We start from the raw sequence: 92,111 nt of genomic DNA, 5'->3' as shown, positions 1-92,111 counted from the left end.
GCAGGTGAAAGCCACAGTTAATCCTGATGGCAGCTATACGGCAGAAGTACCGGCAGGCTTTGCTGATGGCGAATTGACCGTTAAGGCAGAAACGGTTGATCGTAATGGTACTCCGGTCAATGCAGAAGACAGCCTTGTGAAGACCGATCATGACAATGATCCATCTACACCGGATCAAGGTGGTCTGGACCGCGTTGACGGGTCAATTACAGTAGATATTAATGATGCTGATAGCACCAAAATTACTGGTGTGACAGAAGATGTTGCTCCAAATAGTAAAGTCACTCTAGAAATTACTAGTATTGATGAAAATGGTGAAACATTAATATTTACTGAAGAAGTATTTACGAATGCTGATGGTGAATATAGTTATACTTTAACTACAGCACAAGGAAATGCTACAGAGGTTGTTGCCAAAGTTGAAGATCGTAATGGTACTGAACTTCAAGATAATGATTCGTTGGAAGCGATAATTAAAGCAGATCCAACGACAGATGTTAATAATGGTGATAATAATGTAGTCGGTACTTCAGGGAATGATGTACTCGCAGGGGATATCGGTGGTTTACAGACCAATTTTGTTGCTGGGCAAAATTATAATGTCTCTGTTGTATTAGATTTGTCTGGCAGTATGCTATGGGCAATGAATGGTACAAGTAACCCACCAGCTGGTGAATCTCGCTTAGCAATTGCTATTAAAGGTCTTAAAGCCTTTATTCAGCAAATGGCTGATCATGATGGCGTGATTAATCTACAAATCGCTTCATTCTCAGCAAATGGTAGTGTTGGAAATGGTTATAACCAAGTTTTCCTAAATGTAAGTAAAGATAATATTAATGAAATATTCACTTATCTTGATAGCTTAAAAGCTGGCGGTGGTACCTATCCAGAACAAGGATTTAATAAAGCTGTAGATTGGTTTGACGATATCTCTACTGCTGATTTTGAAAATCAAACTTATTACCTTACAGATGGAGAACCAAACAGTTCTCAATCAACTTTGGACAACGCATTTGCTCCATTAGCGGAGCAGAGTAAAGTTTTCGCAGTAGGTGTGAGTAGTTCAATTAGTGATGCTACGGTCTCTCGTTATGACAATACCGATGTCAATGGAAATAAACTTCCTGGTGATTGGAGTGGTACTAATCATGGTGAAGCCAAAGCTATTGCGGATGCTGATAAACTGATAGCTTATTTAATAGGTGGTTCTGAAAACTTTATACCTGCTAATGTTGGGGATGATACAGTTAAAGGAGGTGCTGGAGATGATGTTCTGTTCGGTGATGCTATAAATACGGATCATTTAACATGGGCAGGATATGATCCTCTTCAATATCCTAAATACTCAGGTTATTCAAAATTAATCGCATATTTAAAAGCTGAGGTTACTAATGGTGTAGAACCAAGCCAACAAGATATCTATGACTATATAAAAGAGAATTTCCGCGATTTTGTTGCTGCTGATGCTGCTGATCCAGAAACTAAAGGTGGGAATGATACGATTTATGGTGGTGCTGGAAATGATATTATTATTGCTGGTGCAGGTAATGATGTTATTTATGGTGGTTCAGGCAATGACATTATTTCGACTGGTCGAGGTGATGATACCATTATATATGATTTATTAAATGCAACAGATGCTACTGGAGGGAATGGTACAGACACTTGGGTAGATTACGAAGCTAATGACAAAATTCAATTTGGATCAGATTTCTTTGAAGGTTTATTAGCAGATAAAAGTAATTTAGGTGATTATATTACTGTTGTTGATGATGGTAATGGTAATGCCATAGTTCAGGTAGACCGTGACGGTAGTGCTGGGACACATAATATGTCTGATTTATTAATTATTGAAAATCAAGCAGGCTTAAGTTTGCAAGATTTACTCAACAATAATCAGATTATTATTGGTTAATTAATGAAAAGGTTATAGATCATAGATCTATAACCTTTTTTATTTCTATTTTATGTTGATTAAAAGATTATTTATTTGAATATTCTTTAGTTTAATAATCCATAATCGATGGATTTAATATATTTTTCTAAAATGGCACTAATGAAATCAAAATTAGGGTGGATTTTATTTTCTCCTATCTTTTTGTTTATAACTCAAGCTCAGGCAGATATATTAAATACTGCAAAGAAAGAGATGAACTATATATTCAAAAAAGAACCAGAAAATAATTTTCTTAAAGTAAATATTCAAATGCTGAGCGATTTTAGTTTGGATGAGAGGACTATATCAGATTCGTTACCTTTAGTAACTTATTCAAAAAATCAAGAGAAGAATTTCTTGATTGAAATTCCAGATGAAAATTTGAAAAGGAACTCGAAACACCTAGATTTTTCTGGCGCAATATATCAAGCCTTACAACGTCGCCCAGAAATTACTGAAAGTATTGCGATGATTGCTGGACAAAGCTCAAGTATTGATGTGGCTAAGGCTGCATATTATCCTCAAATATCGGGTGGAATTACTACAGCTGATTTAACTTCAGGAGAGCGAGGAAGACAACTTTTTACGATTTCAGCATCTCAAATGTTATATGACTTTGGAAAAGTTAAAAGATCTGTTGATATTGAAAAAGCTAAATTAATTCAAGAACAAGCCAATACTTTGGTAAATATTGATGACATTGCTTATCAAACAGCAAATGCAATTGTTAACATTAAACGCTATCAAGAGATTATACGTATAGCTGATCAGCAAATTAATGGCATAGCACGTATTGCTGAGATTGCGAATCTACGTGCAAATGCAGGTATTAGTAGCCAAGCCGATCCAGTACAAGCTCAGTCAAATTTAGAAGCTGCTGAGTCGAATAAAATTGTTCAAGAAACTCAACTAAAACAGTATCAACAAAAATTACGTAATTTATTAGGCTACGACGTTTCAAATTTAGAAATAAATATACCCGACTATCTAGCTGAAAATTCAGGTCTTTATAATGAAACAAAGTTTACATTAATTCCAGAAATGATGGTTGCACAAGCAGCAATACAAGTTGCTCAATATCAAAAGGAACAAACGAAATTAAGTAATTATCCAACTATAAATATTAAAGGAAGTTTAAGTCAGGCAATAAATGGTAGAAATCCGAATAACAATAAAGATGATGGGTTTTATAATTCTATAATGCTTGAAACAACAAGTGATTTTTTTCAAGGAGGGGCAATACGTTCCAAGGAACGGGCAGCAAGTTATGCTGAGGAAGCAGCGAAAGCAAAGTTAAATTCCGTATATTTAGATATATCAGATCAAGTTCAGCGTATTCGACAAGAGATAGAAAATAAGCAAAAACAAATTCAGATCCTTAGAGAGCGTCAAAAGTCTACGATTCGTACAAAAGAGCTATATCAAGAGCAATATAAATTAGGCACACGGTCCGTTGTTGATCTTTTAAATGCTGAACAAGCTATTCATAGCGCAGCTCAGGAAATAGAGACTGCTAGATATGATATTTATTCGAATTTAGTACAGTTTATTAAAATAACTGGTCGTTCTCGAGATTTATATCATTTAAATGATACTTCTATTCAAGGATTCAAAATTGAGCCATGAGCAACAAAATTAGTTATCAGCCATGGCTTCAAGCCATTTTAGTTATTGCTAGACATTATCTTATTGATCCATCGGAAGAGAAGCTCAGACTTCAATTTGATTGGAATCAGAACCAAACAATAGATGAAATTTTAACATTGGCGGCACGCCAAATTGGAATGAATTATCGTAAAGCCAAGTTAGACTTATGTGAGATTAGTCCATGGCATTTGCCAGTCATCATTGAAATGAAAGATGGCCAAGTAGGTGTATTAGACAAAATTGATGCAAATCAGAATCTAAGTGTTCAGTTCAGTGGTGATCAGGGTTTAGCACAAACTTTTACGCTCGATAATCTTAAAGCATATGTAACTAATATTTATATTTTACGGCCCGAAAAATCTGTGCCAGATGCTCGTATTGATGAATATATAAAACCATATGAAGCTCACTGGTTCTGGGCAGTTATTTTACGTGACTGGAAAAGATATATAGACATTATGTTTGCTTCTTTGGTTGCAAATATATTGGCATTAGCAACTATAGTTTTTTCTATGAATGTATATGACCGAGTTATTCCAGCTCAATCTGTACCAACCTTGTGGGTATTAGCAGGAGGGGTATTAATAGCAGCAATTTTTGAATTTTGCTTACGTGTAGCCCGTATTTATTTATCAGATATTTTAGGAAAGCGTGCTGACTTAACTATTTCAGACTTAGTATTCGGTCATGCTTTAAGAATTAAAAATAAAGAACGCTCTAAATCAACAGGTACTTTTATTTCACAAATTAGGGAATTGGAAGGTGTTAGAGAGTTAGTAACCTCTACCACAATATCCGCGATTGCTGATTTACCGTTTTTCTTCTTATTTCTTATTATTTTTTGGTTGATCGGTGGAAACCTATTTTGGGTGATGGTAATTGTAGTCCCACTTATGATTATTCCTGGCATTTTAATACAAAAACCATTGGCAAAATTAGCTTCTGAAGGAATGCGAGAAAGTGCTATACGCAATGCAATGTTAGTTGAATCTGTCCAAGGAATTGAAGATATAAAGTTATTAAGAGCAGAATCCCGTTTCCAAAATGAATGGAATCATATGAATGAAGTATCAGCCGATATTTCAATGCGACACCGTAAATTAGTTGGTGTCATGATGGCATGGACTCAAAAAATACAAGGTTTGACCTTTGCTATTGTGGTACTTATCGGCTGTTTTGCTGTCATGAAAGGGGAAATGACAACTGGTGCTTTAGTGGCTTGTTCAATCCTTTCATCTAGGATGTTGGGTCCTATTGCGCAAATCTCAGGGGTATTAGGACGTTTACAACAAGCTAAAGTTGCGAAAAATGGCTTAGATGAGCTTATGAAAAAGCCAGTTGATCAACCTCCTCGTGCACATCTCATTCACAGGCCTGTATTATTTGGAAACTATGAATTAAATCAAGTCGAATTTAGATATAGTCAAAATGATGGAAAACCAACATTGATAATTCCAAAGCTTACTATTAGAACAGGAGAGAAAATTGCAATTTTAGGACGTAATGGGGCTGGGAAATCCACTTTATTGCAGTTATTAGCAGGTATGCAGGAACCTTTACAAGGTCATATTAAATTAGATGGTGTTACTTTAGGCTTGATAGATCCATTAGATATTCGGCGTGATATAGGACTCTTAAACCAAAACGCCCACTTATTCTATGGATCAATCCGAGAGAATTTAAAATTAGGGGCACCGTTAGCAACAGATTTAGATATTTTAGAAGCATTAAATCTTTCAGGGGTTTTAGATTTTATACATGAGAAAAAGGAGGGGTTAGACTATCAAATTTTAGAAGGTGGAGCTGGTCTATCTGGTGGACAAAAACAAGCCTTATTATTGGCGCGGTTGTTAATCAGAAAACCTAATGTTTTATTACTAGATGAACCTACAGCTGCTCTTGATGATGTTTCTGAAAAACAGTTTATTGAGCAACTTCAGAGTTGGTTAGGTAATAAAACATTAATTGTTGCGACTCATCGACGGGCAATATTAGAGTTAGTTGATCGTGTAATTGTTATTAATAATGGAAAAATTGTATTGGATGGCCCTAAAGAGCAGGTTCTGAAATTATCACAACCAAAGCAAAAAATAGGAGCCGAATGATGAGTTATAAACAGCTGAATTGGGCTAGTTCAAATAAAAATAAACAATTAAGACAACCTTTACCTAAAGTTAGCGTATTTATATGGGTTATCTGTTGTGGGCTTCTTGCTTTATTCATTTGGGCTTGGCTATTTACATTAGAAGAAGTCTCGACAGGAACTGGAAAGGTTATCCCTTCTTCAAAAGAACAGATTATTCAATCTTTAGAAGGTGGGATTTTGACTAAACTCAATGTCAACGAAGGTGAAATTGTGGATAAGGGGCAGAACCTTGCACAACTTGACCCTACTCGATTTGCATCAAATGTTGGTGAGTCCAAATCGTTACTGCTTTCTGCTAAAGCAACAGCTGCACGTTTAAGTGCTGAGGTAAATGGGACAGCTTTAGTATTTCCAAAAGAAGTATTAGAAGAGCAGACTCTTGTGAAAGAGGAAACAGCTCTTTATTACTCGCGACGTTCAAATTTAGAAGAATCCTTGGCCGGTTTAAAAAAAGCTTTAGTTTTAGTGCAACAAGAGTTAGCAATGACAGAGCCGCTTGTAGCCAAGGGGGCAGCTAGTAATGTTGAAGTCTTACGTTTGAAACGTCAGGCGACCGATTTAATAAATCAAATGAATGATGTTCAAAATCAATATTTAGTTAAATCCCGTGAAGAATTAGCAAAAGCAAATACTGATATCGAAACCCAATCTCAAGTTGTAAGGGGAAAATCAGATATGCTTAAACGGGCGATTTTTAAATCACCAGTTCGAGGGATTATTAAAGAAATAAATGTTATGACTATTGGAGGTGTTATTCCTCAAAATGGAAAATTAATGACAATCGTTCCTTTAGATGAAAAACTTTTAATCGAAGCACGTATATCCCCAAGAGATATTGCCTTTATTAGGCCGGGACAAGAAGCTTTGGTTAAAATTACTGCTTATGACTATTCTATTTATGGTGGTTTAAAAGGAAAAGTTACTATTATTTCCCCAGATACATTACGTGATGAAGTTAAACAAGACCAATTTTATTATAGAGTCTATATTCGCGCAGAATCTGATAAGCTAATAAATAAAGCTGGAAAATATTTTAATATTACACCAGGTATGGTAGCTACAGTAGATATTAAAACAGGAGAAAAAACAGTATTAGATTATTTGATTAAGCCTTTTAATAAAGCAAGAGAAGCTTTAAGGGAAAGGTAATAAATCTTCAAAAAATAAGAATTTTACAGTGGATTTATAAAGTTCCTTTGGTTTTTTAAATTTTATAAGGAGGTGTAATTTAATATTTTAATTCGATTATTGTTTTTTATATTAACCTTCTTGATCAGCGCAAAGAAAAAGAAGTAATAAAGGCCCACATTAAAGTGGGCTTTTATTAATATTTTTCTGGTTTAAGGGAGAATATTTATTTTGAATTTTAATAATTGCTTTTATATTAATGAGAATTGATTTTTTAAATTTCACCTTTTGATTTAATCTAAACATGTTTGTTAAATCAACTATTAAAACTATTTAATAAATTGATTAGGCTTTAGATTTTTGAAGGAAAAGATATTTCTATTCAAGTAAGATTGAGGTTTTAGAGTTAAATAAAGTCTCTGAAGGAAGTTCTCCAAACTTTTTTTTGTACTCGCTTGAGAACCTTCCTAATTGTTGAAAACCACAGTCTAAAGCAATACTGGAAACATTTTCCCAAGGTCGAATTTCTTGAAGGCGTTTGTGAACTACTTCAAAACGTAAATTACGAAAATAAGCAATAGGCGATTGGCCAAAATATAAATGGAAGTCCCTATATAACCGTTCTCGAGAGACCCCTAAAACTTTTTCTAGTTCTTTCAAGTTTAAAGGTTGGTTTAGAGAATTTATCAAAATTTGTTCTACTTTTAATAAATAATTAGGCCGACCTTGTTGACGCAAATTCAGTTCTTGAGAATAGTTATGTGGCTGAGCATTTAAAAGCATAATAACTAGATTAGACTCAAAATTACGCCAAACTCCAGAATCATCGCATAAAGAATAATCATCACTGACCATTTCCTGTAAATGCATTGCAAGTTGAAACCATTGTTTTATTTTACCCTGCAAAGGAGCATGAACATCAAATACTAATGGTCGATGTAATTTATAACCTAGTAATTTAACTAGATGTTCTTCTACAAGGCTTTTCGAAAGCCGGATAACTTGTTTAGTACATCCCTCATTTACAGTCATAATAAGTGGGAGCTGTGGAGAGAGAAGAGTAGCAACCTCTGAGTTTGACTCTATATTTAAATTACCAATTTTTAGCGTTTGCTGGCCATGAATAGGAATATTAAAAATATAGCTTTTTTGAAGATCATCTAGTTTAATTTGCACTTCTGTTGAATAAGAAACTTGACCAAAAGTAATATCCCCCAAGCTGAAACCTTCATGGAAAAAGTCCATGTGTTTTGGTGATGGGACATCTAATTGATGGGGGCCATTTATTTTTCCCATCCATTGGATTGTCCTGGTAATTTCGGTGTGATGCACACTAAATTTATTTCTAAAAGGGCCAATTTGTCTAATTGATTCGGTCATCTTCATCTCCTTAAAATCCATTTAACTCAGATAAAAGATATCTATAAAAAGCAAATCTATGCTTTGATTTAAGTACAATATAATTCAATATATTGAAGTAGTTTTTCCATATTCAAAATTGAAATTTTAGGGTTAAAATGTTTTCATTTTAACAGTTTCATCCAGAATTTAAGTCTTGTCCATAGTTGAGGGTATTCTCAAATTTTAATCTATAGAAGTATAGCGCTTAACTCTCCTCTAAAATTTAGCAGGTTACTACTGCTTTTAAGTTTTTTGAAGTTGTTATTAGACCTCTTAAAGTCACAAATTTTTTGCAACAAAACAAATAAAACCTATTAAAAAAATCATTAATGCGTGTGATAAAAAAGTATATTTTCGTTCTGTTACTTCCAGATTCTTTATTTGAACATGGAAAGCTAAAAATAAGTGACTAGTAAAGTAGAGACAAGTAATAGTTAAAATTAAAAGACTAATAACAGGAAAATTGGTAAAAATTTTACTAATAAATAAACTGGTAGCTAAAATAGAAAAAAGAGTTCGTTCATTAGCTAAATAAGTCCTTTGGGGTTGTAATCCTGAATCATCTTTTAGCATTTTAGTTCAACTTACTTAAAAGAAAAAACAAATAAAATGATAAAGCTTAGTAGCGTTAGTACAGGAGTCATGAAGGGAAAGGGTAGCGGCTTCTTTAATCTTAGAGCAATTTCTACTCGATACCAGCGAAGGAGGGCAGAGGAACTAATGATTAAAGACGCTATGACTAATACATTAAAAATTTGTTGAGCTTTTTGAAGTTGATGATAATGTTCTGAAATCGTAATCAATGCTACTGCTGAAGCCAGTAAAGCAAGAGCTGTACGTGTCCAGGCTAAAAAAGTCCGCTCGTTGGCAAGCGTAAAACGTGGATCTGGTTCTTCACCCACTTTTAGAAGTAGTTGCTTTATAAAAAGATTAATCATAATTTAAACTCGAAAGTATTCCTTCGATAACTCAACTAACTTATAAATAAGCAGAAGAGAATACTATTCAAATTTTAAGGATTCCTTATCCGATCTTTATAAAATTTAAAATAATTCTAATAAATAGACATTATCTATCTAATAAATGAATAGAAACGATAAGTGTCTTTTTGCTTGACTGAGAGAGGGCAAAACAGGAGTTTATTTTATGAATCAATTAATTTTTTCGGAAATACAAAGTAATTTTGAATTCGGAGAAACAAGGCATGATGATGAAAGTGAAAAAATAAAATGGAATGTTTTGGGACATGTTTATGAGCCGATGGTAGGAGGAGATCAAAAATCTAGTTTTGCATGGATCTCTAATGATCCTCCTGGCACTTTTGTGCCTCCTCATATGCATCCTATTCAAGATGAGCACGCATTTATTATTGAAGGTGAATATGCTTTATATCTCGATGGGGAGTGGAGTATTGCCAAGGCTGGCGACTACTTATACTGGCCAAGAGGGACAATACATGGTTATAAAATTGTTTCTGAAACACCTGGGAAAGGAATTTTCTGGGTAAGTCCAGGAAATGATTTAGCTAGTTTGTTCTCTGAATTACACAATTTAACTGAGCCAGAAGAAGTTGTGCGTATTTCTGCTTTAAGAAATATTCGCTTTATTGCACCTGACAAGCTAGAAAATTATGAATAACCTGATGAGTTAAAAGAGCGCCTTAAGGTGCTCTTTTTATATATGAATATAAACTTACAGAATAAAAGTATAGTTATTCATGAATACGCGGATATTTACATATGGGCTCGTCGAATAATTTAGAAATGCGGGATCAAATTTATGACGAGGAAAATTAAATGTCGAATAATGTAGCAAAAGGAATGAAGATTTACGCACTTGGAACAGGAGGTGGGCCAATTGTTTCAAGTAGCCGAGCTGGTATTTCAACAGCTATTTGTGTTGACGGAGCAGTTTATGTTGTAGATTGTGGAATGGGAAGCATTCGTAATTATAGAAATCATGCATCTTGGGGGCAGTTACGTAGTATTTTTATAACCCATCATCATTCTGACCATATTTATGATCTAGGGGCTTATCTCTTTACAGGATGGCAAGTTCCTGGTGAGTCTTTCAGCCAACCTATAAAAGTATTTGGACCAGGGAAACCACCTAAAAATCCAGCTTTAGCTGAGAAAAATCACGTGCATATCCAAGGATGTTGTGGAGGCGATCATCCTATGGTTGGCACAAAGGAGATGGTGGGAGCATTAATGCGAGGCGTATTTGCTTCAGATATTGCAATTAGAATGGCAGATGAGGAAAGAACAAGTCCTAGCGAATGGATAGAAGCACATGATATTGAAATTCCCAAAGAAGCCAAAGCAGATCCGATATATGCACGACATCCTGAAATGGAACCTTTCATTATTTATGAAGATGAAAATGTTAAAGTAAGTACAATTTTAGTCGATCATCGTTTGTGTTATCCAGCTTTTGGATTTCGTTTCGACTCTAAATACGGTTCAGTAGTAATATCAGGAGATACTACATATTCAGAAAACTGTATTCGATTAGCAAGAAATGCAGATGTGTTATTACATGAAGTCATTGATCTAGAGGCTATATTACAAACTTTTCCTGAAGGTCCTACTAGGGATGGGATTGCTGTACATCTTGAAGAATCTCATACTTCTTATAAACAAGTCGGCAAAGTTGCGGCCAATGCAAATGTTAAGCATCTAATTTTACATCATATTGTTCCTAATTTACCAAATGCAGCAGATATAGAAAAAATGGTCTCATACGCACAGTCAGAATTCGGTGGGCTTGTGAGTGCAGCAGAAGATAATGATATTTTTGAAATTAATAACTTAAAAGTAATTCAAAAAGCTGAAGCTGTATTAAGAAATCAGGAGGAATTATTATGAAAAGCTCTAGTATTGAGCTATTAGCTCCCTCTGAGATAATAGATAAAAGCATACAAAAAAAAGCTTGGGTTATTACGGGCCTATTAATTATTTTTCAGATGATTAATTTTGCCGATAAGGCTGTTTTGGGATTAGTCGCAGAACCTGCTATGCAAGAGTTGTCACTTTCAGGTAGTCAATTTGGATTTATTGGTAGTGCTTTCTTTTTCTTATTTGCAATTTCGGCAATTTTAGTCGGTTTTATTGCTATGAGAGTACAAACAAGATGGTTAATCTTTTTTATGGGAGTTGCTTGGGCTGTTTTAATGTTTCCAATGTTATGGGGTGGAGCTGCCTTATTACTGATCTCAAGAATATTATTAGGTGCGGCTGAAGGCCCGGCGACCCCTATTACATTACAACATGTACATGGTTGGTATGAACCAAAAGAAAGAGGCTTACCTAGTAGTCTGGTAGCCATAGGTTCTACTCTAGGGCCAATTATTGCTGCTCCGATACTGGCTTGGATTATTGCTCATCCTAATTACGGTTGGCGTTGGGCTTTTGGTTTTCTTGGAATTATTGGATTAATTTGGACATCTTTATGGTTTTTTGTTGCGAAAGAAGGGCCATATAGCCATATTCGCTCTGAAAAGGAGCTGAGTCGTCCTCTAACTAAGCGGTTAGATGCAAATAATAAGCAAAGTATTGTCGACCTATGTGATGATCTAACTCCCATACCAATGGCAAAGATATTTTTCTCTCCAATGTTTATTGTTGCATTTCTTGCTGGCGCTGGTTGTTTTTGGGCAATGGGATTTCTTACAACTTGGGCTCCACGTTATTTATCTGCCGTAGTAAATGTCACTCCTGAATCATTAGGGGTTTTAGTGACCCTCCCTTGGATTTGTGGAGCACTTGTACTTTTTTTAGCAGGAGTTTTGTCTAGAAAGTTAATGGCACAAGGAAGGTCTGTACATGTATCTTTAGGCGTCTTATTAGGAATAATCTTAATAACTTCAGGTGTTCTATTTCAGATTCTTCCATTTTTAAACGGTGAAACAGCCGTAGCCGTTTTAATCTTTGCTGCTGGCTTTGCTATGACTTTTCCTCTAGTTCCTACGGCAGTTGCATATAGTGTTTGTTCTAAACAAAGAGCCGTGGTCATGGCTACACTAACAGCACTTGCTTCTTGTGGTGGGATGGTATCACCTATAATGGTCGGAATCCTGATGGATACAGCCGGATATATTCAACCTAAGAAAAGCGAACCTCTATTACCTGAAATGATGAACCATTTATTAACAGGTATGAATATTGGTTTCCAATATATTGGATTATATTTATTGATCATAGGTATAGCTGCGGTAATTTTCCTAAACCCAGATAAGACAGCTAAGTCTCTACAAAATTTAATAAATATTAAAAGCTAAACCATAAATTAAAAGTGCCCATGGGCACTTTTAATTTATTTATTCATATTGAAATAAAGTCATACATCATTTCAATATGTTGAAAGATACGTCCTTTTTTAAAGAACTCTTGTAATAAACTGAAGTGATCATGCTCTAATAGTTCTTCTTTCTTAACTATTCCTCGAGCAGCTAAAAGTTTTGCCATATTCTGATTTTGTTGAATAAAAGCGTTAGTTTCTTTTTGGCCTACTAGAAAAGTAAATGGCAAATCTATCAATAAGCTATTTTTATAAACTGGTGAATAATATTGAATTTCACTTTCCGTTAATTGCAATGCTTGGTTTAGGCTAGTATCTTTTAGAGGAGCTAGATCATAAATACCACTAATTGCTATGACGCCATGAAAAAGTTTTGAGTGTACTGATTTACTATTCTGAATAGCTAGTTCAGTTACTAGGTGAGCACCTGCTGAATGACCACACAAAATGATAGGGAGATCGATTTCTTTATATCTAAAAAAATTTTTTATAGAATGGATAGCATATTGTATAGATCTTACAATGCCTCCAATTTTAACTGTAGGACAAAGTGGGTAATTGACTAAAACAAAATGATACCCTTGAGAGCTTATATCCTGTGCAATAAAACGAAACTGGCTTTTATCTCTCGATTGCCAGTAACCTGCATGTAAATAAATAATAATTGCCTTAGCTGGAGTTTTTGCATAACACACATCGAATAATTCGCGTTCTTGAAAACCATAGGGCTGATCTAGTGCCCATTCCTTTTCTTGAAGTATTTCTTGATTTAATTTTTCATAATAAACAAACAGATCAGCAAAACTAGAATGTCTTTGCCCATCGACATATTCATATTCATTCATGTTCATAGCTATTACTTAATATAATTACAGGAATTTCATCATAAAACGTCATGAAATATTAGAAATACACTTCTTTAATATTTCATATACACCTTTTAAGGGATTTTAAAATGTACTTCCTCTGAAGTTAGAAAAATGGATAATTCTATATAATTTATCTAAGTTCAATAGAATTATATTAGATGGATAAATTTTGGGGGGATCCTCTGATTGAAAATCATAAAAATTAAAGAACTTTTAGAGGTAGAGGTTGTAGATCAACATAGCTCTCGTAGGCCTAATATAAATATTTAAAGGCATTCTGTTCCGATTATAAATAAAAACTATTATATGAAACAAAATAAGTATTGGCATTTAGATGGGGATTTTTTCATTCTTAAACTGTTTTATGTACACGTTCCAGTAGGTAGCTGTCTCGGAAAATACAAGGGATTTGTTGTGTCTAACTTTGCCTGAAATTCGTATTCCGTTTTTATACCTTCAGTGACGCAGTATACATTCAATTTTGCAGTTTAAGGAAATATTGATGTCGAATTCTGCTGTTGTTGATTCAGTTGCTTTGGCCTTAAGACAAGCTGAACTATCACAAACTGCGATTATTCCTATTCGTGCTGAGCTTGGTGGTGAACAGGCAAATGTGGATATCGCTTATGCAGTACAGGAAATCAATACTGTACGTGCACTTTCGGAAGGGCGCCGTTTAGTAGGGCGAAAAATTGGTCTAACGTCTAAAGTAGTACAAGCCCAACTTGGCGTAGATCAACCTGACTTTGGGATGCTATTTGCTGATATGGCATACGGTGATGGTGAAGAAATTCCAATTAGCAAACTGATTCAGCCAAAAGTTGAAGCTGAAATTGCGCTCGTACTCAAAAAGGATTTAACCCAAACCCGACATACATATGCAGACATTATTAGTGCAACAGACTATGCCTTACCCGCTATTGAAATAGTTGATAGTCGTATTGAGAACTGGAAAATCTCTTTGATTGACACAGTTGCTGACAATGCATCAAGTGCAGCTTTTGTGTTGGGTTCACGTCCAGTACAGCTTAATCAACTTGATTTAGTGAATTGCAAAATGACTATGACTCGTGGTGAAGAAGTCGTTTCGCAAGGTGTTGGTAAAGCTTGTTTAGCTAATCCATTGAATGCAGCAATTTGGTTAGCTGATGAAATGGTACGACGCGGACGTCCATTACAAGCAGGAGATATTGTCCTGACGGGTGCATTGGGTCCAATGGTGGTGGCTCATCCGGGGGATGAATTTAAAGTTGAAATTGAAGGCTTCAATTCAGTCGTTGCATGCTTTGCTGCTGAATAAAGGATAAGGAAATGAAAAAGATTAAATGCGCTTTAATCGGTCCAGGAAATATTGGAACGGATTTATTATATAAATTACAGCGTAGTGAATTATTGGAACCAGTATGGATGGTTGGAATTGATCCTGCTTCCGAAGGCTTGGCTCGCGCTGAAAAAATAGGTTTAAAAACTACGGCTGAAGGCGTTGATGGTTTATTACCTCATGTCCTTGAAGATGATATCAAAATTGCTTTTGATGCAACTTCAGCATATGTACATGCAGAGAACAGTCGCAAGCTAAATGAGCTTGGGGTATTGATGATTGATTTAACTCCTGCAGCAATTGGTCCATTTTGTGTACCGCCAGTGAATTTAGAAGCTTTGTTGTATGCGGGTGAAGTCCCTAATGTGAATATGGTGACTTGTGGTGGGCAAGCAACTATTCCTATGGTCGCAGCGATTTCACGGGTACAGACTGTTAACTATGCTGAAATCATTGCCACTGTATCAACAAAATCGGTTGGCCCGGGTACTCGTAAGAACATTGATGAATTTACTCGCACCACTGCTGGTGCAATTGAAAAGGTTGGCGGAGCTAAACAAGGTAAAGCCATCATTATTATTAACCCGGCTGAACCACCACTAATGATGCGTGACACAGTTCACTGTTTAGTTGATGGAGAACCGGACCAAGTTGCAATTACTGAATCAGTAAATGCCATGATCAAAGAAGTCCAAAAATATGTTCCGGGCTACAAGTTAGTAAATGGCCCTGTATTTGATGGTAATCGTGTTTCGATATTTCTTGAGGTAGAAGGCCTAGGAGATTATTTGCCAAAATATGCCGGTAACCTTGACATTATGACAGCCGCAGCCGCACGTACTGCAGAAATGTTTGCAGAGCGCGTTTTATCTAACCCAAAAGCTGAAGTTGTTTAAGGAGAAACCGTATGTCTAAGATTATTGTGCATGATATGACGTTACGTGATGGTATGCATCCACAACGTCATCAAACTACAGTTGAGCAAATGATTGCCATTTCAACAGCGTTAGACGAAGCAGGTGTCCCCTTGATTGAAGTCACTCATGGTGATGGTTTGGGAGGGAGTTCAGTTAACTATGGTTTCGCCGCTGCAACAGATGAGGAATATTTGTCTGCTGTTGTACCACGCATGAAAAATGCTAAGGTTTCCGCACTTTTATTACCGGGTATTGGGACAGTTGATCATTTGAAAATGGCACATGAGATTGGTGTTTCAACCATTCGTGTTGCAACACACTGTACGGAAGCAGATGTATCTGAACAGCATATTACTGCTGCTCGAAAATTGGGAATGGATACAGTAGGCTTTCTAATGTTGGCACATATGGCATCGCCAAAACATTTGCTAGAAGAAGCAAAAAAAATGGTGTCTTACGGTGCTAACTGTATTTATGTCACTGACTCTGCTGGGTACATGTTGCCACAGGATGTAACCGATCGGATTGGGTTACTTCGTCAGGAGCTTGATAGCAGTATTGAATTAGGTTTCCATGGTCACCATAATTTGGGTATGGGTGTTGCCAATACTGTTGCTGCGGTTGAAGCTGGTGCAATTCGGGTCGACTTGGCAGCAGCTGGTCTAGGAGCTGGAGCGGGCAATACACCACTTGAGTTATTTATTGCAGTTGCAAATCGTATGCAAATAGAAACAGGCGTAGACTTGTTTAAAGTACAGGATATTGCAGAAGATCTTGTAATTCCAATGATGCTAAATCCAATTCGTGCCGATCGTGATGCAGCAACGTTAGGTTATGCAGGTGTATATTCATCTTTCTTGTTGTTTGCAAAACGTGCCGAAGCTAAATATGGCGTCTCTGCACGTGAAATTTTATTAGAGCTAGGTCGCCGTGGTACGGTTGGGGGACAGGAGGATATGATTGAAGATCTTGCCTTGACTATGTCAAAAGCGAAAGTAATAAGCGCATAAGTTTTTTACAAATGAAAGAGCACTCCACGAGAGTGCTTTTTTTACATCTAATGATTTGATCTAGATGAAATAACTTGGATATAAGCGTTATTTTCTATAAATGGATAGACATCATTTTAATTAAATAAGTCTCTATTTAAATAAAAAATCGATTAAAAAATTAAAAATAGCGAATTTAAATAAAGTTATTTTTATAATAAATACATATATAACAAATAGTTGGTCTATTTTTTTTGAAATGATTAATCGTTTTTAGTGATCTGTTAAAAATTCCCATTACTGGAAAAGTAATATTTTTTTAAAGCATTGAGTTTAAAAAGAAAAATATCTTAATACTCTAGTCGCATTTTTCATAAAAATAGAGTTGAGCATGATAGGGCTTGGTTTCATGGATTGATTGAAAGGAAGTACGCAATGCGTCGTCAAACGTTATGGATCGCAATGGCTTGTTTGGTAGCAACAATAGGAACTACTTGTACATATGCTGGTTTTGTTGAAGATAGTCAGGTTCAGCTGAAATTTAAAAACTTCTATTTAGATCGTCAGTATGATGACACCCCTGCAAAAAACTGGGGGAGTTGGTCGCAAGCTGTGACACTGGATGCAAAATCGGGCTATGCAGAGTTTGGGGCGTTACAACTCGGTGTTGATGTGTTAGCACAGTATGCTGTACGTCTGGATGGGCGTGACCGTAACGCAGATTGGGTTCTGCCATACAGTGGGATTTCTGATACAGGCACAGGAAAACAAGAGCGCCAGTTTGGAAAAATAGGAGCAACTCTTAAAGCGAAAATCAGCCAAACTGAATTACGAATTGGTGAACTTTTACCTGTAACACCAGTAATCCATTTTGATCCATCACGTCAATTATTGACCACTTATAATGGGGTATGGCTAGAGTCAAAAGATTTCAAAAACACCAAATTAACGTTAGGTTATTTGGATAGTATCAATGCCCGTTATGAAAATCAGCCAATGGATTTTGGTCTATGGCCTAAAGCATTAAATAATGATGGTAAAACTGATGGAATGTATGTTGCGGGCATAGATTACCAATTAAATAAAAACTGGACTGCAAGTTACTTTTATGGTGATGTGACGAATATCTATCGTCAAAATTACTTGGGTGTGAACTATAAGAACAATTATGACAAGTTAAAAGTCGATTCACACATACGTTTTTTCGACAATGCAGAGTCGGGAGATGCCTTGTATGGTGATATTGATAATCAGGCATTGTCTATAGGCTCAACCTTAACTTATGGCTCACACAGTATAGGTTTATCTTATCAGCAAATGTTTGGTGACCATGGTAGTAACCCGAGTGCAGCAACTGGCGCACCATATTTCCCATCCCTCGCAGGTTGGGTACCCCAGCCTTATTTAGATAACTGGTCAGTTGCGAGCTTTATCCGTAAAGATGAAAAATCGGTGGGTGTAGCTTATAGCTATGATTTTAGTGATCTTGGCATTAAAGGTTTAAAAACCACTGCAAAATATTGGCATGGTTGGGGCATTGATTCAGCTTATGAATCAAGTGCATTAACAGGCAAAGGCAAAGAAGATGAATTCAACTTTATTCTGAATTACGTTGTGCCAGAAGGGAGGTTACAAGGCTTAGGTTTTCAGTGGATGTATATCGATGTGAACTTCGACAATATTGCAGGCCAAGCAAGCGATTTGCAGGAACATCGTATTGCAACGACATACACCTATAAATTTTAAATACTTTTAAATATTTATTTAAATAACAAATGGTTATTAATATTTTTTTTGTATCACCTCATCGTAAACAAGTATCAGTTTAGGCGCCGTGAACAGGTAAGATGGGTGAGTAAAACATTTAAAATTTGGCCTAGTAAAAGCAGCTTAATCTTGAGTTGAGCTGTATAAATTGTAAGAGGAATGACATGGGCACAGTACAAATCCCCGAATATAAAACAGATCCATTTTTTGGTTTGGAAGACAAATGGATTGAAACTGCAGCAGGCGAGCTCACTCATTATCATGAGCTTGGAGAAGGTACTCCAATTTTATTTTTACATGGTTCGGGTACTGGTGTTTCAGCAGCAGCAAACTGGTGGTTGAACTTACCACAAATTGCTGAGCAGGCACGCTGTATTGCTATTGATTCGATTGGTTATGGACAAACTGTTGTTGCAGAAGGCACAGCTTACGGTATCCGGGCATGGGTAGATCATGCGGTCCGTGTATTAGATGCTTTAGGAATTGAAAAAACCTGGTTAGTAGGCAATTCTTTAGGTGGTTGGTTAGCATTCCAGTTTATATTGGATTACCCAGAGCGTGTACTGGGTATTGTATCAATGGGAACGGGTGGTGCTAAACAGACGGCAGCACTTAAAGCACATGCTAATCCTGAATTGACAGAAGCTGGTATCCGTAAAACTTTAGAAATGTTTGTGGTCGATAAGTCTTTAGTCACAGATGAATTGGTTAAAGTTCGTTTTGACTCAGCAAAAAATGACTACGCTTCGGATCGATTGATGGATGTTGTTGGTGCACGAGACCGTGACCGTTTTGAGTTCCCGCTTGATTTTGAAAAGATGAAAGAGATTCAAGTTCCTGTATTACTCATTCATGGTGTGCAAGATGTAGTTATTCCTGTATCTCGTACTTGGGATATTTTGAATATTGTACCTCATGCAGATGCACATATTTTTAGTCAATGTGGTCATTGGTCACAAGTTGAAAAAGCACAAGAATTTAACCAGATTATTAAACAATATTTAGCAGTACATGATGTTAAATAAAATATAACAATACAGGAAGGATAAATTATTATTCTTCCTGTATTTAAAGTAAAATTTTTAGTTTTTTGCTGAGCCTTGTCATTTTATCTTAGACTTTTGTATTAACTGAAGGATTTTAAGCTTTATTAATATTTAAGTAAAAAACTTTACTCAATAAATCTATAAATTCTTTGACTCCTGAAGACTCAGCATCTTTTCTATAGCTGACGTATAAATCTAAAAAGGGTAGATCTACATCCAGTGGTCGGGTGACAATATTATTTAAAGTTAAGGGCTCTATATAACTAGGCAAAATACCGCAGCCTAATCCCATTCCTATCGAATTAATATTAAATAGAATATTATGGGCAGTTTGAACAATATTAAATTTAATATTGTGAATTTCGGCAAAATTAAGAATAGTATGATGTAAAATTGAAGACTGCTCGGGCGATGGAATAATAAAGTCAATATTATCTAAAAGCTTTACTGGTATACGTTTGAACTGGGCAAGTGAATGGTTATGAGGGATTAATAGCATTAATGGTTCACGTAATACGAACTGGCTTTGTATTTCATCGTTATTTAAATTATCTCTCATAAATGCAATATCAATAATCCCATTCTTTAGGGCTTCCATTTGTTCGGTGTTATTCATACTACGTAATTCGATCTTCAGGTTTGGGTTTTGTACCCTTAAACTTGGAAGAACAGATGGAAAAACTTTCATTTCTACGACAGGGACAAAACCAATCGTCAGTTGTTGTTTTTTTAATTTCGAAACTTGGCGGGCCATTGCAATCGCTTTATCTGCTTGAGCTAAAGTTAAACGCGCCTGCTCAAGAAATATACTTCCTTCTTCGGTGAGCTCAACTTTACGTTTAGTACGATGTAGTAATGTAACGCCAACTTCATCTTCAAGGTCTTTAATTTGTTGACTTAATGATGGTTGAGCTGTGTAAAGGCGAAGTGCAGCTTTACTAAAGTTGAGTTCTTCAGCCACCATTACAAAGTAGCGTAAATGACGTAATTCCATATCAGTTGTGATCCAAAAATCCTCTTATTAACTTTAGGTCGTTAATAGAGTAATGTTAAATGGTTAAAAACCATAAATCCGTTTATAAAAACTACCGATTAGTATCAGTTGAGCTTAATTTTAATATTTAAAATCTATAATGAATAATTCATAAAAAGTCTAATTTGAAACAAATAAAATATTTCACTTAAAACGTTTAAAAAATCATTATCCATTTAAATTGAATTTTATGTTGTGTTTTTTTGGCGACAGCAGGAGTGCTTCTCATGAATGGAAAAATTGAAGTGTGCGAAATCGATGCTTTAGTCGATGCACAAAATGGACGTATCTCGCCAGCTATCTATACAGATCCGCAATTATACGAACTAGAGTTAGAGCGTGTTTTTGGACGTTGTTGGTTATTTCTTTGTCACGAAAGCCAAATTCCAAAATCAGGCGACTTTTTCAATACGTATATGGGCGAGGACCCAATTATTGTTATTCGCCAAAAAGACGGTTCTATTAAAGCATTATTAAATCAATGTCGTCACCGTTCTATGCGGGTTAGCTATGCTGACTGTGGTAATACGCGTGCATTTACTTGTCCCTATCATGGTTGGTCCTATGGGATTGACGGTTCACTTAAAGATATTCCATTAGAAGGTGTCGCCTTCCCACATGGGGCTTGTAAAGAAGAATGGGGATTGCAAGAGGTTCCTCGTGTTGCAAGCTATAAAGGTTTAGTTTTTGGTTGTTGGGCAGATGACACACCCGAATTACTTGATTATATGGGAGATATTGCTTGGTATCTGGATGCAATGATTGACCGCCGTGAAGGTGGCTCGGAAGTCATTGGTGGCATTCATAAATGGGAAATTAACTGTAACTGGAAATTTGCAGCAGAACAGTTTGCTTCTGATCAATACCACGCGCCGTACTCGCATGCCTCTGCAGTACAAGTTTTAGGTGGTAAACCAAATGATGATGCTTCTAAAGCATTAGGTACAGCACAAACTGCACGTCCAGTGTGGGAAACAGCAGAAAGCTGTGTGCAATATGGTCAACGCGGCCATGGCTCAGGTTTCTTTCTGACCGAAAGACCAGATGCTAATTTCTGGGTAGATGGTCAAGTAGCGGATTACTTCCGTGAAACCTATGAAGAAACCAAAGAGCGTTTGGGCGACACACGTGCTTTACGCTTGGCTGGACACAACACCATGTTCCCAACTTTGTCTTGGTTGAATGGTATGACGACGATGCGCATTTGGCATCCACGTGGACCAGATAAAACTGAAGTTTGGGCGTTCTGTATCACGGACAAAGCAGCTCCGCAGCACATCAAAGAAGCGATGGAGTTGAATGCTTGCCGAGCATTTGGCCCAGCTGGTTTTGCTGAAGCAGACGATGGTGAAAACTGGATTGAGATCCAGAAAGTGTTACGTGGTTATAAAGCGCGAAAAAGTAAACTCATTATGGAAATGGGACTTGGCAATGAAAAATACCGTGAAGATGGTATCCCCGGTATTACTAACCATGTTTTTTCTGAAACCGCCGCGCGTGGCATGTATCGTCATTGGGCAAACCTATTGATGCATGAAAAATGGGAAGACGTGCAACGGGCAGATGAGGCGTATGAGCAAGAGCTTTTGAAAAAAGCGGCTAAAAAGGGTGAGAAGGAGCTTGTGAAATGAACCAGATCATTGACTCATTAAAACCACAGCCAGTATGGCGTTCTATTGGATTGGAACTTCACCACGACATTAGTCAGTTTCTATATGCAGAAGCACAATTGTTAGATGACTGGAAATTTCGTGATTGGTTGGAAATCTTAAGCGAAGATATTTTATATACGCTCAAAACGACGACAAATGCGCAAACACGTGATCGTCGTAAATGTATTGCACCACCATCAACATGGATTTATCACGACGACAAATTTGTACTAGAACGCCGTGTAGCAAAATTAGAAACAGGGATGTCGTGGTCCGAAGAACCGCCATCACGTACTCGTCACTTGATTACTAATATACGGGTCGAAGCAACTGCACAAGCAAATGAATATCAAGTTTTTAGTAATTATTTGCTTTATCGCTCGCAAAAAGAAAAAGACATACTGACCTATATTGGTAAACGAGTTGATCTGATTCGAAAAGATGAGAGCAGTAGTTTAGGTTGGAAAATTGCTAAACGCGATATCACCCTCGATCAAGCGACTTTGATTTCTCACAATATTACGGTGTTTTTCTAATGAATAAGATTTTTGTTTGTCAGATTGATGAGTTGGATGAAGGCGAAGCACTGAAAGTAGATTGTAATGTAGGTGATATTGCCGCACTTGCTGTGTTCAATTTCAATGGTGAATTTTTTGCCATGAATGATAAATGCAGTCATGGTAATGCTTCTATGTCAGAAGGTTACCTAGAGGATGATGGCACGGTCGAATGTCCACTTCATGCATCACGTTTTTGTTTGAAAACTGGCGTACCACAATGTGTACCAGCGACTGACTCGATTCAGACATTCCCTGTCGTGATTGAAGATGGTGCACTTTATGTCGAAATGGTAGGAGCGTAATGATGGGCTGGCTAGAGGGTGAAGTTGCGCTAATTACTGGTGGCGGTTCAGGACTAGGGCTTGCGTTGGTTGAGCGCTTTTTACAAGAGGGAGCACATGTTGGCGTGTTGCAACGATCTCAATCAAAAGTAGATGAATTGATTGCACGCTATGGTGACAAAATCGTAGCAGTGACAGGAGATGTGGCTAATTTTCAGGATAACGTTCGTGCTGTGCAGGCTACCGTAGAACGTTTTGGAAAACTTGACTGTTTTATTGGTAATGCCGGTATTTGGGATCATTATGCCGACATCGTTAACATGAGTGGCGAACAGTTAGATAAAGCCTTTGATGAAATCATGAGTATTAACACGAAGGGTTATTTGCTTGGTGCAAAAGCAGCTTTAGATGAGTTACTCAAAACTGAAGGCTCAATGATTTTTACCTTATCTAACTCAGCGTTTTATTCATCTGGTGGTGGTCCAATTTATACCGCATCAAAACATGCTGATGTAGGTTTAGTGCGTGAACTGGCCTATGAGTTGGCACCGAAAGTGCGTGTGAATGCAGTTGCTCCATCAGGCATGAATGTCAATGTGAAAGGTGCTGCATCCCTTGGACAGGAAAATCTAGGATTACTTGATGCACGTGATCCACAAAGAATTGGGCAAGGCATGCCATTGAGATTCTTACCAGAACCAGAAGACATGACTGGTTCTTATGTATTGCTCGCATCTCGTCAAAATAACCGTCCATTATCTGGCGTTTTTATAAATGCTGACTGTGGTTTGGGCATTCGTGGCTTACGCCAAGCGAACGCTGGTTTTTTTGATGCTTAATTTTAATCCGATATTAATGGACTAATAAGTCAGCTAAAAACTGTCTTATTTCGGAGCTAATCATGACTGTTAAACTTATTTGTGCTTCTCATAGCCCGCTAATGGAATTTGCGTCTCCGGCAGAAAAACAACAAGAACAAACGGTGCGTCATACTTTTGAAAAATTGGCTGCCGAGGTCAAAGCATACGACCCAACTTTAATTATTGCTTTTGGGCCAGATCATTTTAACGGCTTCTTTTATGATCTGATGCCGAGTTTCTGCGTGGGTGTCCGCGCAACAGCAGCAGGTGATTGGAATTATGGACCTGGTGAGCTTAATGTGCCTGAAAGCACAGCATTAAACTTAATTCGAAAAGTACTTGATGAAGGTGTGGATGTTGCATATTCATATCGTATGCAAGCGGATCATGGGGTAACCCAACCGCTGCATTTTTTATGTGATGGTCAACTTAATCGCTATCCAACCATTCCAATATTTATTAATGGTGCTGCTGCGCCAATGCCTACGACAAAACGAACTATTGCATTAGGTCGTGCAATTGGCGCCTTTATTAAGTCAATCAATCTGGACAATGAACGTATATTAATTTTAGGTACAGGCGGTCTTTCACATGATCCTCCAACACCTCAGATGGGTTCGGTACCACTAGAAGTTGAAGAATTTCTCATTGCTGGACGAAACCCAACTGTTGAAGCTCGTAATACACGTCAGGCCAAAATCATTTCAGTTGGACAACGTCTAGCAGCAGGTGACAAGAGTGTGTCTATACCACTCAATCCAGAATGGGATGAGCAGTTATTGGAAAAATTCAAAAATGCAAACTTTGCTGCGCTTGAAGCGATGACCGAAGACGAAATTCGACATGAAGGTGGACGTGGGGGACAAGAAGTCCGAACTTGGATGGCTGCTTTTGCGGCATTACAGACAGTAGGCGATTATGAAATGACCTTACATTGCTATGAACCAATTAGTGAATGGATTGCGGGCTTTGGCATAGTCTCTGCCGAGCTGAAATAAGGGATAAGGCGATGAATATTCAAACTATTGTCATCATCGGTGCTGGGCAAGCAGGTGCAAGTGCAATTCTGGAACTACGTAATAACAATTACGACGGTAAAATCATTTTAATAGGTGATGAACCTCATTTACCTTATGAGCGTCCGCCTTTGTCTAAAGATATGATTCTAAGACCTGAACAGACTAAAATTGAGATTCTGTCTCAACAGAAGTTAGAAGACTTAGGTGTTGAGTTTATTAAGGGAAATGCTGTTGTAAAGATTGTACCTGAACAATATCAAGTAATTTTGGAAAGTGGTGAACATGTCCATTATGACAAGTTGTTGTTGGCAACAGGTGGTGCACCTCGGCGTCTTCCTATTTTTGATATATTAGGAAAAAATGTTTATACCCTACGGAATTTAGAGGACTCGCAAGCATTATTTTCTGTACTACAGCCAGAAAAGCGTATTGTATTGATCGGTGGTGGAGTGATTGGTCTAGAATTAGCATCTAGCGCTCGCTTTAAGGGTTGTGATGTAGTTGTGCTAGAACAAAGCCCAATGATTATGGGGCGTTCGCCAGCAATTATTAGTGAGTTTCTATTGGATCAACACCGTAGCCGAGGTGTTGATGTTCGATTAAATGTGAAAATTGTTGAAACTAAACTTCGTGGTGAAGAAATTGTCATGCTATTGGACAGTGGTGAAGAGTTAATTGCCGATGCTGTTATTTATGGCATTGGGATTGTACCGAATGCTCAATTGGCCATAGATGCTGGTTTAGATGTCGATTTTGCTATTAAAGTGAATGAAAACTGCCAAACTTCAAATCCTGATATTTATGCTGCTGGTGATGTAGCAACTCAGTTGCGTTCAGATGGTAATTATGCCCGTATTGAAACTTGGGAAAATGCCAATAATCAAGCAGGTACTTTTGCTCGTCATGTCATGGGGTTAGCACAACCTCAAGCTAATCCATCATGGTTCTGGACAGATCAATATGATTTTAATTTTCAATTCGTTGGAGATATGTCTGCAAAAGAATGGCATATACGAGGCAATATGAATCCGCAAGAAGACCAAAATGTAGGATTTACCTTATTCGGGTTAGATCAAGGCATCGTTGTTGCGGGTATTGCAGTCAATCAGGCGCGTGATGTTAGACACTTAAAAAAATTAGTTTCTAGTTCTAGCGCCTTTGATAAAGAAAAATTACTAGATATATCAATTGAATTGCGAAAATTAATTTAAATAGCCTTGTTATACTAAAAGCCTATTTAATATTGAAAAGAAAAACCGTCATGATTATATGACGGTTTTTTTATGCCTGATTATAGATATCTCTTAGAAATCGAAAGCATTAATACTTAATTTGAACTGTATAATAACTCTTAACTATTGAGAAAGCAGTTTTGTTTCATCATGATTAATATCTTTTTTAGATATATAAATTTTAAAAATCCCTTTAATTGTTTTTAAGTATTTGAAATTTAATTTAGTTTTTAATTTTATTATAATTAATTTGTCTAAAAATAAAATATTTTAAAGAAGAGGATAAAGTTTTCTTTGTTGTTTTTTTTGAATGTATAAAACTTAAGGCTAATGTCGAAATCAAAGTGATTAATAAATGATGTGCTGAGATTTTTCAAATTGATAGAAAAGGATTTTTCTATGAACCGTGCAGGAAATAAGCACTCTATTATTACGATCGCTATTTGTTTTCTAATTGCTGTGATTGAGGGAATTGATATACAGGCAGCCGGTATTGCGGCTGTAGGTATTCGAGAATCCTTTGGTTTAAATAGCTCTCAACTAGGTATTTTTTTTAGTGCAGGAATATTGGGTTTACTACCAGGCGCGTTAATGGGTGGACGTTATGCCGATCGTATTGGTCGTAAAATGGTGTTGATCGGGGCTGTGGCTATTTTTGCTGTATTTACGCTTTTTACAGTCTGGGTAAATACTTTCTATACTTTGCTATTAGTACGCTTTCTTGCTGGAGCAGGTTTAGGGGCTGCGATGCCGAATTTGATTGCTCTTGTTTCAGAAGCTGTTTCTAACGAAAATCGTGGTCGTGCCGTTGGTCTAATGTACTGTGGTATGCCAATAGGAGCTATCTTAGTATCTTTATTAGCAGCCTACGATGTAAGCGGTCACTGGCAAACGATTTTCTATGTAGGGGGAGTTGTTCCACTCTTGGTACTTCCTCTTATGATCAAATTTTTACCTGAATCTCGAGAGTTTTTACAAACGAGATTTCAAGATAAATCGATTACCCACATACAAAGCTCTTTTAAAAATCTTTTTCAAAATAATTATGCTTCACAGACTTTATTACTGTGGGCAAGCTATTTTTTTACCTTGATGGTGGTTTACATCATGTTGAGTTGGTTACCGTCTCTATTTATGGAGTTGGGATTCTCTCGTCAACAGGGCAGTTTAGCTCAAGTATTTTTCCAAATGGGAGCTGCCATTGGGACTGTTGTACTGGGTATTTTGATTGACCGCTGGAATAAAGCCTATGTGATTATCCTTATGTATATAGGTATTTTAGCTGGTTTATTTAGTTTAAATGGAGCTGGAAATCTAACTGCAATGTATGCAGCCGCAGCCTTAATGGGGACATTTACTATTGGTGGACAAGGCGTTTTATATGCTTTTGGCAGTATCGTATATCCAACAGAGATTCGGGCAACTGGTGTAGGCAGTGCCGCAGCGGTTGGACGTATTGGTGCAATGTTAGGTCCCGCAATTGCTGGTCAAGTACTCGCAATGGGAAGCGGTGCTACAGGTGTTATTTCCGCTGCTATTCCTGGAATTGTCATTTCAGCATTACTGATGCTTTTGGTAATTCGTCGATTACATCAGGCTAAATAGTCCAAAGTCCAAATAGAACAATGAAAAAAGCTCAGCTCTGGGAGCTTTTTTCATTTTATTTCAATTCAAGAAGCCCTCAAGTCTATCCACTCTAAGTTTAGAGCAAATCAATGATTGTAAATGTCAGATGAATTGACTTCGTATTTTAAATAAAAACCTTAATTGAGTAAGAAAAATGCACCCAATTGCCAATGAAAAGCTTTGGAATCGTTCATTTATCCTTTGTGTATTGAACAACCTTTTTTTATTCATTTATTACTATGCTTTACTCACCATATTACCTCTTTATATTTTAAAAGAATTATCTGGTTCAATTAGTCAGGCAGGTTTGGCACTAACTTTATTCTTGATTTCATCGATTGCCATTCGTCCTTTTGCTGGTTTGATCATTGAACGCTTAGGCGAAAAAACTGCATTGCGCGGTTCAGGATTACTGTTTGCATTTTTGGCCTTTGGTTATTTATTTATAAATCAACTATGGGTATTACTGTTGATCCGATTCATGCATGGAATCTGGTTTAGTATTTTAACTACAGTAACCGTACCTATTGTGAATGAATTCATCCCAGAGCAGAGGAAAGGCGAAGGCATGGGATATTTTGTCATGTCTACGAATTTTGCAGTTGTATTTGGGCCGATGATTGCACTAGCTACTCTGCGTTACACTAGTTTTTATAATCTATTTATTCTTCTCACTTTAATTGTGTGTCTAGGTTTGGTTTTTTGCTTTCTTATACCTGTGTCTTCGTTAAAAGATAGACAGTGGGTTCAAGCAAAGCAAAAAATTTCTTTAAACGGTATTATCGAAAGGAGAGTGGTACCTATAGGGGTGGTTGCATTATTTGTTGCCATGGCTTATTCAAGCATTATGAGTTTCATTAGTGTCTATAGCGAAACGAAACACTTACTTGCTGAAACAAGTATTTTTTTTATTATCTTTGCAATATCAATGATTATCGCGCGTCCTTGGGTTGGCTATTCGTACGATAAAAGAGGAGCTAACTCAGTGGTTTATCCTTCGTTTATTCTTTTTGCGGTAGGATTATTCTTGGTGAGTCAAATGCAAACCCAGTGGGAATATTGGTTTGCTGCGGTTTTAATTGGTGCAGGGTACGGATCACTTTTTCCTGTTTTTCAAACGATGGCTATACAAACGGTTGAGAAAAACAGAATTGGGTATGCGGTTTCAACCTTTTTTACTTTATTTGATTTAGGGCTGGCAATTGGTTCGGTTCTGGTAGGACTTATTATTGCTCAAATAGGCTATGAAAAAACTTACCAGTTGTGTGCATGGGTAACGATAATGACTTTATTTTTATATCGTTGGCTATGTAATCGAGATATAAAGACAAAAATTGGGATATGACATGGAATTACGTCACTTACGTTATTTTGTTGCGGTTGCTGAAGAGCTGAATTTTACAAAAGCGGCATTACGAATGCATACGGTACAGCCTTCGCTCAGCCAGCAAATTAAAGATTTAGAAGATGAAGTTGGTGTTCAACTTTTTATACGTAGCAAGCGAAAAGTCGAGCTTACAAAAGCAGGGGAAGTTTTTTTTAAAGAAGCTTTGATTATATTAGAGCACACAGAGAAAGCTATTAGCTTGGCTAGACAAACTGCAAAAGTTGAACAAGAACAATTAAATATTGGTTTTGTTCCAGCAGCTGAAATGAAAGTTTTCCCTTACATCATGCCGAATATTAGAGCACATTTCCCAGAGCTTACAATTGATTTTCAAAGCTTAACCGATGATGCTCAACTACAGGCGCTTAAGAAGGGCGAGATAGATATTGCTTTTACCCGTTACGGGGCTAATACAAATGAATTAGTTTCTATTCAAATCTTTCAAGAACCGTTGACTTTAATTATTCCTAAAAACTCTCCAGATGCTCAACAGGAACGCATCAGTATAAAAAGTTTTGAGCACCATAACTTTGTGATGTGTAATGAAGAAGCTTCACCTGAACTTTATCGAATTATTGATGGATTTTTTAAAAAATCTAAACTTAATATCAATGTCGTACAGTACTCAACTAACATTTTACTGAATGTTAACTTGGTTGGAATGGAAATTGGATGGAGTCTCGTTCCTCAGTATGTCATCCCACTTTTAGGAGATAAAATTGTAGTAAAAAAAACCGTAGAACCTTTGCCTATGATAGGTTTATATGTTTCTTATAGAAAAGACCATGTTAACAAAGCTATAGATTTAATTTTGGATGTACTTAAAAAACAGTTTCATCTAAATTTTTCCTTTTAAAAAAAAGCCATTCTAAAGAATGGCTTAATTACTTTTAGATGACCAAATGCATTTTTTGGAACAACTCTTCACTTATACTGTTTACTGTTTGAGGAATAGCGAGTCCTGCTATAAAACGATCAGGTCTTAAAATCACCATAGATTGATTCGTTTGACTGAACCAAGAGCGAATTTCAGTATCTACATCGCCAATAGTAATTACATGTTCATGAGAAGAACGGTTCGGTGCATCTAACTGAACAGCTGGTACGACTTGAATAAACTTGATTCCTAACTTATCCCATTTTTTCATTACATTTGGTGATATACCCCAAGTAGGATTAACTCCCCAAGCAAGAATAGCAAAGTTATTGCCAATCACTTCGTCGAGTAAAATTTTGTCTTTATTTTCAAGCTGAACATGAGGCTGGATGAACATCTTTCCGACAGGCGTATTTTTTTCTGGAAAGGGTGCCAAGATGCCTTGATGATATTTTGGCATGGGTTTAAAACGCATTTCTAACAAATAACGTTTTATTGGTTGTATGTAATTTAATACGTATGCAATACCATCACGCACAACACCTTGCCATTTCTTTGGTGGAGCAAGTACATGGCCTGCCAGAACAGATAAATTAATCATGGCTTGAGCATGATCTCTTCTTTCTAATTGGTAACTATCTAGAATTTCTGGGCCTGCAACTTTTTTGATGACTAAAGCCATCTTCCAAGCAAGGTTAAAAGCATCACGCATGCCACTATTGTAACCTTGGCCTTGCCATACAGGCATAATATGCGCTGCATCTCCAGCTAATAAAATACGGTCTACACGGAAACGGTCTGCAATACGTGCATTGTGCGTATAGACACGTTGACGAATTACTTCAATATTGTCGGTATGTGGTAAAACTTTACGCAATAAACGATTAATATTTTCGGGTTTACTTAGTTCTTCCTGAGTTTCTCCTGGCATTACCATAAACTCAAAACGACGAATACCATGTGGTAAAGCAGCCGATACATAAGGACGTACTGGATCACAGCATAAATATACATGAGGCGTCGCTAGTGGATCGTTGGCAAGGTCAATAACAATCCATTGGTTTGGAGCAGTTTCACCCTCAAAATTAATGTTAAGTGTACGGCGTACAAATGAATTCCCGCCATCGCAAGCGATTAAATACTGCGCTTGAACAATTTCCTGCTTTTGATCTTTAGTCGTTAAATTTAAAGTTACATGGTCTTTGTCTTGAGTGAAGCTATTTAATTGACGTGAAAAACGCACCTCCGTGGTTGGATAGGCTGCTAAACCTTCCAGTAAAACACGGTCAACTTGGGGTTGGATAAATGCATTACGACGTGGCCAGCCAAATTCGCGAGTCATAGGCTGGATATCCGCAAAACAGCGACCTTTGGGTGTTAAAAACCGCATAGCATGATTAGGGGTGGTGTGCGGTAAAACTTGTTTGATTAACCCTACTGACTGAATTGTACGTAATGATTCATCATCAATACCAATCGCTCTTGGATAATCAATGAGTTGGTCTAGTTGTTCAATAACAGTAACTTGTACACCTTGTTTACTTAAATAATTTGCAATTGTTAACCCAACTGGGCCTGCACCTAAAATTGCAACTTCCGTGGTGTGATGTTGAGTCTGATTCACAGTAAATATCCCTTACTATCTAGTTTTCTTATTAATATCAAAATTGAAACAAAGCTAAATTTAATCAATAGTTTAATAAGACGATTTTTTAAAGGGTTAAGTATGCTTTATTGATTTTAATGTATTGTATTTAAAGGATTTTTAAATATTTTGTAATAGGTTTTTTTAATCCCATCATTGTTTTAAATTATAATTGAAAGAAATTAATATTAGAATTTAATTTGTATATTAAAAAATTAATTTATATACACGGCTTAAATAAATATTTAGAACATTTGTATGGGGTATTAAAGAGAATAATACTTTAGCTCATTAGTAATTTTGGCACTACATGAGCTTAAAATTATTCCTGAGCATAACGGGCTCTTTGTTCTGTAGACCAGCTTTGCTTACCAGCAGCAAGCGCAAAACAGGCCGCTGCCAGAAAATTCTATGTGAACAGAAAACAAAGCGTGAGGGAAAGTCATGCTTCAATTTCATTCTTTCCTATTAGTAAAAATTTAATAATTTAGCATGTCATTTATTACCGAAAAAGTCATTTGAAATAGTTAACAATGTTTTATTGAGGTGTTTGGCTTTTTTATTTTTGAGTATTTCGGTACTATTCCTACTCTTCTTTCTGCACAAAATCTATAAAAAGCTTGCACTCATCGTAAGCTTTTAGACTGATTAATTTACTAGGGCATATGAAACGTTACTGGAAACAAACTGAATCAATAGCTTCACGTTGGACGACCGAACAAGACTGTTTTTTAATAGAAAATAATTCACTTTCTATAGATGAGCTAAAAGAGCATTTACCATTTTCTGAAGATGAAATAAGAGTTCGTAGATCAGTTTTAGGACTCGTAAGACGAGATCAGCAAATGAGACCGTATTAATTTTACCAAATGGTAAATTTTAATTGAAAATAAATATTTCAAAAGATAATAATATTTTTAAAAAAATTGCGGATGAGTTATCAAAACCATAATTTTTTTAGGTGATTGTTTAATAGTCTTTACATAAAGCTTTAACTACTTACGTTTGAGTATAATATTGTTTCACTCCTTTACATTTGTTTAATCATAATCAGAACCATAAAACATTTTAAGATCAAAACTTTATAACAATTGAGATTGAGGAGGGTAAAAATGCCAAAGTATTTAGCCGTGGCTGAAAAGGTTTATAAGAATATTAAAAAAGACGACTTATTCACCAATGACCTTACACAAAATCTGAATTGTTTAATCAGTCAGATACGTAAGGCTATTAAAGGGACTGAGTTTAAACTTAAGTTCAATTATATTGATTTTGATGAGCAGCTCACGAAGCCTCTTAATGAATGTAAAGTCAAAGTTGATCTAAGTGTAATGCCGAAGTTTGAAAACGAAGGAGAGTATTTGCTCTGGTTAGCAAGTTTTATCGAGCGAATTACCGATGGCGGAAAACCTAAATTTCCACCAATTTCACAATTAATTCCGCACGGATTTAAAATTTCTAAAGAATCATTTCCTGTAACCGTTGCTCCTCCTAAAGAAGAGCATGCAGATATGATTATTAAATATTTTAAATCGGAAGATTTTATGAAAACCAATAAAACTCCTTCGTAAAAGAATATAGAAGTATTCGTCCACCATACTTCTATATATTGCTGGTTTAAATTCAGCCACCGCCTTCTGGGGCGGTTTTTTTATAGATATTCTTTTATTTATTTCTTTCTAAAAGCAAAACCGGTTTGTCGTAATTACTGTTACACCACTCATGTTTTTTTAGCACAGCTTCTGGAACCTGAGCCATGTCTTTCACAGCAGCAAAACCCATAGAGCTATAAAAGCCCTCTAACTCGGCAAAGGGTAAACAGTAAAGCATAGAAAAATCTGAATTTTTAATTAAGAAATCAACTACCTTACGGGCGATTCCTAACCCTTCATTGCCCGGAAAAACATAAATTCCACCAAGCTCGCCGCTGTTAGCATCAATACCCACAACTCTACCTTGACCAATAATTTTCTCATCAATAGAAGCTAGTACAATAAGTTCATTATCATGTGATGGTACAAAATCAATCTCGGCATAGCGTTCGTTTATAACTTTGAGATCGGCAGGGGTCGCGAATCTTAATGAAATTTCCATCATTTTTTTCCTGCAAGTATTATCTATAATATTCAAGACTTCGTTTTTTCAAAAATATTCATACGATATAAAACAAGATAAATAATTTAGCTAATTATTTAAATTAGCCTTTTTCATATAGTGCGTATTAGATTAAAAATGAGGCGGATTAATTAACCTTCTAACCGTTTCTTCAAGTTCATCGTAATGATGAATACTTGCATCTGAAAGAGAAGGATGAAGGGTAAGAGTTGGATGAAAATATATTGTTTTCATACCAATTTTTTTGGCACCTTCTATATCTGCTTTGGGATTGTCTCCAATAAAAATACAATCTGATGGCTTACAATCTAGTTGATTGCAAGTGTATAAATAGATTTCAGGATCTGGTTTTCTTAAACCTATAGCTTCAGAAATCACGATAATCGAAAAATAGTCCGTTAATTCTAAAGCATAAAAATTTTTCTCCTGAAAAGGTGTTTTTCCATTGGATACTAAGCCTAATGTGTATCCTTGAGCATGAAGATTTTGAATAGTTTTTGGAGCATTTTCAAATGCTGTAGAGAATTTATTAAAATCATTAATGTAAGATTGCAGCAATTCAGATGTATCATATTTTTTGATATTAAAATCTTTAATTAATTGACTGTAAACAATATCTTTCCAAACGCTTCCGTTATTGTCTAGCTCTATGAATCGGTTAATAAAAGATTTTTTTAGCTCATGGGGTACTAAGTTTAAGTAGCTTACTTGCCAGTTAAGAAATTTTAAAAGTGATTCATTTCGGTTAAGAATAGTTTGATCTAGGTCAAACAAGAGAACTTTTTTCATTTTTAGCATCTTTTATAAATAGATTAATATTTATAGCGAATTTCTATCTATTGTTCAGTTTAATTAAAATACTTTTACGATTATTCTTTGAATAACTCTAAATCAAAATAGCCCATCATAAGGAGGTGCTAAAAAACCTTCTAATCATGATGGGCTTTTATTCTTAATGATTCATAGAATCAACAGCTTGAAGTATGCCTGTAAATAATATTGCTAGTTTTGATTCGGGTTGTGGCTCATTTCCATTTGCGGTAAATACGGCACACACTTTATGGCCTTTTTGAGTTTTTCCAATCACAGAAAAGTTGATGACGCCGTATTCGGATCCACCTTTGAAACCAATCTTTTGCCAATTTAAATTTTTAAAAAGTGGATTTAAAGAACTGTTCAGAGCCGGAGCATCTTGAACACTTTCAAGAAGAGGACAAATCTCATGGGCTGACATATACCATTCAGCATCTTGCCAAGTAGCCGATTTTCCAATGCTACTCACACTTGGTAGTGGCAGTTTGTCTAGCTCAGCGAGTGCTTCTAGACGAGCCGACTTTGTTCCTGTTTTAAACTTATTTCTGAGCTTTTCATTACTTGGATCAATCAGTTGAAATAGCTCTCGTGTCGTCAGCAGAGGAGAATTTCTAGGTGACAACGCTTCTATACGAGGTTTCTTTAATACCTCTATCAAGCTATCGGTTGCTGTATTATCGCTAATTTGTATCATTAACTGCGCAAGAAGTTCGAGATTTACAGGCGTACCAGCAGGCAAGTTTTGTAAAACTCCAGTTGGCAATGAGCGATTCTTTTCTTTTAAAGAAACAATAGTTTCTCTTTTTAATTCGCCTTTTTTTATTGCATCTTCATAAGCTTTTAAAACCAGTAATTTAAAAGTCGAACCGACAGCCATAGGGGTTTTATCGTTTTCTACAACCACAGGCTTGTTATCTACAATAACTAAAAGAGAGGTTTTACCGATTGCATTTTCATGTAGACCTTTAACCATTTCGTCTAGGCTTATTGTCTTAAAATGAGGCGCACTAAACCAAAGAGTACTAATTTGTCCTTGCTCATTTAAGCTAATTGAAACGGGTAATTCTCCCTTTTCGAAATTAATAGTCCCAGAGCCATTTGAAACATTAATACTTTTAAGTGCACCTAAAGAGACTTTTAAATCATCAACGATTTTTTGAATTTGTGTGATGGGAACTTGTCCTAAAAATTGAGGGCTAAATAAAGAAGCTTCTATGGGTTTATCTGCAAAAATTAATGAAAGTGTAGTCGATAAGTTATCCATTTTTTGTTCTGTCGCTGCATGAGTAGTAGAAATAACAATAGGGGAAACATTCAAAGCCATAACACCTACAGCAAAAAATAAAGCTCTAGTTACGTACATTTTCTGGGTGAGAAAGTTCTTCATTAAATGTCCTCTTATATTCAGACTTATTTACAGTTTTTTATAAAATAGTTTTAAAGTACACATTCATTTTGGCCTATCAAAACTTATATATCTATATAAATTTCTTCGATTTTATAAACCCTCATTTAATAATGAAGCTAAATTATTTACCCTTACTTTTTAATGATTTATTTTAAAGCAAATAGCATTTTGCGTGCTTGACTGCACGTAACTTGGATAATATCCTTTCCGGACTGGCCTACATTGCCAGTCGGTTTTAGCAGACCGCCTGTAATACCGCATCAGAATTATTCCTTCTGAGGAATAGTCTTGTGTGTAAGCTTCTCGTCTCCTCCTGTAGCGGTAGGACGGGAGTGGGACACCTTTGGGTGTGCTTGTGTATTACCAAGTCTGCTAACCTGCTTCCGTTGCCACCATAATTTTAATGCCTGGCAGAACTCCCAATAGAAGGAGTTGGCTTTGCGCATTCATTATTTCTTGGCTCTCACTGCCAAAAGCTATAACGATACTACTTAAATCATCTTTAAACAGCTTGATGGCCTTTAGGGTTTTCAGGCTTTAGGTTATTACGGCTCAAAAATTTGTATCAATAATAAAACTTGAGATGTGCCAAGCACAGTCTTTACGGCTTTGCTGTGCCTTTTTTCTCCCAAAAAGGGCACAGGCTTTTTTATCTCTACATCCAACAAAAAATTTTATAACGGTAAAACTATGCCAAATTTAGTTCTCCCAACACGTGCCTTATACGTTGTAAATAAAGCGATTGATCTGTTTCATCACCGTGGGTTCCACCTTATTGGGATCGACAGAATAGTGAAAGAATCAGAAATTACGAAAGCCACTTTTTATAATTACTTTCACTCCAAAGAGCGACTTATTGAAATCTGCCTGATGGTGCAAAAAGAAAAGCTCCAAGAACAAGTGGTCGCAATGGTCGAGTATGACTTAAACACTGCCGCAATAGATAAACTCAAAAAGCTTTATTATTTACATACCGATTTAGAAGGGCCGTATTACTTATTATTTAAAGCTATTTTTGAGATTAAAAATAGTTATCCCAACGCCTATCAGACCGCAATGCGCTATAGAACATGGCTCAAAAATGAAATTTACAGTCAGCTTAGAATGCTAAATGCGGATGCTTCTTTTAATGATGCCAAGCTATTTGTATATATGGTGGAGGGCACAATCATTCAGCAACTCGGTAACAACCAAGTGGATGAAAAGGATAAACTATTAGATTATTTTATATCGAAGTTTTCTTAGAACAGCGCTCTATAAGAAACAAAAGCCCCGATAATGGGGCTTTTATAATGTTAGTTACTAACTAAAATCTCAATTACCACTTATGGCTATAAGAAACTTTCAGCGTTGCACCATTTGCCACTAAATGGCTAGTGTTATTACCCGATCTTAATAATTGGCTATAGAGAGGATAGTATTTGCGGTTAAACATGTTTTCTAAACCAATCGTCACAGTGTCTTTTTTGTTAAGCGCAAAGCTACTGATTAAATCTGCTGTTGTATAAGTTTTTACATCATAGCGACCAAAACTATTTATACCGTGTAAACGGTAGTCTTCTGAACCGAAGTAAGTAGCTTGTAGACGATTTGTCCAAGTTTCAGTTGGACTATAAGAAACGTAAGCTGTGAGTTTTAACGGTGGGATACGGAAGCCTGTCATATCTTGTTCAGTACCATTTTGCGGTTTTTCACGGCCTTTCATCCATGTAACACTACCACCAGTTCCCCAAACATTGGCATCGTCCAGATAGTCAAAAGTTGCTTCAACACCAGTGACTTTTTCTTTAGTTCTAGCGAGGACTAAACCATTGTTGAATGATTGTACAGCACCAAGGTCAGAAGTAGAGTGGAAGACCGCTAAGCTTGAAGAAAAATTATTGAAATTTCCTTTCCAGCCCAACTCATAATTATCGACTTTTACAGGTTCTAAGAATGACGAACCAAGGTTAAAACCTTCACCAGCATTACGAATAATTAAACCTACATCAGGTAATTGAAAACCTTGGTTAAACGATGCATAAATTGAATGTTGGTCGTTTGGAGAGAAAGTCACATTAGCATTGTACAACCATGCATCAGCTTTCACTTTTCCGCCCTGAACGGTGTAAGGGTTAGTTTTGCCTAATTGTGATAATGGAACAAAGCTATCAATTTGGGCATAGCTGTCTTCATAACGCGTACCAGCTTCTGCCGACCATTGGTCATTAAAGCGATGCTTTAACTGTAAAAAACCACCAATACTTTGTGTGGTGAGTTCAGGTAAATAAATAAGTTTGCCAATTTTTACAAACTCTAAGCCACCAGATTGGTCATAAATTTTTTGATCAAAAATATCTAAAGGCATTTCGCTTTTTTCGCGGCTAAAGTCACCACCCCAAACCAATGAGGTGTCACCTAAAAACTCAAGTGGTGTAGTCACAGTTAAGCGGCTACCGAGTACATTATTTTCTTGATAGATCTGATCGACTTGTCCACCACGATTTGCATTTTTTCGTGCATCAAATGGTGAAAAACGAGTAAAGAAGTCGCGGTAATAAATTTGGGCATCAACCTTATTGCCAAAAAAGTCTTTATGGTTATAAGTTAAATTGTATATCTGGTTTTCGTTTTTATTTTGGTCTTTTAGCTTTAAGCCTTTAATTGCTTTCGCTGGCACTGTTCCGGCAGGGGCATTCTTCACACTTGGGTCAGATGCATAATCTGAATCTTGCTCGGCATTATAGTAGTTTGCAGCAAACTGGACATATTGGTTGTCATCAATATGGTAACCAAGCTTACCGCCGATGCTATAGCCATCAGAATCATATAAATCACCCTGACTTGGTTCTGGAGCAACACGGTCACCACTTGCATCGTACGGACTACCAATACGTTGGTAACCAAAGTCGAGTGCATAGTCAAAAGCGTTAAAGCTGCCTGTAAAATATTGATGAATATCGCCACTTAAAGCATTAGAACGGAAATTTGTTAAAGGTGTTTGTAGCCCAACGACTGTTTTGGCGGTAGGTTCGCCACCAGCCGCTTTCGTGGTAATTGAAATAATACCGCCAGAAGCGCCACTACCATAAATTGCGTTACTACCGCGAATGACTTCAATGTTAGCAATACTTTCAGGGTCGATAGCTGAAAGACCTCTTGATGTGTCGCGTGTCAGGTTCATTGGAACGCCATCGACCAAGATGAGGGCATTACGGCCCCGTAAAGTTTGACCATAATCGGTAATGGTTCGGCTTGAGTCGGAAAGGCCCGGTACGGCTTTAGCTAAAACAGTTGCAATATTTCCAGATGAACCATTTCTTAAAAGTTCAATTTGTTTTTCATCTAGCTTGGTCACTTGTTTGGCAGATGTAGAAAGTTCATCTGCACGTGAAGCGGTGATTGTAATTGTAGGGAGTGCTTCAGGTTTTTTTTCAGCATCTGTTGTCTCAGAAGGCGAGGCTGCAAAGGCCGAGTTTGAGAGAAAGATGGCTCCACCAAGTGATAGAAGTGGAATGATATTTTTTGCTTCAGACTTCCTAGTAAAAAGTTTATTACTTTTTATCTTATTTCCCATTTTCTCGCCCTGAGAGTGATTGTAAATTCGTCGAATTATAAATGAGAATGATTTTAATTAATAATATTATTAATCTATATAATAGAAGTATTTGTGGCTCTTAAATAAACATAAATAACAAAAGATCTTCTAAGAGAGTTAAGAGTTTTGATTAATTTAATACATTTTAAAAGTCTTAAAACTTGTTCATCTGTAGCATTCTTAAGGAATAAAAATCTCTTTTTATATAGGTACAAAGAAAAACAGTGACTTGAGATCAATATCTTTCCACCTATTCCATACTTGTTAATCTATTTATTGTCTAGTCGAATAGTAGTGATCAGCTTTTATCTAATTTTACGATTGAATATTACTTCCTTGTTGTATTTATGACGACATATGTAAACAAGCCTTAATCTATAACACATGAACACTTTAAAATTATTGAAAATAAAGTTTTAAGGTGTAGGTTTTGGATTTTTTTAATTTTTATCGTGATCTTCAAGCTGAGTTAAGCAACTATCCTTGGCTAGAAATGCTAGTTTCGCTCACACTTTTGATCCTTTTTGCTGCATTAGCAAATTTCATTGCTAAACGAATTATTGTTCGGGGAATACGTCATTTAGTGACTAAAATTAAGTCACTCAACCAGTCAGTTTTTGCCCAGCATAGTGTCATTAAGCGATTTGCCAATATTGTGCCGGCCATTGTTATTATGAATGGTATTACCACCGTTCCGCATTTGTCGGAAAAAGCGATTGCTTTAGTACAGATGGGCGCACAGGCATTTATTTTTCTCACGATTGCGCTCACCATTAGTGAATTATTAAATATATTTAATTTAATCTATCAGCGTAATCCAAAATCTAGAAACAAGCCGATTAAAGGTTACTTGCAACTCGTTAAACTCATTATTTTTGTTGTTTGCGGATTAATGATTTTGGGTACATTCCTGAAAAAGGATGTATTTACGTTGTTGGCTGGCTTCGGTGCAATGGCAGCCGTATTAATGTTAGTTTTCCAAAATACGATTTTGTCATTGGTCGCGAGTGTACAAATTGCCTCTTATGACATGGTACGTATTGGGGACTGGATTGAAATGCCATCGCTCAATGCTGATGGTGATGTCATTGATATTTCATTGCACACAGTGACCGTTCAAAACTTTGATAAAACATACACCACGATTCCAACCAATAAACTTGTGACAGACACTTTTAAAAACTGGCGTGGTATGAGTAATGCGGGCTGTCGCCGTATGAAGCGTTCTCTTTATATCGATCAAACTAGCGTGCACTTCATGACCGAAGAAGAGCAACAAAAACTCAAAGATTTTTTATTGCTAGATCAATACCTCAATGCCAAGCAATCTGAGATTGACGAATTTAATAAGCATTTAGGTAGTCAGTCACGTTATAACAAAAGACGCTTAACCAATATTGGAACATTTAGAGCATATGTTGAATTCTATTTGCGCCAGCATAAGGGGATTGCTCAAAATCAAACGCTTATTGTTCGCCAACTACAACCAACGAGTGAAGGTTTACCGTTAGAAATCTATGCATTTACCAATACCACTGCATGGGTTTCTTATGAAGCAATTCAGTCCGATATTTTTGATCATCTGATTGCGATTTTGCCTGAGTTTGGCTTAAGAGTGTATCAGGCACCTTCAGGCCATGATTTTCAGAAATTAACAGTAGAATAAACAACTGTTAGCGTGCTATCTATTTTATTTTCAAATAGATAGCATCTTTTTAATAATTTTATACATTAATTTATAACTATTCTTAGAAAATTATTATTAAATAGCTGTATAAGTTGACTTTGAAAGCTACATGCACATTGTAGCTTAAAAGATTTTAAGCAAACTCAATCTAAAACTTGCAGGAGTAAGGCTTAAGTAACAAATTTGACACTTTGAACAAAGAAAATACTAAATGTTTAAGAATAACAAACAATAAAGTTGCTTTACTAAGATTTGTTAGGTGAGTTGGAGTGTTTGAATGGCTACAGCAATTGAGAACAGAGCTAGACAACTTAAAAACGCTAAACGTGGAGGATATGCGCCAACCATTGCCAAAGACGTAAACAAACATAAAGTACAAAAAATAAGGAGAGCTCTAGACGAAGCTCGGCGATATGTGAGTGAACTAAATGACGAAACGGTTATCTTTGACGATCGGGACGCAAGGCAAAAGGCAGAAGGAGCCAAAGCAATTATTGAAATGTTTGAAGCAGCTTTAAGCGGTGCGTGAGCAGTATCAAACTAAAACATAATCATAAAAGACCTTGCTGAAGACACGGTTAACGTTCTAGCCCCTCGACTAGGCAACTTGGTTATTCAGCAAGGCAGTAAAATAAAAATAATTCAAATATTTCTATATTCTATTTTTTACTCAAAAAAACCAAAAAATACCGGTCAAATAATATTATTGATGAGCTTAATTTTTTTAGAAAATTATTACTAACTATAAAAATTTTTCGGATTGAAAATGTGATGGATTTTGCATTTTTATTCATTGCTGTGGTTCGTTATGGAAGTCAGTTTCAGAACACTCTTATAGATTACATTTGGTATTTCAACACTTACATATTGCAATAATATATTCATCATACTTCCCTAAAAGTCTGATCAATCGCGATGGTCAATATAAGAGGGAAGGAAATATGCCAAAATTTCTAATAATTGCCGAGAAGGTTTATAAAAAACTAGAAGAAGATAAATTGTTTTCAGATAACCTGATCGAACAACTAAATAACTTGGTCAGTATTATTCGTAAAGAGATAAAGGGAACTCCCTGTAAACTCAAATACAATTTTATCGATTTTGAAGAATGCCTAAGTAAACCTTTAAGTGAATGCACGATTAAACTCGACATGAGTTTAATGCCTAAATATAAAAATAAAGGTGAATATATTATGTGGCTAGCGAGCTTTATTGAAAGAATCACGGTTGGCGGGCAGCCAAAATTACCACCACTTTCAAGTATTGTGCCAGCCGACTTTAACGCAAAAAAAGAAGCTCAGACGGTAGTTGAAAATAAAAAAGCAGTATCGGAAGAAAATGCAAAGATGATTGTGAATTATTTTAATTCTGAAGAATATCAGAAAAATAATAAAAAAATAAATCTGGTTTAAAGCCATATAAAAGTGTGTGTCCACCGCACTTTTATAATCGCTGGAAAATTTCAGCAACCGCCTTCTGGGGCGGTTTTCTTTTGCCATATACATACTTAAACAATTACATCATAAAAAATTCCATAACTTATCTGTATAGCATGTTAAGTTTTTCTACACATCTATAAAAATTACGGAAGGGTTTAAACATGAAATGTTCATATCAAGATCTAGATGGAAATATAGTCGAATTAACTTGTGAAAGTTATATACATATACCGTCAGGTGCCAGTGGAAACAAATTGGGAATAGATAATAGGGCAGAAGACTTAATACATATCACTGAAGATTTTAGTTTTTTTAAGAAAACAGAGGCAGATTCAATACCACTCTATCGATTCGCTGTAGATGCTAATTACAATGTTTTTAATAGTGATGAGCTACCAGCTTTGGCACAAATTGGAACCGATTGGAAAGTGCTTAATGAATAACTTTGCGATTGTTAGGTAGCCTATAAGCTAATGCTTTAATATTTTGTAAAATTTATCGAATAGTAAATATTTAACTTATCTTAATACAGGTATTATAAATAGCGAACTGAAAATATAGTCTAAATATTTATAGGCAGTTTTAGACTAGATGTTGATTATATAGAGAGAAAGAACATGAAGCGCCTTATTATATTATTTCTATTAGCTTATGCTACAAGCTCCTTTGCTCAAGTGCCATTCGAAGTCAGTAAAAGTTGTTTTGTAGTGAATGGTAGAAATATTACTGAGCCTTGCTTACTTTCTTCTACAAATAACTCGACATCTAACTTTGAAAGATTAACTTTTGCTAATACAAAAGTTTTTATTAAAGAATCAAATATTTGTTCAAATAACGATTCATGTGTTTCTGTAGGAAGTAATTTGTCGAATTTAAAAGATGCGACTATTTATTATCGTGATTTAAAAACTAAAAAAATTATTGAAAAACCGGAAAAAGATTCATGGACCTGTTTTAAGCAACCAATTGATAAATTAGACTTTTGTATTTCTTATAATTAATAAAATCTATTTTTAATAAAGAAAATTCTAAATTAGTCTTGGGCATTAAATGCTTCATGGTAGCTTACATCACCTTTAGGAACATAATTTTGAAAACTTAAGGCTTGGAAGTATTCAGGGGGCACACCAGGTAGTTTTAGGTCAGGGTATGCCTTAAAACCAAAGCGACTGTAATACTTTGGATCACCTAATAAAACACAACCTTTTGCGCCTGATTTTTTTAATTTTTCTAAAGAGCTATTCATAAGCAATGATCCAATACCTTGTCCTTGCTTATTCGGCGCGACAGAAATAGGTCCTAAGCCATACCAATTCTTTTCACCTGATGAAATTTGCACTGGTGAAATTGCCACATGCCCAACAATAGTATTATCTTCAACCGCAACTAAAGAGACTGTAAGTTGTTTGTGCTTTCTTAAATTATTAACAATAAAGTGTTCAGTATGGCTCGTATGTTCAGCATTTAGAAATGCCGCTTTAGTCAATTCTTCAATTTCTTTAATATCTTCTTCTCGCTCATCACGAATAAAAATATTCATCTTAAGTTTGATCCGTTTTTCTCAGCTACTCTTTTATTTTTAGCATCAATAGGCTTAGTTAGGAATAAATTTCAATCATAAAAACTTGTATAATCCATAAATAAAATAAATGAAAGTAATATTGATAATCGGTATCAAATGATAATTATTCTTTGTATTATTCATGTAATTTTTTTAAAGCTACTTAAAGATTATGCAAAGGACTACGAAACACTTTCAAATTAATGCATTAGCACTTGCTATAGCAATGAGCACAATTTCAGCGCATGCAGAGACTGATCAGCAGACTTCGGAATATGGAACTCTTCCTACCATTAAAGTAAAAGCTGGAAGTGGCGAAGAAAATGAAAAAAGTTATATAGCAGGGAAAACAGATACAGCGGTTCCACTGGGTTTATCCGTTCGTGAGATTCCACAATCTGTTTCTGTCATTACTCAACAGCGTTTACAAGACCAGCAATTGTCAACTTTGGTTGAGGTCGCTGAAAATGTTACAGGGGTAAGTGTCAACCGTTATGAAACCAACCGAGGCGGAATCTATTCACGTGGTTTTGTAGTAGATAATTATATTATTGATGGTATTCCCACCACATATAGCTTGCCTTGGTCTTCAGGTGAAATTTTCTCAAGTATGGCCTTATATAATCATATTGATGTAGTTCGAGGGGCAACAGGTCTTACATTTGGTGCTGGAAATCCATCTGCTGCGATTAATATGGTTCGTAAGCGTGCTACGAGTACAGAGCCAACTGCTAACGTAGAAGTGAGTGCAGGGAGTTGGGATAATTACCGTGTTATGGGTGATATTGCCAACTCCCTTAATCAATCAGGGACAGTACGTGGACGAGCAGTGGCCCAATATGAACAAGGCGACAGCTATACCGACTTGTTGTCTAAAGAAAAGCTAACTTTACTGTTAAGTGCTGAAGCAGATTTATCTGAAAATACCCTTTTATCGGGTGGGGTAACTTATCAAGAAGATGATCCGCGTGGACCAATGTGGGGAGGTTTACCTGTCTGGTTTAGTGATGGCACAAAAACGAACTGGTCTAAAAATACCACTACAAGTGCTGACTGGACACGTTGGAATGTTAAATATACCAATCTATTTGCAGATTTAACTCATAAATTTAATGACAACTGGTCAGCTAAACTGTCTTATTCTCATGGTAAGCGTGATGCTAATTCAAAGCTTTTATATGTTTCGGGTAGTGTAGACAAAAATACTGGTCTAGGGCTATCTCCTTATGCATCAGCGTATGACCTTGAGGTAGAGCAAGATAACGCTTCTTTGCAGCTCAATGGTAGTTTTGATTTGTGGGGCTTAGAGCAAAAGGTTGTTTTGGGTTATCAATATTCCAATCAGGACTTTACAGCGTATGCTCGTTCAACTGATACAAAAATGGAAATTGGCAATTTCTTTGAATGGAACGGCAGCATGCCTGAGCCAGTGTGGAATGCACCTACACTCAATGAAAAATATAATATTGAACAAAATGCACTATTCGCTGCGACTTATTTAAATCCGATTGAGCCTCTAAAATTTATTTTAGGTGGGCGTTTTACAAATTATGAAAAGAATATATATGGTCGTAGTTCATCCATAAAATATGACCACGAATTTGTTCCTTATGCAGGTATTATCTATGATTTCAATGATGTCTATACTGCATATGCAAGTTATACCAGTATTTTTCAGCCTCAAGACAATAAAGACTTTGATGGAAACTATTTAGACCCGGTTGAAGGAAACAGTACTGAAGTAGGCTTAAAATCTGCATGGTTTGATGGACGTTTGAATGGTACTTTAGCGCTTTATCATATTAAGCAAGACAATTTAGCTCAGGAAGCAGGACAAGTTACTCGTAACGGGGTAAAAGAAACCTATTATCGGGCAGCAAAAGGTGCGACGAGTGAAGGTTTTGAAGTTGAAGTAAGTGGACAAATCACACCAGACTGGAATATTACAGCAGGTTATAGCCAGTTCTCTGCCAAAGATGCAAATGATGCCGATGTTAATACCCAACTTCCTCGCAAGATGATTCAGACATTTACCACCTATAAATTACCGGGCAAATTAGAAAACATAACCGTGGGTGGCGGGGTAAATTGGCAAAGCAGTACCTATATTAATGCCGAAAATCCCAAAGAAGTTATTGAGAAAGTTGAGCAAGGAGATTATGCACTTGTAAACCTTATGGCTCGTTATCAAATTACAAAAGATTTTTCGGCTCAGCTTAATATTAACAACGTATTTGATAAAAAATATTACGGTGTTTTCCCGGCATATGGCCAAATTACTTTAGGTGCCCCTCGAAATGCGGCGCTAACACTACAATATAAGTTTTAATGAAGTTATTTTTTTAAAGCACCTAAGGGTGCTTTTTTTATAATTCTAAAAAAGAGCTAAGTATCAAAATAGCACTGGTTTTCACCTCTATTTTTTACCATTTGATAAAATCATTTTTAACTAAAATTTTACCGTTCGTCTGCTAATTAAGATAACTAAGTCATCAATTTATATATGAAAATGTGATGGATTTAACTTAAATTTATTTGCTTAAAAATTATACTAATTGATAAAAAATATAACTTGGCTATATTCCAAGAACATATTGCAGAGTTAGCAATATGCATTTCTAGGATGGAATAAAAATGAAAATAAAATTATCGAAAATAGTAATAGCCAGCTCATTATTGATATTTGCAAATATGAGTTATGCAGAGGGAGTAAAACGGTTTTCTGTCTCGGCAGGTTGGTTACATGTAATGCCTCAAGGTAAAGCTAATCCATTTAATATCAATACAAGTGTTAAAAATGGAACAGTTGCTAAAGTTGGAAGCATTTCGCCGACCAGTTTCTTAAACTCCGTTGATCCTAATGCTACAGAGGTAGATGTAGGCGGTGAACCTTTTAATCAAAAAGAGTTTCTTGAACTCGCTTTAAATGATGACTTTTTAAAAGGGCTCTTACTTGATGAAGAAGGCAATATAAAACCTGAGGTAGCAGGTGAGGCAACGATTCAAGGGTTAGAGCAGTGGCATCAAAATGATGCTGGCCTTGAAGTAGATGACACAGACACATTAGGGCTTATGTTTAACTATTACCTCAATGACAATGTGTCTTTACAATTTATTGGAGGCATTCCCCCTAAAGTCGATATTAAAGGTCAAGGCGAAATCTTGGCTCCATTAAGTGGTGTCGCGTTGTCACCACATGAGTTAGTTAAAATTCTTTTTCCGAACGGCATTACCTTAGGTCAAGCGGTCCCGATTACCAATTTAGGCAATAAACCTAAAGCAGCTAGTGTTCGTGCCTGGACACCTGCAATTGAAGCACAATATCAATTTGGGAAGAGTGGGGTGAACAAGTTTAGACCTTATTTAGGTGTGGGTTTAATGTATGCTCATTTTAATGATATTAAGCTAAATGACGAAATTCGTTCTGACCTGATCTCTGCAGGCCATATGATTCAAAATGTGTTAGATGGTAAGGCTGGGGCTGCCTTGGATCGTAAAGAGTCGAGTGGAAATATGGTGGTTAAAGTAGATGCAGATGATGCGATTGCGCCTATATTTACTGCTGGTTTTACTTATGATTTTAATGATTCTTGGTATACAGTTGCCTCAGTATCTTATGCAAAACTAAATAATCGAACACAAATTGATGTCATTAACCAAAATACGGGTGCTCGCTTAATTCATGGGTCAACTAAAGTTGATATTGATCCGATCATTACATATTTAGGGGTGGGCTACAGATTTTAATTTTTTAATCATTTGAAGCAGTATCCTGAAGATGAATTCAATAAACTAAAATCTTTGGGATACTTTTTTATTTTACATTTCTTTGTGAACACTACAAAAAAGTCTATAAATCTATGCTGATCGTAATATTGATAGCCAGTATTTATAAGCTAATCAATTAAAACTGTATGAGGTGAGATATGACTAAAATTATCGCTACCCTAGGTTTAGCAGCAATCGTTTCGCTTTCTGTGGCGGCTTGCCAAGGTGAGAATGATACTAAACAGCAAGATAAAACCACGACTCCACACTCAATGGATAAAGACTCCTAATTTTTATAAATTTTAAAGCCTATCGTTAGATGGGCTTTAAAATAACTATGCTGTGTCTTGCTATTCCTAGCTATTGTTAGCGATCAAACTAATTCTGTGTTAATAAGACAGCCCTAGAGAAAAAAATATGAATCTTCTTTTATATGTGTCAGTTGGTTTCCATAACTTGCATTGAATTGCATATGGTTTTATATGGCATGTACTTAAAGCCACTTTGATAAAATAACTCATTATGGCCATTACCATAAATTTCGACTGTAAAATTTAAAGGGCTGATAAGTTAAGTTTAATGACACTCACTTTTGAATAGCGAAGAAATAACTTACAAATCCAAACGCTACTCATCAAATCTATACATAAAGTTAAATTTAATAAAAATTATCTTTCTTATAATAATTTAAAAATAATTTTGAGGGCTAAAAATGAAAAAAATCATTAAAATTTTATTACTATCTAGTTTGATTTTATCTATACCATTATCTGTAGTTGCTAAAAATGTTGAGACTAAAGTAAGCTTTTTAAAAGGTTCTTCTCAAACTACGTTAACCGGAAAGTTTCAAGGTTATGATGATGTAAGATATCGAGTTTTTGCAAAAAGTGGACAGATTTTAAAATTTAATATTAATAGTTATAGTAATTTAGCTTATATTAATATTTTCGCTCCAGGTCAAAAGCCTGGTAAAGATAAGCCATTATTCGTGGGTTCGACTGTAGGTTTTTCAGGTGAAGTAACGCTACCTGTTGATGGTGATTATATTGTTCAAGTTTATCAAATGAAAAAAAGCGCACAAAGAAATAGAGCAGTTTCTTTTAATCTAGATCTACAAATATTAGATAATAAAAAATAAAATGATAATTAAAAGATTTATATAAAAGCTCTAATAGTTAGAGCTTTTATATAGGCATAAAAATAGCGTAGTGTTAATTTAAATAAATTGAATCAACAATCCCGCATTTTTCAACAAAACTTAAATCATGTGAAACTAATAGCACAGCACCATCATAACTAGAAATAGCATTTGCAAATAACTCTCTTGACTCGATATCTAAGTGATTTTCTGGTTCATCAAGTAATAAAAGTTCAGGCATAGGCTGAGCATGGCTCAAACCTAGTAAAGCAACTTTTAACTTCTCGCCACCACTAAGTTGAGCTAAGGGATATGTGCTTTTATCACCACGAATCCGAAGCTGACCTAATAAATTTCTCCACTCTAACTCAGAAATATTTAGGTTAATATTTCTTAAGTTTTCAACAGCAGAGAGATGGTCTAATAAAAAGCTAAAGTTCTGGTCGAGATAGAAGCAATTTACAAACAGTTTAATTTCATCTGTAGCAGTTACAGCAGATTGATCAATCTGTTTCAGCAAAGTTGATTTCCCAATACCATTTCGGCCAACCAAATGAATCTTTTGACAAGCTCTTAAGGCGAGATGAATTGGTTGTTGTGTCCCATAGTTGAGTTTTAAGTTATCAATTCTAAGAATTTCTCCTGATCTTTTTTGAAAAGAGGGAAATATAAATTGTTGGGGCTTAACAGTTTCTAGAAGTACTTTTTTACTCTTCAAGTCTTGCTGGCTTTGATCGATTTGACGCTGATGTTGAGAGTGAATTGCTCCTAGACTTTGTCCAGCCTGTTCTTTTTTAAAATCGAGCAAAATTTTAGCTTGTGAGTTTGAGTCACGAAGTTTGTTGCCAGCACGCTCACGTTTTTGGGCTTTCATTAAAACTTCATGCTGCTTTTGCTTCATGTGCTTAACTTCACGTTGATGCTGATGTACTGACTGTTCTAAAGCCTCGATTTGGGACTGATATTGCGCATAAAATTTTTCATAATTTCCTGTAGTGTGCTGTAGGCCATGCTCATTTAAGTGATAAATATGGTCGACTTCATTTAACAAAGTCAGATCATGACTAATAATAAGAGCGCCTACTGGATGTTTCTTTAACTGAGCAATTAACCACTGTCTAGCTTCTTGATCAAGATGGTTGCTTGGCTCATCAAGTAATAGGTAATGATCAGTTTTTAAAAATAATGCGGATAAGGCTAACTTGGTTTTTTGGCCTTCGCTCAACTGCTTAACAGGAAAGTCTAAATCGGTTGGTAGCTGAGCAGATCGTAGTAAAGCTTCCCAAATATTAGGAAGATCCCAATGTCCTTCTAACAAATCATAATCATCGTATTCAGCTTCGCCTTGTTCCACTCTTTGAAAAGCGTTGTAAAGATGGTTGACCTCTAAAGCTTCTGCAATTGTGTCTGATTGGAGACGAGTGAGCTGAGATAAATATGCATGCTTGGTTTGCCAGTTTATTTGGCCACTGATATGCATTTCTGTAATGGGTGAAATCTTGTGAAGCAATTGCATAAGTAAAGACTTACCTTGACCATTGCGGCCAATTAAGGCTGATACTTGATGATGCTCAAGTGAGAAATTCAAGTCTTTAAACATCACTTTTGAAGGAAACTCCAAAGTGAGTTGTGATATTACACATGCCTGCTGAGTCATAAGAACCTCATAAATACAGGATGTACAAAATAGGAATGTAAAGCTTTAAATAAAGACGCTAAGTCACTAAAGAATAGTCTATTTTGCACATCAAAAAAGAGAAAATTGATGAGAAAAAAGACTTACTTCATTGGCGTGACTCACAAAATAGAGGGAAAGAGAACAATAGTCTATAACGGTTTTTAAGCTGTGTAAAACTTATGCATTTTTTACGATAAAAAGCCTAATCAATGGATTAGGCTTTTAGTCGACTCAGCAATTATTCTTTTACCACCAAAACTTGGATTTTAGTGCTGTTTAGAACATCTTGCGCAAAACTACCCAAAATAAGTTTTTGGAAACCTTTACGACCATGTGAACCAATAACAATCAGGTCTGAACCCAACTCTTCTACAGCTTTAAGAATGCCATCAGATGAGATTTCACCTTGAATAATTTGTGTTTCAATATCAACACCTTCTTCAGCGCAAAGGGCTTTTACTTTCGCAAGTGTTTTTTCTGCATTAGCACGCGCTTCAACAAAATAATCTTTTACAACAGGAGAGATGTAATAGAAATCAACACCACTAAACGGGTCCACTGCAACTAGACTAATTGCTGTAAGTTTACTACCAAAAGCTTTAGCGATATGGGCGGCTTGTCGTGCTGCTGCCAAAGAAATCTCAGAACCATCTACAGGTACAATAATATGTCGGTAATTCATAATGTTATTCCTCTTATTTACAAGTTGTTATATGTATGAAGCTTTTCTTACTTAAAGATTAACACATTTGTTTAAAGGTAGAAATCAATTCAATTCACTTGTAGTTAAATTAAATGGTATTTAATTATATATTTGATTTTTAATGTTTTTAGTGAGGGGCGATAAAGAGGGAGTTGAGACTATGCCAAATTTAATTTTTTAGAAGAACTTTACAATAAATTACCTTTCATATTTTTGTCACACAGAAATCGTATAACCAAATCATATGTAAGGGGGAAGTAGTAAGATATGGCCGATTTAACAGCAAAGAAAGTCAGTAAACTTATCGAGGAATTTCGCCAAACTGGTAAAGAGCCAGAAAAGCTAGTAATTGGATATAAAACTTATGCAAGACTCATGGCAGATGATAAGTTTGCAGAAAAAGTTGTTCCTTCGTTAGAAAACTCAAAAGATCGATTATATAAAAATCTAAAAATAAAACTTATTACTGAAAAACATTATTTTGAAGTTAAATAAAATATAAATGTGATATTTATCACATTTATATTTGTGTTGTTTACATTTAGTAGGAATTATTAACATATTGTTTTTAAGTTGATACAAATATGGGGTGTAATCAACATTTGAAAACAGCATTCCTTTACAGACTCGATAGAATAAATTGCTTTTATTTTTAAGTAGTGGAATAAATTGAATGCCAAGTATTAGTGTAATTTTATTTTATATTTTAGCTATTTTAGGCTTGTGCTCTGCTGTGGGAGGATTATTAAGTTTAAGCATGTTTTTAATCATCATCGGTATTGGACTTATCTGTGCAGCTTTTTTGCTAAAAAAAGAATTTAAAATTGATGTTTTATTCTGGAAATAATCATTGGTTATAAATGATTAATTTAATAAATATAATTAGTTTTCACCTCATACAAATGAGGTGTAATTTAAATATTTTAATATGATATATTGTTTTAACTTAAATTGATCTAGCTTTTATTTTTCAAAAAACTTATTACAATTCTAAATAAAATCGGAAATTAAAAAATACATTAAGTATTTAAAAATAAAAAGATTTCAATTACGATGAAAGACGAATAAATTAGTTACTGTGGCATTAGGTAAAAAATAACAAAAGCGAGGTGAACACATGACCTATAAATATGAATATGCAGGGTTTTGGTTAAGATTTGGCGCAATGATCATTGATACTCTTATTCTTTTTTTAGCAATTATTCCAGCCGCATGGATCTTTTATCATGGAGATTACGATCTCATATTTGCTACAGGTATGAGTAGTAAACCGCAAAACTATTGGTTTGATATAATCGTAAATTATGCATTTCCATTTTTATATACTGTTTTGTGTTGGATCTACTTTGCAGGGACTCCAGGAAAACGTCTAATGCGTTTAAAAGTTCTCGATGAAAAGACAGGTAATAAGTTAACTTTCGTACAATCTCTCATTCGCTATATCGGATATATTCCATCTATTTTAGTGTTTTGTATCGGCCTTATTTGGGTCGCATTTGATGCTAAAAAACAAGGATGGCATGACAAGATGGCGAAAACAGTGGTGGTTAGAGAACTGTGAGTTATAGTCACTGATGAATTAATAAAAAATTACAAAAAAAATCTTGTGCCTTGTAGAGTAAAACCTATACTTGCCGCGAGTTTATTTAACGGAGATCCTAAATGGGTAGTTGTTCGAGGTTCGAGTTTAATTATCAATTAAACCAAAGCCAATACTGAGCAAGGTAACCTTTAGGAGAGGCTATCTTGCAATGAGATAGCTTTGTTAAAAATTAGATTAAACCTATACAAATTACTTGATTTGTAATCATTCACTTCAGCATTTATCTGTTTAGTTTCTCGCTAGAAATGGGGAGAAGCCAATGTTTTTATACGCTTCCATACACGACCGTTATATCTACCAGATTTTAATCTTGGTAAACAATTCGTCTCATGCGGTTCAAAGCATTCGGACCATGTTCAGTTATGTGACATTCCGTCAACGTTGGTCTGGCTTTGGGCTAATTTTCTCTTCTTCATCGTAAGTCTACGATCTCCTATTCCTTTCTAAATTAAAAAATTTAAAAGACTTTATTTTCAATAAGGTCGAGAGCTTTGTACGCTTAAAAAATGGAGGATTTCGTGATGAAATTCTGGCAACGACTCTTCACAGCATTTTTACAAAGATTTCATTTGATGCGTTTTTTCGGTCGTAATCGATCTTTTAAAGAGCTACATCAATCTAGTTATGCTCAAGAAATTAGCAAAAATTTATCTAAGCGTTTGCTTAATGCATCAAGGGCTCAAACAAATGATTTATTAAAACAATTCGATACTCATTTGATGGGGCTTACAGAAGAGCAAGCGTATACCCAACAAATGACGGTGGGGCTTAATGAGGTTACTCATGAAAAGCCATTAACTTGGTGGCAACACCTTTGGTATTGCTACCGTAATCCGTTCAATATTTTACTTAGCCTTTTGGCATTGATTGCTTTCTTTACCGATGATCTAACGGGTTCAACCATTATTAGTGTGATGGTTATCCTTTCAACACTACTTCGTTATTGGCAAGAAGCAAAGTCAAATCAAGCTGCGGATGCCTTAAAGGCAATGGTGAGTAATACTGCTACTGTATTGCGCCATCAAGTCAGTGCAGAAGATTTAGAACTTATGCATGAACGTTATTGCATTGATACTAAAAACCAAACCACTCACCAATTTGAAATACCAATTCAGTATTTAGTGCCGGGTGATGTGATTTTATTATCTGCGGGTGACATGATTCCTGCGGATTGTAGAATTTTGTCTGCTAAAGATTTGTTTGTCTCTCAAGCTGCAATGACTGGTGAATCAATGCCTGTCGAGAAATTTCCGTTGCAGAAAAATCTCGAAGAAACCAGCGCTTTAGAGCTAGATAATATTGTATTCATGGGGACCAATATTGTTTCTGGTTCAGCTCAGGCAGTGGTTTTAAGTACGGGTATTCAAACATATTTCGGTGCATTGGCTCATAGAGTTACGGCTACTGATCGGAGCACGACAGCATTTCAAATGGGTGTCAACAAAGTAAGTTGGTTGCTCATTCGCTTTATGTTGGTGATGGCACCTGTTGTACTTTTCATTAATGGCTTCACCAAAGGCGATTGGGCCGAAGCATTTTTATTCGCATTATCTGTAGCTGTCGGTCTTACTCCAGAAATGCTACCGATGATTGTGACTTCAACTTTGGCAAAGGGAGCGGTTTTCTTATCTAAAAAGAAAGTGATTGTTAAACGTCTAGATGCGATCCAAAACTTTGGTGCCATGGATGTTCTGTGTACCGATAAAACTGGAACACTGACTCAAGACAAAATCTTTTTATCCCAACATATTGATGTTCAAGGCGAGAAATCAGATTTTGTACTCATGCAGGCATTTTTAAATAGTTATTATCAAACAGGTCTAAAAAATTTGCTTGATGTAGCTGTTTTAGAAGCTGTTGATGAACAGATCAAAATACAGAAGTTACGTTACAAGAAGTTAGATGAAGTTCCTTTTGATTTTGATCGCCGCCGTATGTCAGTCGTGGTAAAAACACCTCAACAAAAAGCCCGTATGATTACCAAAGGCGCAGTTGAGGAAATGTTAAAGGTTTGCCGTTATGTCGAGGTAAATGGCAAAGTAGAGCCTTTAACAAAGCAACGTGAAGTGGCAATTGAGGCATTAACTCAACGCTATAACCGAGATGGTTTAAGAGTGGTGGCAGTAGCGTATCGTGAGTTTAAAAATCATCAGGAAAATTATTCAGTTGTTGACGAAAGTGATCTGATTTTAATAGGTTATATTACTTTTCTTGATCCACCTAAAGAGTCTGCCAAAGAAGCTGTACAGAGTTTACATGCCCATGGTGTAACGGTAAAAGTGCTGACTGGGGATAATGAGTTTGTCACCCAAAAAGTGTGCCGAGAGATTGGTCTGAATTATGATCAAGTTTTATTGGGTGGTGTAATTGAAACCTTAACTGATCAACAACTCAAAAGAGCAGTAGAGCAATACCACATTTTTGCGAAATTAAGTCCGGTTCACAAAGAACGTATTGTTGAGCAGTTAAAAGCAAATGGTCACGTGGTTGGTTTCTTAGGAGACGGTATTAACGATGCCGCTGCTATACGTGCTGCCGATATTGGTATTTCAGTAGATACCGCAGTAGATATCGCTAAAGAGTCTGCAGATTTAATCATGCTTGAAAAAAGCCTGATGGTTCTTGAAAAAGGTGTGATTGAAGGCCGTAGAACTTTTGCCAATATGCTGAAGTATATCAAAATGACGGCGAGTTCAAATTTTGGTAACGTTTTTTCGGTACTTATTGCGAGTGCTTTTATTCCATTTTTACCAATGCTGCCTATCCACTTATTGATTCAAAACTTACTTTATGATGTTTCACAAATTGTGATTCCTTTTGACAATGTGGATGAAGAGCTAATTGCAAAACCACAGCGTTGGCAACCTGAAGAAGTTGGCCGCTTTATGGTGGTGTTTGGACCGATTAGCTCTATTTTTGACATGATTACCTTTGGGTTAATGTGGTTTGTATTTTCAGCAAACACTCCTGAACATCAGACGCTATTCCAATCAGGCTGGTTTGTGGTGGGTTTACTTACCCAGACATTAATTGTCCATATGATCCGCACAGCTCAAATTCCATTTATTCAGAGTCGTGCCGCGACTCCATTATTAATAATGACAGCGGTGATTATGTGTATCGGGATTTTCTTACCAATGGGTCCTTTAGCAAGCTATTTAAAACTACAAGCTTTACCTTTAAGTTATTTTTTATATTTACCTGTAATTTTAGGTGCTTATATGTGTGTTACTCAATGGGTAAAGAAAATCTATATCCGCCGTTATGGCTGGCAATAAAACAATAGGTGCAAAATGAAATTGCAATTTCTACAACATACAGACTTATCAAATATTATTGATACTTTAATTAGTCTCTCGGCTGCTTTTATTTTAGGGGCGTTAATTGGGTTCGAACGTCAGTATAGGCAACGTACAGCTGGTCTTCGAACAAATGTTCTAGTTGCGGTAGGTGCAGCAATTTTTGTAGATATTGCAATTAATCTTACTGGAGCAGATGGAGCTGTTCGGGTAATTGCCTATGTTGTTTCGGGTATTGGTTTTTTGGGTGCGGGTGTCATTATGCGCCAAGAAGGCAACATCCACGGTTTAAATACCGCAGCGACTTTATGGTGTTCTGCGGCAGTAGGTGCTGCCGCGGGTGCTGATTTAATTATTGAAGCAATATTGGCGACAGCCTTTATTTTATCTGCCAATACGCTATTAAGGCCGATTGTCCATATCATTGACCGTCGTCCGTTAGACGATGACACAGAAGTTTTACATGTAATTTACATTATATGTGACCGAAGTCAGAGCAAGGTCGTTATGGATGAATTAAACCGAACCTTAAAGCATCATAATTATCCTGCTAAAGATATTGATGTCACACCTTTTGGAGAAAAAGAGGTTGAAATAGAAGTAACGCTAATTGCAACCTCAATCGAAGCAGAAGAAGCACAACACATCATTAATCACTTAAATGCAATGCCGCAAATACGGCAAGCGTTTTGGGATAAAAACACAATTAATTAATTTAACGAGAGTTTGCGTTTAATTTTTTATGAATTTCTCTAAATGATGAAGCGCAAACTCTTTCGTTTAAGCCTTACTTTTTAGTTTTAAATTTAAGAACCATAAATACAACAATACCGACAACCAGTCCCCAGAAAGCTGAACCAACACCGAAAAATTGGATACCTGATGCACTACATAAAAAGGTAAATAATGCCGCTTCGCGGTCTTCAACTGGACCAAACGCAAGCGCAATGTTATGGCTAATGGTACCAAGTAAGGCAATGCCTGCTAAAGCTACAATAAAAATATGAGGAAAAGACATCAGTAAGCTTGTGAGGGTTGCAGCAAATAGCCCCATCAACACATAAAAAAAGCCACAGCTTATACCCGCAATATAACGTTTGCTTGGGTCAGGATGAACTTGGTCGTCTAAGCTTACGGCAGCACTTATCGCAGCAATATTAACGCTGTAACATCCAAAAGGTGCAAGCACAACTTGAGTTAAACCAGTCCAACCAATCAGTTGATTAACGTGCGGTTTATAGCCATAACTCTTGATCATGGCTATACCAGGTAGATATTGCGACGCCATGCTAATCACAAAAAGTGGTAATGCTAAGCCTAAAAGTGCTGACCAGCTAAATTCAGGGCTAATCCAAACGGGTTTAGCCAAGGACCACTCAAGAGTAGGCATATGAAAGTCTAAAAAAACAGGGCAGAGGGCAATACCTGCCAAGGCGGTAAATACAATGCTGTAACGCGGCCATAATCTTTTTGTAATGACATAAATGGCGAGTAAAGATAAAACAAATGTCCAATCATTTTGCAAGCTCGCGAAAAGTGAAATACCAAACTTAAGCAGAACTCCGGCAAGCATGGCACTGGTTAGGCTTTGTGGTATATAGGAAAGCGCTTTTTGGAATATACCTGAAAAGCCTAAAATCGCAGTAAGTAAACCACCTACTAAAAAAGCGCCAATTGCTTCATTTAAACTATAGCCACTACCTGTTGCCATAATTAAAGCGAGACCCGCAGTTGACCAAGCTGTTGCTACGGTATATTTAAATTTCCAAGAAAGGATGAGTCCTGATAAACCAATACCTAAGCCTAAAGCCCAAAACCATGAGGTGATTTGTTCAGATGACGCACCTAAAGCTTGAGCAGCCTGAATCACTAAAATAGCTGAAACACTAATACCAATAAGAAAGGTAATAAAACCAGCAAATACGGCTGGTATTGAGAAATCTTGAAGAATCTTTTGCATAGCTAAATGTTCTAAGTCCCTGAAAAATTAATATGTTTCTGCCTATGTTTTCAGCTAGGTAAATCTAACAATTTTTTTTAAGAAGGTGCTTTCTATTTTTGACTTTAAAATGAAATAATATTTTTTAAATAGCCATTAATGATATTATTTATTTCATAACAAACGGTGAATTTGGGATATTGTTTTATGGATGAGCAGGCTGAAAATTTAACACCTCTTGAATTGAAAATTATGCGCTGTTTACAAGAGAATGGACGTTTAAGTAATGCTGAACTGGCAAAACTTGTTGGCATTAGTACTTCGTCATGTTGGAACCATACTCAGCGTCTTTTTAAGATTGGGGCCATCTTGGATGTACGTGCTCGAATCAATCCGGGTATGGTGCAACGTGAGACTATTGTTTTGGTCGGAGTAGTGCTGGATCGCTCGACACCTGATAGCTTTCAGGCATTTGAACAAGCAGCAGGTGATTTGGAGAATGTTCTAGAATGTTACTTGGTTGCCGGAGAAGTCGATTACTTTCTAAAAATTCGTGTTAAAGATTTGGCTGCTTTTAACCGTTTTCATAGTGAAAAAATTATTGCCTTACCTGGGGTAAGACAGGTAAGAACATTTTTTGTGCTCAATGAAGTTAAAACAGATGGCATGCTGGCATTTTAACAACCTAATAGATTCAGACTTTCTTGACTCGGCAGCTTACATTGTTGAAGTTGCCAGCTTTAAGCCAAATCCGAAAAATAAAATGCCCACTAAGAAAATTCCGCTTGCTGCAATTTTATGGTTTTGTTTGAAAAAAGTTGAAAGTTTAATTCCAGAGAAAATAAGCGCAGTTAAATAACTAAAGCTAATAATTTGTAAAATCACCGCTAAAATTAAAAAGCTTAAAGCTGGATAGGCATAATCCGGTTCAACAAACTGCACAAAGAAAGACAGGAAAAATAAAATCGCTTTAGGGTTGAGTAAACTAATACTTAAGGCTGTTTTATAAGGGTGAACTTTATCTAAAGCAGGTAAATCAGCCATTTCTGCTTGGGGTTGATTCCGTAATTTCCAGCGTTGGATGCTGCCTTGTAAAAGCTTAAAACCTAAATAAGACAAGTAAAGTGCGCCGACGAGTTTGAGTACGATAAAAACCCAAGGGAATGCTTTTAATAAAGAAGCTGCACCAAGTACAGTACAGAGCATTAAAATTAAGTCACCGGTAAAAATACCAAGTGCCCCCATATATCCGGTTTTAATACCATAGCGTGAAGCAATCGACATCACATAAAGAGAATTGGGCCCTGGCAATAACACAATTAGGAATGTACCAATAATATATGTTGTTAAGTCTGTTATGCCGAACACGATAAACCCAATAAAAAACCGATTTTTGTCATGATAACAAAAATCGGTAATTTTGTATGAAAAGTGCAGTTTTTAAGATTTAATTTCTGCATCAATTCCAAAAGATTGACGTAATAAAGGACTTAATTGATCCCGCGCTTTAATAAAGCCATCAACACCACCTTGTAAAAGTTGGAATGCCATTAAGTCATGGTTAAGTTCATCTTTAAAACTTTGCTCATCTTGAGCTGGTCTAACAATCGCTTCAGCCTGTTTTGCTTTGTTTGCATCAAGTGCTGCATCGACTGTACGCGTATCTTGTTCAAGCTGCGTTAGCAAGCTTGGAGAGATCGTAAGCAAATCACATCCTGCAAGGCCAAGCACCTGATCGATGCTACGGAAGCTCGCACCCATGACTTGAGTTGGAATATTTTGCTGCTTGTAGTAAGTGTAGATTTTCTTAACTGAAACCACACCTGGATCTTTCTCGATTGGGTAAGAATCTACACCTTCAGCTTTTTTGTACCAGTCTAAAATACGGCCTACAAAAGGTGAGATTAAAGTAACTTTGGCATCTGCACACGCTTGGGCTTGATGTAAACCGAAAAGGAGAGTGAGGTTACAAGCAATACCTTCAGCTTCTAACACTTTAGCCGCTTGAATACCTTCCCAAGTCGATGCAATTTTAATCAGAATACGTGACTGATCAATCCCATAACCTTTATAAAGCTCACATAATTCATGTGCTTTTTGAATGGTCGCTTCGGTGTCATATGAAAGAGCAGCATCGACTTCTGTAGAAACACGGCCTTCAATGAGTTTTAAAATTTCTACACCAAATTTTACGGTTAAAATATCAATGGTTCTTTCAATCAGTTCATCATTTTTATAGCCTTCTTCTTTGGCTTGATAATAAGCATCTTCAATGAGCTCTTTACTTTCTGGTTGTTCTGCCGCAGCGGTAATTAACGAAGGATTCGTCGTAGCATCTAAAGGACGAAATTTACGAATTGCTTCAAGGTCGCTACTGTCAGCAACAACGGTCGTTAATGTTTTTAATTGGTCAAGTGCTGTATGAGTCATTGATATTCAACATCTTCAATAAAAAATCTTATGTTTTCTTTATAGCACAAACTCTATCCATACTGTCGATATATCAATTGTTATGTTTCAAAGAAAAACGTTTAGGTTCTGCATCTAAATTGAAATGATTTTATGGAGCCGGTTGCATTCGCTTATTACGAATATAATCAATCAAAAACCGTGCAGCAGCACCTAGTTCACTTTCGCGGCTCCAGACCAAATCAACGTAATATTCAAATCGAGGCGTAAAATCAAATACATCTAATGCTTTAAGCTTGTTGTTTAACTCGGGATTTTCTTTAAACATCTCTTGTGGCAGTACACCCCAACCTAAATTACGTAAAATCATTAAGCAAGCAGAGTGGTGGTTATCTGTACGCCAGTAATGTTTTGAAAATAATAATTCGGGTTTTAATGTTTCATCTCGACTTGCCACCACAATTTGTCTAGTACCTAAAATCTGCTCATATGAGACATGCTCTTGGCTTGCGAGCGGATGGGTTTTTGAAATAACAGGAATTAAGGCTTCACGTTTGAGTTCAACAAACTGTTCTCTATTGTCTAAATGCTCACGTTCAAACATAAGGGCCAGTTGGGCAGATCCATCTAACAACATTTGAAGCGCATCTTCTTGAGGGGCAGACACAATATTAATTTGTAGATCGGGAAAGCGACTTTCTAGCAGGCAAACATAGTCGGTCCAATTGGTATGTAGCAGCTCAGACACCACAACAATAGTAAGATTAGGTTCCAGCCCAGTACTTAATGCATGTGCGTGCTGTTTCCATTGATTCATTTCAATCAATAGTTGCGCCGTTTTTTCATATAGCACTCGTGCTTCGGCTGTAGGAGTAGGTTCGCGGCCTTTACGTTCAAATAAAGTCAGGTTCAGATCAATTTCTAAATTAGCAATCGACATACTCACAGCAGAGGGGACTTTACCGAGTTTCCTTGCTGCTGCTGAAAATGAACCTGTTTCCATAACGGCTTGGAACATGAGAAGTTGTTCTTGATTAATATTCATCTGTCAAAAAAATTGAAAGAACCTGATTGGATTAATCAAAATTATAAAAATAAAATGCACATTATCCAAGTTATTATTGAGTATTTAAAAATGTTGATTTCCAAGAGAAGACTCATTCATGCAATCAGTTATGAAGGAATTTTGTTGGTCATCATTGCGATTGCATTAAGTTTTATTTTTGGCATGCCGATGGAAGTGACCGGAACACTTGGTGTGTTTATGGCAGTGGTTTCAGTTTTCTGGAATATGATTTTTAACCACTATTTCGAAAAAGTAGAGCATAAATTTAATTGGGAAAGAACGATCCCTGTGCGGATTTTACATGCGATTGGTTTTGAGGGTGGTTTGCTGATTGCGACTGTTCCAATGATTGCATATATGATGCAGATGACAGTGATTGATGCATTTATTTTAGATATAGGTTTGACCTTATGTATTTTGGTTTATACCTTTATTTTCCAGTGGTGCTATGACTATATTGAAGATAAGTTTTTCCCAAATGCTAAAGCAGCATCACTTCATTAATTCACATAGATTGAAATGAAATAAGCACCCAGATGGGTGCTTATTTTTTTTTAGTCGATAAATAGAAATTATTTTTCTACAATCGCAACCACACCTTCACCGCCTGCTGTACAGATCGAGATTAATGCGCGGCCTGAACCTTTTTCATTAATTAATTTAGCTGCAGTAGCCAAGATACGACCACCAGTTGCAGCAAATGGGTGACCTGCACCTAAAGATGAACCATTTACGTTCAGTTTAGAGCGGTCAATTGAACCCAATGGTGCATCTAAGCCAAGACGTTCTTTACAGAATTTTTCATCTTCCCAAGCTTTTAAGGTAGAGAGTACTTGAGATGCAAATGCTTCATGGATTTCGTAGAAATCGAAGTCTTGAAGCTTAAGGTTAGCACGCTTAAGCATACGAGGTACTGCATAAGCAGGAGCCATCAATAAGCCTTCTTTAGGACCGTTCTTGCCAATGAAGTCAACAGCTGCTGTTTCAGAGAAAGAAAGATAAGCTAAAACTTCATGTCCGTTTTCTTTTGCCCATTCTTCAGAAGCAAGCAATACCACAGAAGCACCATCAGTCAACGGAGTTGAGTTACCTGCAGTCATTGTTGCAGTTTCGCCTTTACCGAAAACTGGTTTTAACTTAGCAAGTTTTTCAACTGTACTGTCAGGACGTAAGTTGTTGTCACGGTTAAGACCTAAGAATGGAGTCATTAAGTCATCAAAGAAACCACGCTCATAAGCAGCAGCAAGTTTTTGATGGCTGCTTGCAGCTAGCTCGTCTTGTGCTTCGCGAGTGATACCCCATTCTAAAGCAGTGATTGCTTGGTGCTCACCCATTGAAAGGCCAGTACGCGGTTCACCATTGCTTGGTGCATCAAGAAGCTTTTTAAAATCAATTTTTGTGAGTGCTTTAAGGCGGTCTTTACCCGTTTTAGCAACATTAAGCTCAAGTAAAACCTTACGTAAACCATCACCTACAGCAATCGGTGCGTCAGAAGTTGTATCTACGCCACCTGCAATACCTACGTCGATTTGACCAAGCGCAATTTTGTTAGCAACAACAAATGCTGCCTGTAAACCTGTACCACATGCAATTTGGATGTCGTAAGCAGGAGTTTCAGGAGCAAGATCTGTGCTCAATACAACTTCACGAGTCATGTTGAAGTCACGGCTATGTTTTAAAACAGCGCCCGCAACAACTTCGCCAATACGCTTACCTTGTAAGTTAAAGCGTTCAACCAAACCATTCAATGCTGCTGTCAGCATGTCAGAATTAGACGCTTTAAAATAAGCAGTATTTGAACGTGCAAATGGAATACGGTTGCCACCAAGGATTGCAACGCGGCGAACAGTGTTTTGACTCATGGTTTTATCCTGTTGAACAGAAGTTTTGGTTTTTGTTGCTTTTGGTGCTGCAGCTACATTTGAAGATGTAGACGGGGTTGCTGAAGCAGCGCTCTTACTACGAGGGCTACGTGCAGGTGCAGTCGTTGAACGAGTACGTGTCGTTTTTGGTGTATTAGTTGCTGCTTTAGGAGTAGTGCTGTTACGCTTAGCCGTGTTAGAAGCCGACTTTGATGTATTTGACACTTTTTCCTGAGCAGAATTCTCGACTGCTGGATTTTCTTGAGTTGTTTTGCTCATAAGGCTTTTCCAAGCATAATAACGATATTCTTGTTAGCTACCTTAACACAATTCAAATAGACCTGTATTGACTAGAATGACATTGTAGATAGCATTCAGGTCAAGACATCCAAAGATGAACTCAAGTATGATTTGGAGTAACTCTAATGAACGACTGCTTTCATATTGTTTCTATCCATCTCATAACATAATGAAGCCTGTCGTAGAAAATTCATTTCTTTGAGAGATAATAATCATGACTGATCAATACCAAGCATTTACGCAATCTCCTATTGGTAAATTCGTTGTTAAAAATCTGGGTTTACCTTCGCCTGTTGTATTAGAGCGTTTTGAAAGTGCTCAGCCAGTAGTGAAAGGTGCAGTATTGGTTGGCGCGGCGCCGTCAAGCGTTTTGTCTGGTGCGATTGCACAAGTACTTAGCAATATTCATGCAGATAGCTATGTAGGCAATAATGTTGCATTACAACAAGAAGCTGCAAAAGTTGGATTAAATTTACGTCCATTCAATGCAGGCGATAAAGAATCAAAATTCAAAGCTGTTGTATTTGATGCATCTGGTATTCAAAACTCAGAACAGTTAAACGAACTTTATAAATTCTTTAACCCGATTGCACGTCAAGTTGCGATTTCTGGTCGAGTGATTGTTATTGGTACAACGCCTGAAACTACAAAAACTGTAAAACAGGCGATTGCTCAGCGTGCACTTGAAGGCTTTATCAAATCTGTAGGTAAAGAATTTAAAAAGGGTATTACTGCTCAAGTTGTCTATGTTGATGAAGGTGCTGCTGCAAACCTTGAATCAACTTTACGTTTCTTGCTTTCACCACGTTCAGCGTATGTATCTGGTCAAGTGATTTGTGTTTCTAAAGCAGATGTGGTTGATGTTGATTGGGCAAAACCGCTTGCTGGAAAAACTGCGTTAGTAACTGGTGCAAGCCGTGGTATTGGTGAGGCAATTGCACACGTGTTGGCACGTGACGGTGCTCATGTTATTTGTTTAGACGTACCACAACAACAAGCTGATCTTGACCGTGTAGCTGCTGATATTGGCGGTTCTACATTGGCAATTGACATTACAGCTGCTGATGCGGGCGAAAAAATTAAAGCTGCTGCGGCAAAACAAGGTGGTTTAGATATTATCGTTCATAACGCAGGTATTACACGTGACAAAACTTTGGCAAACATGAAGCCAGAGCTTTGGGACTTAGTCATTAACATTAACTTGTCTGCTGCTGAACGCGTAAACGACTACTTGTTAGAAAACGATGGTCTAAATGCAAATGGCCGCATTGTTTGTGTATCATCAATTAGTGGTATTGCTGGTAACCTTGGTCAAACCAACTATGCTGCATCTAAAGCTGGTGTCATTGGTCTAGTTAAATTTACTGCACCTATTCTAAAAAATGGTATTACCATTAATGCAGTAGCACCTGGCTTTATTGAGACTCAAATGACTGCTGCGATTCCATTTGCAATTCGTGAAGCTGGTCGCCGTATGAACTCAATGCAACAAGGCGGTTTACCTGTTGATGTAGCAGAAACTATTGCATGGTTTGCATCAACTGCTTCTACAGGTGTAAATGGCAACGTTGTACGCGTGTGCGGTCAAAGCTTGTTAGGCGCTTAAGCACTTTTAGCTAAATAGGGGTGCTTGTGCATCCCTTTTTTATTCAAAAATCTATAAATTATAAAAGGTTAGGTATGAATACTCGTCATTTTAGCCAGCTACCAAAAGCGGCATTGGCTTATCCAAAAGTAGTGCAAGGTTTAATTTTTAAAAAGCCTAAAGGCCCAAAAATCTTACCGCAAGTTGAATATGTGGTAGATACTTTAGAAATTGATCAGAACCATCTCAAAGCTTATAACGAAGTATGTGGCTTTCAAAATAATGGCTTTGTACCAGCAATTTATTTGGCTGTGCTTTCTCAAAGCTTGCAAATGCATATGATGACGGCAGAAGCATTTCCATTTCCAATTTTAGGTTTAGTGCATATCCGTAACCAGATTAAACAGACCAGACCGATTGGCGTAACTGAAAAACTCACTCTCTCATGTAAATTTGGGGAATTAAAACCGCATGATAAAGGTGTTCAGTTTGACTTTATTACCACAGCAAAAGTTGGCAATGAAGTGGTGATGGAAGGCTTAACAACTTATTTATCTCGCCAAAAAGTCGAGAAAAGAGTGGGTGAGAAAGCCAAAGAAGAACAAGCACCAGCTTATGTTCCAAAGGCAGAGTGGAATATTTTAGAAAACACTGGTCGCCGTTATGCGAAAGTGTCTGGTGATTTTAACTTAATTCATATCCATGCCATTACTGCAAAAGCATTTGGTTTTAAGCAAGCCATTGCGCATGGCATGTGGAGCAAAGCAAAAGCTTTAGCGAACCTTGAGTTGCCAAATGCTTATGAAGCAGATGTGTGGTTTAAGCTACCAATGTTCTTGCCATCAAAAGTTGAGTTTTTAACTGCAAATGCAGATAAAAAGACTGATTTCTTGATTCGTAATGCCAAATCACAAAAACCGCATGTTGCAGGAACTGTAAAAGCGTTATAAAAATATCAGCAGCCTGAACAGAGGTTTGGGCTGCTTTTGAGCAAAATAACAAAAAATGCAAGGAAATTCATGTGATTAAAGAAATTTTACTGGCCGATACCCATAACTATCACGGTATTTTAGATGAACGTTTTATTGATTTAGCTCACCAGTTTAGCCGTCTTCAAGATGCTAGAACCGGACAAGGTGGAGCTGCATTAGCGGTTTATTTTAGAGGCCAAAAAGTTGTAGATATCTACACCGGTCTAAAATCACAAACTGAAGCGTGGCAACCTGACACATTGGCAGTTTGCTACTCTACGGGTAAAGGTGTACTTGCAACTTTAGCGCATATTTTGGTAAGTGAAAGGTTTTTAGAATACGACAAACCGATTGCGACCTATTGGCCTGAGTTTGCTCAAAATGGAAAAGAGCAAATGACTTTGCGTCATGTGCTAAGCCATCAAAGCGGCATGTTTGATGTTCGAAATATCATCGAAAGTGCGAGAGAAATGCTCGACTGGTCACATATGTTAGATGTGGTCGCGGCGACTAAGCCAAGATTCCTTGCAGGAGAGGGCAATGCTTATCAAGCTTTAACATTCGGTTGGCTTGTCGGTGGCGTACTTGAAAAAGCAACTGGTCAATCTCTAGATCAGCTCATGCAAAATTATCTTGTTGAGCCATTACAGTTAGATGGTGCTTATTTTGGAACGCCTGCAAATGAGTTGGATCGTGTAGCACGTTTAATTATTCAACCAAAACCAGAAAAACCAGCGTCTACTCAAGTTGAAAAACCTAAAAAGCCACAGACGCGTAAGAGTTCACTCTCTGAAAAAGTGATTACATGGACGGGTCAAGACCTGCAAGATTTTCAGGATGCCATGATTCCAAAAGGAATGAAAAACTTTAGTTTTTTTAGTGATGAGGGACTGCAAGCAGTCATTCCGGCAGCGAACGGGACATTTACTGCAAATAGCCTTGCTAAAATTTATGCGATGCTAGCAAATCAAGGTGAATGGGATGGACAGCAATTGATTCGCCCAGAAATATTTAAAGAACTTAGTACTATTCAAAGTTATGCACGTGATCGTGTCATGCCAATACCGATGAATTGGCGTTTAGGCTATCACCGCATTATTACCATGGGTAAACGAGCTAAAAATGGATTTGGGCATATTGGTTACAATGGTTCAGGAGCGTGGTGTGATCCTGAGCGTGACCTCAGCTTTGCCTATACCCATAACTTCCAGATTGGTTCAATTACAGGCGATTATCGTTTGTGGGGGCTGACTCAAGAAGCTTTACGTTGCACCGACCAAATTTTAAAAGGCCGTAAAGGCTGGTTCTAATATTAGTATTTTAAAGCTAGTATTTTTAAGCAATGCCAGCTCAACATTTATAATAATTCTAGGCGAATAATTGCTTCGGTATGACGCTTAAAATCTTCTTCAACTAAACCTTGTAAACCAAGTTTATAAATCCCTTCTAATCCACACACAAAGGCAATGAGTCGCCACGCAATATCTGTGGAATTAGACCTATTTTTAAATTCGCCTTCTTTTTGACCGCATTCAATCGATTGCACAATAGCTTGATGCCAACTTTGCATGGCGAGGTTATACGCTTTTTGTATTTCTGCATCTTGTTCAATCAAGAGTTCGGCTTCATTCCATAAACGTAAGTAGGGCTGAAGTCTGTCGATATTTTCTGCGCCTAATAAGATGAAAAGTCTTTGAAATTGGCTAGTTGTTTGGAGAGTTTGTTCAATTTCATCAAGCTGTTCCATCAGCTTTAAAAAAGCTTCAGCTTTTAAATGAGATGCCGAAGAAAAATGATGATGGACTTGTCCGGTAGAGGTTTGTGCTTCTGTTGCGATTCGGCGTACCGTCATGGCTGTAAAACCTTCAGCCAAAGCAATTTGCATGGCAGCTTGCAGAATCATTTCTCTGCGTTGATCGCGATTAAGATAGGCCATGTTTTTTCACCTGACTGAATTCGACACAAATTACATTAAAACTAAAAGTTGGACAAGTGTCCAATTGTGTATATAATAACCATGATTTGAACACATGTCCAAGTTTTGGATATTGAAGAGCGTTATGCAAAAAAAATGGTTAATCCTGACAATTATCGTCCTCATTTATTTACCAGTTACGATTGATGCAACGGTGATGCATGTTGCAACACCATCTTTAAGTGCAGCATTGAATTTAACTGCCAATCAGCTTTTATGGATTATTGATATTTATTCGCTGATTATGGCGGGTTTGATTTTGCCGATGGGTGCACTCGGTGATCGTATTGGCTTTAAAAAATTATTATTTATTGGAACCGCAGTTTTTGGTGTGGGTTCGTTAGCTGCGGCTTTTTCTCCAACTGCCTATGCCTTAATTGCTTCTCGTGCTGTTTTAGGCCTAGGGGCAGCTATGCTTATTCCTGCCACTTTATCCGGTATCCGTAATGCTTTTACCGAAGAAAAGCAGAGAAATTTTGCACTTGGTCTTTGGTCTACAGTAGGTGGAGGTGGGGCAGCTTTTGGTCCATTAGTCGGTGGTTTTGTATTAGAGCATTTCCACTGGGGAGCTGTATTCCTCATTAATATCCCGATTATTTTAGCCGTTCTAGTTATGATCGTGATGATCATTCCTAAACAACAAGAGAAAACTGATCAGCCAATTAACTTAGGGCAAGCTTTAGTTTTGGTTGTAGCAATTTTAAGCCTCATCTATTCAATTAAATCGGCTATGTATAATTTTTCGGTGCTCACGGTTGTGATGTTTGTGGTGGGTATAAGCACATTAATTCACTTCATTCGAAGCCAAAAAAGAGCTACGACACCAATGATTGATCTGGAATTGTTTAAACATCCAGTGATTTCTACCAGTATTGTTATGGCAGTTGTGTCCATGATTGCTTTGGTTGGCTTTGAATTACTTTTGTCTCAAGAGTTGCAGTTTGTACACGGGTTTTCTCCATTACAGGCGGCGATGTTTATTATTCCATTTATGATTGCAATTAGTTTAGGTGGTCCATTAGCAGGTATTTGTTTAAATAAATGGGGTTTACGTAGAGTATCGAGCCTAGGTATTTTAGTGAGCGCGCTCAGTTTATGGGGGCTTGCTCAGCTTAATTTTTCAACCGACCACTTTTTAGCATGGACATGTATGGTCTTTTTGGGCTTTAGTATTGAGATTGCCTTACTGGCCTCAACTGCTGCCATTATGTCATCTGTGCCCCCTCAAAAGGCGAGTGCAGCAGGTGCCATTGAGGGAATGGCCTATGAACTTGGCGCTGGCTTAGGTGTCGCTATTTTTGGTTTAATGTTGTCTTGGTTTTATAGCCGCTCAATTATTTTGCCAGCCGAGCTTCCGTCAAACTTAATTGAAAAAGCGAGTATCTCGATTGGAGAAACCATGCAATTAGCGTCTAACCTTGAAAATCCTTTAGGAGGACAATTAATTGTAGTGGCGCAGCAAGCTTTTAGCTATGCACATAGTTGGGTACTTACCCTCTCAGCGATCTGTTTCTTCCTTTTAACTGTATTTGTCTGGTTTAGTTTTCCGAAGAAAGTAAATTAATATTTTTCACAGTATTTAAAGTTTCGGTAGAGAACCTTTTCTTCGAAACTTTAAAATTCACTGATAGTCCAGACAAATGATGTAGTTCGCAGTTTATCTGTACGGATATGAGCTTTATACGTTCACACTCTTTTAAAAACAAAGTATGCTTATGCCTGTAACAAGGAGCATACATGTATCAAGTACTTGCTAGAAAATACCGTCCACGTAATTTCAATGAGTTAGTGGGACAAAACCATGTTTCTCGTGCATTAAGTAGTGCATTGGAACGCGGTCGTCTTCACCATGCTTATTTATTTACAGGAACGCGTGGTGTAGGTAAAACTACAATTGCACGTATTTTAGCCAAGTGTTTGAACTGTGAAACGGGTGTGACTTCTACGCCATGTGAAGTCTGCGCAACATGTAAAGCGGTAAACGAAGGCCGCTTTATTGACCTAATCGAAATCGATGCTGCTTCAAGAACAAAAGTAGAAGATACGCGTGAACTTTTAGACAACGTTCCTTATGCACCAACTCAAGGCCGTTTTAAAGTTTACCTGATTGATGAAGTACATATGCTCTCTACGCATTCTTTTAATGCGTTATTAAAAACACTAGAAGAACCACCAGAACACGTTAAGTTTTTGTTTGCAACGACAGACCCACAAAAGCTACCGATTACGGTTATTTCACGTTGTTTGCAATTTACTCTACGACCTTTAGCTGTCGATGAAATTACCAAGCACCTCGGTGCTATTCTTGAAAAAGAACAGATTGCTGCTGACCAAGATGCAATTTGGCAAATTGCTGAATCTGCTCAAGGTTCATTACGTGATGCATTATCTTTAACTGACCAAGCCATTGCTTATGGGCAAGGTGCTGTACATCATCAAGATGTTAAAGAAATGCTTGGCCTGATTGACCGTACGATCATATATGATTTGATTTTAGCGGTTCATCAAAACCAACGTGAAAAAGTGAGCCAGTTATTACTCCAATTTAGATATCAAGCCTTAGATGTCTCGTTAGTACTGGATCAGCTCATTTCAACATTGCATGAGTTGGCTTTATTACAATATTTACCAGAGCTCGGCTTAAAGTATAGTGAAGAAATTAATGCCAAAATTCTTCAGCTTTCTAAACTGATTTCTGCTCAAGATTTGCAGCTTTACTACCAAATCGCATGTAAAGGCCGTTCAGACTTGCAGCTTGCCGTAACGCAAGAGCAAGGTTTTGAAATGTGCGTTTTACGATTATTGGCATTCCGTCCTTTAGCACCAAATGAAATTTTAGTTTCAGAGCCTGTTCAACAAAATGGGCAAGCAGAAGTAGGCCTAAATTCACAAGCTCAAACAGCCCAAGAGATTACTCCTGTAAGTGCTATTCAGCCTGTTGAAGTTATTAGTCAACCCGCTATGGTTGAACCTGAACCTGAACCTGAACCTGAACCTGAACCTGAACCTGAACCTGAACCTGAACCTGAACCTGAACCTGAACCTGAACCTGAACCTGAACCTGAACCTGAACCTGAACCTCAGCCTAATCAGGACTTAATGGTATTTGACCCAAATCATCATGAGTTGATTGGACTTGAGTCAGCAGTTGTTCAAGAGACCGTTAGTGTTCTTGAGGAAGATTTCATTCCGGTGCCAGAACAAAAGTTAGTACAAGTTCAGGCTGAAACCCAAGCCAAACGAATCGAACCTGAACCAGCTTCTACTGCTGAGCCTATAGGTTTATTTGAAGCATCGAATGCTGAATTTTCACTTGCTCAAGATACGTCAGCTTATGACTTGGTTTCTGAACCTGTTATTGAACAACAGCCATTGGCGCAAGCTGAAATTGTTGAAACAGTTGCGGTGGTAAAAGAGCCTAACGCAACAGATAACAACCAGCTGATGCCACAAGATATTTTAAAGTTGCCATCACAAACTTTGGAAGGTGAGTGGACACTTGAAAAGTGGGAGTTTTGGTTTAGAAATAGCCAGCTTTCTCCAGCCGTTCAAGAACTTGCTCAACATGGTGTGATGACTGGGGAAATTGGTGGCAACACGGTTTTCCATATTCCTCAAGAATATGAAAATATGTTGACTCAGCTACAACAAGCCCTAATTGAAGCTTTAAAGCAGCAGTGGCCAAATACACAATTTACGGTCGAGTATGGTGCAGTCAATACTGCTACACCGTATGTTATGCAAAGCGTTCGTAAAGAAAAAGCTTTCCATAGGGCTACAGAACTATTACAGCAACAACCCGTTATTAAAAGCCTTATAGAGACTTTTGATGGTGAGCTACAAAATATTCAATTAAAGCCTTAAGTTCAACTGAGTTTTGATCTGGTGAGAAATTTGAAAAATTAGAATTTTCACAGTTTTCACTGGATTGAAATATTCAGGTCACGCCACTGTCATTGTACTTTTCTATGTTAGCCATTTTAGATTTTAAATGGACTATATATCGTCATGAAAAGGCAATGCACAGGAACAACTTCCTTTAAATATTCTTATTTTTTAATAATCGGTGCCATTCTGCTGAGTGGTTGTAACGACTCGGCAAATGATAATTCGAATACACCCGACACAGGTAAAAAGCCTGTCATGCGCTGTGCTCCATAAACTTAAATAATAAAAAGAATTTGATCATGATTACACGTCGTAAATTTTTAAATTACTCTTTAAATATGGGCTTTGGCGCTGCAGCCTTGGCGGCTTTCCCATCGAGTATTCAAAAAGCTCTAGCAATTCCTGCAAATAATAAAACGGGCACTATTCAGGATGTTGAACATGTCATCATCTTAATGCAGGAAAACCGATCTTTTGACCATTATTTTGGTACGTTAAAGGGCGTTCGAGGCTTTGCTGACCGTTTTACGATCCCTCTGCCAAATGGTCGCCGTGTCTGGGAACAGCTGAGAAGTAATGGTCAGGTTTTAACCCCATTTCACTTAGATGGAACAGCCAATAATGCACAGCGTGCAGATGGCACGCCTCATACGTGGGATGACAGTCAGTTGGCGTGGGACAATGGACGTATGGCAAACTGGCCAACTCATAAAACCGATATATCTATGGGCTATTTTAAAGAAAAAGAAATTCCATATCAGTTTGCACTTGCCAATGCCTTTACGATTTGTGATGCCTACCATTGTTCCATGCACACCGGAACAGATGCGAACCGCTCTTTTCATTTAACTGGTACCAATGGTGCAACACCGACCAAGCGTTCATTTGTAAATAATGAATGGGACTGGATTGATGGTAACCCAGCAACGGCAGACCGTGGTTACACTTGGAAAACCTATGCCGAAAGATTAGAAGAAGCAGGGATAAGCTGGATTTGTTATCAGAATATGCCAGATGAATGGGGCGATAATATGTTGGGTGCATTCCGTTCTTTTAGAAAGGCCAACATTGCATCCGGTTATCCCGTTTCAAGCGGTGGGGAGCCGAATAAACCATATGCTGATACGGGTCAAAAACTACCGTATAAAGCCTATGATGCGGCTACTGATAATGCCAAAAATCCACTCTATAAAGGCATTGCAAATACGCTACCGGGCAATAAACCAGAAGAATATCTCGACGCTTTTAAAAGAGACATTCGTGAAGGGAAGTTACCTCAAGTTTCTTGGATTAACGCGCCATCGATATACTGCGAACATCCGGACCCTTCAAGCCCAGTTCAAGGAGCTTGGTTTATTCAAGAAATTATTGATGCATTAACTGCTGTACCAGAGGTGTGGAGTAAAACGGCTCTGCTCATCAACTTTGATGAAAATGATGGTTACTTTGACCATATGCCATCGCCATCAGCACCATCTCGACTCAAAAACGGCCAGTACGCAGGTAAATCGACACTAAGCAATGCTGATATGCAAGATGAATATTTTGATCATGCTGCACCTGAGGGGAGCCATTCACAGCCTACACCTGATGGACGAGTTTATGGTCCGGGTCCTCGTGTTCCTTTATATGTGATTTCTCCATGGAGTCGTGGCGGTTGGGTCAACTCACAAGTTTTTGATCATACTTCCGTGCTCATGTTTTTAGAAAAACGTTTTGGAGTAAAAGAGCCGAATATCAGTCCATACCGTCGTGCGGTGTGTGGTGATTTAACCAGTGCATTTAACTTTAAAACACCAAATGCAGATGTTTTACCGCAGCTGAGTGGTAAACAAACACGTGTGCAGGCAGATGCGCTAAGGGAAAACCAAGAAGCTTTGCCAGCTGTTCCTGTACCCACGGATATTAAGTTACCCATTCAGCAAAGTGGGATCCGTCTATCACGGGCGCTACCTTATGAGTTGCATACCAGTGCGCGTTGTAAAGCAGATGGTAAGGTGCAATTGATTTTTTCTAATACGGGTAAGCAGGCAGCGGTTTTCCACGTATATGACAAGCTCAATTTAGACCGTATTCCGAAGCGTTATATTGTCGAGCCGAATAAAACTTTAGATGATGAGTGGGATGCTTTAAACGATAACTTAGGCCGTTATGACCTATGGGTACTTGGTCCAAATGGCTACCATCGTCATTTTAAAGGGGATACTCAACGTATTATCGATAGTGGTGTTAAACCTGAAATTCGAGTGTGCTATGACATTGCTAATGGTGATGTTTATGTCGAACTCATGAATGAGGGAACCAAGGATACAATATTGACAGTAAAACCTTGTGCATATCGACAAGATGCGCCATTGCAACTGACCGTAAAAGCGGGACAAGTTGTTAAGCAACATTGGTCGTTGGCTGATGTTGGGCATTGGTATGATTTTGAAGTTACGAGCCAGAGTGATCCGTATTATTACCGACGTTTTGCTGGCCGAGTCGAAACAGGTGAGGATTCCTTTAGTGATCCTGCAATGATCTAAGAAGGATGAGGCAAAAAGAGGAGCTTATTTTCTTTTTGCCTCATTTTTTATAATAAAAAATTCTCTAAAACTTCACGGACTGACTCGGATATTGGAACAGTCTTGCGTGTTTCACGATCAACAAACACATGCACAAAATGTCCTTGAGCTGAGGCTTGGTCTTGACCTTGTTTAAAGATTGCCAATTCATAGCGTAAAGATGTCGTTCCAATTTTACCAATCGCAACGCCTACCTGAATAACTTCTGGAAATGATAACTCTTGAAAAAAGCTACAAGCTGAGTCAACGACTAAACCAATTGATTTTGCTTCATGAATATCAAAACCTGTTTTCTGGATGAGCAAAGCATTGGCTGCCGTATCAAAATAGCTATAGTAGGTCACATTATTCACATGACCGTAAATATCGTTATCTGCCCAGCGAGTTTGAATATCTAAAAAGAATTTAAATTGATCACGAGTTTTTAAAACGGGTTTAGTCATTAATAAATCGCCTGATAAATTGCTAAAGCAGTTGCTTCTGTCATGTCACGTGGATTATTTTGCAGTAATCGAGTTTGCAACATGGCATCTTGAGCAAGTCTTGGTAAGCTAGACTCTTCAATACCCAAATCGCTAAGTTTTAAAGTCAAACCACTACGGTCTAAGTGATTTTGCATATGGTCAATAAACAGATCACATAACCCATCGGTGCTACCGTTACTATATGGGTCTAGCCATTGCATAAGTTCTGCATAGTATTGTTTGGCATAGGGCGCATTAAATTTCAGTACTTCAACGAGCACCAAAGCATTGGTATGTCCATGCGACAAATGAAAATGCCCACCTAATGGATAGGCTAAAGCATGCACGGCAGCAACAGGTGAGTTTGCAAATGCCTGACCCGCAAGCATTGAGCCGAACAGCATGTTCTGACGTGCCTCTAAATCATTACCGTTTTTAAGAACTTTCGGTAAGTTATGGTTCAGCAGCTTCAAAGCGTGTTTCGCTAAAATATCGGTATAAATATTTTTCTTATGTTTAGAGGTATATGCCTCAATGGCATGGACCATCGCATCAATACCTGTAGCAGCCGTAATATGGGCAGGTAGATTTTGAGTAAAAGTTGCATCAAGAATTGCTGTATCGGCATAGAGTACCGGAGAGACAATTCCCATTTTTGTCGTTTCACCTGTAGTCACTATGGATATGGGCGTCACTTCCGAGCCAGTACCGGCTGTAGTGGGAATTAAAATAAGTGGAAGTCGGGCTGTTTTGACCTGATTTACCCCGTACATTTCTTGTAGGTTTTGAGTTTGGTTAGGATGTGCGAGTAAGGCAATCACTTTGGCTACATCTAAAGAACTTCCGCCTCCAAAGCCGACAATAACATCTACATTTTGCTGTTTAGCATAATTCGCTGCATCTAATACCACTTGCTCTGGTGGGTCGGCTTGAACATCAGCATAAATGACATGTTCAATTTTAAGAGTATCTAAAATTTGAAGAATAGGTAGGTGTAACTGATTTTTAATCATACCCGCATCAGTTACCAGTAATAACTTGCGGTAAGTTTTTGATGCCAACACATTCTGTAATTCTTGTATAGAACCGAGTCCTGAAATAATGTTGGGAACGGTCTGAAACTGAAAATGGCTCATATACATTATTTCCTTATTTTTGAAAATTATTATAGATGCATTCTATAGGATTCATTCTGCAAATTCTCTTAAAAGTAGCTGTGCTTTTAAGCTGCATTTAGTTAAAGAAAATTCACTTGAAAATTGGCATTTTATAAACTAATTTTCAAAATCATTAAATGAAATTAGATTGTGAATACCTTATTGGTAAATGCAAATAAGGTAAATTTTTTTAAGGATATGCATGTGAAAATAGATACTGATGTCAATACTGGATACGGCAAGGATACCGACAAAAATGGATATGCAAATATTAAGTATCGTGAGCTAATTCAAAAATTAACAGCAACATTATCATTGACGCTTTTGTCATTTGGATGGGGCTCTACAGTAAACGCAGCACAACAACAAATCGCTTTAGTAGGAACCTGGACATCTATCCCAGATGCACCGCTTGTGCAAAAACCAGAAAAAGCCAGTGAAGGTTTGTACCAGCTACAAGTTAATGCTGACGGGACCTTAACTCCTGTTAAGGTATTGCAAATGAAAAGTCCATCTTGGGTTGTAAAATCGAAAGATGGCCGTTTTGCATATACCACTAATGAAGAAAATGAAGGGGCGGTAACGGCATTATCGGTTCAAAACGGAAAGGTAGAGGTATTGAACACGGTAAATAGTCATGGCGGGCATCCAACACATGCCTCTATCAGTTTAGATGGTAAATTCCTATTTGTGTCGAATTATTCTGCATTTGATAAAGGACGTGGCGGTGTCGCTGTTTTGCCAATTTTACCAAATGGACATTTGGGTGAAATGGTACAAAATATTGTTTTTTCGGAGGGTTCTGGTCATGTTAAAGGGCGTCAGGATAGTGGCCATGCCCATTCGACAACTTTTAGCCCAGATGGTAAGTATTTATATGCAAGTGATCTTGGAAATGACAAAGTCTATGCTTTTCGTTACAACCCAAGTAAGCCTCAACCACTTGAAGCGGACAAGAGCCGAGATGTGAGTTTTAAGCATGGTTCTGGTCCACGTCATATGGTCTTTTCACCAAATGGTAAACAGGCATACATTACCGCGGAAATGCGAAGTGAAATTGTGACATTTAACGTACAAGATGGCCATTTGAAAAAAGTCGCTGAGCTAAAACTGGTTCACGAAGACAAAACACCTGAATTCAAGAGTGCAAGTGGAATTATTCTTAGTCCAAATGGTAAGTATGTGATCGCTGCAAATCGTGGTGCGGATAACAAACTTTTGGTATTTAAAATCCAACAGAATGGGCTGTTAGGTCAACCGCAAGTTTATAAGGCCAATGGTATTGAACCACGTGCTTTTTCATTTGATGAGTCAGGTAAATATCTGTATGTGACGAATGTTTATAGTAATAACATTAGCTTATTCCGTTTTGATACCAAAAATGGCTCATTAAAACCTTTAGGCGATGCAGCTAAAATATCGACTCCAACTGATATCAAATTCTTTTAATAATTTTTCCTCACACTGATCCTGCAATATTTATAAGCTATTAGATTTTTCAGTGTTCATTGCTACAGATACTCAATCTTGAAAGACAATCAAGATTGAGTTGAGGATTGAGCACATAGAAAATTCCTTTAAAATCTCTTATTTTACTTTTCAAGCCGCGTGAGTTTTGAGAAAATGAGAGCTTGTCACAATGGTCAATTCAAACTTGATAATAATGGATAATTTTGTCGGGTTTTTGCAGATTTTTGCGTGTAAAATACTTATTTATTTTTTAGTTTAAGTGGTTGGAATAAATTTCTAATGGAAGCACAGTATAAGGTGTTATGTGTCTGTTTAGGAAATATTTGCCGTTCTCCCACGGCTGAAGTGGTTTTTAGACATTATTGTGATCAGCATCAACTCAATATCATTGTCGATTCAGCTGGAACAAGTAACTATCATCCAAATAAAGCACCTGATCAGCGTAGCCAATTGCATGCAAAAAAAAGAGGTTATGACTTATCTTCTTTGCGGGCAAGACAACTTTCAACTCAAGACTTTTTAGATTTTGATTTGATTTTGGCAATGGATCATCAAAACTTTGATGATATTCACGACTTGCTACAAAGAGCTATCTTCCAATTTGGCAGTCATCAAATTCGGGCAAAAGTGGCATTAATGAGTGAACATGATCCTCAATATCCACAACAAGCTCTGCCTGACCCTTACTATGGTGGAGATGAGGGCTTTGAACGTGTACTCGACCAATGTGAATCAAGTGCGTTGGCGTGGATTAATATCCTAAAAAAACAATTGAATGTTTAAAAACAGGTTTTTCAATACAATGCAAATTCAAAATCAAGTACAGCTTAAACCATTCAATACTTTAAGTTTAGATGTTACAGTTTCTCATTACACTAAGGTCAAATCTATTGAAGATATTGAAGAAGCTTTAGCTTTTGCTAAAGAGCATGAGCTAAATGTACTTGTATTATCTGGCGGTAGTAACATGCTATTACCGCAACAAATTAATGCTTTAGTTATTCATCTTGATATTCAGGGTATAGACGTTTTATCTGAAGATCAGGATTTTATTCGAGTTAAAGTCGGTGCAGGGCAGGTTTGGCACGATTTCGTTTTATATAGTACAAAGCAGAATTGGTTTGGCTTGCAGAACTTGGCACTTATTCCGGGCTTGGTTGGTGCTTCACCAGTGCAAAATATTGGTGCTTATGGTGTTGAGGTTGGTGAGTTTATTGAGTCGGTACAAGTCTATGACCGTCTATTAAAACAAACCGGATCAATTTCGGCAGCAGATTGTCATTTTTCTTATCGACATAGCATTTTTAAAGATGACCCAGCTCGTTACATCATTACTCATGTCACCTTTAAGCTGCTTAAACAAGCCAATCTAAAGCTAAATTACGGTGATTTAAAACAGGCAGTAGGAGATAACCTGACTGCTGAAAATTTACAAAATCAGGTCATTCATATTCGTCAAAGTAAATTACCTGATCCAAAAGAATATCCGAATGTAGGAAGTTTCTTTAAAAATCCGATTGTAAATACTCAAGAATTTGAACGATTAATCGCACAATTCTCAACAATTCCACATTATCCTCAGGCTAATGGTAACGTTAAAATTGCTGCTGGTTGGTTAATTGATCAGGCTGGATGGAAAGGTAAACAGCTCGGTGTAGTGGGAATGTTCCATAAGCAAGCCTTGGTTTTGGTGAATTATGCCAATGCATCTCTTGCGGATGTAAAGAAAACTTATCAAGCTGTACAACATGATGTTGAACAGCGTTTCCAAATTATGTTAGAACCAGAGCCTGTGCTTTATAACAATTTAGGTTTAATTGAAAATCATACGGAATAGTTTTATGCCAAAAGTACACTTGATGGTACGTTTTGTACAAGTAGTTACTGTACTATTTGTACTATTAGGCTGTTTCGTGATTTTTTTGTATTCGCCGTTTTATTCAAAACTTATTGTAGCTGGACTTAACTATTTTGTTCCGGTAGATGTTAATGAGGTGGCTGCGGAAAGCCAGCGAAAAGCAGCATTAAGTGAACATGATAACTTAGAGCCGGGGTCAAATTTATGGATTGCTCGTCAGGCTTATTTGAAGTTAACAGAAGATGCTTTACGTGAAAATAAGACAGCAGATTTGGGTTACATACAAGAAAACTATAAGGCTTTGCAGCAAATTATTCTTTTAGAAGAAAAAGAACAAGAACTACAGGAAGAGAAAGAAACGACGGCTGTGAGTGTTCCTTTGGTTGCGAAAAACTCAGAAATTGATGCGGCCGATGAAGCAAGTAGTCCTATCGATGCAGCACTTTCTATTAATAGTTCTGAAAATAAAGCCCTTACAGAGCAATATACGGAGTTTTTAGCAAGAAAACCTGTAGTGCCTGAGCATCAAAAAGCGGCGAGTGAGCCTGAGCAGAAAGTTGAATATGTTCGTAAAAACCCTCTGCCTGCTCAACCTAAAAAGTTATCAGAACCTTATGCGATTGTAGTATTGGGCGGTGGTTTAACTTTAGATAAAAATGGCAAAGATATTGTAGTTAACAGCTATACGCGGTTAAGACTAGAAAAAACCTTAGAAGTTGAAAAGAAAAACCATCTACCTATCGTACTAAGTGGAGTTGAAGCCCCTTATATGCAAGCATGGTTGAAAGCACGTGGGGTAGATGCAAAATTATTAGAAAAGCGCAGTATGAATACCTGTGAGAATACTCGCTTTAGTTCATTGTTACTTCAAAAGAAAGGTGGTGCGCCTACAGTTATGTTGGTCACAGATGAATATCATATGCCACGTACGCGCCGTTTATTTGCTTTAAATGGGATAGAGACTATTCCTGTTACTGCTCCAATGCCAACACCGCTTACACGTTGGCAACCGAGTATACAAAACTACGATCATAGTCGTCGTGCAAATTATGAATTACTTGCGACAATTCGTGACATGTTATTTGGTTCAAGTGATTGTCGAGAGGTGCCTTAATGTCTGAGATTCCATTTCTCAATCCTGCCGTATTAAAACAATTAGATTTACCGGTTCCGAACCGTGAACTCACTCCGCAAGTTTTAAGCCCACTCAATTTAAATACCTTAGAAGAGCCTTCTCGCGAGCTTTTAGCATACCGTAAATTATACGGTTTACATTTACTGGACTGTGAGCATTGGCAAGGCTATGTCCAAATGCCTTTATTTCGTCTGCATGTCCAAGTTTTTAAACCTAAATTAGACAAAATCCAAGGAACCGTATGTTTATTGCATGGTTATCTGGAGCATAGCGGAATTTATCAACCCATTATTCGCGAAATACTCGAACAAGGTTTTAGTGTTATTACCTACGACTTACCTGGTCATGGTTTGAGTAATGGTTCACCTGCAAGTATTCAAAATTTTGACCATTATCAACAAGTTTTGATGGCGGTTTATCAATATGTCAAACATGCTGATCAATTACCGAAACCATGGGTAGGTATTGGTCAAAGTACGGGTGGGGCAATCTGGATGCATCACTTGCTTGAGTATGCAGAAAAAAGACAAGACCCAATCGTCGATAGGGTTTTATTGCTTTCACCATTAATTCGACCTGCTAAAACAGCATGGTGGCATAATCCGGTAGGTCTAGGCATTATTCGTCGTATTAAGCGTCAAGTGCCTCGACACTTTAGACGGAATAACCATAATCCTGAATTTTTAAGATTTATTCGTTTAAAAGATCCATTGCAGCCACGCATGATGGGCATGGACTGGATTTTGGCAATGTCAAAATGGATGCAGGAAATGGAAGAGCGACCTGCTTGTCGTATTCCTGTCTGGCTTGCACAAGGGGCATTAGATCAAACAGTAGACTGGCGTTACAACATCGAGTTTATTCGCCGTAAGTTTAGGCTTCAAACCTTATTGATGCTGGAAGAGGGTTCCCATCAATTAATTAACGAACGTGCAGATATTCGTGCGGCTTTAACAGGTTTAATTCCAGCCTTTTTACATGCAAAGCCGAAACATTTTTATTATTAAAGTTTGAAGCTGCCTATAGAGGCAGCTTCAGTTTTAACTATTTAAAAATGATTGGCGTCAGCCATATTCCACATACGATAATAGAAATTATCATCATCATTTTTCAGTTCAGATTGTAAAAGCTCACCTTCTTTTAAGAAGAAGTGTAATTGAGCATAGTTTTTAATTTCACGGTCATTAATCCGTTGAGCTAAATGATGAGCTTTAATATCCGATGGATGACGTAAACCTGCCGCAGCAATCATTTCTGATAATGCATGTAATGTATTTTTGTGGAAATTAAATACACGTTCTGCTTTGGTCGGTACATGGAGTGCTTTCTGGCGATCTTTATCTTGGGTTGCAACGCCTACAGGACATTGGTTTGTATGGCAACTTTGCGCTTGAATACATCCAACTGCAAACATAAAGCCACGTGCTGAGTTCACCCAATCTGCACCGAGTGCAAATGTGCTGGCAATATCAAATGCACTAATAATTTTACCGCTTGCACCAATTTTAACTTGATCTCTTAGGCCAGCACCTACAAGTGTGTTATGAACAAAACGTAGGCCTTCACGTAATGGTGTTCCGATATAGTCACTAAACTCAATAGGGGCTGCGCCAGTGCCACCTTCAGAACCATCAACTACAATAAAATCAGGCACAATTTTTGTTTCAAGCATTGCTTTTACAATACTCATAAACTGCCAAGGTTGACCAATACACAGTTTGAAACCTACCGGTTTACCACCAGATAAAGTTCGCAACTTCTGTAAGAAATGCATCATTTCAATTGGTGTCGAAAAGCTTGAATGCTTCGCAGGAGAGATACAATCATGGTCACGGGAAACACCACGGATCTCGGCAATTTCAGCAGTAATCTTATGTTTAGGTAAAATACCGCCATGGCCCGGTTTAGCCCCTTGCGAAAGCTTAAGCTCAATCATTTTGATTTGTGGCAATTGAGACTGCTTAGCAAACTTCTGTTCATCAAATTTTCCGTCTAAAGTTCGGCAGCCAAAATATCCACTGGCAATTTGCCAAACAATATCACCACCATTTTCTAAGTGATATGGGCTGAGACTACCTTCACCGGTATCGTGATAAAAACCGCCTAATTGTGCTCCTTTGTTTAATGCACGTATTGCATTCGCACTTAAACTACCAAAGCTCATGGCAGAGATATTCATAATGGATGCACTATAAGGTTGAAGGCATTGGGTATTACCAATTTGAATACGGAAACTCTTAGGATCCGCTGGTGGACATGGACTAATGGAATGAACAATAAAGCGATAATCTTCTTGATAGACATCAATAATTGATCCAAAAGGTTTATCTGCATTCTCATTTTTAGCACGTTGATAAACCAAACTTCTTTGCATACGCGAGAAAGGAAGGGCATCTTGATCCGCTTCAATAAAGTATTGGCGAATTTCAGGGCGTATATCTTCAAATAAAAAACGGAAATGGCCCATAATCGGGTAATTTCTTAAGATTGAATGTCTATTTTGTAAGACATCATATAGACCTAATAAGCTTAATGCGCCACTGACGACCCATAAACCGTTGAGTAAAGTATCCGAAATAAAATAATAAATACTATGAGGTGTATATACGGTTCTAAACCACGTGATTGTGAGTGCAGTAAAAATACACAAGAACCAAATAGAGTGGCGTGAAAAGAATGTATTGAGAAATTTATGTCGAATGATTTGTGCCGGACTCGCCATATGTGAACAAATTCCTAATGTTTTACTGGCACATACCTTGCCAAGAAGCAGCCAAAACTACAAGTAGGGAATTGTTTAACCGGTATTTTATTCATTTAATCTTTTACCAACTGATCATCTCCCTAATACGAAAAGCTGATGAGTTGGCAAAGACCAGAGCTTTATTAAGCTTTAAGAGGGAGCTGTTTTTTTATGAGCAAAATAAATAAGGTGATGACTAAGCTAAATCCAAAAATAGGTAAACTCAGCCCTAGAGCAGCAAGCATTAATATCGTAATTATTCTTTGTTGTGTAGTTGCATGTTTCCATACGAACAAAGTTTGGTTAATAAAATGATGGGTCGTAAGTTTTACATTGGAGGTTTTAAACCAAGCTTTATATGCATAAACAATCATTATACATAGCCCGAGCGCATACAGAACCAGAATCAATTGATTGACCCAACCGAATAGTACCCCAATATGTGCATCAACTCCCCAGCGTGTAAGTTTTGCAACTAATGAATAATCTTTAAAAGCGAGTTTATCGATTACCTTGTGTTCATGTATATCAATCGCAATACTATCTGCTTGTGTGGGCCATTTGCGCTGTATTTCCGCAACAGTCCAAGCTTGGTTCGCAGCAACTGGCGGTTTGATTTGTATTTCTGTTGAATTAATCCCATTTGCTCGAGCAATTGCTAATACAGAATCGAATTCAGCTGGCATGATGTCTAAATTTGGCGTTTCCATGATCATTTCGTGATGTTCATGATGAGACATTTCTGGCAATGAAATCTGATTTAGTGAGGTGGTCAATGTTGGTGTTTGCCAGTTTAACCATTGACGGGCAATACGAATATTATCACCAGCCCATTGAGACCATGTAAGACCAGTAATCGCAATGAACAATAAAAGTGGTAGTAAAGCTAACCCAATAGAACTATGCCATTTTAATAAGTGATTTTTATTTGTTTGTCTGTTTTTGAAGTTTGAGCGACGCTTCCACCAACTGTATAGCCCACTTAAAGTTAAAAAACCAAGCCAACTTGCAGCAAGTTCACTATAAAAACGTCCCCATTTTCCTAATAATAAATTGCTGTGTAATTGATCTAAGAATGTACGTAACGGTAATACGCCACTGGTTCCATACACAGCAAGTTGTCCTTTTACAGAAAGCGTATAAGGATCAATAAAAATGGCTTCATTATTTAGATGGTGTGTATGATCGGAAAAAATAACCCGCGTAGTTTGCACAGGGCTTGGTGATGGTCTGACTTCTGTAATTTTTGCAGTTGCAGGCATGACTTTTCTTGCGCTTTCAATCTGCTGGCTTAGGGGGTGTATCTCCTTATTTAAAGGCTGAACATTTAATGCATCTTTATAGATGAATTGCTCTAACTGAGGCGTAATTGCATATAGTAAGCCAGTAAATGCGGCAACAAATATAAATGGGGCAATAAAAATACCGGCATAAATATGTATGAGACGGAAGAGACTACGCCAAAAGCTAGAAGTAGGGGACATTTTAAAGAGATATCGAGCAAACTTTGTCGTGAAGTATATCTACTTTAAATTGTATTTTGAAATTGCACTTTTCATTGGCCAGCTTGATTGTAGATTTTCTAAAGTATCATTGTGCTAAATTGCTAGCAATGCTGTGGCTTGGTGTTAAGAAATATCTCGTAAATTTTGCTCTCTGAATACACAGCTCATATGATCAATACAATATTTAGTATAGATATTTATGAAAAAGCACTTTATAGAAAAATTTTTATTGTTAAGTTTGTTTTAAATATTATTCTTTTAATTTATCTAGAGAAACTAAATAGCCTATGATTTATTTCTTAGTAATTATAATTTCTTAATTTATTCTAGTACCAATAGATTTATGATGTTGGTTTGAGTGAATACAGCTAATGAGTAAGAACTCTTTTATGGATATTAATGGTTTATGTCTAAGCTTTTTGAGAGAGTTTTATATTGTTACTAATTCTATTGGTTAATATTTTAAGAAAAATTATCTTATTAATTTTTATAATATTTAGTGCTTAATAAAATTTTTAAATGAAGCTTTTAGACTAAAAAACAAAAGTATACACTCTTGTTTTTTAGTCTAGTATTTCAATGTTATTAAATTAAATAGCGACTAATTCCTCAATTTTCTCAAGATCGATTATTTTTTTAATATAAGACCAAGTTTTTTCAGCATTAATTAAATTTTTATCAATTGTTCCATCATTAATAACTCCATCGAGGATATTAAGAAATAGATTGGTTAATGCAGCTGCGTCTTCTACCTGAATTTTAATTAAAATAGAAAAAACAAGCTCATAGAGCCATTCTCTATATTCATTAATAGGATTTTTAACGGATGGGTAAAGTTGTACTACTTCCATAGTTGCCTTTTTAAATAAGCATCCATTAAAGTCTTCTGTGTAAATCCAATCAATATACCAATTAAATAAGCTTCTGAGTTGAACTAAAGGTAGGTCATTGATATTGATTCTTTCTAATATAGCAGACTGTATATCAGAATTCCTTTTGTAAAGGCATGATTCTATTAGCTTTTCCTTTGAAGGAAAATACTTGTAGAATGTCATCTTTGCAACATTGGATTCAGCAATAATTCTGTCCACTCCAATAGAGTTATAGCTTTTTTCATTAAAAAGGGCAGTTGCTGTTTTTATAATAGTGTCTCTTTTTGACATCGATTTCCCCGTAGTAAATCTTTTGAAATCCGTTTCTTTTTTAAGGCTAGTGCTCTGGCAAAAGTCAGTTTAATCATATTGAAAACGCTAATGTAATACAACATGTGAGAGCCTAAAAAAATAGTATTTTTCGATATTAATTGTTATTTGATTCATTAAAAAAATTCATTAAATTATCCATTGATTTGTAGTAATAATAAACCTAATATCAAATTGTTTAGGGATGAGTATACAATTTTATTTAGTAGCAAATGAATGCACGATTAAAATAATGGGGAACTCATAACCTAACTATAAGAATTAATTTGTTATTGAGAATGATTATGTCAAAAAAATTTGAAGATTTCGATAATCCAAGACAAAAGGCATTACTGGGGATGAAGAATAGTATTCCTACAGAACAGTGGGAAGAAAATCTAAAATTTCTCAAACAATTAAGAGCGAGAATTGCTGAATTACCAGTATGTAAACATCCGGCGATCGAAGTTTTAAATAATGGATTGCTTGATAAATTCACTTTAACAAGAATTCATTTAGAATATCGTCATGCGATTGTTCAGATCTTTACTGATGCCTTATTAATGGCCCAGTTCCAGACAAAACAATTGGAGCCTAAACTCCATTCTGGAGCTAAAATGTTTCCACGTGTTTTATTAAGTTTAAATGTACTTGATGAATTTGGTTTTAGACCAGGAACAGACCCAGACAATTATTATCTAGGTAATCCAGAGTATGCACATTATCCTTTATATGAAGATTTATTAAATGATTATGGTTTGAGTGAGAAGGACCGTAGAGAGTATCAACCTTCAAAAATTGCAGATCAGGTAAGAAATTTTCTAGAATCATCTTATGATAGTTATATTAAAGTAGTTGCTTTACTTGCAGTGGCGGAAGAAGAAGTGATTCTTTTTAGCCCACCACTTCGTGAAGCGACTAAAGCCATTGGCGTGGATGTTGAAGGTGGCGGCTATTACCATGTTCATGGGGTATCTACTGACGAAACCTCAGAAGCAGCAGATGATGATCATGAAGATGATCTCTGGTTTGCGTTAGCGCAAGCAATAACTAAAGAAGACTATGAGAGCTTAACAACGCTTTGTATGGATTATTGTGCTTTATGGAATGAGTTTTGGGATGCACAAATTGCTGATATTCACTATTTAGAAGCAAAGAAGTTAGCATAACTTGTATTCATAGTAAGACGAATAATTGATAAAAACTAAAAGCCTATTCATATATGAATAGGCTTTTTTAATACTTTAAATCCAGCCCATCTATAAACTAATAACCTGAAGTATTTCATTTAATACATTATTTGCATCTGTGGGAAATGATAGAATTACGAAAGTCAGTAAGTGGATATGTATGGGGCTTAAAAACATGCATCCTATAAGTGTGAGCAAATGAATACATTCATATACAGCTATCTAAAATTTTTAACCTATTGAAAATACAAAGGTTCACGTCTTGTTCCCACCATTTACAATCCAAACCAGATTAGGCGGATTCTACTTCTTTTATTATTCCATTGTTGGCACATTTATGCCGTATTGGAACTTATATCTCCAAGATCAGGGGTTTAATTATCAAGAGATAGGTATTTTATCTTCTATTGCTATTGTGACGCGCTTCTTTGCCCCTTTGGTTTGGGGCTGGATCGCCGATAAATCCGGTAAAAGAATGCTATTAGTGCGGATTGCCACATGGATGGAGGCATGTATATGGTTGGCTATTTTTATAATTCCTAATACTTTTCAGTCAGTTGCTTTATTGATGCTTATTTTTAGTTTTTTCCAAAATGCTATTTTAGCTCAATTTGAAGGAGTAACTTTATTTTGGTTAGGAGACCAAAGGGCGAAACTTTATGGCAAGATTCGAAAATGGGGATCAGTTGGGTTTATTGTCGGTGTATTTACAATAGGGGCAATTTTAGAAATCATTCCGATTTCAATGTTGCCTATATTATTGCTTATCATTGCCTCCTTAGCATTTATTTGGGCATTTACAATACGTGAACCAGAAGGGGCCCCAACTTCACAAAAGCATTTAGAACCTTTATTGCCTGTGCTGAAACGTCCTGAAGTTGCTGCTTTTTTCACAATTGAGTTTATTCTTCTTTTTTCACATGCACCTTTTTATAGCTTCTATAGCAATTTTCTGAAATCGTTAAATTTTAGTACAACGGAAATTGGCTTTTTATGGGCTATGGGCGTGGTTTCTGAAATTGTGATGTTTGCATATGCAACTACGTTTTTTAAATATTTTTCTTGGCGTAGCCTTGTAGCAGTATGTTTGATTTTGACAAGTATACGCTGGTTATTAGTTGCTATTTTCTCTCACTATTTCATAGGTCAGCTATTTGCACAGTGCCTACACGCCTTTAGTTTTGGCTTATTTCATCTCATCGCAATGCGGCTTATCTTTCAAAACTTTTCAATAGGGCAGCAAGGTCGAGGTCAGGCTTTTTATAGCACCATGTGGGGACTTGGAGTGGCGTTCGGAAGTATTTTGGCTGGTCATTACTGGAAAATTCTTACGGGTGAGCATATTTTTATGATCGCTGCTTTAGTGGTTCTATTTGGTTTGTGCTTTGTCTATTGGTTACCTAAACAAATTGAAAAGTCAGTTTCTTAGATTAAATAGTGATAAAAATTGTTAGGAATACCGAGTTAAAGATAGAAATTGTTTGATGAGAAGTATCGGTTCGTTACGGTTGAAAAATATTGTTTTTATATGGTTATGAAACAATGTTTTTCTAAAAAAATGTGCTAACTTAAACTCATGCGTTTAATGATTAATAAATCTATGAAAAATATTTATATTATGGGATTATTATTGGCTTGTTCTGGTTTTGCTATGGCTGAGACAGCGACTCAACAGCCAACAGCACAACCTGTTCGCACTGCAAGTAATCCTAATGCTATACGTATTGTTACGCGTCCTGAAATTATGGGATTATGGGGAATGGAGATTCCAAATAATAAAAAATGTGTAGAGTATTATAATTTCCGCAGTAGTAACGATGTGGTGATTAAAAGTGGTGAAGAGTGGTCATACGGTATTTATGAATATCAGCCATCTGATGACCCTAAAGAGCAGCTATCGGCTTTAGTAATGCAAATTAAGTTTGATAATAATAAAGTAGATTGTTCTGGTCAGAAGCAAGATCAGACAGGTGATATTTCTCAATATTTCGTGCAATGGAAAAATGACCATACTATTAATTTCTGCTCAACGGCTAAGGGTGAGCAATGTTTCGCAACTTTACGCCGAATGTTGCCATAAACAAATTATAAAAAAGCCTCTTATTTAAGAGGCTTTTTTATATGAAGCATATTATGCAGTTTCAGCTTTCTTTTCTTCTTCCACTTGCTTTAACAAGTGTTTTTCAAGGTAATGGATGTCCATTGCTTGAGAACAGAAGTTTTTATCCTGCAAAATAAGATCTTTATGTAAAGGAATATTGGTTTTAATTCCTGTAAGAATCATTTCATCTAACGCTTGACGCATGCGGGCAAGTGAAGTTTCACGATCTTTACCATGAGCAATCAATTTTGCAATCATTGAATCGTAATATGGCGGAATGCTATATCCAGGATAGATATGAGAATCTAAACGAATACCCGCACCGCCTGGTGCATAGAAACTTTCAATTTTACCTGGTGAAGGTAAGAATGTTGTTGGATCTTCGGCATTGATACGACATTCAATGGCATGACCACGAACTTCAATATCTTCTTGTTGAAGCTCTAGGCCTAAACCAGCTGCAATACGTAATTGCTGCTCAATAATGTCAACACCAGTCACCATTTCAGTTACAGGGTGCTCAACCTGAACACGAGTATTCATTTCAATGAAGAAGAATTCACCATCTTCAAATAAGAATTCAAACGTACCAGCACCACGATATTGCATTAACTGACATGCGTGTACACAGGCTTGTAAAATATCAGCACGTGCTTGTTCCGGTAGATTTGGCGCAGGAGCTTCTTCTAACACTTTTTGGTGACGACGTTGTAATGAACAGTCACGGTCATATAAATGAATCGCGTGGCCATTACCATCACCCAAAACTTGAACTTCGACATGGCGAGGTTTTTGTAAGAAGCGTTCCATGTATACGGTATCATCGCCGAACCACATTTCTGCATCACGTTGAGCTGCTTGAACTGACTCAAGTAATGTATCTACGCGTTCAACAATACGCATACCACGACCACCACCACCAGCTGCCGCTTTAACAATAAGCGGGAAGCCGATTTCTTTAGCTTCAGCTAAAGCGTTGTGGATGGTTACTGCATGGTCACAACCAGGTACTGTAGGTACACCAGCTTTTTTCATTGCAACAATTGCAGAAACCTTGTTACCCATTAAACGAATATGTTCTGGGCGAGGGCCAATAAATGTGAAGCCTGAGCTTTCTACAATTTCAGCAAACTCGGCATTTTCCGAAAGGAAGCCATAGCCTGGGTGAATTGCATCAGCACCAGTAATTTCTGCAGCAGTAATAATTGCCGGGATGTTTAAATAGCTGTCACTACTTGCACCCGGACCAATACATACTGCTTCATCAACGAAACGTAAATGCATCAAATCTTTATCGGCATCTGAATAGATACCAACAGTTTTGATTCCTAATGTTTTGCAAGCCCGGGTAATTCGTAAAGCGATTTCACCACGGTTTGCAATTAAAACTTTTTGCAACATAGATGTCCCCGGGGTATTACGCGCGATAACGGAATAAAGGTTGACCGAATTGGATCACTTCACCATTTTTCACTAAAATTTCTTCAATCACACCGCTTTGAGTTGCTTCAATCGGGTTCATGATTTTCATTGCTTCAATAATACCCAAAGTCTCACCAGCAGATACTGTTTGACCTACTTTAACAAATGGTGCTTCGCCTGGGCTTGGAGCAGCATAGAACACACCAACCATAGGAGAAGTTTCAACTGCTCCACGTGGTGTTTTTGCAACAGGTGCTTCAGCAACAGGAGCTGCCGGAAGTGCTACACCAGCCGCAGCAACGACAGGATTGCGACGAGTTAAAGCGATCGATTGATCACCTTCTTTAACTTCAATCGCTTGCAAGTCAGACTCAATCATTAAATCGATGAGTTTCTTAATTTTGCGGATATCCATGGGCGACTATTCCTGAACTAGTTTGGGTTAGATGGTTGAATTTTTTCAATAGCGTAATCGAGTGCAAAGCTATAACCTTTTGCGCCTAGACCACAAATCACGCCAATTGCTTTGTCTGATAAATAAGAGTGATGTCTGAAAGCTTCACGTGCGTGAACATTTGATAAATGTACTTCAATAAAGGGAATGGCAACGCCAAGTAAGGCATCGCGTAAAGCAACTGAAGTGTGAGTGAGGGCAGCAGGGTTAATAATAATCAGTTTTACGCCTTCTGTTTGTGCCTGATGAATACGGTCAACAATGGCACCTTCCCAGTTGCTTTGAAAAGTATCTAGTGTAATTGAGGCTTGTTCAGCTTGAGCAATAAGTTGTTGGTTGATATTGTCTAGGGTAAGATGACCATATACTTCTGGTTCGCGTTTTCCCAGCAAATTCAAATTCGGTCCATGAATTACCAAAATGGTCGAACTCATTCAGATTG

General features: G+C 36.9%; 81 protein-coding genes. 55 read left to right on the top strand and 26 right to left on the bottom strand.

What is annotated here, in order from left to right; genetic code table 11:
* From KNQ97_RS09370 to KNQ97_RS09355, 4 genes are all read left to right on the top strand, one after another.
* On the top strand, window positions 1-1,915 hold a 1,915-nt coding region (locus KNQ97_RS09370), incomplete at its 5' end, for a VWA domain-containing protein (RefSeq protein ID WP_253612133.1).
* 132 nt (window positions 1,916-2,047) lie between these two features.
* Window positions 2,048-3,562 (top strand): TolC family outer membrane protein, encoded by a 1,515-nt coding sequence (locus tag KNQ97_RS09365; protein WP_103236200.1) that lies wholly within the window; start codon window positions 2,048-2,050, stop codon window positions 3,560-3,562.
* Entirely contained in the window at window positions 3,559-5,688 is a 2,130-nt protein-coding gene (locus tag KNQ97_RS09360) for a type I secretion system permease/ATPase (protein WP_103236201.1), read from the top strand. The genes KNQ97_RS09365 and KNQ97_RS09360 overlap by 4 nt, the downstream gene beginning before the upstream one ends.
* Window positions 5,688-6,878, top strand: coding sequence for an HlyD family efflux transporter periplasmic adaptor subunit (locus tag KNQ97_RS09355; protein ID WP_031966601.1), 1,191 nt, complete (start codon window positions 5,688-5,690; stop codon window positions 6,876-6,878). The genes KNQ97_RS09360 and KNQ97_RS09355 overlap by 1 nt, the downstream gene beginning before the upstream one ends.
* Window positions 6,879-7,235: 357 nt before the next feature.
* On the opposite strand, the gene KNQ97_RS09350 is transcribed toward KNQ97_RS09355, so the two are convergent.
* Together KNQ97_RS09350 and KNQ97_RS09345 are read right to left on the bottom strand one after the other, a co-directional pair.
* Window positions 7,236-8,237, bottom strand: coding sequence for an AraC family transcriptional regulator (locus KNQ97_RS09350; protein ID WP_024436655.1), 1,002 nt, complete (start codon window positions 8,235-8,237; stop codon window positions 7,236-7,238).
* Between the two features lie 605 nt (window positions 8,238-8,842).
* Window positions 8,843-9,196, bottom strand: coding sequence for a YidH family protein (locus KNQ97_RS09345; protein WP_000609050.1), 354 nt, complete (start codon window positions 9,194-9,196; stop codon window positions 8,843-8,845).
* Window positions 9,197-9,404: 208 nt separating this feature from the next.
* On the opposite strand from KNQ97_RS09345, the gene KNQ97_RS09340 reads away from it, so the two are divergent.
* The 3 genes from KNQ97_RS09340 (at window position 9,405) to KNQ97_RS09330 (ending at window position 12,537) form a co-directional block, all read left to right on the top strand.
* Window positions 9,405-9,896: a cupin domain-containing protein gene (locus KNQ97_RS09340; protein WP_001072508.1), complete on the top strand. Its 492-nt coding sequence runs from the start codon at window positions 9,405-9,407 to the stop codon at window positions 9,894-9,896.
* A 158-nt stretch (window positions 9,897-10,054) separates the two neighbouring features.
* Complete coding sequence (locus KNQ97_RS09335; RefSeq protein WP_000069900.1) at window positions 10,055-11,125, top strand: MBL fold metallo-hydrolase; 1,071 nt, start codon at window positions 10,055-10,057, stop codon at window positions 11,123-11,125.
* Entirely contained in the window at window positions 11,122-12,537 is a 1,416-nt protein-coding gene (locus tag KNQ97_RS09330; RefSeq protein WP_000842798.1) for an MFS transporter, read from the top strand. Before KNQ97_RS09335 ends, KNQ97_RS09330 begins: the two co-directional genes overlap by 4 nt.
* 43 nt (window positions 12,538-12,580) lie before the next feature.
* Here KNQ97_RS09330 and KNQ97_RS09325 read toward each other — a convergent pair whose 3' ends face one another.
* Window positions 12,581-13,402, bottom strand: a complete 822-nt coding sequence (locus KNQ97_RS09325) for an alpha/beta hydrolase (protein ID WP_001008121.1) — start codon at window positions 13,400-13,402, stop codon at window positions 12,581-12,583.
* A gap of 526 nt (window positions 13,403-13,928) precedes the next feature.
* Between KNQ97_RS09325 and KNQ97_RS09320 the strand changes: the two genes are divergently transcribed.
* The 5 genes from KNQ97_RS09320 to KNQ97_RS09300 all read left to right on the top strand — a co-directional run bounded on the left by KNQ97_RS09320 (window position 13,929) and on the right by KNQ97_RS09300 (window position 19,445).
* Window positions 13,929-14,726, top strand: a complete 798-nt coding sequence (locus tag KNQ97_RS09320) for a fumarylacetoacetate hydrolase family protein (RefSeq protein WP_032029018.1) — start codon at window positions 13,929-13,931, stop codon at window positions 14,724-14,726.
* Between the two features lie 11 nt (window positions 14,727-14,737).
* Complete coding sequence (locus tag KNQ97_RS09315; RefSeq protein ID WP_253612132.1) at window positions 14,738-15,643, top strand: acetaldehyde dehydrogenase (acetylating); 906 nt, start codon at window positions 14,738-14,740, stop codon at window positions 15,641-15,643.
* Between the two features lie 11 nt (window positions 15,644-15,654).
* Window positions 15,655-16,674: a 4-hydroxy-2-oxovalerate aldolase gene (gene dmpG, locus KNQ97_RS09310; protein ID WP_032029020.1), complete on the top strand. Its 1,020-nt coding sequence runs from the start codon at window positions 15,655-15,657 to the stop codon at window positions 16,672-16,674.
* Window positions 16,675-17,088: 414 nt separating this feature from the next.
* Window positions 17,089-18,399 (top strand): OprD family outer membrane porin, encoded by a 1,311-nt coding sequence (locus KNQ97_RS09305; RefSeq protein ID WP_001254302.1) that lies wholly within the window; start codon window positions 17,089-17,091, stop codon window positions 18,397-18,399.
* A 185-nt stretch (window positions 18,400-18,584) separates the two neighbouring features.
* A complete protein-coding gene (locus KNQ97_RS09300) occupies window positions 18,585-19,445 on the top strand; it encodes an alpha/beta fold hydrolase (RefSeq protein WP_000537604.1) in 861 nt (286 codons plus the stop codon).
* Between the two features lie 115 nt (window positions 19,446-19,560).
* Here the strand turns inward: KNQ97_RS09300 and hcaR are convergent, their stop codons facing one another.
* Window positions 19,561-20,460 (bottom strand): DNA-binding transcriptional regulator HcaR, encoded by a 900-nt coding sequence (gene hcaR, locus KNQ97_RS09295; protein WP_000423285.1) that lies wholly within the window; start codon window positions 20,458-20,460, stop codon window positions 19,561-19,563.
* A 266-nt stretch (window positions 20,461-20,726) separates the two neighbouring features.
* On the opposite strand from hcaR, the gene hcaE reads away from it, so the two are divergent.
* The 9 genes from hcaE to KNQ97_RS09250 all read left to right on the top strand — a co-directional run bounded on the left by hcaE (window position 20,727) and on the right by KNQ97_RS09250 (window position 29,972).
* Window positions 20,727-22,130 carry a 3-phenylpropionate/cinnamic acid dioxygenase subunit alpha gene (gene hcaE / locus KNQ97_RS09290; protein WP_001013451.1) on the top strand — a complete coding sequence of 468 codons (1,404 nt, stop codon included), beginning with the start codon at window positions 20,727-20,729 and terminating at the stop codon, window positions 22,128-22,130.
* Window positions 22,127-22,687, top strand: a complete 561-nt coding sequence (gene hcaF / locus KNQ97_RS09285; RefSeq protein WP_001071801.1) for a 3-phenylpropionate/cinnamic acid dioxygenase subunit beta — start codon at window positions 22,127-22,129, stop codon at window positions 22,685-22,687. The genes hcaE and hcaF overlap by 4 nt, the downstream gene beginning before the upstream one ends.
* On the top strand, window positions 22,687-23,013 hold the full coding sequence (gene hcaC / locus KNQ97_RS09280) for a 3-phenylpropionate/cinnamic acid dioxygenase ferredoxin subunit (RefSeq protein ID WP_001033367.1): 327 nt from the start codon (window positions 22,687-22,689) through the stop codon (window positions 23,011-23,013). The genes hcaF and hcaC overlap by 1 nt, the downstream gene beginning before the upstream one ends.
* Before the next feature lie 2 nt (window positions 23,014-23,015).
* Window positions 23,016-23,831 carry a 3-phenylpropionate-dihydrodiol/cinnamic acid-dihydrodiol dehydrogenase gene (gene hcaB / locus KNQ97_RS09275; protein ID WP_004736599.1) on the top strand — a complete coding sequence of 272 codons (816 nt, stop codon included), beginning with the start codon at window positions 23,016-23,018 and terminating at the stop codon, window positions 23,829-23,831.
* Between the two features lie 62 nt (window positions 23,832-23,893).
* A complete protein-coding gene (locus KNQ97_RS09270) occupies window positions 23,894-24,850 on the top strand; it encodes a 3-carboxyethylcatechol 2,3-dioxygenase (protein ID WP_000216622.1) in 957 nt (318 codons plus the stop codon).
* A gap of 11 nt (window positions 24,851-24,861) precedes the next feature.
* Window positions 24,862-26,082 (top strand): 3-phenylpropionate/cinnamic acid dioxygenase ferredoxin--NAD(+) reductase subunit, encoded by a 1,221-nt coding sequence (hcaD, locus tag KNQ97_RS09265; protein ID WP_001025817.1) that lies wholly within the window; start codon window positions 24,862-24,864, stop codon window positions 26,080-26,082.
* A 420-nt stretch (window positions 26,083-26,502) separates the two neighbouring features.
* Complete coding sequence (gene mhpT / locus KNQ97_RS09260; protein WP_253612131.1) at window positions 26,503-27,708, top strand: 3-(3-hydroxy-phenyl)propionate transporter MhpT; 1,206 nt, start codon at window positions 26,503-26,505, stop codon at window positions 27,706-27,708.
* A 175-nt stretch (window positions 27,709-27,883) separates the two neighbouring features.
* On the top strand, window positions 27,884-29,074 hold the full coding sequence (locus tag KNQ97_RS09255) for an MFS transporter (protein ID WP_253612130.1): 1,191 nt from the start codon (window positions 27,884-27,886) through the stop codon (window positions 29,072-29,074).
* Window position 29,075: 1 nt separating this feature from the next.
* Window positions 29,076-29,972 carry a LysR substrate-binding domain-containing protein gene (locus KNQ97_RS09250; protein ID WP_000423245.1) on the top strand — a complete coding sequence of 299 codons (897 nt, stop codon included), beginning with the start codon at window positions 29,076-29,078 and terminating at the stop codon, window positions 29,970-29,972.
* Between the two features lie 34 nt (window positions 29,973-30,006).
* Here the strand turns inward: KNQ97_RS09250 and KNQ97_RS09245 are convergent, their stop codons facing one another.
* Window positions 30,007-31,617 carry a bifunctional 3-(3-hydroxy-phenyl)propionate/3-hydroxycinnamic acid hydroxylase gene (locus KNQ97_RS09245; RefSeq protein ID WP_001077081.1) on the bottom strand — a complete coding sequence of 537 codons (1,611 nt, stop codon included), beginning with the start codon at window positions 31,615-31,617 and terminating at the stop codon, window positions 30,007-30,009.
* 686 nt (window positions 31,618-32,303) lie between these two features.
* On the opposite strand from KNQ97_RS09245, the gene KNQ97_RS09240 reads away from it, so the two are divergent.
* Both KNQ97_RS09240 and KNQ97_RS09235 read left to right on the top strand, forming a co-directional pair.
* Complete coding sequence (locus KNQ97_RS09240) at window positions 32,304-32,498, top strand: hypothetical protein (RefSeq protein WP_001984101.1); 195 nt, start codon at window positions 32,304-32,306, stop codon at window positions 32,496-32,498.
* A 252-nt stretch (window positions 32,499-32,750) separates the two neighbouring features.
* Complete coding sequence (locus tag KNQ97_RS09235; RefSeq protein WP_005111471.1) at window positions 32,751-33,209, top strand: hypothetical protein; 459 nt, start codon at window positions 32,751-32,753, stop codon at window positions 33,207-33,209.
* A gap of 94 nt (window positions 33,210-33,303) precedes the next feature.
* Here KNQ97_RS09235 and KNQ97_RS09230 read toward each other — a convergent pair whose 3' ends face one another.
* The 3 genes from KNQ97_RS09230 to KNQ97_RS09220 form a co-directional block, all read right to left on the bottom strand.
* Complete coding sequence (locus KNQ97_RS09230; RefSeq protein ID WP_000406280.1) at window positions 33,304-33,732, bottom strand: GNAT family N-acetyltransferase; 429 nt, start codon at window positions 33,730-33,732, stop codon at window positions 33,304-33,306.
* 132 nt (window positions 33,733-33,864) lie between these two features.
* Complete coding sequence (locus KNQ97_RS09225) at window positions 33,865-34,542, bottom strand: HAD family hydrolase (protein ID WP_000756789.1); 678 nt, start codon at window positions 34,540-34,542, stop codon at window positions 33,865-33,867.
* 163 nt (window positions 34,543-34,705) lie between these two features.
* Window positions 34,706-35,953: a serine hydrolase gene (locus KNQ97_RS09220; protein ID WP_253612129.1), complete on the bottom strand. Its 1,248-nt coding sequence runs from the start codon at window positions 35,951-35,953 to the stop codon at window positions 34,706-34,708.
* A gap of 711 nt (window positions 35,954-36,664) precedes the next feature.
* On the opposite strand from KNQ97_RS09220, the gene KNQ97_RS09215 reads away from it, so the two are divergent.
* Window positions 36,665-37,219 carry a TetR/AcrR family transcriptional regulator gene (locus KNQ97_RS09215; RefSeq protein WP_001133227.1) on the top strand — a complete coding sequence of 185 codons (555 nt, stop codon included), beginning with the start codon at window positions 36,665-36,667 and terminating at the stop codon, window positions 37,217-37,219.
* 73 nt (window positions 37,220-37,292) lie between these two features.
* On the opposite strand, the gene KNQ97_RS09210 is transcribed toward KNQ97_RS09215, so the two are convergent.
* The gene (locus KNQ97_RS09210; RefSeq protein ID WP_103236427.1) at window positions 37,293-39,530 is read right to left on the bottom strand and encodes a TonB-dependent receptor; all 2,238 of its coding nucleotides are present in this window, start codon (window positions 39,528-39,530) and stop codon (window positions 37,293-37,295) included.
* A 451-nt stretch (window positions 39,531-39,981) separates the two neighbouring features.
* On the opposite strand from KNQ97_RS09210, the gene KNQ97_RS09205 reads away from it, so the two are divergent.
* The 5 genes from KNQ97_RS09205 to KNQ97_RS09185 all read left to right on the top strand — a co-directional run bounded on the left by KNQ97_RS09205 (window position 39,982) and on the right by KNQ97_RS09185 (window position 43,678).
* Window positions 39,982-41,217 carry a mechanosensitive ion channel family protein gene (locus tag KNQ97_RS09205; RefSeq protein ID WP_032018407.1) on the top strand — a complete coding sequence of 412 codons (1,236 nt, stop codon included), beginning with the start codon at window positions 39,982-39,984 and terminating at the stop codon, window positions 41,215-41,217.
* Between the two features lie 298 nt (window positions 41,218-41,515).
* Complete coding sequence (locus KNQ97_RS09200) at window positions 41,516-41,767, top strand: hypothetical protein (RefSeq protein ID WP_032060489.1); 252 nt, start codon at window positions 41,516-41,518, stop codon at window positions 41,765-41,767.
* Between the two features lie 412 nt (window positions 41,768-42,179).
* Window positions 42,180-42,650 carry a hypothetical protein gene (locus KNQ97_RS09195; protein ID WP_001123841.1) on the top strand — a complete coding sequence of 157 codons (471 nt, stop codon included), beginning with the start codon at window positions 42,180-42,182 and terminating at the stop codon, window positions 42,648-42,650.
* A gap of 188 nt (window positions 42,651-42,838) precedes the next feature.
* Window positions 42,839-43,120, top strand: a complete 282-nt coding sequence (locus tag KNQ97_RS09190) for a hypothetical protein (RefSeq protein ID WP_000650375.1) — start codon at window positions 42,839-42,841, stop codon at window positions 43,118-43,120.
* Between the two features lie 174 nt (window positions 43,121-43,294).
* Window positions 43,295-43,678 carry a hypothetical protein gene (locus tag KNQ97_RS09185; RefSeq protein WP_000825559.1) on the top strand — a complete coding sequence of 128 codons (384 nt, stop codon included), beginning with the start codon at window positions 43,295-43,297 and terminating at the stop codon, window positions 43,676-43,678.
* 32 nt (window positions 43,679-43,710) lie between these two features.
* Here the strand turns inward: KNQ97_RS09185 and KNQ97_RS09180 are convergent, their stop codons facing one another.
* On the bottom strand, window positions 43,711-44,217 hold the full coding sequence (locus KNQ97_RS09180; RefSeq protein ID WP_001019949.1) for a GNAT family N-acetyltransferase: 507 nt from the start codon (window positions 44,215-44,217) through the stop codon (window positions 43,711-43,713).
* Window positions 44,218-44,410: 193 nt separating this feature from the next.
* On the opposite strand from KNQ97_RS09180, the gene KNQ97_RS09175 reads away from it, so the two are divergent.
* The 4 genes from KNQ97_RS09175 to KNQ97_RS09160 all read left to right on the top strand — a co-directional run bounded on the left by KNQ97_RS09175 (window position 44,411) and on the right by KNQ97_RS09160 (window position 49,144).
* Window positions 44,411-46,567, top strand: a complete 2,157-nt coding sequence (locus KNQ97_RS09175; protein WP_103236428.1) for a TonB-dependent siderophore receptor — start codon at window positions 44,411-44,413, stop codon at window positions 46,565-46,567.
* 305 nt (window positions 46,568-46,872) lie between these two features.
* Window positions 46,873-47,985 carry an OmpW family protein gene (locus KNQ97_RS09170; protein WP_004736587.1) on the top strand — a complete coding sequence of 371 codons (1,113 nt, stop codon included), beginning with the start codon at window positions 46,873-46,875 and terminating at the stop codon, window positions 47,983-47,985.
* A 179-nt stretch (window positions 47,986-48,164) separates the two neighbouring features.
* Entirely contained in the window at window positions 48,165-48,296 is a 132-nt protein-coding gene (locus KNQ97_RS09165) for a hypothetical protein (protein ID WP_000161254.1), read from the top strand.
* 422 nt (window positions 48,297-48,718) lie between these two features.
* Complete coding sequence (locus tag KNQ97_RS09160) at window positions 48,719-49,144, top strand: hypothetical protein (RefSeq protein ID WP_000720295.1); 426 nt, start codon at window positions 48,719-48,721, stop codon at window positions 49,142-49,144.
* Between the two features lie 73 nt (window positions 49,145-49,217).
* Here KNQ97_RS09160 and KNQ97_RS09155 read toward each other — a convergent pair whose 3' ends face one another.
* Both KNQ97_RS09155 and KNQ97_RS09150 read right to left on the bottom strand, forming a co-directional pair.
* The gene (locus KNQ97_RS09155; RefSeq protein ID WP_253612128.1) at window positions 49,218-50,801 is read right to left on the bottom strand and encodes an ATP-binding cassette domain-containing protein; all 1,584 of its coding nucleotides are present in this window, start codon (window positions 50,799-50,801) and stop codon (window positions 49,218-49,220) included.
* Between the two features lie 259 nt (window positions 50,802-51,060).
* The gene (locus tag KNQ97_RS09150; RefSeq protein ID WP_001109442.1) at window positions 51,061-51,504 is read right to left on the bottom strand and encodes a universal stress protein; all 444 of its coding nucleotides are present in this window, start codon (window positions 51,502-51,504) and stop codon (window positions 51,061-51,063) included.
* Between the two features lie 288 nt (window positions 51,505-51,792).
* On the opposite strand from KNQ97_RS09150, the gene KNQ97_RS09145 reads away from it, so the two are divergent.
* The 6 genes from KNQ97_RS09145 to KNQ97_RS09120 all read left to right on the top strand — a co-directional run bounded on the left by KNQ97_RS09145 (window position 51,793) and on the right by KNQ97_RS09120 (window position 57,141).
* Window positions 51,793-52,020, top strand: coding sequence for a hypothetical protein (locus KNQ97_RS09145; RefSeq protein WP_000774578.1), 228 nt, complete (start codon window positions 51,793-51,795; stop codon window positions 52,018-52,020).
* A 178-nt stretch (window positions 52,021-52,198) separates the two neighbouring features.
* Window positions 52,199-52,372, top strand: a complete 174-nt coding sequence (locus tag KNQ97_RS09140; RefSeq protein WP_002046842.1) for a hypothetical protein — start codon at window positions 52,199-52,201, stop codon at window positions 52,370-52,372.
* A gap of 270 nt (window positions 52,373-52,642) precedes the next feature.
* Entirely contained in the window at window positions 52,643-53,086 is a 444-nt protein-coding gene (locus KNQ97_RS09135) for an RDD family protein (RefSeq protein WP_253612127.1), read from the top strand.
* A 301-nt stretch (window positions 53,087-53,387) separates the two neighbouring features.
* On the top strand, window positions 53,388-53,549 hold the full coding sequence (locus tag KNQ97_RS09130) for a hypothetical protein (protein WP_253612126.1): 162 nt from the start codon (window positions 53,388-53,390) through the stop codon (window positions 53,547-53,549).
* Window positions 53,550-53,649: 100 nt separating this feature from the next.
* Window positions 53,650-56,406: a magnesium-translocating P-type ATPase gene (mgtA, locus tag KNQ97_RS09125; RefSeq protein WP_253612139.1), complete on the top strand. Its 2,757-nt coding sequence runs from the start codon at window positions 53,650-53,652 to the stop codon at window positions 56,404-56,406.
* Between the two features lie 15 nt (window positions 56,407-56,421).
* Window positions 56,422-57,141: an MgtC/SapB family protein gene (locus KNQ97_RS09120; protein ID WP_000775741.1), complete on the top strand. Its 720-nt coding sequence runs from the start codon at window positions 56,422-56,424 to the stop codon at window positions 57,139-57,141.
* 73 nt (window positions 57,142-57,214) lie between these two features.
* On the opposite strand, the gene KNQ97_RS09115 is transcribed toward KNQ97_RS09120, so the two are convergent.
* Window positions 57,215-58,387 (bottom strand): benzoate/H(+) symporter BenE family transporter, encoded by a 1,173-nt coding sequence (locus KNQ97_RS09115; RefSeq protein ID WP_253612125.1) that lies wholly within the window; start codon window positions 58,385-58,387, stop codon window positions 57,215-57,217.
* 186 nt (window positions 58,388-58,573) lie between these two features.
* On the opposite strand from KNQ97_RS09115, the gene KNQ97_RS09110 reads away from it, so the two are divergent.
* On the top strand, window positions 58,574-59,047 hold the full coding sequence (locus KNQ97_RS09110) for an Lrp/AsnC family transcriptional regulator (RefSeq protein WP_000344223.1): 474 nt from the start codon (window positions 58,574-58,576) through the stop codon (window positions 59,045-59,047).
* A 36-nt stretch (window positions 59,048-59,083) separates the two neighbouring features.
* On the opposite strand, the gene leuE is transcribed toward KNQ97_RS09110, so the two are convergent.
* From leuE to KNQ97_RS09095, 3 genes are all read right to left on the bottom strand, one after another.
* On the bottom strand, window positions 59,084-59,734 hold the full coding sequence (gene leuE, locus KNQ97_RS09105) for a leucine efflux protein LeuE (protein WP_000467074.1): 651 nt from the start codon (window positions 59,732-59,734) through the stop codon (window positions 59,084-59,086).
* 72 nt (window positions 59,735-59,806) lie between these two features.
* Window positions 59,807-60,796: a transaldolase gene (gene tal / locus KNQ97_RS09100; protein ID WP_253612124.1), complete on the bottom strand. Its 990-nt coding sequence runs from the start codon at window positions 60,794-60,796 to the stop codon at window positions 59,807-59,809.
* Between the two features lie 130 nt (window positions 60,797-60,926).
* Window positions 60,927-61,820, bottom strand: coding sequence for a LysR family transcriptional regulator (locus tag KNQ97_RS09095; RefSeq protein ID WP_001024733.1), 894 nt, complete (start codon window positions 61,818-61,820; stop codon window positions 60,927-60,929).
* 90 nt (window positions 61,821-61,910) lie between these two features.
* On the opposite strand from KNQ97_RS09095, the gene aceI reads away from it, so the two are divergent.
* The gene (gene aceI, locus KNQ97_RS09090) at window positions 61,911-62,345 is read left to right on the top strand and encodes a chlorhexidine efflux PACE transporter AceI (protein WP_253612123.1); all 435 of its coding nucleotides are present in this window, start codon (window positions 61,911-61,913) and stop codon (window positions 62,343-62,345) included.
* Window positions 62,346-62,413: 68 nt separating this feature from the next.
* Here the strand turns inward: aceI and KNQ97_RS09085 are convergent, their stop codons facing one another.
* The gene (locus KNQ97_RS09085) at window positions 62,414-63,982 is read right to left on the bottom strand and encodes an acetyl-CoA C-acetyltransferase (RefSeq protein WP_000047940.1); all 1,569 of its coding nucleotides are present in this window, start codon (window positions 63,980-63,982) and stop codon (window positions 62,414-62,416) included.
* A 235-nt stretch (window positions 63,983-64,217) separates the two neighbouring features.
* Here KNQ97_RS09085 and KNQ97_RS09080 point away from each other — a divergent pair, with 235 nt between their 5' ends.
* The 3 genes from KNQ97_RS09080 (at window position 64,218) to KNQ97_RS09070 (ending at window position 67,869) form a co-directional block, all read left to right on the top strand.
* Window positions 64,218-65,609, top strand: coding sequence for a 3-oxoacyl-ACP reductase (locus KNQ97_RS09080; protein WP_253612122.1), 1,392 nt, complete (start codon window positions 64,218-64,220; stop codon window positions 65,607-65,609).
* A 74-nt stretch (window positions 65,610-65,683) separates the two neighbouring features.
* A complete protein-coding gene (locus KNQ97_RS09075) occupies window positions 65,684-66,538 on the top strand; it encodes a MaoC/PaaZ C-terminal domain-containing protein (protein ID WP_001097350.1) in 855 nt (284 codons plus the stop codon).
* Window positions 66,539-66,609: 71 nt separating this feature from the next.
* Window positions 66,610-67,869: a serine hydrolase domain-containing protein gene (locus KNQ97_RS09070; RefSeq protein WP_253612121.1), complete on the top strand. Its 1,260-nt coding sequence runs from the start codon at window positions 66,610-66,612 to the stop codon at window positions 67,867-67,869.
* A gap of 47 nt (window positions 67,870-67,916) precedes the next feature.
* On the opposite strand, the gene KNQ97_RS09065 is transcribed toward KNQ97_RS09070, so the two are convergent.
* On the bottom strand, window positions 67,917-68,495 hold the full coding sequence (locus KNQ97_RS09065; protein ID WP_000323805.1) for a TetR family transcriptional regulator: 579 nt from the start codon (window positions 68,493-68,495) through the stop codon (window positions 67,917-67,919).
* Between the two features lie 124 nt (window positions 68,496-68,619).
* On the opposite strand from KNQ97_RS09065, the gene amvA reads away from it, so the two are divergent.
* The 3 genes from amvA to KNQ97_RS09050 all read left to right on the top strand — a co-directional run bounded on the left by amvA (window position 68,620) and on the right by KNQ97_RS09050 (window position 74,950).
* Window positions 68,620-70,098, top strand: coding sequence for a multidrug efflux MFS transporter AmvA (amvA, locus tag KNQ97_RS09060; RefSeq protein WP_114197886.1), 1,479 nt, complete (start codon window positions 68,620-68,622; stop codon window positions 70,096-70,098).
* Between the two features lie 173 nt (window positions 70,099-70,271).
* The gene (locus KNQ97_RS09055) at window positions 70,272-72,398 is read left to right on the top strand and encodes a DNA polymerase III subunit gamma/tau (protein WP_253612120.1); all 2,127 of its coding nucleotides are present in this window, start codon (window positions 70,272-70,274) and stop codon (window positions 72,396-72,398) included.
* 323 nt (window positions 72,399-72,721) lie between these two features.
* Complete coding sequence (locus KNQ97_RS09050; protein ID WP_253612119.1) at window positions 72,722-74,950, top strand: phosphocholine-specific phospholipase C; 2,229 nt, start codon at window positions 72,722-72,724, stop codon at window positions 74,948-74,950.
* 47 nt (window positions 74,951-74,997) lie between these two features.
* On the opposite strand, the gene KNQ97_RS09045 is transcribed toward KNQ97_RS09050, so the two are convergent.
* On the bottom strand, window positions 74,998-75,432 hold the full coding sequence (locus KNQ97_RS09045; protein WP_000165801.1) for a thioesterase family protein: 435 nt from the start codon (window positions 75,430-75,432) through the stop codon (window positions 74,998-75,000).
* Window positions 75,432-76,589, bottom strand: a complete 1,158-nt coding sequence (locus KNQ97_RS09040; protein ID WP_253612118.1) for an iron-containing alcohol dehydrogenase — start codon at window positions 76,587-76,589, stop codon at window positions 75,432-75,434. The genes KNQ97_RS09045 and KNQ97_RS09040 overlap by 1 nt, the downstream gene beginning before the upstream one ends.
* A 225-nt stretch (window positions 76,590-76,814) precedes the next feature.
* Between KNQ97_RS09040 and KNQ97_RS09035 the strand changes: the two genes are divergently transcribed.
* From KNQ97_RS09035 to KNQ97_RS09015, 5 genes are all read left to right on the top strand, one after another.
* Window positions 76,815-78,059: a lactonase family protein gene (locus KNQ97_RS09035; RefSeq protein WP_002010334.1), complete on the top strand. Its 1,245-nt coding sequence runs from the start codon at window positions 76,815-76,817 to the stop codon at window positions 78,057-78,059.
* 300 nt (window positions 78,060-78,359) lie between these two features.
* On the top strand, window positions 78,360-78,863 hold the full coding sequence (locus KNQ97_RS09030) for a low molecular weight protein-tyrosine-phosphatase (protein ID WP_000388070.1): 504 nt from the start codon (window positions 78,360-78,362) through the stop codon (window positions 78,861-78,863).
* A 19-nt stretch (window positions 78,864-78,882) separates the two neighbouring features.
* Window positions 78,883-79,917, top strand: a complete 1,035-nt coding sequence (murB, locus tag KNQ97_RS09025; protein ID WP_031379632.1) for a UDP-N-acetylmuramate dehydrogenase — start codon at window positions 78,883-78,885, stop codon at window positions 79,915-79,917.
* A 4-nt stretch (window positions 79,918-79,921) separates the two neighbouring features.
* A complete protein-coding gene (locus KNQ97_RS09020; protein ID WP_001127151.1) occupies window positions 79,922-81,052 on the top strand; it encodes a YdcF family protein in 1,131 nt (376 codons plus the stop codon).
* On the top strand, window positions 81,052-82,080 hold the full coding sequence (locus KNQ97_RS09015) for an alpha/beta hydrolase (protein ID WP_001290023.1): 1,029 nt from the start codon (window positions 81,052-81,054) through the stop codon (window positions 82,078-82,080). Before KNQ97_RS09020 ends, KNQ97_RS09015 begins: the two co-directional genes overlap by 1 nt.
* 41 nt (window positions 82,081-82,121) lie before the next feature.
* Here the strand turns inward: KNQ97_RS09015 and KNQ97_RS09010 are convergent, their stop codons facing one another.
* The 3 genes from KNQ97_RS09010 to KNQ97_RS09000 all read right to left on the bottom strand — a co-directional run bounded on the left by KNQ97_RS09010 (window position 82,122) and on the right by KNQ97_RS09000 (window position 86,484).
* The gene (locus KNQ97_RS09010) at window positions 82,122-83,795 is read right to left on the bottom strand and encodes an FMN-binding glutamate synthase family protein (RefSeq protein ID WP_005138719.1); all 1,674 of its coding nucleotides are present in this window, start codon (window positions 83,793-83,795) and stop codon (window positions 82,122-82,124) included.
* A gap of 164 nt (window positions 83,796-83,959) precedes the next feature.
* A complete protein-coding gene (locus KNQ97_RS09005; protein WP_253612117.1) occupies window positions 83,960-85,300 on the bottom strand; it encodes a PepSY domain-containing protein in 1,341 nt (446 codons plus the stop codon).
* Window positions 85,301-85,911: 611 nt separating this feature from the next.
* Complete coding sequence (locus tag KNQ97_RS09000; protein WP_000043920.1) at window positions 85,912-86,484, bottom strand: TetR/AcrR family transcriptional regulator; 573 nt, start codon at window positions 86,482-86,484, stop codon at window positions 85,912-85,914.
* A 323-nt stretch (window positions 86,485-86,807) separates the two neighbouring features.
* Here KNQ97_RS09000 and KNQ97_RS08995 point away from each other — a divergent pair, with 323 nt between their 5' ends.
* From KNQ97_RS08995 to KNQ97_RS08985, 3 genes are all read left to right on the top strand, one after another.
* Entirely contained in the window at window positions 86,808-87,671 is an 864-nt protein-coding gene (locus KNQ97_RS08995) for an iron-containing redox enzyme family protein (protein ID WP_000037356.1), read from the top strand.
* Between the two features lie 283 nt (window positions 87,672-87,954).
* Window positions 87,955-89,121: an MFS transporter gene (locus KNQ97_RS08990; RefSeq protein ID WP_004736559.1), complete on the top strand. Its 1,167-nt coding sequence runs from the start codon at window positions 87,955-87,957 to the stop codon at window positions 89,119-89,121.
* A gap of 147 nt (window positions 89,122-89,268) precedes the next feature.
* Window positions 89,269-89,772, top strand: a complete 504-nt coding sequence (locus tag KNQ97_RS08985) for a hypothetical protein (RefSeq protein WP_001238660.1) — start codon at window positions 89,269-89,271, stop codon at window positions 89,770-89,772.
* A gap of 51 nt (window positions 89,773-89,823) precedes the next feature.
* On the opposite strand, the gene accC is transcribed toward KNQ97_RS08985, so the two are convergent.
* Genes accC through aroQ form a run of 3 tightly spaced genes read right to left on the bottom strand, consistent with a single transcriptional unit; the run spans window position 89,824 to window position 92,103 of the window.
* Window positions 89,824-91,194, bottom strand: coding sequence for an acetyl-CoA carboxylase biotin carboxylase subunit (gene accC / locus KNQ97_RS08980; protein WP_000939648.1), 1,371 nt, complete (start codon window positions 91,192-91,194; stop codon window positions 89,824-89,826).
* 16 nt (window positions 91,195-91,210) lie between these two features.
* Window positions 91,211-91,630, bottom strand: coding sequence for an acetyl-CoA carboxylase biotin carboxyl carrier protein (gene accB / locus KNQ97_RS08975; protein WP_000354611.1), 420 nt, complete (start codon window positions 91,628-91,630; stop codon window positions 91,211-91,213).
* Between the two features lie 17 nt (window positions 91,631-91,647).
* Window positions 91,648-92,103 (bottom strand): type II 3-dehydroquinate dehydratase, encoded by a 456-nt coding sequence (gene aroQ / locus KNQ97_RS08970; protein ID WP_000099412.1) that lies wholly within the window; start codon window positions 92,101-92,103, stop codon window positions 91,648-91,650.
* Between the last annotated feature and the right edge of the window lie 8 nt (window positions 92,104-92,111).

The sequence above is a fragment of the Acinetobacter sp. UC24323 genome, assembly GCF_024151445.1.
Classification (GTDB): Bacteria; Pseudomonadota; Gammaproteobacteria; order Pseudomonadales; family Moraxellaceae; genus Acinetobacter; species Acinetobacter baumannii.
The sequence above is the reverse complement of the archived record's forward strand: the minus strand, read 5'-3'. Positions and strand labels throughout refer to the sequence as shown.

What these genes read in the sequence shown, in the direction of transcription:
- KNQ97_RS09270 (WP_000216622.1), top strand. Translation starts at nt 23,894, where the DNA reads ATGACTGTTAAACTTATTTGTGCTTCTCATAGCCCGCTAATGGAATTT.
- KNQ97_RS09185 (WP_000825559.1), top strand. Translation starts at nt 43,295, where the DNA reads ATGAAGCGCCTTATTATATTATTTCTATTAGCTTATGCTACAAGCTCC.
- KNQ97_RS09345 (WP_000609050.1), bottom strand. Translation starts at nt 9,196, where the DNA reads ATGATTAATCTTTTTATAAAGCAACTACTTCTAAAAGTGGGTGAAGAA.
- KNQ97_RS09235 (WP_005111471.1), top strand. Translation starts at nt 32,751, where the DNA reads ATGCCAAAGTATTTAGCCGTGGCTGAAAAGGTTTATAAGAATATTAAA.
- KNQ97_RS09110 (WP_000344223.1), top strand. Translation starts at nt 58,574, where the DNA reads ATGGATGAGCAGGCTGAAAATTTAACACCTCTTGAATTGAAAATTATG.
- KNQ97_RS09155 (WP_253612128.1), bottom strand. Translation starts at nt 50,801, where the DNA reads ATGACTCAGCAGGCATGTGTAATATCACAACTCACTTTGGAGTTTCCT.
- KNQ97_RS09050 (WP_253612119.1), top strand. Translation starts at nt 72,722, where the DNA reads ATGATTACACGTCGTAAATTTTTAAATTACTCTTTAAATATGGGCTTT.
- KNQ97_RS09225 (WP_000756789.1), bottom strand. Translation starts at nt 34,542, where the DNA reads ATGAAAAAAGTTCTCTTGTTTGACCTAGATCAAACTATTCTTAACCGA.
- KNQ97_RS09005 (WP_253612117.1), bottom strand. Translation starts at nt 85,300, where the DNA reads ATGTCCCCTACTTCTAGCTTTTGGCGTAGTCTCTTCCGTCTCATACAT.
- KNQ97_RS09230 (WP_000406280.1), bottom strand. Translation starts at nt 33,732, where the DNA reads ATGGAAATTTCATTAAGATTCGCGACCCCTGCCGATCTCAAAGTTATA.
- mgtA (WP_253612139.1), top strand. Translation starts at nt 53,650, where the DNA reads ATGAAATTCTGGCAACGACTCTTCACAGCATTTTTACAAAGATTTCAT.
- KNQ97_RS09045 (WP_000165801.1), bottom strand. Translation starts at nt 75,432, where the DNA reads ATGACTAAACCCGTTTTAAAAACTCGTGATCAATTTAAATTCTTTTTA.
- KNQ97_RS09010 (WP_005138719.1), bottom strand. Translation starts at nt 83,795, where the DNA reads ATGGCGAGTCCGGCACAAATCATTCGACATAAATTTCTCAATACATTC.
- hcaC (WP_001033367.1), top strand. Translation starts at nt 22,687, where the DNA reads ATGAATAAGATTTTTGTTTGTCAGATTGATGAGTTGGATGAAGGCGAA.
- KNQ97_RS09305 (WP_001254302.1), top strand. Translation starts at nt 17,089, where the DNA reads ATGCGTCGTCAAACGTTATGGATCGCAATGGCTTGTTTGGTAGCAACA.
- KNQ97_RS09325 (WP_001008121.1), bottom strand. Translation starts at nt 13,402, where the DNA reads ATGAATGAATATGAATATGTCGATGGGCAAAGACATTCTAGTTTTGCT.
- KNQ97_RS09355 (WP_031966601.1), top strand. Translation starts at nt 5,688, where the DNA reads ATGAGTTATAAACAGCTGAATTGGGCTAGTTCAAATAAAAATAAACAA.
- KNQ97_RS09360 (WP_103236201.1), top strand. Translation starts at nt 3,559, where the DNA reads ATGAGCAACAAAATTAGTTATCAGCCATGGCTTCAAGCCATTTTAGTT.
- KNQ97_RS09200 (WP_032060489.1), top strand. Translation starts at nt 41,516, where the DNA reads ATGGCTACAGCAATTGAGAACAGAGCTAGACAACTTAAAAACGCTAAA.
- aceI (WP_253612123.1), top strand. Translation starts at nt 61,911, where the DNA reads ATGTTGATTTCCAAGAGAAGACTCATTCATGCAATCAGTTATGAAGGA.
- KNQ97_RS09335 (WP_000069900.1), top strand. Translation starts at nt 10,055, where the DNA reads ATGTCGAATAATGTAGCAAAAGGAATGAAGATTTACGCACTTGGAACA.
- KNQ97_RS09130 (WP_253612126.1), top strand. Translation starts at nt 53,388, where the DNA reads ATGTTTTTATACGCTTCCATACACGACCGTTATATCTACCAGATTTTA.
- KNQ97_RS09195 (WP_001123841.1), top strand. Translation starts at nt 42,180, where the DNA reads ATGCCAAAATTTCTAATAATTGCCGAGAAGGTTTATAAAAAACTAGAA.
- KNQ97_RS09115 (WP_253612125.1), bottom strand. Translation starts at nt 58,387, where the DNA reads ATGCAAAAGATTCTTCAAGATTTCTCAATACCAGCCGTATTTGCTGGT.
- murB (WP_031379632.1), top strand. Translation starts at nt 78,883, where the DNA reads ATGCAAATTCAAAATCAAGTACAGCTTAAACCATTCAATACTTTAAGT.
- KNQ97_RS09340 (WP_001072508.1), top strand. Translation starts at nt 9,405, where the DNA reads ATGAATCAATTAATTTTTTCGGAAATACAAAGTAATTTTGAATTCGGA.
- KNQ97_RS09215 (WP_001133227.1), top strand. Translation starts at nt 36,665, where the DNA reads ATGCCAAATTTAGTTCTCCCAACACGTGCCTTATACGTTGTAAATAAA.
- KNQ97_RS09135 (WP_253612127.1), top strand. Translation starts at nt 52,643, where the DNA reads ATGACCTATAAATATGAATATGCAGGGTTTTGGTTAAGATTTGGCGCA.
- KNQ97_RS09300 (WP_000537604.1), top strand. Translation starts at nt 18,585, where the DNA reads ATGGGCACAGTACAAATCCCCGAATATAAAACAGATCCATTTTTTGGT.
- KNQ97_RS09170 (WP_004736587.1), top strand. Translation starts at nt 46,873, where the DNA reads ATGAAAATAAAATTATCGAAAATAGTAATAGCCAGCTCATTATTGATA.
- KNQ97_RS08995 (WP_000037356.1), top strand. Translation starts at nt 86,808, where the DNA reads ATGTCAAAAAAATTTGAAGATTTCGATAATCCAAGACAAAAGGCATTA.
- KNQ97_RS09350 (WP_024436655.1), bottom strand. Translation starts at nt 8,237, where the DNA reads ATGACCGAATCAATTAGACAAATTGGCCCTTTTAGAAATAAATTTAGT.
- KNQ97_RS09140 (WP_002046842.1), top strand. Translation starts at nt 52,199, where the DNA reads ATGCCAAGTATTAGTGTAATTTTATTTTATATTTTAGCTATTTTAGGC.
- KNQ97_RS09075 (WP_001097350.1), top strand. Translation starts at nt 65,684, where the DNA reads ATGAATACTCGTCATTTTAGCCAGCTACCAAAAGCGGCATTGGCTTAT.
- KNQ97_RS09150 (WP_001109442.1), bottom strand. Translation starts at nt 51,504, where the DNA reads ATGAATTACCGACATATTATTGTACCTGTAGATGGTTCTGAGATTTCT.
- KNQ97_RS09030 (WP_000388070.1), top strand. Translation starts at nt 78,360, where the DNA reads ATGGAAGCACAGTATAAGGTGTTATGTGTCTGTTTAGGAAATATTTGC.
- KNQ97_RS09040 (WP_253612118.1), bottom strand. Translation starts at nt 76,589, where the DNA reads ATGAGCCATTTTCAGTTTCAGACCGTTCCCAACATTATTTCAGGACTC.
- KNQ97_RS09210 (WP_103236427.1), bottom strand. Translation starts at nt 39,530, where the DNA reads ATGGGAAATAAGATAAAAAGTAATAAACTTTTTACTAGGAAGTCTGAA.
- tal (WP_253612124.1), bottom strand. Translation starts at nt 60,796, where the DNA reads ATGACTCATACAGCACTTGACCAATTAAAAACATTAACGACCGTTGTT.
- KNQ97_RS09240 (WP_001984101.1), top strand. Translation starts at nt 32,304, where the DNA reads ATGAAACGTTACTGGAAACAAACTGAATCAATAGCTTCACGTTGGACG.
- KNQ97_RS09055 (WP_253612120.1), top strand. Translation starts at nt 70,272, where the DNA reads ATGTATCAAGTACTTGCTAGAAAATACCGTCCACGTAATTTCAATGAG.
- KNQ97_RS09095 (WP_001024733.1), bottom strand. Translation starts at nt 61,820, where the DNA reads ATGAATATTAATCAAGAACAACTTCTCATGTTCCAAGCCGTTATGGAA.
- hcaE (WP_001013451.1), top strand. Translation starts at nt 20,727, where the DNA reads ATGAATGGAAAAATTGAAGTGTGCGAAATCGATGCTTTAGTCGATGCA.
- KNQ97_RS09190 (WP_000650375.1), top strand. Translation starts at nt 42,839, where the DNA reads ATGAAATGTTCATATCAAGATCTAGATGGAAATATAGTCGAATTAACT.
- KNQ97_RS09180 (WP_001019949.1), bottom strand. Translation starts at nt 44,217, where the DNA reads ATGAATATTTTTATTCGTGATGAGCGAGAAGAAGATATTAAAGAAATT.
- KNQ97_RS09085 (WP_000047940.1), bottom strand. Translation starts at nt 63,982, where the DNA reads ATGAGCAAAACAACTCAAGAAAATCCAGCAGTCGAGAATTCTGCTCAG.
- KNQ97_RS09165 (WP_000161254.1), top strand. Translation starts at nt 48,165, where the DNA reads ATGACTAAAATTATCGCTACCCTAGGTTTAGCAGCAATCGTTTCGCTT.
- KNQ97_RS09315 (WP_253612132.1), top strand. Translation starts at nt 14,738, where the DNA reads ATGAAAAAGATTAAATGCGCTTTAATCGGTCCAGGAAATATTGGAACG.
- KNQ97_RS08985 (WP_001238660.1), top strand. Translation starts at nt 89,269, where the DNA reads ATGCGTTTAATGATTAATAAATCTATGAAAAATATTTATATTATGGGA.
- KNQ97_RS09250 (WP_000423245.1), top strand. Translation starts at nt 29,076, where the DNA reads ATGGAATTACGTCACTTACGTTATTTTGTTGCGGTTGCTGAAGAGCTG.
- hcaB (WP_004736599.1), top strand. Translation starts at nt 23,016, where the DNA reads ATGGGCTGGCTAGAGGGTGAAGTTGCGCTAATTACTGGTGGCGGTTCA.
- aroQ (WP_000099412.1), bottom strand. Translation starts at nt 92,103, where the DNA reads ATGAGTTCGACCATTTTGGTAATTCATGGACCGAATTTGAATTTGCTG.
- KNQ97_RS09255 (WP_253612130.1), top strand. Translation starts at nt 27,884, where the DNA reads ATGCACCCAATTGCCAATGAAAAGCTTTGGAATCGTTCATTTATCCTT.
- amvA (WP_114197886.1), top strand. Translation starts at nt 68,620, where the DNA reads ATGCAAAAAAAATGGTTAATCCTGACAATTATCGTCCTCATTTATTTA.
- hcaR (WP_000423285.1), bottom strand. Translation starts at nt 20,460, where the DNA reads ATGGAATTACGTCATTTACGCTACTTTGTAATGGTGGCTGAAGAACTC.
- KNQ97_RS09145 (WP_000774578.1), top strand. Translation starts at nt 51,793, where the DNA reads ATGGCCGATTTAACAGCAAAGAAAGTCAGTAAACTTATCGAGGAATTT.
- mhpT (WP_253612131.1), top strand. Translation starts at nt 26,503, where the DNA reads ATGAACCGTGCAGGAAATAAGCACTCTATTATTACGATCGCTATTTGT.
- KNQ97_RS09160 (WP_000720295.1), top strand. Translation starts at nt 48,719, where the DNA reads ATGAAAAAAATCATTAAAATTTTATTACTATCTAGTTTGATTTTATCT.
- hcaF (WP_001071801.1), top strand. Translation starts at nt 22,127, where the DNA reads ATGAACCAGATCATTGACTCATTAAAACCACAGCCAGTATGGCGTTCT.
- accB (WP_000354611.1), bottom strand. Translation starts at nt 91,630, where the DNA reads ATGGATATCCGCAAAATTAAGAAACTCATCGATTTAATGATTGAGTCT.
- KNQ97_RS09000 (WP_000043920.1), bottom strand. Translation starts at nt 86,484, where the DNA reads ATGTCAAAAAGAGACACTATTATAAAAACAGCAACTGCCCTTTTTAAT.
- dmpG (WP_032029020.1), top strand. Translation starts at nt 15,655, where the DNA reads ATGTCTAAGATTATTGTGCATGATATGACGTTACGTGATGGTATGCAT.
- KNQ97_RS09015 (WP_001290023.1), top strand. Translation starts at nt 81,052, where the DNA reads ATGTCTGAGATTCCATTTCTCAATCCTGCCGTATTAAAACAATTAGAT.
- hcaD (WP_001025817.1), top strand. Translation starts at nt 24,862, where the DNA reads ATGAATATTCAAACTATTGTCATCATCGGTGCTGGGCAAGCAGGTGCA.
- KNQ97_RS09020 (WP_001127151.1), top strand. Translation starts at nt 79,922, where the DNA reads ATGCCAAAAGTACACTTGATGGTACGTTTTGTACAAGTAGTTACTGTA.
- KNQ97_RS09080 (WP_253612122.1), top strand. Translation starts at nt 64,218, where the DNA reads ATGACTGATCAATACCAAGCATTTACGCAATCTCCTATTGGTAAATTC.
- KNQ97_RS09220 (WP_253612129.1), bottom strand. Translation starts at nt 35,953, where the DNA reads ATGAAGAACTTTCTCACCCAGAAAATGTACGTAACTAGAGCTTTATTT.
- accC (WP_000939648.1), bottom strand. Translation starts at nt 91,194, where the DNA reads ATGTTGCAAAAAGTTTTAATTGCAAACCGTGGTGAAATCGCTTTACGA.
- KNQ97_RS09365 (WP_103236200.1), top strand. Translation starts at nt 2,048, where the DNA reads ATGGCACTAATGAAATCAAAATTAGGGTGGATTTTATTTTCTCCTATC.
- KNQ97_RS09330 (WP_000842798.1), top strand. Translation starts at nt 11,122, where the DNA reads ATGAAAAGCTCTAGTATTGAGCTATTAGCTCCCTCTGAGATAATAGAT.
- KNQ97_RS09120 (WP_000775741.1), top strand. Translation starts at nt 56,422, where the DNA reads ATGAAATTGCAATTTCTACAACATACAGACTTATCAAATATTATTGAT.
- KNQ97_RS09320 (WP_032029018.1), top strand. Translation starts at nt 13,929, where the DNA reads ATGTCGAATTCTGCTGTTGTTGATTCAGTTGCTTTGGCCTTAAGACAA.
- KNQ97_RS09175 (WP_103236428.1), top strand. Translation starts at nt 44,411, where the DNA reads ATGCAAAGGACTACGAAACACTTTCAAATTAATGCATTAGCACTTGCT.
- KNQ97_RS09065 (WP_000323805.1), bottom strand. Translation starts at nt 68,495, where the DNA reads ATGGCCTATCTTAATCGCGATCAACGCAGAGAAATGATTCTGCAAGCT.